At 43.0% G+C, this 112,680-nt stretch carries 106 protein-coding genes, 2 tRNA genes, 1 other RNA gene and 3 pseudogenes; 49 read left to right on the top strand and 63 right to left on the bottom strand.

Features of this window, described 5'->3' with window-relative positions; all coding sequences use genetic code 11:
* Window positions 1–12 precede the first annotated feature (12 nt).
* The 4 genes from D464_RS0108535 to D464_RS0108550 form a co-directional block, all read right to left on the bottom strand.
* Window positions 13–444 (bottom strand): plasmid mobilization protein, encoded by a 432-nt coding sequence (locus D464_RS0108535; RefSeq protein WP_004384745.1) that lies wholly within the window; start codon window positions 442–444, stop codon window positions 13–15.
* A gap of 351 nt (window positions 445–795) precedes the next feature.
* Window positions 796–1,257 carry a DUF3408 domain-containing protein gene (locus D464_RS0108540; RefSeq protein WP_018911034.1) on the bottom strand — a complete coding sequence of 154 codons (462 nt, stop codon included), beginning with the start codon at window positions 1,255–1,257 and terminating at the stop codon, window positions 796–798.
* 4 nt (window positions 1,258–1,261) lie between these two features.
* A complete protein-coding gene (locus D464_RS0108545; protein ID WP_018911035.1) occupies window positions 1,262–2,230 on the bottom strand; it encodes a toprim domain-containing protein in 969 nt (322 codons plus the stop codon).
* A gap of 181 nt (window positions 2,231–2,411) precedes the next feature.
* Complete coding sequence (locus D464_RS0108550) at window positions 2,412–3,848, bottom strand: virulence-associated E family protein (protein ID WP_024985788.1); 1,437 nt, start codon at window positions 3,846–3,848, stop codon at window positions 2,412–2,414.
* A 326-nt stretch (window positions 3,849–4,174) separates the two neighbouring features.
* On the opposite strand from D464_RS0108550, the gene D464_RS13660 reads away from it, so the two are divergent.
* Genes D464_RS13660 through D464_RS0108560 form a run of 3 tightly spaced genes read left to right on the top strand, consistent with a single transcriptional unit; the run spans window position 4,175 to window position 4,918 of the window.
* On the top strand, window positions 4,175–4,321 hold the full coding sequence (locus tag D464_RS13660; RefSeq protein WP_154649594.1) for a hypothetical protein: 147 nt from the start codon (window positions 4,175–4,177) through the stop codon (window positions 4,319–4,321).
* Window positions 4,322–4,325: 4 nt separating this feature from the next.
* Window positions 4,326–4,616 (top strand): helix-turn-helix domain-containing protein, encoded by a 291-nt coding sequence (locus tag D464_RS0108555; protein WP_006949211.1) that lies wholly within the window; start codon window positions 4,326–4,328, stop codon window positions 4,614–4,616.
* The gene (locus D464_RS0108560; protein ID WP_018911037.1) at window positions 4,613–4,918 is read left to right on the top strand and encodes a helix-turn-helix domain-containing protein; all 306 of its coding nucleotides are present in this window, start codon (window positions 4,613–4,615) and stop codon (window positions 4,916–4,918) included. The genes D464_RS0108555 and D464_RS0108560 overlap by 4 nt, the downstream gene beginning before the upstream one ends.
* A gap of 104 nt (window positions 4,919–5,022) precedes the next feature.
* Here the strand turns inward: D464_RS0108560 and D464_RS0108565 are convergent, their stop codons facing one another.
* Window positions 5,023–5,928 carry a helix-turn-helix domain-containing protein gene (locus tag D464_RS0108565; protein WP_018911038.1) on the bottom strand — a complete coding sequence of 302 codons (906 nt, stop codon included), beginning with the start codon at window positions 5,926–5,928 and terminating at the stop codon, window positions 5,023–5,025.
* A gap of 119 nt (window positions 5,929–6,047) precedes the next feature.
* On the opposite strand from D464_RS0108565, the gene D464_RS0108570 reads away from it, so the two are divergent.
* From D464_RS0108570 to D464_RS0108580, 3 genes are read left to right on the top strand one after another with little or no spacing between them, the layout of a single operon-like run.
* Window positions 6,048–6,500 (top strand): cupin domain-containing protein, encoded by a 453-nt coding sequence (locus D464_RS0108570; RefSeq protein WP_018911039.1) that lies wholly within the window; start codon window positions 6,048–6,050, stop codon window positions 6,498–6,500.
* Between the two features lie 12 nt (window positions 6,501–6,512).
* The gene (locus D464_RS0108575; RefSeq protein ID WP_018911040.1) at window positions 6,513–7,277 is read left to right on the top strand and encodes an MBL fold metallo-hydrolase; all 765 of its coding nucleotides are present in this window, start codon (window positions 6,513–6,515) and stop codon (window positions 7,275–7,277) included.
* A gap of 17 nt (window positions 7,278–7,294) precedes the next feature.
* Window positions 7,295–8,197 carry a radical SAM mobile pair protein B gene (locus tag D464_RS0108580; RefSeq protein WP_018911041.1) on the top strand — a complete coding sequence of 301 codons (903 nt, stop codon included), beginning with the start codon at window positions 7,295–7,297 and terminating at the stop codon, window positions 8,195–8,197.
* A gap of 219 nt (window positions 8,198–8,416) precedes the next feature.
* Here the strand turns inward: D464_RS0108580 and D464_RS0108585 are convergent, their stop codons facing one another.
* The 3 genes from D464_RS0108585 to D464_RS0108595 are packed head-to-tail and all read right to left on the bottom strand — an operon-like array spanning window position 8,417 to window position 11,304.
* Window positions 8,417–8,821, bottom strand: a complete 405-nt coding sequence (locus D464_RS0108585) for a hypothetical protein (RefSeq protein ID WP_018911042.1) — start codon at window positions 8,819–8,821, stop codon at window positions 8,417–8,419.
* Window positions 8,818–10,062 (bottom strand): site-specific integrase, encoded by a 1,245-nt coding sequence (locus D464_RS0108590; protein ID WP_018911043.1) that lies wholly within the window; start codon window positions 10,060–10,062, stop codon window positions 8,818–8,820. Before D464_RS0108590 ends, D464_RS0108585 begins: the two co-directional genes overlap by 4 nt.
* Window positions 10,063–10,074: 12 nt before the next feature.
* Complete coding sequence (locus D464_RS0108595) at window positions 10,075–11,304, bottom strand: site-specific integrase (protein ID WP_018911044.1); 1,230 nt, start codon at window positions 11,302–11,304, stop codon at window positions 10,075–10,077.
* Window positions 11,305–11,890: 586 nt separating this feature from the next.
* Here D464_RS0108595 and D464_RS0108600 point away from each other — a divergent pair.
* The 5 genes from D464_RS0108600 (at window position 11,891) to D464_RS0108620 (ending at window position 15,084) form a co-directional block, all read left to right on the top strand.
* Window positions 11,891–13,138, top strand: coding sequence for a sigma-54 interaction domain-containing protein (locus tag D464_RS0108600; RefSeq protein ID WP_018911045.1), 1,248 nt, complete (start codon window positions 11,891–11,893; stop codon window positions 13,136–13,138).
* 55 nt (window positions 13,139–13,193) lie between these two features.
* Complete coding sequence (gene lptE, locus D464_RS0108605) at window positions 13,194–13,703, top strand: LPS assembly lipoprotein LptE (RefSeq protein ID WP_051076966.1); 510 nt, start codon at window positions 13,194–13,196, stop codon at window positions 13,701–13,703.
* Between the two features lie 50 nt (window positions 13,704–13,753).
* The gene (locus D464_RS0108610) at window positions 13,754–14,527 is read left to right on the top strand and encodes a hypothetical protein (protein ID WP_018911047.1); all 774 of its coding nucleotides are present in this window, start codon (window positions 13,754–13,756) and stop codon (window positions 14,525–14,527) included.
* A gap of 9 nt (window positions 14,528–14,536) precedes the next feature.
* Window positions 14,537–14,920 (top strand): preprotein translocase subunit SecG, encoded by a 384-nt coding sequence (secG, locus tag D464_RS0108615; RefSeq protein WP_018911048.1) that lies wholly within the window; start codon window positions 14,537–14,539, stop codon window positions 14,918–14,920.
* A gap of 88 nt (window positions 14,921–15,008) precedes the next feature.
* Window positions 15,009–15,084, top strand: a tRNA-His gene (locus D464_RS0108620).
* A 249-nt stretch (window positions 15,085–15,333) separates the two neighbouring features.
* Here D464_RS0108620 and D464_RS0108625 read toward each other — a convergent pair.
* The 4 genes from D464_RS0108625 to D464_RS0108645 all read right to left on the bottom strand — a co-directional run bounded on the left by D464_RS0108625 (window position 15,334) and on the right by D464_RS0108645 (window position 22,669).
* Window positions 15,334–16,884, bottom strand: a complete 1,551-nt coding sequence (locus D464_RS0108625; protein WP_024985789.1) for a RagB/SusD family nutrient uptake outer membrane protein — start codon at window positions 16,882–16,884, stop codon at window positions 15,334–15,336.
* 12 nt (window positions 16,885–16,896) lie between these two features.
* On the bottom strand, window positions 16,897–19,971 hold the full coding sequence (locus D464_RS0108630) for a SusC/RagA family TonB-linked outer membrane protein (RefSeq protein ID WP_026284671.1): 3,075 nt from the start codon (window positions 19,969–19,971) through the stop codon (window positions 16,897–16,899).
* A 607-nt stretch (window positions 19,972–20,578) separates the two neighbouring features.
* Complete coding sequence (glmM, locus tag D464_RS0108640; protein WP_018911051.1) at window positions 20,579–21,970, bottom strand: phosphoglucosamine mutase; 1,392 nt, start codon at window positions 21,968–21,970, stop codon at window positions 20,579–20,581.
* Between the two features lie 60 nt (window positions 21,971–22,030).
* Window positions 22,031–22,669, bottom strand: coding sequence for a DUF4827 domain-containing protein (locus D464_RS0108645; RefSeq protein WP_018911052.1), 639 nt, complete (start codon window positions 22,667–22,669; stop codon window positions 22,031–22,033).
* Window positions 22,670–22,976: 307 nt separating this feature from the next.
* On the opposite strand from D464_RS0108645, the gene D464_RS0108650 reads away from it, so the two are divergent.
* A complete protein-coding gene (locus tag D464_RS0108650) occupies window positions 22,977–23,651 on the top strand; it encodes an MgtC/SapB family protein (protein ID WP_018911053.1) in 675 nt (224 codons plus the stop codon).
* Between the two features lie 220 nt (window positions 23,652–23,871).
* Here D464_RS0108650 and D464_RS0108655 read toward each other — a convergent pair whose 3' ends face one another.
* Complete coding sequence (locus D464_RS0108655; protein ID WP_018911054.1) at window positions 23,872–24,402, bottom strand: GNAT family N-acetyltransferase; 531 nt, start codon at window positions 24,400–24,402, stop codon at window positions 23,872–23,874.
* A gap of 129 nt (window positions 24,403–24,531) precedes the next feature.
* On the opposite strand from D464_RS0108655, the gene D464_RS0108660 reads away from it, so the two are divergent.
* The 4 genes from D464_RS0108660 (at window position 24,532) to D464_RS0108675 (ending at window position 30,840) form a co-directional block, all read left to right on the top strand.
* Complete coding sequence (locus D464_RS0108660) at window positions 24,532–26,037, top strand: glutamine synthetase family protein (RefSeq protein ID WP_018911055.1); 1,506 nt, start codon at window positions 24,532–24,534, stop codon at window positions 26,035–26,037.
* A gap of 377 nt (window positions 26,038–26,414) precedes the next feature.
* Window positions 26,415–27,140 (top strand): nitroreductase family protein, encoded by a 726-nt coding sequence (locus D464_RS0108665; RefSeq protein ID WP_018911056.1) that lies wholly within the window; start codon window positions 26,415–26,417, stop codon window positions 27,138–27,140.
* Window positions 27,141–27,245: 105 nt separating this feature from the next.
* A complete protein-coding gene (locus D464_RS0108670) occupies window positions 27,246–28,505 on the top strand; it encodes a nucleotide sugar dehydrogenase (protein ID WP_018911057.1) in 1,260 nt (419 codons plus the stop codon).
* 652 nt (window positions 28,506–29,157) lie between these two features.
* Window positions 29,158–30,840 carry a phosphoethanolamine transferase gene (locus D464_RS0108675; RefSeq protein ID WP_051076969.1) on the top strand — a complete coding sequence of 561 codons (1,683 nt, stop codon included), beginning with the start codon at window positions 29,158–29,160 and terminating at the stop codon, window positions 30,838–30,840.
* Between the two features lie 408 nt (window positions 30,841–31,248).
* Here D464_RS0108675 and D464_RS0108680 read toward each other — a convergent pair whose 3' ends face one another.
* From D464_RS0108680 to D464_RS0108720, 8 genes are all read right to left on the bottom strand, one after another.
* Window positions 31,249–31,608: a DUF2023 family protein gene (locus D464_RS0108680; protein ID WP_009434826.1), complete on the bottom strand. Its 360-nt coding sequence runs from the start codon at window positions 31,606–31,608 to the stop codon at window positions 31,249–31,251.
* A gap of 46 nt (window positions 31,609–31,654) precedes the next feature.
* The gene (gene fldA, locus D464_RS0108685) at window positions 31,655–32,143 is read right to left on the bottom strand and encodes a flavodoxin FldA (RefSeq protein WP_009434925.1); all 489 of its coding nucleotides are present in this window, start codon (window positions 32,141–32,143) and stop codon (window positions 31,655–31,657) included.
* A gap of 131 nt (window positions 32,144–32,274) precedes the next feature.
* On the bottom strand, window positions 32,275–34,362 hold the full coding sequence (locus D464_RS0108690; RefSeq protein ID WP_018911059.1) for a S8 family serine peptidase: 2,088 nt from the start codon (window positions 34,360–34,362) through the stop codon (window positions 32,275–32,277).
* A 118-nt stretch (window positions 34,363–34,480) separates the two neighbouring features.
* Window positions 34,481–35,566: an ABC transporter permease gene (locus D464_RS0108695; protein ID WP_018911060.1), complete on the bottom strand. Its 1,086-nt coding sequence runs from the start codon at window positions 35,564–35,566 to the stop codon at window positions 34,481–34,483.
* Window positions 35,567–35,573: 7 nt separating this feature from the next.
* Window positions 35,574–36,632 (bottom strand): ABC transporter permease, encoded by a 1,059-nt coding sequence (locus D464_RS0108700; RefSeq protein ID WP_018911061.1) that lies wholly within the window; start codon window positions 36,630–36,632, stop codon window positions 35,574–35,576.
* A gap of 201 nt (window positions 36,633–36,833) precedes the next feature.
* Window positions 36,834–38,309: an ATP-binding cassette domain-containing protein gene (locus D464_RS0108710; protein ID WP_026284672.1), complete on the bottom strand. Its 1,476-nt coding sequence runs from the start codon at window positions 38,307–38,309 to the stop codon at window positions 36,834–36,836.
* 8 nt (window positions 38,310–38,317) lie between these two features.
* A complete protein-coding gene (locus tag D464_RS0108715) occupies window positions 38,318–39,334 on the bottom strand; it encodes an HlyD family secretion protein (RefSeq protein ID WP_024985791.1) in 1,017 nt (338 codons plus the stop codon).
* Between the two features lie 13 nt (window positions 39,335–39,347).
* Entirely contained in the window at window positions 39,348–40,619 is a 1,272-nt protein-coding gene (locus D464_RS0108720; protein WP_018911064.1) for a TolC family protein, read from the bottom strand.
* A gap of 187 nt (window positions 40,620–40,806) precedes the next feature.
* On the opposite strand from D464_RS0108720, the gene D464_RS0108725 reads away from it, so the two are divergent.
* On the top strand, window positions 40,807–41,670 hold the full coding sequence (locus tag D464_RS0108725) for a helix-turn-helix domain-containing protein (RefSeq protein ID WP_018911065.1): 864 nt from the start codon (window positions 40,807–40,809) through the stop codon (window positions 41,668–41,670).
* A gap of 117 nt (window positions 41,671–41,787) precedes the next feature.
* Here the strand turns inward: D464_RS0108725 and D464_RS0108730 are convergent, their stop codons facing one another.
* Complete coding sequence (locus tag D464_RS0108730; protein ID WP_009434823.1) at window positions 41,788–42,156, bottom strand: hypothetical protein; 369 nt, start codon at window positions 42,154–42,156, stop codon at window positions 41,788–41,790.
* A gap of 336 nt (window positions 42,157–42,492) precedes the next feature.
* On the opposite strand from D464_RS0108730, the gene D464_RS0108735 reads away from it, so the two are divergent.
* Together D464_RS0108735 and aroC are read left to right on the top strand one after the other, a co-directional pair.
* Window positions 42,493–43,089: an FKBP-type peptidyl-prolyl cis-trans isomerase gene (locus D464_RS0108735; protein ID WP_018911066.1), complete on the top strand. Its 597-nt coding sequence runs from the start codon at window positions 42,493–42,495 to the stop codon at window positions 43,087–43,089.
* A gap of 2 nt (window positions 43,090–43,091) precedes the next feature.
* Window positions 43,092–44,180: a chorismate synthase gene (gene aroC, locus D464_RS0108740; protein WP_018911067.1), complete on the top strand. Its 1,089-nt coding sequence runs from the start codon at window positions 43,092–43,094 to the stop codon at window positions 44,178–44,180.
* Window positions 44,181–44,495: 315 nt separating this feature from the next.
* On the opposite strand, the gene D464_RS0108750 is transcribed toward aroC, so the two are convergent.
* From D464_RS0108750 to holA, 5 genes are all read right to left on the bottom strand, one after another.
* Window positions 44,496–45,047, bottom strand: coding sequence for an isochorismatase family protein (locus tag D464_RS0108750; protein ID WP_018911068.1), 552 nt, complete (start codon window positions 45,045–45,047; stop codon window positions 44,496–44,498).
* Window positions 45,048–45,083: 36 nt separating this feature from the next.
* Window positions 45,084–45,992, bottom strand: a complete 909-nt coding sequence (locus tag D464_RS0108755) for a dihydroorotate dehydrogenase (protein ID WP_004382547.1) — start codon at window positions 45,990–45,992, stop codon at window positions 45,084–45,086.
* A 117-nt stretch (window positions 45,993–46,109) separates the two neighbouring features.
* Complete coding sequence (locus tag D464_RS0108760) at window positions 46,110–46,880, bottom strand: dihydroorotate dehydrogenase electron transfer subunit (RefSeq protein ID WP_018911069.1); 771 nt, start codon at window positions 46,878–46,880, stop codon at window positions 46,110–46,112.
* 863 nt (window positions 46,881–47,743) lie between these two features.
* Complete coding sequence (locus tag D464_RS0108765; RefSeq protein WP_018911070.1) at window positions 47,744–48,214, bottom strand: helix-turn-helix domain-containing protein; 471 nt, start codon at window positions 48,212–48,214, stop codon at window positions 47,744–47,746.
* Window positions 48,215–49,034: 820 nt separating this feature from the next.
* Window positions 49,035–50,060, bottom strand: coding sequence for a DNA polymerase III subunit delta (holA, locus tag D464_RS0108770; RefSeq protein WP_018911071.1), 1,026 nt, complete (start codon window positions 50,058–50,060; stop codon window positions 49,035–49,037).
* Window positions 50,061–50,262: 202 nt separating this feature from the next.
* On the opposite strand from holA, the gene D464_RS0108775 reads away from it, so the two are divergent.
* The 3 genes from D464_RS0108775 (at window position 50,263) to D464_RS0108785 (ending at window position 52,625) form a co-directional block, all read left to right on the top strand.
* On the top strand, window positions 50,263–50,712 hold the full coding sequence (locus D464_RS0108775) for a type I restriction enzyme HsdR N-terminal domain-containing protein (protein WP_018911072.1): 450 nt from the start codon (window positions 50,263–50,265) through the stop codon (window positions 50,710–50,712).
* 200 nt (window positions 50,713–50,912) lie between these two features.
* Window positions 50,913–51,779 carry a DnaJ domain-containing protein gene (locus tag D464_RS0108780; RefSeq protein WP_018911073.1) on the top strand — a complete coding sequence of 289 codons (867 nt, stop codon included), beginning with the start codon at window positions 50,913–50,915 and terminating at the stop codon, window positions 51,777–51,779.
* Between the two features lie 99 nt (window positions 51,780–51,878).
* Window positions 51,879–52,625 carry a peptidylprolyl isomerase gene (locus D464_RS0108785; RefSeq protein ID WP_018911074.1) on the top strand — a complete coding sequence of 249 codons (747 nt, stop codon included), beginning with the start codon at window positions 51,879–51,881 and terminating at the stop codon, window positions 52,623–52,625.
* Window positions 52,626–52,737: 112 nt separating this feature from the next.
* Here D464_RS0108785 and D464_RS0108790 read toward each other — a convergent pair whose 3' ends face one another.
* The 6 genes from D464_RS0108790 to D464_RS0108810 form a co-directional block, all read right to left on the bottom strand.
* Window positions 52,738–53,079, bottom strand: coding sequence for a TM2 domain-containing protein (locus D464_RS0108790; RefSeq protein WP_018911075.1), 342 nt, complete (start codon window positions 53,077–53,079; stop codon window positions 52,738–52,740).
* A 68-nt stretch (window positions 53,080–53,147) separates the two neighbouring features.
* A complete protein-coding gene (locus D464_RS13265) occupies window positions 53,148–53,414 on the bottom strand; it encodes a DUF2752 domain-containing protein (RefSeq protein ID WP_238309079.1) in 267 nt (88 codons plus the stop codon).
* A 117-nt stretch (window positions 53,415–53,531) separates the two neighbouring features.
* Window positions 53,532–53,804, bottom strand: a complete 273-nt coding sequence (locus D464_RS0108795) for a CD225/dispanin family protein (protein ID WP_024985793.1) — start codon at window positions 53,802–53,804, stop codon at window positions 53,532–53,534.
* A 296-nt stretch (window positions 53,805–54,100) separates the two neighbouring features.
* Complete coding sequence (locus D464_RS0108800; RefSeq protein WP_004382537.1) at window positions 54,101–54,925, bottom strand: zinc ribbon domain-containing protein; 825 nt, start codon at window positions 54,923–54,925, stop codon at window positions 54,101–54,103.
* Window positions 54,926–55,012: 87 nt separating this feature from the next.
* The gene (locus tag D464_RS0108805) at window positions 55,013–55,828 is read right to left on the bottom strand and encodes a Nif3-like dinuclear metal center hexameric protein (protein WP_018911077.1); all 816 of its coding nucleotides are present in this window, start codon (window positions 55,826–55,828) and stop codon (window positions 55,013–55,015) included.
* A gap of 126 nt (window positions 55,829–55,954) precedes the next feature.
* Window positions 55,955–56,848, bottom strand: a complete 894-nt coding sequence (locus D464_RS0108810; RefSeq protein ID WP_018911078.1) for a Cbp1 family collagen-binding glycoprotein adhesin — start codon at window positions 56,846–56,848, stop codon at window positions 55,955–55,957.
* Between the two features lie 967 nt (window positions 56,849–57,815).
* Here D464_RS0108810 and D464_RS0108830 point away from each other — a divergent pair.
* The 3 genes from D464_RS0108830 (at window position 57,816) to D464_RS0108840 (ending at window position 60,147) form a co-directional block, all read left to right on the top strand.
* Complete coding sequence (locus tag D464_RS0108830; RefSeq protein WP_018911080.1) at window positions 57,816–58,889, top strand: agmatine deiminase family protein; 1,074 nt, start codon at window positions 57,816–57,818, stop codon at window positions 58,887–58,889.
* 123 nt (window positions 58,890–59,012) lie between these two features.
* A complete protein-coding gene (locus D464_RS0108835) occupies window positions 59,013–59,897 on the top strand; it encodes a carbon-nitrogen hydrolase (protein WP_018911081.1) in 885 nt (294 codons plus the stop codon).
* Window positions 59,898–60,073: 176 nt separating this feature from the next.
* A tRNA-Arg gene (locus tag D464_RS0108840) sits at window positions 60,074–60,147 on the top strand.
* Between the two features lie 264 nt (window positions 60,148–60,411).
* On the opposite strand, the gene D464_RS0108845 is transcribed toward D464_RS0108840, so the two are convergent.
* The 8 genes from D464_RS0108845 to D464_RS0108880 form a co-directional block, all read right to left on the bottom strand.
* Window positions 60,412–61,374, bottom strand: coding sequence for an NADH-quinone oxidoreductase subunit J (locus tag D464_RS0108845; protein ID WP_018911082.1), 963 nt, complete (start codon window positions 61,372–61,374; stop codon window positions 60,412–60,414).
* 296 nt (window positions 61,375–61,670) lie between these two features.
* Window positions 61,671–62,411 (bottom strand): polyprenol monophosphomannose synthase, encoded by a 741-nt coding sequence (locus tag D464_RS0108850; RefSeq protein WP_004382530.1) that lies wholly within the window; start codon window positions 62,409–62,411, stop codon window positions 61,671–61,673.
* Between the two features lie 76 nt (window positions 62,412–62,487).
* Window positions 62,488–63,315 (bottom strand): lysophospholipid acyltransferase family protein, encoded by an 828-nt coding sequence (locus D464_RS0108855; RefSeq protein WP_018911083.1) that lies wholly within the window; start codon window positions 63,313–63,315, stop codon window positions 62,488–62,490.
* Between the two features lie 43 nt (window positions 63,316–63,358).
* Entirely contained in the window at window positions 63,359–64,528 is a 1,170-nt protein-coding gene (locus D464_RS0108860; protein WP_018911084.1) for a metallophosphoesterase, read from the bottom strand.
* 137 nt (window positions 64,529–64,665) lie between these two features.
* Entirely contained in the window at window positions 64,666–66,015 is a 1,350-nt protein-coding gene (locus D464_RS0108865; RefSeq protein WP_018911085.1) for a dihydroorotase, read from the bottom strand.
* Window positions 66,016–66,209: 194 nt separating this feature from the next.
* Window positions 66,210–67,064, bottom strand: coding sequence for a DUF4369 domain-containing protein (locus D464_RS0108870; protein ID WP_018911086.1), 855 nt, complete (start codon window positions 67,062–67,064; stop codon window positions 66,210–66,212).
* A gap of 102 nt (window positions 67,065–67,166) precedes the next feature.
* Window positions 67,167–67,601, bottom strand: coding sequence for a hypothetical protein (locus D464_RS0108875; protein WP_018911087.1), 435 nt, complete (start codon window positions 67,599–67,601; stop codon window positions 67,167–67,169).
* Window positions 67,585–67,926 (bottom strand): FtsB family cell division protein, encoded by a 342-nt coding sequence (locus tag D464_RS0108880; protein WP_004382523.1) that lies wholly within the window; start codon window positions 67,924–67,926, stop codon window positions 67,585–67,587. Before D464_RS0108880 ends, D464_RS0108875 begins: the two co-directional genes overlap by 17 nt.
* A 156-nt stretch (window positions 67,927–68,082) precedes the next feature.
* Between D464_RS0108880 and D464_RS0108885 the strand changes: the two genes are divergently transcribed.
* From D464_RS0108885 to mfd, 8 genes and pseudogenes are all read left to right on the top strand, one after another.
* Window positions 68,083–69,897: a DNA polymerase III subunit gamma/tau gene (locus tag D464_RS0108885; protein WP_018911088.1), complete on the top strand. Its 1,815-nt coding sequence runs from the start codon at window positions 68,083–68,085 to the stop codon at window positions 69,895–69,897.
* Window positions 69,898–70,210: 313 nt separating this feature from the next.
* Window positions 70,211–73,054 carry a putative LPS assembly protein LptD gene (locus tag D464_RS0108890; protein WP_018911089.1) on the top strand — a complete coding sequence of 948 codons (2,844 nt, stop codon included), beginning with the start codon at window positions 70,211–70,213 and terminating at the stop codon, window positions 73,052–73,054.
* Between the two features lie 73 nt (window positions 73,055–73,127).
* A pseudogene (locus tag D464_RS0108895) lies at window positions 73,128–73,484 on the top strand (PLP-dependent transferase); the annotation flags it as partial.
* Between the two features lie 467 nt (window positions 73,485–73,951).
* Entirely contained in the window at window positions 73,952–75,124 is a 1,173-nt protein-coding gene (locus D464_RS0108905; protein WP_018911091.1) for a dicarboxylate/amino acid:cation symporter, read from the top strand.
* An 86-nt stretch (window positions 75,125–75,210) separates the two neighbouring features.
* Window positions 75,211–76,434, top strand: coding sequence for a peptidase T (pepT, locus tag D464_RS0108910; protein WP_018911092.1), 1,224 nt, complete (start codon window positions 75,211–75,213; stop codon window positions 76,432–76,434).
* A gap of 166 nt (window positions 76,435–76,600) precedes the next feature.
* Entirely contained in the window at window positions 76,601–76,981 is a 381-nt protein-coding gene (locus tag D464_RS0108915) for an endonuclease domain-containing protein (RefSeq protein ID WP_018911093.1), read from the top strand.
* 313 nt (window positions 76,982–77,294) lie between these two features.
* Complete coding sequence (locus D464_RS0108920; protein WP_018911094.1) at window positions 77,295–79,565, top strand: cation:proton antiporter; 2,271 nt, start codon at window positions 77,295–77,297, stop codon at window positions 79,563–79,565.
* 512 nt (window positions 79,566–80,077) lie between these two features.
* Window positions 80,078–83,641, top strand: a complete 3,564-nt coding sequence (gene mfd, locus D464_RS0108930) for a transcription-repair coupling factor (protein ID WP_018911095.1) — start codon at window positions 80,078–80,080, stop codon at window positions 83,639–83,641.
* 2 nt (window positions 83,642–83,643) lie between these two features.
* Here the strand turns inward: mfd and D464_RS0108935 are convergent, their stop codons facing one another.
* Complete coding sequence (locus D464_RS0108935; protein WP_018911096.1) at window positions 83,644–84,975, bottom strand: DUF6624 domain-containing protein; 1,332 nt, start codon at window positions 84,973–84,975, stop codon at window positions 83,644–83,646.
* 131 nt (window positions 84,976–85,106) lie between these two features.
* On the opposite strand from D464_RS0108935, the gene D464_RS0108940 reads away from it, so the two are divergent.
* From D464_RS0108940 to D464_RS0109000, 13 genes are all read left to right on the top strand, one after another.
* The gene (locus D464_RS0108940) at window positions 85,107–85,424 is read left to right on the top strand and encodes a nucleotidyltransferase domain-containing protein (protein WP_018911097.1); all 318 of its coding nucleotides are present in this window, start codon (window positions 85,107–85,109) and stop codon (window positions 85,422–85,424) included.
* Window positions 85,418–85,693 (top strand): HEPN domain-containing protein, encoded by a 276-nt coding sequence (locus tag D464_RS12610; protein WP_018911098.1) that lies wholly within the window; start codon window positions 85,418–85,420, stop codon window positions 85,691–85,693. Before D464_RS0108940 ends, D464_RS12610 begins: the two co-directional genes overlap by 7 nt.
* A gap of 156 nt (window positions 85,694–85,849) precedes the next feature.
* Window positions 85,850–87,211, top strand: coding sequence for a dipeptidase (locus D464_RS0108950; RefSeq protein WP_018911099.1), 1,362 nt, complete (start codon window positions 85,850–85,852; stop codon window positions 87,209–87,211).
* Window positions 87,212–87,385: 174 nt separating this feature from the next.
* Window positions 87,386–87,786, top strand: a transfer-messenger RNA (tmRNA) gene (gene ssrA, locus D464_RS13270).
* Window positions 87,787–88,129: 343 nt separating this feature from the next.
* Window positions 88,130–89,416, top strand: coding sequence for a site-specific integrase (locus D464_RS0108960; protein WP_018911100.1), 1,287 nt, complete (start codon window positions 88,130–88,132; stop codon window positions 89,414–89,416).
* Between the two features lie 5 nt (window positions 89,417–89,421).
* Entirely contained in the window at window positions 89,422–89,889 is a 468-nt protein-coding gene (locus tag D464_RS0108965; protein ID WP_018911101.1) for a DUF1896 domain-containing protein, read from the top strand.
* 139 nt (window positions 89,890–90,028) lie between these two features.
* Window positions 90,029–90,448 carry a hypothetical protein gene (locus D464_RS0108970; RefSeq protein WP_234819827.1) on the top strand — a complete coding sequence of 140 codons (420 nt, stop codon included), beginning with the start codon at window positions 90,029–90,031 and terminating at the stop codon, window positions 90,446–90,448.
* Between the two features lie 360 nt (window positions 90,449–90,808).
* Complete coding sequence (locus D464_RS0108975) at window positions 90,809–91,240, top strand: hypothetical protein (protein WP_018911104.1); 432 nt, start codon at window positions 90,809–90,811, stop codon at window positions 91,238–91,240.
* A 6-nt stretch (window positions 91,241–91,246) separates the two neighbouring features.
* Window positions 91,247–91,663 carry a PcfK-like family protein gene (locus D464_RS0108980; RefSeq protein ID WP_018911105.1) on the top strand — a complete coding sequence of 139 codons (417 nt, stop codon included), beginning with the start codon at window positions 91,247–91,249 and terminating at the stop codon, window positions 91,661–91,663.
* Between the two features lie 12 nt (window positions 91,664–91,675).
* The gene (locus D464_RS0108985; RefSeq protein WP_018911106.1) at window positions 91,676–92,206 is read left to right on the top strand and encodes an antirestriction protein ArdA; all 531 of its coding nucleotides are present in this window, start codon (window positions 91,676–91,678) and stop codon (window positions 92,204–92,206) included.
* Between the two features lie 44 nt (window positions 92,207–92,250).
* Window positions 92,251–93,522, top strand: a complete 1,272-nt coding sequence (locus tag D464_RS0108990; RefSeq protein WP_018911107.1) for a PcfJ domain-containing protein — start codon at window positions 92,251–92,253, stop codon at window positions 93,520–93,522.
* Between the two features lie 23 nt (window positions 93,523–93,545).
* A complete protein-coding gene (locus tag D464_RS0108995) occupies window positions 93,546–93,800 on the top strand; it encodes a hypothetical protein (protein ID WP_018911108.1) in 255 nt (84 codons plus the stop codon).
* Window positions 93,801–93,804: 4 nt separating this feature from the next.
* Window positions 93,805–94,023: a hypothetical protein gene (locus D464_RS0109000; RefSeq protein WP_018911109.1), complete on the top strand. Its 219-nt coding sequence runs from the start codon at window positions 93,805–93,807 to the stop codon at window positions 94,021–94,023.
* Window positions 94,024–94,223: 200 nt separating this feature from the next.
* Here the strand turns inward: D464_RS0109000 and D464_RS0109005 are convergent, their stop codons facing one another.
* From D464_RS0109005 to D464_RS14095, 3 genes are read right to left on the bottom strand one after another with little or no spacing between them, the layout of a single operon-like run.
* Window positions 94,224–95,078 carry a class I SAM-dependent methyltransferase gene (locus D464_RS0109005; RefSeq protein WP_018911110.1) on the bottom strand — a complete coding sequence of 285 codons (855 nt, stop codon included), beginning with the start codon at window positions 95,076–95,078 and terminating at the stop codon, window positions 94,224–94,226.
* A 29-nt stretch (window positions 95,079–95,107) separates the two neighbouring features.
* Window positions 95,108–95,605, bottom strand: coding sequence for a DUF6261 family protein (locus D464_RS14090; protein ID WP_279625392.1), 498 nt, complete (start codon window positions 95,603–95,605; stop codon window positions 95,108–95,110).
* On the bottom strand, window positions 95,599–96,096 hold the full coding sequence (locus tag D464_RS14095; protein ID WP_051076968.1) for a DUF6261 family protein: 498 nt from the start codon (window positions 96,094–96,096) through the stop codon (window positions 95,599–95,601). The genes D464_RS14090 and D464_RS14095 overlap by 7 nt, the downstream gene beginning before the upstream one ends.
* Window positions 96,097–96,501: 405 nt before the next feature.
* Here D464_RS14095 and D464_RS0109015 point away from each other — a divergent pair, with 405 nt between their 5' ends.
* Window positions 96,502–97,311, top strand: a complete 810-nt coding sequence (locus D464_RS0109015; protein WP_004352979.1) for a class I SAM-dependent methyltransferase — start codon at window positions 96,502–96,504, stop codon at window positions 97,309–97,311.
* A 235-nt stretch (window positions 97,312–97,546) separates the two neighbouring features.
* On the opposite strand, the gene D464_RS0109020 is transcribed toward D464_RS0109015, so the two are convergent.
* The 3 genes and pseudogenes from D464_RS0109020 to D464_RS0109025 form a co-directional block, all read right to left on the bottom strand.
* Window positions 97,547–98,653 (bottom strand): PIN domain-containing protein, encoded by a 1,107-nt coding sequence (locus D464_RS0109020; RefSeq protein WP_018911112.1) that lies wholly within the window; start codon window positions 98,651–98,653, stop codon window positions 97,547–97,549.
* A 115-nt stretch (window positions 98,654–98,768) separates the two neighbouring features.
* A pseudogene (locus D464_RS13945) lies at window positions 98,769–99,126 on the bottom strand (glycoside hydrolase family protein).
* Window positions 99,127–99,328: 202 nt separating this feature from the next.
* Window positions 99,329–99,529: a hypothetical protein gene (locus tag D464_RS0109025; protein WP_018911113.1), complete on the bottom strand. Its 201-nt coding sequence runs from the start codon at window positions 99,527–99,529 to the stop codon at window positions 99,329–99,331.
* A gap of 735 nt (window positions 99,530–100,264) precedes the next feature.
* Here D464_RS0109025 and D464_RS0109030 point away from each other — a divergent pair.
* Together D464_RS0109030 and D464_RS13745 are read left to right on the top strand one after the other, a co-directional pair.
* Window positions 100,265–100,966 carry a class I SAM-dependent methyltransferase gene (locus D464_RS0109030; protein ID WP_018911115.1) on the top strand — a complete coding sequence of 234 codons (702 nt, stop codon included), beginning with the start codon at window positions 100,265–100,267 and terminating at the stop codon, window positions 100,964–100,966.
* 4 nt (window positions 100,967–100,970) lie between these two features.
* Window positions 100,971–101,114, top strand: a complete 144-nt coding sequence (locus D464_RS13745) for a hypothetical protein (RefSeq protein ID WP_004374631.1) — start codon at window positions 100,971–100,973, stop codon at window positions 101,112–101,114.
* A gap of 117 nt (window positions 101,115–101,231) precedes the next feature.
* On the opposite strand, the gene D464_RS0109040 is transcribed toward D464_RS13745, so the two are convergent.
* From D464_RS0109040 to D464_RS0109105, 15 genes and pseudogenes are all read right to left on the bottom strand, one after another.
* Entirely contained in the window at window positions 101,232–101,738 is a 507-nt protein-coding gene (locus tag D464_RS0109040) for a glycoside hydrolase family protein (protein ID WP_018911116.1), read from the bottom strand.
* Between the two features lie 11 nt (window positions 101,739–101,749).
* Window positions 101,750–102,208 (bottom strand): DUF3872 domain-containing protein, encoded by a 459-nt coding sequence (locus D464_RS0109045; protein ID WP_018911117.1) that lies wholly within the window; start codon window positions 102,206–102,208, stop codon window positions 101,750–101,752.
* Window positions 102,209–102,220: 12 nt separating this feature from the next.
* Window positions 102,221–102,811, bottom strand: a complete 591-nt coding sequence (locus D464_RS0109050) for a conjugal transfer protein TraO (RefSeq protein WP_018911118.1) — start codon at window positions 102,809–102,811, stop codon at window positions 102,221–102,223.
* Entirely contained in the window at window positions 102,805–103,755 is a 951-nt protein-coding gene (gene traN / locus D464_RS0109055; protein ID WP_024985798.1) for a conjugative transposon protein TraN, read from the bottom strand. Before traN ends, D464_RS0109050 begins: the two co-directional genes overlap by 7 nt.
* A 47-nt stretch (window positions 103,756–103,802) precedes the next feature.
* Window positions 103,803–105,074: a conjugative transposon protein TraM gene (gene traM, locus D464_RS0109060; protein ID WP_018911120.1), complete on the bottom strand. Its 1,272-nt coding sequence runs from the start codon at window positions 105,072–105,074 to the stop codon at window positions 103,803–103,805.
* A complete protein-coding gene (locus D464_RS12620) occupies window positions 105,067–105,369 on the bottom strand; it encodes a hypothetical protein (RefSeq protein WP_025068482.1) in 303 nt (100 codons plus the stop codon). Before D464_RS12620 ends, traM begins: the two co-directional genes overlap by 8 nt.
* Window positions 105,370–105,373: 4 nt before the next feature.
* Window positions 105,374–105,997, bottom strand: a complete 624-nt coding sequence (gene traK / locus D464_RS0109065) for a conjugative transposon protein TraK (RefSeq protein WP_018911122.1) — start codon at window positions 105,995–105,997, stop codon at window positions 105,374–105,376.
* A gap of 51 nt (window positions 105,998–106,048) precedes the next feature.
* The gene (gene traJ, locus D464_RS0109070) at window positions 106,049–107,086 is read right to left on the bottom strand and encodes a conjugative transposon protein TraJ (RefSeq protein WP_018911123.1); all 1,038 of its coding nucleotides are present in this window, start codon (window positions 107,084–107,086) and stop codon (window positions 106,049–106,051) included.
* Between the two features lie 40 nt (window positions 107,087–107,126).
* On the bottom strand, window positions 107,127–107,756 hold the full coding sequence (locus D464_RS0109075; RefSeq protein WP_024985983.1) for a DUF4141 domain-containing protein: 630 nt from the start codon (window positions 107,754–107,756) through the stop codon (window positions 107,127–107,129).
* A gap of 27 nt (window positions 107,757–107,783) precedes the next feature.
* On the bottom strand, window positions 107,784–110,297 hold the full coding sequence (locus D464_RS0109080) for a TraG family conjugative transposon ATPase (protein WP_018911125.1): 2,514 nt from the start codon (window positions 110,295–110,297) through the stop codon (window positions 107,784–107,786).
* A complete protein-coding gene (locus tag D464_RS0109085; RefSeq protein ID WP_018911126.1) occupies window positions 110,294–110,629 on the bottom strand; it encodes a DUF4133 domain-containing protein in 336 nt (111 codons plus the stop codon). Before D464_RS0109085 ends, D464_RS0109080 begins: the two co-directional genes overlap by 4 nt.
* Window positions 110,630–110,633: 4 nt before the next feature.
* Window positions 110,634–110,936 (bottom strand): DUF4134 domain-containing protein, encoded by a 303-nt coding sequence (locus tag D464_RS0109090; RefSeq protein ID WP_004378854.1) that lies wholly within the window; start codon window positions 110,934–110,936, stop codon window positions 110,634–110,636.
* Between the two features lie 157 nt (window positions 110,937–111,093).
* On the bottom strand, window positions 111,094–111,870 hold the full coding sequence (locus D464_RS0109095) for a hypothetical protein (RefSeq protein ID WP_021584798.1): 777 nt from the start codon (window positions 111,868–111,870) through the stop codon (window positions 111,094–111,096).
* A complete protein-coding gene (locus D464_RS0109100) occupies window positions 111,867–112,385 on the bottom strand; it encodes a DUF3408 domain-containing protein (protein ID WP_018911128.1) in 519 nt (172 codons plus the stop codon). Before D464_RS0109100 ends, D464_RS0109095 begins: the two co-directional genes overlap by 4 nt.
* A pseudogene (locus D464_RS0109105) lies at window positions 112,372–112,680 on the bottom strand (ParA family protein); the annotation flags it as partial. The gene D464_RS0109100 and the pseudogene D464_RS0109105, both read right to left, overlap by 14 nt.

The raw sequence follows: 112,680 nt of genomic DNA on the forward strand, positions 1-112,680 counted from the left end.
TGCGCTATCGCCTTACATTTTCCTATCATCTCTTGACATATTTAAGACCTTATATATTTCGTCGTCCACACGAAAATGCGGGTCGTAAAATCGCTTAAATGCTTCTTTGGCACATAGCGAAAGGTTCTGTGTGATATGTACCCATCTCTCATCCTTGACTTTAATAAGGTTGGAAATCTGCCCATAGAACCTGCCCGTATGCTGGAGAATGGCAATGGCTTCTCTCTCATTGTCCGTCATCTTAGGAATGGCAACCACTTCTCCATTAAGGAGTATTTCACGGCAGTAGTCTGAGAACTTCCGTCTTGTGCTTTCCGCCTTTGACTTGATGCGCTGCTTTTCCTCTAAGGTGCATCTTACCTTGATGAACTCCGTCTTGTTCATCCTCGCTTCTTCTTTACCTCGTTGCTGCCATTTGGCAGTTCTGCTATCATATCTGTTCATATAAAAGTCCTCTTTTCTTTGTTTTCAATCTTGCTTAATTTCCGAACGCTGACCGATGAGAACGGAGTGATTACGGTCTAATCTCCCCGACAGTCTGACAAGGGGAGCAAGCGCAGTTTGTAGGTACAAACTGACGTCTTGCAATGTCAGCTAACGAAACGTTTACGCATAAAGCGTTTTGTCGTCCAAAAATGAATGCTATGCATTCAGAAGATTAACTGTGTTCGTGGCATTCCCACCGTTCAATGTGTTCAGTAAAAATCTATTGTTGGTACTACCCTAAAACGGTTGAGGATTTTGAGTGAAAGGGACATCCTTTTACTCGATAGTCCTTGACCGTTTTTCTGTTGTTTACAGCTTCCTCCATTTTTCTATATCCTCACCGTATTCCTCCAAATGGATACGCACAAGGTTTTCGATGAAGCTCGAGACATTGGCTCCTTTATCTCCCAATCTACGGACAATGAAGTCCGCACGTTCCTGTGTTTCCCTGCTCAGATAGACCGCCTTTCTCTCACTTAGCTTTGTTGGAACAAGGAACGCCTGCCTGTATGCGTCAAGTGTCTCTTTTCTCATCTTGGCACTGATGCGTCGTTGAATAGTTGCATGCTCTGTATGCAGTACAGGCTCGGATGGCGTGGCATGCTCTATGGCATGTCCTGTTTCTTGTTGTTTTTGCTCTTGAATATTGTTCATTCCCTTTGCCCGAAATTCAGCTACGGTTTGTTCACTTGAACTTTCAGCTTGGTTCATACTGAAAGATTTCCTGATGGTATTTTCCATTTCCTCTTTGCTGACTGTTTTCTTATCCATACCTCTATCTTATTTTAAGTTTGACTTGTTTTATCTTGTTGCTTGTATTGGGAGTTTTTTCCAACTTTTTCTGTGGCTCACGAACACGGCTGACGTGATATTCGTTAAGGTCTTTGAAGTCTCTATAATATACGGTCATATCTTCTACCTTAAAACCTGCGTTTACAAATTCCTGCACAGCTTTTCGCCCTGCATCGTCATTATCAAGAAAAGCACGAACAGAGGTTATATTTCTTTTATTCAGGTAGTGAATACTTCTTACAACATTACTCACGGAATTCATCACAAGGCATTGGTTGGTTACTTCCCCTTTCATTGAAAGAAAAGAGAGAAAGTCCATAAATCCCTCGAACAAACAGACAGGTTGTGCCTTGTCCTCAAATATAGGGGTGATGTCTTTAGGAGCAATCGTTCCCTTGAAAGTCTTATCATCACGAAGCTCATAGCCATCCGAAGAATTGGCAAAGCCGATAGCTTCATATCTTCTTCCCCTTATCTCGTAACTGATACATTTAAGAAAGGGTGTTGCCTTTTCCAAATCAATGCAGCGTTCCTTTTTGAGGTACTCCTGCAAATGCGGCGGCAAGGTGTCTGATAGGTATATCAGTCTCCTTGTTCCGCTTGCCGTTACATGCTCTCTTTGATTTGAACTGATGGGTGTTTCTCTCTTTGGAGAATTGAAGCTGTACGCTGTATGCTCTAAAGCGTTCTGTCCCAAACGGCAGATGGCTTCCGAGAGCGTGCAGCCTTCCAAACGCATACAAAGGTCGATGATGCTTCCGCCTCTGCTTTCGGCATAGTCTATCCAAAGGTTCTTTTCCCTGTCCACCTTGAAACTCGGATGCACTTCTTCCCTCAATGGTGAGCGATACACAGCATAGGTCGGTGTTTTGCGGGCAGGCTTGATACCTTTCCTTTCGAGATATTCCACGATGGAATATCGCTTGATAGCTGATAAATCTTCTTCTTTCATTGTTTTGATAATTTAATGGGTTGAATGATAATTATTTATGCTTGTCTGTTTTATGGTTTTACCGTTTCCAAAGTTTTTCCCCTCCAAACTTTTTCATCTTTCTTCTTACTACATACTATTCTGTGATAAGTGATTGATAATCAGTAATGCTGGGTAGTATAGAACGATACTACACATTCTACTACATTTGGCTACTACAAGTTTGAAGGAGCGGGCATGGCAAGATTTTCCTAATCTTGTAGACATATATGGGGCTACCACCGTTTCTTCGTTTGCTCACCTTTATGTATCCTGCTTTCTTCAAGGCTTCGCCCATACGCTTGGCAACAAGTGGTTGGTGAGTATAAATACCCAAATAGGTGAGTATCTCCGTAGTAGTCATTAACGAATAGTTTTCATCCTCCGTTGGCTTTTCAAAGCAACGCAGCAAAAGTTCCATCTCAGCGGTTTGTACCTGAAAGTCCTCACTCTCTCTGTATAGTTCGGCAATCTCTTCATCATCAAACCAATAGCGGAAACCTGACTTTAATAGGGTTTTGGCTTCAGCATAGACATTGTCCATTGAAATACGCTTGGCTTTCTCTATGTCTATGGATAGAGCTTCAAAGGGCAGAAACCTTCTGCTGCCTGTCGGGTCGGTAAGAAAATCGTTGCCGTTCACCGATGCCACAAAGCTTGCCAAGTGGGGATGCTCCTCTACATACTTATCATACGGCATACGGTACTTGACCATCGGACAGGTGATAAGGTTCTTCAGTTCGTTCTCGTCCCACTTATTGAGGGCTTTGAGCTGGTCATCTATGTTTACGATAAGGTTCTGACCGATATAGGTAAGTGTGTCCTTTTCCTGCGGATATATTTTTCCTGTGTAACTGTAACCGTGCAGTGCTGGGGGACAGAGCAAATCGAGAAACGTTGTCTTGAACTTACCCTGCTCACCTGTCAGTACAAGGCAGGTATGGTTACGACACTCACGGTCGTCCATCGCATTGGCGACGACCGCCACAAGCCATTTGGTAAGATACGGCAACCATTTGTTAGAATTACGGACAACCACGCAGCTTGCCAAATTGGGAATCGCTTTCGGTGAAAAAGAAGACACATTACTATCCCTGCAACCGGCATCATCACAGCTACTGCTATCGCCTATATCTATCAATGGCAACCCTTTTAAATACTCCTGCACAGGATTGATGCGCGGAGAAAAACTGCTCTCGAAGATAGAGTAGAGATTATCGGAAGAAGTTACGATGCCTTCATCGCAATCAAGTTCCCTGCGGAGCGTATTGATTTCATAACGACCGACTTTTGTAAATATGCCGCTGTTCCTACTTCGGTATTCGGTTCTACCCAATACTGTATTGTATCTAAACTCGTAGTGTGTGGAGAGGTAGTTTTCTATCTCTGCATTCTTGGAGGAACTACCCCTGCGATGAGGATTTCTCCTGCTGCCTATATTGCCTGCATCTGCGTTCTTTTTCATTATTCCCTTGAATTGGTTTCCAAGAGTGAAGTTAGGGTGAGAATGCGTAACTCCCAAGCATTCAGAACCTTCTTGCATAATGTTGCGCTCGTCCGCTGCAAAATTCTTAGGAGAACAGGCTGTCAAGAAGGGTATTTATAGCCTCATTAAGCAAAAAATGGATGACAGGAAAGATAGGTTAGCAGAAATACGGATGTCGTTGTTTGCTCTCAGATGCACTCTTTTGCTTTGATTGTCTTATTAGCCTTATTTGTATAGTGGCAAAAGTATCAATCTGTCTCTTTTGTCCTTGTCATAGTGCCACAAGCTGCCACTTGAATGAAAAGTGATGGAATAAGAAATGCCCGATATTAATTTTGCATAAGACAAGCTGCGCTCGGCAAAGGATAAGTGAACTTTCCTCTGCACTCGCTTGGATTGTCTTTGCAATAAAAGAAAAAAGACGGGGCAGGAAAACGCAAATGCGAACCGATGAAACGGATTGCTCTTTTCCTGATAGTTCCCGATACTTCCCTGCTGTTCCCCACGGCTTTGAGAGGTGTACGCACGCCATTATCTTTGCCGATGAAAACTGGAAAGATTTGAAACAACAAACAATAACAATATAAAATTATGAACTATTACATCATTACAGAAACCAATTGGACAAAGCTTCGAGATGAAATCTTGAGCCTTGCCGAGAGTTGCCACAAGGCATTCGGAGAGAAAAGCAAGCATACGGACTGGCTGCACAACGGCGATGTGTGCCGGCTGCTGAACATCAGCAAGCGCACCTTGCAGCATTATCGTGATACGGGTGTGCTGCCGTTTACGCAAATCGGGCACAAGTGCTATTACAAGCGTGAAGATGTGGAAACATTGCTTCTTACGAAATCGAACAAACCTAAAAACAGACAGATATGATGGAAACAGCAAGAGACTTGAACATGGAGTCGGACGAGATGCAGTTGGTCGTCTCAGCGTTGAGAGGTGTAGGTAAACGAATAGTAGAAGTGGCGGATACACACAAGCCACTCTTTGCAGGCGAACTTTTCCTAACGGGCAAGGAAGTGTGCGAGCGACTGTATATCAGTCCCCGTACCTTGCAGGACTACCGAGACAGGAAGATTATTCCCTACACGCAGTTTGCAGGAAAGATACTCTACAAGGCTTCGGACTTGGAGAAGATGCTGGAGGAGAATTATCAGGGTAGTCAGACAGGATAAAGGCAATAAGCGTATATTGGTGAATGGATAACGGCACTTGAGCAGAGATATATCTGTTTCAAGTGCCGTTCGTTTATTGGTAAGTTCTTCGTTTAATCATTTTTCTATTCTGCGGTAAACTTTTGTCCTTTATATTCTTCTTTAAACTCCGTAACGGTCTGTCCTGTTTGTTTTTTGAAGAAACGCATTAAATGTCCCGGCTCCGAGAAATTGAATTTGTATGCCAATTCACTGGTAGTTTTGTCAGTGAATAGTATTTCATTCTTGATTTCTGTAAGCAGACGTTGTTTCAGCAGATGTACGGCCGTTTGCCCATATTGTGCCTGTACAGAAGCATTCAATGTGATGCGGCTGATGTTCAGCATGGCTGCATAGTCGGCCACTTGCTGGTATTGGCGAATATGCTTCTCTAAGAGTTGTTTGAACTCAAAGGCATGGTGGTTCTTGGGGGCATCAAAAGGCAGATGGTATTGAGCAGAATACCTACGATTAAGGGTCATGAGCAGATAATGAAGCAAGGATACGATGATGTGATAGCTGTCGGCAAGAGGATGGTTGAGTTCTTCTTTTATCCGCACAAGCAAACGCTCGTATTCTTGTTGTTCCATAGCTGTAGCCGACAGATAGGGTGGGAAATCTGTTTGGTAGCAATAAAGCAAACGATAAGTAAAGAAAGGATCGGCAAGATAGGTTGAAAGAAAATCATCACGGAAAATAAGGAAACGATAATCCGTTTGGCTTTCATCAATGTGCCACTCCTGATGGATGTGCGGCGAAAGTATCAGCACCGTATTGTCTTTCAACGCGATATGTTGAAAGCCATAACGTAGCCACCCGGATGCTTTCCTGAAGAAAAACAACTCGAAGAAGTTGGTTTTGAAAGACGGATACTCCATCAATACGCCCCGCAAACGCTCGTGCGTATCGGTATTGATGTTGAAGTCTACACCACATTCCGTTTTGCAGAAAGGAACTTGTGTAAGTTCTTGGGGCTGATTCTCTAATTTCATGCAACAAATGTACGAATAATTAACGGCTTATCAAAATGGTAGAGCATATATTATTAATGGTAGAATGTGTCTTTGTTTTATGCACTACCTTTGCACTCGTAATCAAAACAAATAGCATTATGAAAGAAATTAAAAATGTAGAAAAAGGTGAGAACTTCACCACGGTGAACGTAGGTAAGTTGAATGAAATTAAGGAATATGAGTTGGCTATGGGCAATTTCTCTATCCCAGGAAAGATGTTTGCTGGACATGCACTACAAGCAACAGGCGCAGAATTGTCTTTCCAAAGTCTTGCAGCTGGGCAGGATTATGGCACACGCCATACCCATAAAACCCATGAAGAGCTTTATTTCATTCTTAAAGGTGACGGAATTTTCGATGTAGACGGCAAACGATTTCCTGTTTCAGAAGGAAGCATCGTGAGAATTGCGCCCAATGGCAAACGTGCTTTCAAGAACACAGGCAGCAGCGAAATGCTCGTGCTTTGCGTACAATATAAGGCAAATTCGTTCTCTGATGATGATGAACCTCTGAAGGATGGTATTATGCTGGAAGCCAATGTTAAACTTTAATTTTAATAAACAATGAATATCCAACAAGTAAGAAACGCAACGATAATCGTTGAATATGGGGGAAAGAAAATTCTAATCGACCCCATGTTGGGAAAGAAAGGTTGCATGCCTCCTTTCCCCTTTAGTAGAAATCAACACCTGCGCAACCCACTTCATGAACTACCTTTTCCTGTAGAAGAGATGCTAAAAGGTGTAGATGCGGTGTTGCTTACCCATTTGCACGATGACCATATCGATGAGGCGGCTTATGAAATTATACCTAAAGATATGCGATTTTTTGTGCAAGACGAAAACGATCGGCAGGTGGTAATGTCGCATGGATTTAATCGTGTGGAAGTTGTCGGTGACAATACAAGGATTGGGGAAGTGAGCATACAAAAGGCCGAAAGCCAGCATGGTAATTTCATCATGAAGTATCCTGCTGGACATACAGCGGGTTATGTATTCACTCATCCACAAGAAAAGACGCTCTATCACGCCGGAGATACTATCTGGTATGCTGGTGTGAAGCGTAATTTGAAGCGTTTTCGCCCCGAGGTTATCACCCTTAATGCAGGTGGCAATGGCTTTCGCTTGGGTGGACGCGTTATTATGAACGATGAAGATGTGGTAAAAGTTGCTGCAGCTGCACCTGATGCAAAGTTATTTGTGACGCATCTTGAAGGCGTGAACCATAATAGCGTGACGCGTGAAATGGTGAGAAAGCGTGCGGAAGTGGCAGGAATTTTAGACCGCGTCTTTATTCCTGAAGACGGTGAAACGGTAGAGGATTTATAAAGAATAAAGGAAGATATATGGCAAAAACACTCATTGGAACGAAAGAGGTGCGTGGCATCATGACCAAGTCCAACCTCCCTGTTGGTGGCTATTCGGTGAATCCATACGTGGGGTGCACCCATGCTTGCAAGTATTGTTACGCCTCATTCATGAAGCGCTTCACAGGACATAAAGAAGAATGGGGCGCTTTCTTAGACGTGAAGCATTGGCCTGCAATCAAGAATCCGAAGAAATATGCCGGACAACGCGTGGTTATTGGATCAGTGACCGATGGGTATAATCCCGAAGAAGCAACGTTCCGCAGGACACGTAAACTGCTTGAAGAGCTCAAAGACAGCGATGCAGAAATACTCATTTGTACAAAGAGCGACCTCGTGTTGCGCGACCTTGACCTGCTCCGGCAAATGAAGAAAGTCACCGTATCGTGGTCAGTCAACACGCTTGATGAGACATTTCGTGCCGACATGGACAAGGCTGTGAGCATAGAGCGGCGCATCGCAGCCATGCGAAAGGTCTACGAGGCGGGCATCCGAACCATTTGTTTTGTGTCGCCCATCTTCCCTGGCATCACCAATTTCAAAGCTATTTTTCATGAAGTGAAAGATATTTGCGACCTCTTTTGGCTTGAGAACCTCAATCTGCGGGGTGGTTTTAAGGCCAACATTATGGGTTATATCAAATCATACTATCCCCATTTGTTCCCACTTTATGAAGAAATCTATTTGCATAAAGACCGAACATATTGGAAGCAATTGGAGCAAGAGGCTGCGAAAATGGCGCAGGAGGCTCAATGTAAGTATGTGGATAATGAATTGCCTTACGAACGAAGTCCCAAAGGACATCCCTCGATAGTGAATTATCTTTATCACGAAGAAATCAGAGGGTCAGGAAATACGGGTAAAAGGAATGTTATGCAATAAAACAGATGCGTATCTCTACTGTTGATAGACTACTTGGAGAATAACTACTTATAAGGCTTTCGGTATACTTGAAGGCCTCAAAAACATAGTTGTGTGTAGTTAGACGGTAGTAATAACCATTCCTACTTTCTGACTACAATACCAACCCTTTCTCTTTCACTGTATTATCCCTTCTTGTAGTAATGTAGTAGGATAATATCGGTGAAAGAGAAAAGTATATCAATTGATACTGTCACTGCAGTGTAGGTATATCTGCTCCACTACAGGTAAAGGGCGTTGTAGCTCTCGACAGAGGTGTTTTCTGAACAAATGGGCTTCCATGCTGTCCAATTGATAAGACAAAGCGATGATGATAGTAAGCGGATAAAGCAAGGCATAACCTCGCAGCCGTCCGTTCACGTAGACTTCCTGCTCCCCTGTATCCCTTTCGTCGGGTTGCAGGGGAGAGACTTTTAGTAGAAGTTGCAGACGATAATTGAGCTTCCTCCATGTTACACTAAAGAAATCCACCAGTTCACTCTCTGTCATTGCTATTTCGCCTTTGCCTTTGCGAGTGATTTGCATATTATCGCCCCACTCGAAATAGCTTCGCTCTCTTTTTGTTTGATGGTGATTGACATTCATACGGTTTCCTCCTTCGTTTCTTTTGTCTGATGTTTCCTTATCAACCTGTCCATGTCCTCCGAAATCTTATTGTCCGTCACCTGTGCGTAGATTTGAGTACTGGATATAGAGGCGTGCCCCATCATCTTGGCAATGCTTTCGATAGGTATCCCTGCACTTAAACTCATCGTGCCGAACGTGTGCCTTGCCATGTGGTAGGATAACCGCTCTCTGATACCGCAAGCCTTGCCCACAATGCTTAGCTTTGCACTCATTACGCTACGGCTGCAATTAGTTCGGAAGATAAAGCTGTTGTCTTTGTCTTTCACCGTCTGCATTTCTTTCATGCTGGGTTGCTCTTCCTTACATTGATTGATGATGACCTCAGCTATCGGGTGCAGGGGCACAATAAACTCCACCTTTGTCTTCTGCCTTTCTTTTCGGATATATTTCTGTCCGTCGGCTGCCGTTTGAATGTGTCCAAATTGCAAATGTTCCATATCAGCAATAGCCAAGCCCGTAAAGCATGAGAAGATAAACATCCGTCTTGCTTGTTCTGCTTCCTTATCAATTACTCTCAATGCCATGAGTTTGGCAACATCGCTCTTTTGCAGAAAGCGTATCTTCTGTTCCGCTTTCTCATACTTGGCTTTCTCAAAAGGATTACAGCGAATGAGCCTTTGACTGACCACACGATACATCAGCCTACTCAACCAGCAAAGGTAACGATTCATGGTAGCTGTTGCCAAACCTCGCTTTTTCAGATAGAAACGGTATTCTTCAAACAAGTCTTCCGTTATAGTGGCTATGACTATATCCGTCATTCCCTTATCCTTTACAAACTCCGTAAGTAACTTATCTGAATAAAGAAGATTCTGATAGGTTCCCTCAGCTTTTGATTTGCCCACGCACTCTTTAACGGATTGCAGTTCGGCTTTACTAATGGCAAGAAGCGTTGTCGGCATGGTGGCTATTCCCTGCAAACGGTTTTTAAGCAGTTCCACACTTACCACCCCGTCATTTATCAGAATATCCTGATAGGTCTTCTCTACAAGTTCTCTGAACTCGCCGATTCTTTGATTAGTCTTCTTATCGGTTGTCAGTCCTTTCCTGCTGTTCCACTCGGAGGATTTGCATTCCTCGCCTGTGGTAATGGCGGTGCTCTTTCCGTCTATGGTGATACGGCAGAGAATGGCGGTCTTGCCGTCTGCCTTTATTTTCTGTCTGTTGATGTAAAACAATATCTTGAATGTACTTCTCATAAAAAATCTTGGTTAAATGGTTAAACGTAAATCTTCTGTGAAAGAAAGGAAACGGTTAAACTCCTCAAAGAGTTTCTGTGGTGTTACCTTTGCATAACGTTCGGTCATACTTACGTTCGTATGTCCAAGCATCTTGCTGACTGTTTCAATAGGAACGCCCTGCTCCAATGTGATAAGCGTGGCAAAGGTGTGCCTTGCAGTATGCGATGTAAATGGAAAAGAAATACCTGCCCGTAATCGCAAGGCTTTGAGACAGGACTGATAAGTGGGATATTTGATGAAAGGCAGCAGTGTTTCCCTTTCATCGCTGTGCATTTTCTCAATTAACCGAACAGTTTCCGGCAACAACTTGATACGGCAAAGTACACCTGTCTTCTGTCGGTTGAACTTTAACCAAAGGCTACCCTTATCATCACGGACAAGATGCTTCTTGCTTAACTCCATCAAATCACAATAGGCTGCACCGGTATAACAGGCGAAGAGAAATACATCACGAGCTGTTTCCATTTCCTCTTCCAATTCATCAAAGCGGAGTGCTTTGAGTTTATCCAATGCCTCTTTGTCAAGAGCTTTGGGTGTTTTCTTGTCTCCGCGTTCTATATGAGCCTTATCAAACAGAAGCGTATCAGTCAACCCCTCGCGATAAGCCAGCCTGCAGACGGTCTTCAAATCTGCCGCAACTCTGAAAAATGTGCTTTGCTGATGACCAAGCTCACCGAGACAGAACGCCTGCAACTCATAGATAAAGTTTTCTGTCAACTGCGAGAATGCTAAATCCGAAACATGGTATTTCTTCTGAATGAACTCTTGCAACCGTTTCCGAGTGGAATGATAGGCAGACACAGACTCTTCCTTGATGTCTATACCGATATGGCTTTCTTTCTCCTTGATGAGCATATCCAGCCTCTCGATAAGCATACATCTTGCCTGTACGCTGCCTTGAAACCGTTCTTTCACATTAGTTGCATCAAATGGCTGTCCTTTGGCAATCAAAGACTGATAGGCAGATTGAATGGAAAGCAACAAATTCTCCAATCTCCCATTAATCTCCACCGCCTCACGGCTCTTGCCGTCCATCCTGCTCTCACGTGAATTCCACAAGTCGGGGTTGCAGGAAAGTTTACAACTGAACTGCGCAATACTCCTTCCAAGTGTTATCCGCCCCATAATCGGGGCTTTACCTGATTTGCCTATACCGCTCTTTTTAAGGTAGAGCAACACCTTCATTTTCTCTGTTTTCATACGCTTTAATATTTGTGGGCAAAATTACCCGAATTAAAGCGTTCCTCACTTATGCAGAAAACTGCCGACCGAAGCAACAGCCACACGAACGATAATAATTCAGTTACCTATTTCTTCTCCATCGTTACCAACATCAAAACAAGGTAACACTCTGGTAACTGAACTTCTGCCTAAATCTGCATGTTTCTGCCCTTTACAAATAGAGCAGTATTATGCCAATTCGTGTATTTCCTCCTCATTATCAGTTAGTTTACATCAATTTCGATATTTCTTCTTTTTCATTGATTAGTTACGTGTATGTACAATCAATTATACAGGTGTGTATAACTAATTATACAAACGTGTATAACCAATTATACAGACGTGTATAATCAATTATACAAACGTGTATAATTCATTATACAAACTTGTATAAGACAGTACTCTAACTTAGAATGCCGTAGTAATGCAACTATCTATTGGGCGTTCATCCTTATATAGAGTGCCTCATACAAGTTAGTAAAGCCTAAAAGCCAACTGAAAGGAGTTGTTAAAGTCTGCCAATATTGCAGCTTATTCAAATTAAATAGGTAATTTTGTCAGTCGAATGAATACAAGAGAATTACAACAAACCAAGCAGAGATATAACATCGTAGGTAACAGCGATGGACTGAATCACGCCTTAGACGTAGCACTTCAAGTTGCGCCTACGGATTTGTCTGTATTAATTATCGGTGAGAGTGGTGTCGGTAAGGAGATTATCCCACGCGTAATCCACGATAACTCACCACGTAGAAGGGAGAAATACTTCGCAATTAACTGTGGTTCTATCCCTGAAGGAACTATCGATAGCGAGCTCTTTGGTCACGAGAAAGGCTCTTTTACAGGTGCTATCGGTGAGAGCGAGGGATATTTCGGTATAGCTAATAAGGGTACGATCTTCCTCGATGAGGTGGGCGAATTGCCTATCGCAACACAAGCACGACTGTTGCGTGTGCTGGAGACGGGAGAATATATACGTGTGGGGGGACAGGAGATTCGTAAGACAGACGTGCGCATTGTTGCCGCAACGAATGTCAACATGCGTAAGGCTATCAGCGAAGGTAAGTTCAGAGAGGACTTGTTTTACCGCTTAAATACGATTCCTATTCAGATGCCACCACTTAGGGAACGTGGGGAAGATATTATCTTGCTCTTCCGTCTGTTCGCTATGCAAATGGCGGAGAAGTATCGTATTCCGAAGATTACTCTAACCGAGGAAGCACGCCAAATAATGCTGCAATATAAGTGGCCGGGCAATGTTCGACAGTTGAAGAACATTACGGAACAGATGTCTGTGCTGAGTGAGAAGCGGGAGATTGATGCAGAGACCTTGCTCCACTTCATACCCCGCGATCAGGATAGTACGCAGTTGGCAACTATTCCAAACGGCAACGGCTCGCCGAGTTATGAGAGCGAACGAGAGATATTGTATAAGATTCTATACGAGCTAAGGGGTAATGTGAGTGACTTGCGTCGTGACCTTAACAATGTACGGAAGCAGTTAGAAGAGAGTAGGCAACTCAATGGTGCAAGTGGGTTCCAACCTGCACCAACGACAACCTCTAACCTACCATCAGCTCCTAACAAACAAACGATTAGTACTCCAATAGAGCAAGTAGAGGATGCGGTAGCAGAGGAAATATCAGAGCCAGAGACGCTCAATCTTAACGATATCGGAAAGCAATTAGTGGAGAAAGCATTAGAGCGCAATCATGGGAACAGGAAGAAGGCTGCGCAAGAGCTCGGTATCAGTGACCGCACACTCTATCGCCGTATTAAGCAGTATGGATTGGAGAAGGATTCTATAGAATAAGGACTTCACAGAGCGATTCTAACATAAGATGAATAATAGAAAGAGATTTAAGTCAATGCGCTTAGGCAAGTGGGGGCTCGCAATTACTTGTGTGCTTCTGTTGGCAGCATGCAGTGTTTCCTATAAGTTTAATGGTGCAAGTATCAATTATGATAAGGTGCATACGATTCAGATTGTGGACTTCCCTATCAGATCTGCTTACGTATGGGGACCTATGGGACCAATGTTCAACAATCAACTGAAGGACGTCTTTGCTAACCATACACGTTTGCAACAAGTAAAGCGGAATGGTGACTTAAAGATCGAAGGTGAGATAACGCAGTACCAACAACGCAATAAGAGTGTGTCTAGCGAGGGTTACTCGGCTCAGACGGAACTTTCGATAACGGTGAATGTGCGCTTTACGAATAATACAAACCATAAGGAAGATTTCGAACGCCAGTTTACTGCTACGTCTAGTTACTCTACTACGCAAAGTCTAAACTCCGTACAAGAGAAGTTGGTTACGGATATGATAAAGGATTTAACTGACCAGATCTTCAACGCTACAGTTGCTAACTGGTAATCCGAAAGAACGCTATTCACTAATAATCATCGTCTATCACACATCAACCAATGGATATTGCCAACCTCATTAAACATCCGGAGAAACTGAACAAGGAGACCTTATACAGTCTTAGGAGTCTGCTTGCGCTATATCCTTACTATCAGCCAGCACGCATCCTTCTGTTGCAGAATCTCTTCTTAATGCACGACCCTACGTTTGATGATGAATTGCGCCGGGCAGCTGTCTATATCTCTGATTGCCGCATACTCTTTAACCTTGTTGAGGGTATTCACTATCAACTGGCAACGCAAGAGAAGCAGGCAGAAACTAATCAGAAAACTATTACAGACGACAAGCAACCTACACAACAAGCAGAAGAAGATCGTACTCGCTCACTCATTGACTCCTTCCTTGATCAAATTCCAGAAGATAATGGCGAAGAGGCAACAACACCTCATAGGAAACCGACACCCGCTGATGCTACCGTTGATTACGTAGCTTACCTACTTGAAAGCGAGAGCGAGCAGAAGCAAGATACTACTCCACAGCTGAAAGGGCAAGAACTAATTGATGATTTCATTAATAACGAGGGTGGTAAAATTACCCTACAAGAGGAAACAGAATACGAACCCGAGGATAAGGATGATGATGAAGCAGCTGAAACAGAGGATACTGGTTACTTCACCGAAACCTTAGCTCGCATTTATATCAAACAGGGTCGATATTCCAAAGCACTGGAAATTATTAAGCGATTAAATTTGGTATATCCGAAAAAAAATCGTTACTTTGCAGACCAAATACGTTTCTTAGAGAAATTGATAATAAATAACAATAATAAATAAGACAAGAAAATGTACACGTTATTCGTAATCCTTATTGTGATTGCTGCCCTCTTGATGATAGGAGTTGTCTTGATTCAAGAGTCAAAGGGAGGTGGTCTATCGTCTAACTTCTCTTCATCTAATGCCATCATGGGAGTTCGTAAGACTACTGACTTCATAGAGAAAGCTACATGGGGTTTGGCAATTGCAATGGTTGTTATCAGTATTGCAAGCGCATATGTTGCTCCAACAGCAAACACAGATGAGAGTGTTATAGAGAAAGCTGCAACGGGCAATAACGCAACAAATCCTAACAACTTACCTAACTTTGGTGCAAGTCAGCAGAAGCAAGCAGCCCCAGCACAAGGTGGGCAGGGCAACGCTCCACAGGCTCCAGCTACTCCTGCTAAATAAGGAATAATATTAAAAAAGTACGGGGAATATTTGGTTAGTTCAAATAAAAGCCGTACTTTTGCACACGCTAAAAAGAAATAGCCAACACGGTGGATGTAGTTCAGTTGGTTAGAGCGTCAGATTGTGGTTCTGAATGTCGTGGGTTCGAGTCCCACCCTCCACCCTTAAGAGCGGAAGACTTATTTAGAAGTCTCCCGCTCTTTGTTTTGTTTGCTTACTATAGTTATCTTTACAAAACATGATACATGCGAGTTAGAACGCTGACATATATGTATTAGGATCATTAAAACATAGGTATCAGAACGCTGATACGTATGTTCAAATTAGGACATCACTAAGAGTAATAATGAAAGAAAGCCGTGTTACGAATCATTACTCGTAGCACGGCTTTCTCTATGAGGTGTCAGAAGGGTTTAATCCCAGTTAGGATTCTGCTTTAGAACACCCTTTGATAAATCGACTTCTGTCAATGGGATAGCCCACAGATAATCGCGATTAGGATTGAACTTACGCTGTTCTACAAGGAACTTCGTGCCGTCAGGACGCATACCATAAACGGGTTTCTTCACGTCAGCCTCCGTCGTCTTATAGCTACGTGTATCGAACAAGTGAATGCCTTCAAACGCAAACTCGAGGCGACGCTCAAGCCTAATTGCCGCACGCATCTCATCCTTGGTCATACCAGAAGCTAATACTGGGAGATTCACACTAGGGCGTTGACGAATCGCATTCACAGCAGCATAGACTTGATTGTCAGGTGAAGCAAGTTGTTCGTTACGTGCCTCTGCATAAGTGAGGAGTACCTCTGCATAGCGAATATAAATGAAGTTTGTCCAGTCGTAATTATTGATACCATCGTTCTCTGGATTCATATATTTACGCATGCAATAGCCCGTGCGAGTGTGGTTGCCATCACCAATACTGTTCGTCGTGTACTCATGTCCTGCAATCATCGAACCATTCCATAGGATAGAGGCTGCTAAGCGGGGATCTCTGTGCTCGAACGGATGATTAGGGTCATAGAGTGGTGAATCTTGAATAGACTTACCATCAGTGCAAGGGTAGGCATCCACTAAGTCTTGCGTTGGCGACAAGGCTTCCCAACCACCCATTACAATAGGTGCAAAGAATAGTCCTATCATGCTTCCCTCGCTGGAGTTCTTAGGATTCGACAGGTATTCTCGGTCGAAGATAATCTCGTTACAGCCTTCTGCAACAGGTTGGAAGAGGTTGGCATAATCGCTATAAAGCCCATACTTACCCATGTCCATCACCTTCTTAGCAGCTTGTTCTGCCACGTCATACTTGTGCGCATAGAGCGCCAAGCGGGCTTTGAGCGCATAGCAAGCCCCCGCACTAGGTTTTCCATGGTCGTAACTCTGACGAATGTCAGGCAATGCAAGGGCTGCCTTATCAAGCAAACTAACAATGTAATTATAGGTAGCTTCCTCTGAAGCGCGCTCTGGCATTGGTTCTCTCAATGCCAGTGGACGATCGAGAATAGGCACACCTCCCATGAACTTCATTAATGTTGAATAGAAAAAGGCTTCTAGGAACTGCACTTCCCCTGTAAGTCTTGCCTTGTCAGCATCAGACATGGGCACCTTATCTATATGCTGATAGAACACCAGACAACGGCGTATCCCTCCATAAGCGGCATCCCAAACCTGTTGAAAGTGTGGATTCGATGATACTGCTGTACCCGCTGACAGCGAGCCTTGCTCTGCCCCCACGTGTACAGGCACAGCGTTATCTGTATAACAATCAGTCATAATAGTGTGGTTCTCGGGGGCAACCAGATAAAGATTAATACCCGTCACGAACTTCTCAGCCTCTGCTGGAGTCTTCCAGAAAGAGACATCCGAATATTTGTCTTTAGGGTCACGCTGCAAGAAACTATCATTACAAGAAGTAAAGAAAGACAGCGCAAACAGACAAGCAGCGATACTATATTTTGTTCTCATGATTGTAATCTTTTAGAATGTTATGTTTAGACCTATAGTATAATTACGAGTCAATGGATAGTAGTTACCACTTACTAGTTCTGGGTCAACACTATCGAAGCTAGAGATGGTAAAGAGGTTATCAATGCTACCATAAATACGCATCCTACTAACGCCATACTTGCTCATTAGCTTTGCAGGAAGCGTATATCCAAGCTGGATATTACGCATCTTCAAGTAAGAAGCATCCTGTACCCAGAAGCTCGAAATGAGCCTATTTTTCTTATCCGTCATCGACAGTCTTGGCATCGAAGCATTAGGGTTATCCTCCGTCCAACTATCTAGGTACTTGCTTGTCACCTTACCGCCATTATAGAAGGCATAGCGTATCTCGGGCACTGGTAAGCCTTTCACGTCGGCCGCACCTTGTAATACTGCACTCAAATCAAAGCCCTTATACTGCAAGTTGATATTAATGCCATAGTTGATCTTAGGGAAGTATGAGCCCAGAATCTTACGGTCGTTACTGTCCACCTTATCGTCATTATTGAGATTACGATACTTCAAATCGCCTGGAACTGGATCGCCCATTGACTGCTTGACATGGTCGTTTATCTCCTGTTGAGAACGGAAGATTCCATCACACACATAGCCATAATAAGCCCAAAGAGGGTCGCCTACCGACTGCCCGGGGACATCACCCCCACTGAGGTCGACTATCTTATTATGCACATAACTGAAGTTTCCTGTTATAGAATAGACGAAGTCGCCGATATGATTATTGTAACTCGTTTGAAGTTCGAAACCTGTATTACGCACCTTACCAGCATTCTGCATAGGAGGATCAACACCCAAGATACCAGGAACAGGGAGCTGCAAAAGGATATCGCGAGTATCCTTACGGAACACATCCAACGTGAAGTTCAGCTTGTTACTAAAGAGAGTAGCGTCAATACCGAAGTTCCACTGCGCTGTCTTCTCCCATGTGATATTAGGGTTTGCCATACGTGATGAGATGGAGATACCCGACTGTAACTGGTCGTTGTAACTATAATCGTAACCGTAACTGTAAGTGTTCTGGTAAGGATAATAGTTGACAGAACCATCAGAATTAACGGTCTCTTGATTGCCAAGCAATCCCCATGAGAGGCGCAACTTCAGGTTGTTAAGCCATGAGCGAGTAGACTGCATGAAGGCTTCTTCAGACACTCTCCAACCTAAAGAGAACGAAGGGAATGCACCGAAACGCTTATTCTTTGGAAAGCGTGAAGTACCATCATAACGCAAATTAGCCTCAAAGAGATACTTATCAGCATATACATAATTAATACGCCCAAAGGCTGAACGCAGTGCATACTCAACCTCATTGCCATCCGTACTCTGCCCTTTTACTTCACCAGCACTCAACTGATCGAGTGAATTAGGTAAGTTCTTTCGCATTGCATAGAGGTAACGTGTTTGCTGATAAATTTGAGATAAGCCCAGTAAACCACTAATGCTGTGCTTCCCGAAAGTCTTGTTATAATCGAGATAAGCCTGTAGGTTCGTCTCAAAATACTTGATGTCGTACTCTGAGATATAGCTTTGTGTGGTCTTCACCAACGATTCTCCACCCGCATTAATACCATAGAATGGCATGGACATACTATGTACAGGATTGTCAGAAAGGCTGAATGAAGAAGCAGCAATACCACGGAATTTCAAGCCATCTACGATGTCCACCGTCAATCCAAGATTACCTTGAACACTCGTCACAACGTCTGTGCTCGTTCCACCCATTCGAGCGGAAGCAACCGAGTTATGCTCATTCTTAAAGAGAGGATAGTGCCCATTCGCATATTGGATGGCTGTTGTAGGTGCCTCTCTAAAGGCATAATGCATCAAGTTGCTCACCCCTTCGGCAGGAGAGGTTTGCTTACTACGATAGAGCGAGAGATTCGTTGACAGCTTCACGCGCTTATTTATTTGTGCATCAAGGTTGGTTAAGATATTAAACTTCTTGTAGTTTGTGTTATAAATCAAGCCGTTCTTATCGTAATAGTTCATCGCTAAAGAGTAGACAACACGCTCTCCTCCACCCTTTATTCCTACGTGATGGTTATGGAAGAAGCCCTTTTCACTTAGCAAAGCACCCAACCAGTCAGAGTTAGGATAGCGGTCGGGATCGCTACCATCTTTGAACTTCTGTAGGTCTGCCTCACTGTAAGGTGCAGCTTGCCCATCGTTCTTGTAGGCAAGATTCATCAGTTTCGCATAGTCATAAGAACCAACATACTTAGGCATACGAGTGGCTTGTTGCCAACCAACATAGCCATCATAAGTGACGGTTGTACGCCCCTTCTGTCCATGTTTCGTTGTAATGAGAACAACACCATTAGCAGCTCGAACGCCATAGATGGCAGAGGCTGCAGCATCCTTCAATACCGATATATTCTCTATATCGTTAGGGTTTACAGCACTCAAACTGGACTCTACTCCGTCGACTATCACCATCGCACTGGAGTTGCCCATGGTGCCTAATCCACGCACACGGAGGATTCCTTGATCGGCACCCGGCATACTGGAGTTCTGAATAATAGTAACACCTGGCATGAGACCTGTCAACATGTTCGACACGTCACTACCTGTGCGATTCACCAACTTATCGGCTGATACAGTAGCAATAGAGCCCGTCAAGTTCACCTTCTTTTGGGTTCCATAGCCAACAACCACAACATCGTCCAACACCTTATGGTCTGTTTCTAAGGTGATGGAATAATCTGTTTTGCCAGCTCTCACTACGAAGGTCTTGGACTGGAAACCCACACAACTCACAACTAACTCGGTTCCGTCCGTCGCATCCATCGTAAACTTACCATCCACATCGGTGACAGCTCCACTGCGTTCGCCCTTCTTCACGATGTAAGCTCCTATAATGGCTTCACCGTTATTGTCCGTCACCATACCATGAATTACATTGCTCTTCTGCTGCACAACCATGACAGCATTATCCGCCGGAGACGCTAAACCAACCATTGGGAGCATGCAACACGATGTAGCAAATAGGCTCGCCATGAATAGTCTCTCGCCCCTCCTTGCAGACTTGAGGTCATTCTTTGTTTTTCTCATAAGATCATATTGTTAGATTAGTATATAGCTTCTATGATTTAGGCATGTACTGGTATCACGCGTCAAATATAGACAATAAATCTGTACCAAGCAACTAATTAGAAGATTTTCTCATATATTTTTTATGCAGCGAGGCTCTCTATAAGAATATACATAAACAATACATCTATAGGAGACAATCGTAATTAGTAGGGACAGACGCCCTCGTCTGTCCGCCCGCTTACCCCTGATTAGTTAATAATGAATATTCTATTTAGCGGACAGACGAGGGCGTCTGTCCCTACTTGTGGTACTCGCTCCAATTAAAGGAGTATAGCGGATGAAAATAAGGAAAATATCTCCTTGTTATAAGGAAAGCCTCTCCTCGCTATAAGGAAAGGCTTTCTTCACCATGAAGAAACGCCTTCTTCCAATCAAAGGAACGCCCTCCTCACTAACTCCCGTTAGACACTCCCCTCCTTTAGAGGGGTCGGGGAAGGCTTTAGGGGAGGTTGAGAGGGGTTATAACATTCGGAGAAAAGGCGAGAATGAGATGCTTTACAAAAGAAAAAGGATGCCTTAGAACAGTTCTAAAGCATCCTCTCTCTTATATAATATAAGGTGAAGACTACTGCATGTCATAAACTACTTGCATGAGCTTCTTACCTAATGCATCGGCAGCCTCTATCGTGTTAGCCTCGCTGTAGACACGAATAATAGGTTCAGTGTTTGACTTGCGGAGATGAACCCATGCGTCTGGGAAGTCGAGCTTCACGCCATCAATGTCCGTAACATGTACGTCTTTCTCTTGACCATACAACTCCTTTACACGAACAAGGATTGCATCTACATCGGTCTCTGGCGTGAGATCGATACGATTCTTTGCTATGAAATACGCTGGGAAAGTCTTGCGTAACTCGCTTGCCTTCATTCCCTTTTGTGCCAATGAGCTAAGGAATAAAGCTATACCAACGAGTGCATCACGTCCATAATGGCTCTCTGGGTAAATGACGCCACCATTACCTTCACCACCGATAACGGCTCCCACTTCCTTCATCTTTGTGGTTACGTTAACCTCACCGACTGCTGATGCATAATACTTGCAGCCATGCTTCTCGGTTACATCACGTAGGGCACGCGTTGAAGAGAGGTTGCTAACGGTACTACCCTTCACATGGTCGAGGATAAAGTCAGCCACTGTGACGAGCGTGTACTCCTCTCCATACATCTTACCATCCTCTTGGATGAATGCTAAACGATCCACATCAGGGTCAACAACGATACCGAGATCATAGCTACCTTTGGCTACTTCGTCCATAATACCCGTTAGATTCTTCTCAATAGGCTCTGGGTTATGAGCGAAGTCACCTGTTGGTTCACCATTAAGGAACTTATATTCAACGCCAAGACGGTCTAGCAACTTAGGGAGGATGACGCCACCAACAGAATTGATAGAGTCTACAACCACACGGAACTTACGCTTCTTGACTGCCTCAAGGTCGAGCAATTCAAGCTTCATAACCGCATCTATGTGACGTTCATCAAATGAGTTATCATCCGTGTAACTCCCTACTCCATCTACATCAGCATATTCGAAGTCTTCACGTGCAGCTATATCAAGTACCTCTGCACCATCAGCAGCAGTCAAGAACTCCCCTTCCTCGTTAAGAAGTTTCAGTGCATTCCAGTGACGAGGGTTGTGAGAAGCAGTGATAATAATACCGCCATCAGCACCACTCATACGCACGGCAAGCTCTGTGGTAGGCGTTGTAGCAAGCCCAATGTTGATTACATCTGCCCCAATACCCATCAACGTGCCACATACAACATTCTTAACCATAGGTCCAGAGATACGTGCATCACGCCCAACAACAATCTTTAGCTTCTTTCCTGGGTGCTTACGAGCGATGAAAGTAGCGTAAGCTGATGTGAACTTAACAATATCCAGCGGGTTTAAAGTATCCCCCGCACGACCTCCGATAGTACCACGGATGCCGGAAATAGATTTAATAAGAGTCATGCTTAAATATCTTTTTGAGTGCGCTTGAGCGTTCTCTATTATATGTCAAAGTGTTAGCCGTTAGAGACCACGCTGATAGGTTATATCATAAAAACATGGATAAACATTGCGAGACGCTGATATCTGCCCTTGTTGTGATGGGACGATTAGCCTCACATGTGCCAGTGTTGAGGTAGCAGAAGTGATACGTCCTATCTTTATATAAGGTAATGGTACGAGCCAACCAGAAGGCACTGATGCTGTCTTATAAATATTATACATCACACTAGAAGATGGATCGAACGAAGCCGTATAAGTGCCACTTGTGTTTGTCACCGACATCTTATCGACCCAACGTCCATAGTAGAGAATATTATTCGTAAGCTGTAAGGTGTCACGAAGAACATTGTCTTCACGGAAGCGACAAAGCACTGTTGCGGTCTCACCTTGCTTAATAGGACTACCTGTTCCCTTGTCTACTATCTGCATATAAACGCCCGTATTCTTAAAGAGGACATACTGGTTTTTGGTAGTATTTGTCGTAAAATTCTGCTTCTCAAACGCATCTTCTGTGATGACATTAATGCCATGCTTGATGATATACTTACTAATTGCTTTCTTCTCTCTATCGAGCTGGTCTGCATAAGTCTCACCCTTACTACATGAATCAAAAGCGAGTATTACAGCCAACATGGCTATGAGAAATGATATCTTCTTCATTCGTTTTCGTTCGTTTCTATCGTTTAATTATATCTTGCAAAGGTAAGAAAAGTATTTTAGAAAGGACTTATTCAATATTAGAAAATATATTAAATCAACCTTGCCAGCCTGCTATCATCGTTATCATAAGTTGGTTATCCGCTCTTATCAAGCCTCTATTAAGAGTAAGGCTTATATGAGTTTCGTTTCATAGAACAGGGTTCTACGAACTACCTATAAGTGATTTTTAGCAGAGAAAGATGTATGTTACATTATTATTTTCGTATATTTGCAGTGAAGACCTATACATATATAAAGCATACACATCATGGATATAACAACATCTGAATTCATATTACGGCTGTTCATAGCAGCTATGTTGGGGGGAGCAATCGGTCTTGAACGTGAATATCGTGCTAAAGAAGCAGGCTTTCGAACGCATTTCTTGGTGGCGTTGGGCAGTGGTTTGTTTATGATTCTATCTCAGTTCGGCTTCAATGATGCGTTAAGTCTACACGAACACATATCCCTTGACCCCAGTCGTATCGCTTCGCAAGTGGTAACAGGCATTGGTTTTATTGGTGCCGGAACGATTATCTTTCAGAAACATGTGGTGCGTGGACTCACCACAGCGGCTGGTTTATGGGTGACATCTGCCATCGGTATGACAGCAGGAGCAGGTATGTACGTACTCTCCATCGCAACAACTATACTTGTTATCTTATGTTTGGAAGCTCTTTACTTCATCCTGCAACGCTTCGGAACACGCAATATTAACGTTACATTCAGCACTCCTAAAGAGCAAAATATTCAGCTTGTCCTACAGCAATTACGTGAGAAAGAGGTGATAATAGACTCCTATGAGATGAATCGTAAGGACACATCATCAGGCTATTATTACGTTGTAACAATGGAAATGAAGCTTAAAAGGAACCACTATCAAAGTCATTTACTCAACTTCATGGCGGAGTTTAAAGATGTAACGGTGGAGAGTATGGAATAGAGAAGAAGCCTCCCCCCCGCCCCCTCTCCGAATAGAGAGGGGAGTGAATAGCCTCATTTCCAATAGAACAAACAACCCGTTTACTGGTTTACTCGTTTACTTGTCAACCTGCCAAACAACTCGTCTACTTGTTTACTCGTAAACTTGTCAACTTGAAACCACCATCTCCAGAATCTGTACAAGAGGCTTGTAATACCATTACAAAGCACTTGGAGAAGTATTACAAAGCACTTGTAATCTTCTGGAATGCCATTCGGCTGTCCCCACTTTGTAAGTAAATGACACCACAATAAGCAAAGCCTAGACGAGACAAAGCCTTTTGCATGGGGCGATTATCAGCATGAGTATCTATGCGAAGAGCATGAGCTACGGAAGAACAATAGGCGATGATGTCCGCCATAATACCATGAACTCCATCCATAGAAGCCACTCGATGAATAACATAATACGGACTATCATCCAACCAATGACCACCTTCTATATAAGAATAGGTGGGCTCTGGTCCCGGCAAGAAAGCAAAAGTTGCAATGGGATTATCATTCTCACAAAGCAAGAAAGAGCCGTTTCTCTGTATATCCTGCTCTATTGTCTGTTGCGCAGGATAGCCCTTTCTCCACTGATTAAGATTACCAGCTGCTATCATCTTCTCCCTTCCCTGCCGCAGAAAATCCATAATAATTGGTAAGTCATCCATACTTGCTTTGCGAATAGTTCGCCTATCAGAATAGTGCTCAGAATCTATTTTCTGCATACGATTATATCACTTTTATAAAACGTTAATACAAAGATATGAAGAAAACATCAAAGATAATTGCGAATGAGAAAATTAATATGTATTTTTGCTCCCAGAATCGAATACTAACTTTAACAAGCATAGACAATGGAGAATAACCTTACTTTGCGCTCAGCTAATAGGCTGGAGGCGCACCTTAAAAAGAATGCACACGAGTTTACAAAAGATGACATCAAGCAGGTTGTAAGTGACTTGAACATCAGAATGATAAACTTTATGTATCCCGCTGGTGATGGTCGATTGAAGACCTTAAACTTTATGCTTCACTCACCAGAGTACTTGGAGACAATCCTAACCAGTGGTGAACGTGTGGACGGATCGTCACTTTTCAGCTTTATAGCTGCGGCTAGTAGTGACCTTTATGTTATGCCTCGTTTCTCAACGGCATTCATTGATCCGTTCTCAGAAATACCTACTCTTTGTATGCTCTGCTCATTCTTTGATCGTGATGGAAACCCTCTCGCATCATCACCCGAGCACACTCTTTGCAAGGCAATGGCTGCCTTTAAGAAGGTTACAGGCATGGAGTTCCATGCAATGGGAGAGTTGGAATACTATGTTATCCGCGATGATGAAGGTGTTTTCCCGGCTGATGATCAGCATGGATATCACGAGAGTTCACCTTTTGCAAAGGGTAATGACTTCCGCATGCGTGCTATGCAGTTGATTGCAGAATGTGGTGGAAAGATCAAATACGGGCACTCTGAAGTGGGCAACTTCGTTGAGAATGGACGCTGTTATGAGCAGAACGAAATAGAGTTCTTGCCTGTTCCTGCCAATGAATGTGCCGAACAGTTGCTCATTGCTAAGTGGATTATTCGTAGTCTTGGATATGAAGAAGGACTCGATGTGACCTTTGCTCCGAAGATAACAGTGGGTAAGGCGGGTTCAGGAATGCACATCCACATGCGCATAATGAAGGATGGAAAGAACATGATGTTAGACAATGGTAAGTTGTCATTGGACGCTCGCAAGGCTATTGCTGGTATGATGGATCTGGCAGAGAGTATCACTGCCTTCGGCAATAAAAACCCAACATCTTACTTCCGCCTCGTGCCACATCAGGAGGCTCCAACGAATGTTTGCTGGGGTATGAGCAATCGTTCTGTACTGGTTCGTGTGCCTTTAGGCTGGACTTCAGGTGAGGATATGTGCCATAAAGCCAATGAGATTGAGCCACTCACACAGCGTGATTACTCTGGTAAACAAACTGTTGAGATGCGTTCACCAGACGCTTCTGCTGACATCTATCAGCTTTTGGCTGGTCTTTGTGTTGCTTGTCGTCATGGTTTCGAGATGGCTAATGCAGAAGAAGAAGCCGAAAGAACCTTCGCAGATGGTGATATTCACGATCCAAAGAATGCCGAGCGTTATGCCACCTTAGCGCAATTACCTGATAGTTGTGCGGCGTCAGCTGATTGCTTAGAGCGTCAACGTAAGGTTTATGAAGAGCATGATGTATTCTCTTCTGCTATGATTGATGGTATCATCAAACAACTTCGTTCCTTCAACGATCGCACTTTGCGTCAGGATATTGAAGGTAAAGAAATGATGATGGAAAAGCTTGTTCGTCAGTACTTCCACTGCGGATAATATCCATAAATAGGTCTTTCCCTATAGAACGAGTCCCAGATAACAAATGAGTTACCTGGGATTCTCTTTTATTCTAAACTCCTTTATCCTCTCTTGACACATAGACATAAGATTGCAATACATACTTTGTAGTACCTTCATTAAATACGACTTGGCATTCTACAGGAATATAAGAAAAGTACTCTTCACATTTAGAATATACTCATTCCTTATGTAGACAACGCCAAACAGTAGGGACAGACGCCCTCGTCTGTCCACTAAATAGAATATTCCTTATTAACTAATCAGGGGTAAATGGGCGGACAGACGAGGGCGTCTGTCCCTACTGTTTGGCACATACTTTGCTTTTCTATATGCAAATCAAAGTTTAAAAGATAATGAGTTTACTGGACATTTTGAATCACAGAAGGGCTGTTAGACATTATGATGCTGATAAGCCAATTGATAAAGAAGTAGTAAGAAATTGTATAGAACAGGCAACCTTAGCTCCAACAAGTTCTAACATGCAACTTTGGGAGGCTTATCATGTCACGGATAAGAATGTTTTGAAGGAGTTATCCCATGCTTGTTTGGATCAGTTATCAGCACGTTCAGTACAACAGATGGTTGTGTTTGTCACTCGCCAAGACCAATATAAACAACATGCGCAAGCAGCACTTGCATTTGAAAGAAACAATATCAAGAGTTATAGTCCCACCGAGAAACAAGAGAATCGCATAAAGAAACAGGAGATGTATTACACTAAATTAATACCTTTTCTTTACTCTCGTTGCTTCGGATTGTGGGGACTTGTCCGTAAGACATTGGCTCAATGTGTTGGATTATTCCGCCCTATGATGCGACAAGTAAGCGAAGGTGACCTGCGTGTCAGCGTACATAAGAGTTGCGCATTAGCCGCTCAGACATTTATGTTGGCTATGAGTGAGGCTGGCTATGACACCTGTCCTCTTGAAGGGTTCGATAGTCTTTTGGTAAAGAAAGCATTAAATCTTCCTTACAACGCAGAGGTTAGTATGGTCATTACCTGTGGTATCCGTGCAACTGATGGCGTATGGGGTGCCCGTTATCGTCGTCCTTTCAAAGAAACATATCACCACGTTTAAGGGTTCATTCGATACATGTCTATAACGGAAGAATAAGTTTTTATCATCTTCTTTTATGCTTTCCAGAGAAAAGAAGTATCTTTGCAAATAATCTGAACAATAGACATGGATAAGGATATAAAAGACTTAAAGATTGCTGTTGCTGGGACTGGTTATGTCGGTCTCAGCATTGCTACGTTATTGAGCCAGCACCATCAAGTAACGGCTGTTGACGTAATAAAGGAGAAAGTTGAGCTGATTAACAATCGTCGTTCACCGATTCAAGATGATTATATTGAGCAGTATTTGGCTGAAAAGGAACTGAATCTTACAGCTACGATGGATGCAGAGACAGCTTATAAAGATGCCGACTTTGTAGTCATCGCCACACCAACAAACTATGATCCTGTCAAGAATTACTTTGATACACGTCATGTGGAAGAAGTCATCGAAGTGGTGAAGAAGGTAAATCCTAATGCCATCATGGTGATTAAGTCTACCATTCCTGTGGGCTACACAGAGAACATTCGAACTAAATATAACTGCGAGAATATTCTCTTTGCACCAGAGTTTCTGCGTGAAAGTAAGGCTTTGTATGATAATCTTTATCCTAGTCGTATCATCGTTGGACGCCCAGAAGGTAACGAGCGACTCGATCGCGCCGCTCATCTTTTTGCCCAATTATTACAAGAAGGAGCTATCGAAGAGAATATCCCTACCCTCTTCATGGGACTTACCGAGGCCGAAGCTGTAAAGCTATTCGCCAATACCTACCTTGCATTACGTGTAAGTTATTTCAACGAGTTGGACACTTATGCAGAAGTGAAAGGACTCAACACATCAAACATTATCCAAGGAGTTTGCCTCGATCCACGTATCGGCTCTTTCTATAACAATCCATCATTTGGATATGGCGGATATTGTTTACCAAAGGATACGAAGCAGTTGCTTGCTAATTACGCAGATGTTCCCGAGAATCTTATCCAGGCAATCGTAGAAAGCAATCGCACACGTAAGGACTTTATTGCCGACCAAGTATTACACACAGCTGGTTACTATGATTATTACGATCGAGGCGATTATAACCCCGATGAAGAGAAGGAATGTATCATCGGAGTATACCGCCTAACGATGAAGTCGAATAGTGATAACTTCCGCCAAAGTTCAATCCAAGGAGTCATGAAACGCATTAAAGCAAAGGGAGCACAGGTCATTATCTATGAGCCAACACTCGAAGATGGTGCCACTTTCTTTGGTAGTTTGGTAGTCAATAATCTTAATGATTTCAAGCAACGTTGCCATGCAATCATTGCGAACCGATATGACAAATGCTTGGATGACGTGAAAGAAAAAGTCTATACAAGAGATATCTTCAGACGGGATTAATACTCCTTTCTCCCCCGAAATAGCAAGCACCAAGTGAGTAATCATTTGGTGTTTTTTCATTTTTGCTGTCACTTCTATCACACACAATGGCCTAATACCATTCTAACAATCAATGACTTAAACACAAATGTTAATATGACAGCAACACAAACAAAAACTAAATCTGACGTTTCTAAGTATTGAAAGTATCAAAAGCAAATATCGCTTCCAGAAAAAGGTACTATCGTTTCAATGAAAAAGTACTATCGTTTTTAAAAAAAGATACTATCACTTCAATATAAACGAAATTACCTAAAGTTTTTATAGAAATAAAGTCTTTTATAATAAAATTTACCTATCTTTGCAAACAGACTTTCAGTATATCTGTGCGCAGGTGTACGTTATAACGAGTCTAACACTTTAAAAAGAGAGTTTGATATTATCCTTCGTCCGAAATGTGGAAGTTTCAACTACCAAGGATAATGGCAATACGCTCACGCTTAGATTATTGTTCCCTTACACCAAGGGTATAATATATCTTAATGCAGTTGGATATTGTTTGTTATTCGGTGAAAAGCAATCCAAAACTTCGTGTAGAATAACATTCAATAGTTCCCCACTCTTTTTATATAAACCTATACGAATGATCTTAGAAACTGATAAAAAATTAATTATGACAAGACAAACTCCTAAATGCTCCTGTAAACAACAAAGAAAGTTATTGTCTTTATTCCTCCACCAGTTTGAGGGAAGAGTTTTTATCTACCTCCTCCTAATTAATCTTATTTCAAACTGCACCTACGCCTATACTTATCATCCTCTCTTCGCCATCTTATTAATGGTGTGCTTGTCAAGTACGATAGCCTTATTAGAAAATATAATATTTAATTGTCTCAACAAAAATAGAATCTTGGGGAGATTGTTTTTGATTGTTACTGTATTATGTTACACTCTACTTATTCTCACAGACTATTTCTGTATTTTTAATTTCCAAACAACTTTCAACCAAGATAAGCTGGATATTTTAAGAGAAACAACTCCAAAAGAAACAAAAGAATTTCTTCAAACATACTTAACGTTCGGAATAGTATCTGTAGGGATTATCTGTATTCTCTTAATGCATGGAATATTATTTTTCTTATCTAACATCATAGCAAACAAGAAATGGACACACAATATCTTCGCGATCACATCAGCTATAGGGTTTATAACTTGGGGATTCATGGTTTTCAGCTATATCAAATTTCATAATGGATTTACTATACCACAATACACATCAATCACTCGTATTGCATATTCTTATCAGGTATCAAAGCAACGACTAAATGATATAAAACACCTTTACACCATATGTGATAAAATTCCTGTCTCACAAGATTTTACTGATAAACCAAACGTGGTAGTTCTTATTGGAGAATCTGCTTCTATATATCATTCAGGAATATTTGGTTACAAATATAATACTACTCCAAACCTAAAACGAATGGAAGCTGAAGGTAATTTAATTCCTTTTGATAATGCTGTTTCCGTAGATGATCACACTCATGGTGCTATGGAATCCGTCTTTTCCTTAGACTCTTTACATATAGGATTCAATAGCACACCATTATTTCCTGCCGTATATAAAAATGGGACATACACGACTCATTGTTATGATAATCAATACTTCGTTGGTGGAATAAACTTCTTATCAGATCCCATTCTATCTAAATTAATGTTTACAACTCGTAATCGTAAAGGTTATTTATATGATGAAGAACTTATTCGTTCCATAAAAGTATCAAGGGAACCTTCTTTATATATTATTCATCTAATGGGACAACATTATACTTATACACAACGTTATCCCCCAAAGTGGAATAAATTCCAAGCAAAAGAATACAATAAAGATCGTTGGAATGAAAGACAAAGAACATTAATCGCCCAATATGACAATGCCACATTATACAATGACTTCGTTATTACATCATTAATTAACAAGTTTAAGGATACTAACAGCATTCTCATTTATTTCTCAGACCATGGAGAAGAAGTATTTGAACTTCGAGACTACAATGGACATGGGAATGCTGCACTTTCGCCAAACTTAAAATATCAGATTAGAGTTCCATTGATGATATGGATGTCTAACTCCTATAAGAGAAAACATAAAGATATTTACAATAAAGCAGTGGCAAACAAACACACACCTATTATAACAGATGATGTTGCTCATACAATTCTTAGTATTGGAGGAATGCAAACTGCATGGTATAAACCGCAAAGAGATTTTCTTAATACAAAGTATAACAAGAGAAGGCATAGAATTGTATTAAATACGATTGACTACGATTCTTATAAGCCTACAAAAGATTAACTATAATGGATACTTCCTTTTGAGAAATATCTAAAGACAATATAACATTATAGAAATCACTTGTAAAACGTATAGGATGGACGATACATACAACTACTATGAAGTGTTCTGCGTATGAACAGGCTCTCTTAATGATAAAGCATATAGTCATATAAATGAGTATGATAATACTCATAATTATTTAAGAAAGAGGTTTATTAGATATTAATAGATCGAAAAGAATAGGACGACAACATAACTATTTCTAAAAGATAATAGCACCAAATGAGCAATCATTCAGTGTTATTATTTTATAGAGGAAAGCCTTAAATACTAAAAGGGCTTATCTCACGACAAGCCCATTTATAATACAAAAACATTATGAAATAATTTATTTCGCGAACAAGATTATCACTTAATAATTATGGCTTATGTCGCACATTTGCAAGTGCGACACTTGCGCTCGCAGTACCGCTCGCACTGCACACGTATGTCATAACCCAACATTGCACCGAGAATAAAGTCTTCTTCGGGTGATAGTTGGTTAAGGGGTTTCGTTACCATTAACCGAATGGCATCAAGGCATTCCTTGCGTCCGAAGAACAGATTCATGCGATCTTTGCCAACTGGTTGAATGATATAAGGGATATTCTGATGCTCAAGTCGGAGTGTTGCGAATGCCTCATACTTTTTGTTACAAGTATAGAGAACCATCTGTCGAACCCCTTTCTGATACTCATAGATGTGATTCATCAAGACCTTCATATCGGCTGTCATCATATCCGTCATCATAGTTATCCCTTCTATATAATGTAAGATAAATCTTCTTGCTAGATTACAATGCTGGCTTGATAGCTTCTAACCATGCATCGATACGACCTTCTGTTTGGTCATCCTCGTTAACATCGTCCAATGCAAGACCAACAAACTTACCATCAACAACAGCCTCGCTATCATCGAATGTATAACCATCTGTTGATACACCTGGGAGGATGTTAGCACCTTGTGCAGCGTCATAAATCTCCTTCATACCACCGCAGAAAGTATCAGAATAGCTTTCAGCATCACCACAGCCAAAGATTGCTACAGTCTTACCAGATAGGTCGGCTTCTTTCAAAACATTGATACCATCATACCAATCGTCCTGTAATTCACCTGCACCCCATGTTGAAGTACCAAGGATAAGATTATCATTTTCTGCTACAACATCAGCATTAAAGTCTGATACGTTAATAGCTTCAACACCTAACTTCTCAGCGATTGTGTTTGCAATAGCTTCACATGTACCGGTTGATGAACCGTAAACAACAATTGTCTTCTTCATATTTCTTTTATTGATTTAATTTCTTGTTTGTTTATTATTTACGATTGCAAAGATACGATGAAAAACTATTATCTGCAATACCTAAAAGTAATGGTTTATGCAAAATACCTACTTTTAGGGAGCTGTAAGTTTCACTTTACGAACTTTCTGCCATTCTTTATGTATATACCTTTGGGTAGATTCTCTATCGAAGTACCAACACATCGTCCATCTAAAAGGTATATATGGTCATCTGGCACTACCTTTTCTATCTTCGTAATACCTAATGCTTGTTTGCGCAAAACCTCCTTCAAGCCCTTAGTTACATCTATCTGACCATATCCATAGAGGTTATTAGGATAAGAAAGTGACGTATCATGATGCGTACAAGTCTGCTTGAAGATGTCTAGACAATCCTCTGGTGTCAACTTTGGATTAGCCTCTAACCATAATGCGATAGCACCTGTAACAACTGGAGCAGACATTGATGTACCCGCATTCGCATTCCATGCATACGTGCGACCATTATACTCAAAGTGGCGGACATCACTCTTAATATCATTCTTAGCAGAGCCATCCTCCCTCGTTGGAGTACTAATATAGAATGAGCTATAAGCAGAAATTATATTCTGTCCAGGTGCCATAACATCTGGTTTCACTCGACCATCAAAGGTTGGTCCAACGGCTGAAAAAGGTGCACGAGCACCATGTTCACCATTATTATAAACCTTCTTCTCACCCAAATAGTTTATAAAACTTGTGCAATAGCCTGTCGCTCCAACAGATATGACACATGATGCACTTGACGGCGAAAAGATACTATGTGTAAATTCACCAGCATTGAGACTTGGAGCCAAAGAATTGGTTTGCAGGTCACCAGACATACGATAGAGTTCGATGTCAGCATCCCTCCCTACTAATTGCAAGGATACACTCGTACTCTGTCCTAAAGCGGTAGACTTAATGAGAAAGTCATAGGCTGTCTTTGTGTGGTTATAACTATTTGGATAGGCAAGAACCTTCCACAAATACTTCTTTCCATCAATAACAACAGAGTCCGTAAACAATGAATCGCGAGCAGCACACACCTTTGTTGTAGGAATATCAAATACTTTCGGACCATTTGCCACATTATATATAGTAGTACGGAAGACAAATGGCTTTACCGATGTACATGTAACAGAAGCCGTATTCGGTTCGCCAATAAGAAAGGTTCCTGCCTTCTCCTGCCCAGCTGGCTTATGTATATAAGAACGCTTTGCACCGTTATTTCCTGCTGAAGATACAATGATATGCCCAGGTCCTGTCAGTGACGAGAGTAATTCATAATATAATTGATCATAACCATGAATATCCTGCGTGCTTCCTTCACTGAAGTTTATTACACATGGCTTATGATGTTGGTCGGCATAATCGAAGATGTATTTAAAACCCAAAGCATCGGTTGCATAGGTGAATTTATAATAGTCTTTTGGATCTATATACTTAACATTATCACCAGCAGCATTATCCACTAAGACCAAATCGGCATCATAAGCAATACCGCGATAAGGCGATACCACACCATTACCCTCTGCCCCACTTCCTGCAGCTATACCTGCTGTATGCGTTCCATGCGTCTCTGTCAAGCCATCAACGGGATGCCCAACTTGCAATAAAGCCTGCTCTCCCACATAGTCACGACCTACATAAAGTCCTGTGCCGACACTATCCTTTGACAACTGATCCCACATTGCCTTAATGCGATATCTACTCATATCTGCAGAATAGAAAGTAGGATGTGTCAGATCGAAACCAATATCTTGTACACCCACAACAACGCCTTTCCCCGTATAAGCCTGTGAGAAATCAACTCCTTGTTGAGCAGGCAGAGCATTAATCACTACCGCTGTTGTATCTATTTGAACACTACACCGTTTGCCCGATTCTATCTTAGTTACCTGCTTACAAAGCGACAGTTCGCCTAGTTTATCAAGTGGAATAGCAGCTATACTAATGTCCCCGACACGTGCTAACTCACGACATCCATATCTATGCAAGACCTTCTCCGCATCTCCATTGATACACACAAATGCTGTCAATATACGCTGATCACCAACAGAACGAGTGAGTCGTCTTGTTGTCAATTCATCCACCATTGCTTCCCGCACAAAGGGCGACATCTTATCAAAAGAGGGTCTCTGTGCTTCGAGTTTGCACACTGATAACAAAAAGATGAGGGATAAAAGAATCCTATACATTTATTTCTTATTTACGGGTTAATCTATTCGTGGCAATAATATCATCACCATCTTCTTTATTCATGATTATTCACCTTGCAAAGGAACAAAAAATAAATGAGATAAACAAAGGGTTTGTCTAATGATTCTTCTTATAGCTTTGTACAGCCCAACAACCCATGACAAGACCGATGCCAAGGAGTGCGAGGATCTGATGTAAGATACTCTTTAAGTTTCCACCACGAATGAATACAGTGCGCATCGCATCTATGAAGTAGCTTACTGGGTTGACGTATGTAGTGAGGTAAGCTGCAACTGGCATTGAACGAGTAGGAGTAAAGAGCCCAGAGAGCAAGAGGAGTATCACAACAAAGAACCACATGACAAGTATGGCTTGCTGCATTGTGTCCGAGTAGTTGGATATTATCAAGCCAAAGGACGAGAAGAAGAGGGCTAACAACATCGCTAAGAGATAGATAAGGGCCACATTACCCACAGGAGTAATGTCGTATAAAGCCCATGACAACAGTAGACAAACAGTGATAACGAAGAAGGCTATCAGCCAATAGGGGATTAACTTTGCAAGTATAAACGTCCATTTATTTACTGGTGTCACATTGATCTGTTCAATTGTACCAGACTCCTTCTCACCGACAATATTCAGTGTTGGCAGAAAGCCTGTCATCATCATCATTATTATCGCAAATAGTGCGGGAATCATATAACGCTTATAGCTCAGCTGTCTATTGAAGAGATAGAACGTAGAAACGCTCGTTTGCAACGCCTGTAAAGTAGGGACAGCATTGGCCGTCACCATCTGTGAGAGGTAAACAGACCCTATCGACCCCTTCGTTCCATTAACGGCATTAGCGGCTATGAGCACTTGCGGCTTGTTGCCCAAGGTCAGGTCATGACTATAATGTTGGGGTATCACCACAACGATGTCAGCCTCAGAATGTTCAATGTCATTGAGGGCTGCGGTATAGGAAGGCTGTTGTCCGTGAAAAGAGAAGTAGTTATTGGCTGCAATCTCATGTACCAACTGTTGTGAAAGAGTAGACCTATCATTGTCTACTACATCCACAACAACATTCTTCACCTCCATATTCATGACCCAAGGCATGATACACATAATCATGACGGGGAACATAACAATGAGGCGGGGAAGGAACGGGTTGCGTCGAATCTGTGTGAACTCCTTTCGTAGAAGATATTTCAGTGTCATAATGAAATTACTCTAATCGTTTGTTAAACATGGCGAGTGATAGTCCGAGCAGGCCGATGAGCATACAAATTAAGACTATCATCTCGTGCATCACTTGTCTTACTCCCACCCCCATAATCATTAGTTTGCGCATAGCACTGGTATAATAACGTGTCGGAATGATAGTCGAAACGTATTGTAACACCTTTGGCATCGACTCAATAGGGAAGATCATACCAGAAAGCATCACGATAGGCATGAGCAGTACCATTGCTGATAACAACAAAGCAACTAACTGTGTCTTGGCAATGTTAGAGACGAGTAAGCCTAATGAGAGGGCCAAGAGAATATAGATAGTAGAGATAACGAATATCCAGAACACCGACCCCTGTACGGGAACACCGAGTAAGCTGTTTGCCATAAGTAGGATGACAATCAGGATGATGAAGGCAAGCACCAAGTAAGGAATGACCTTTGCGATGATGATAAGTATTGGTCGAACGGGCGATACCAGCAGCACCTCCATTGTTCCCCTCTCTTTTTCACGAACAATAGAGATAGAAGTCATCATGGCACACACCAACATCAATAGTGTTCCCATGATAGCAGGAACGAAGTTGTAAGCCGACTTCATTTGCGGGTTATACAGTAGTTTTGTGTTTACTAAGCCATTATTTGGATTCGTAATAATGGCATTGGCGTATTGAGTCCATTGTTGCGCCATATTCGGGTCGGCACCATCAACAATAAATTGTAGGCCTGAATGTCCGCTGGCATAGTCCTCTCCAAAGACGATAGCCAAGTCGGCCTTTTGGTCTCGGATAGCTTGTTCAGCCTCTGTAGGGGTAGCAACAACCTGCGTTATTGTGAAATACTCTGATGCTGATAAGCGGTCGACAGCCTGTTGAGTAACGTAATCAGTGTTACTCATCACAATCACGGTCCGCACATTCCGCACGTCATTCGTAACGGCATAACCAAAGAGAAGCATCATGATGATAGGCATTCCAAAGAGAATCAGCATTGTTCGTTTGTCTCGAACAATGTGTTTAGCTTCCTTGATGATGAATGATATAAATTGTTTCATTGCTTGTTGGTGTCTGTTTTTTGCATGTTGTCATGCTTTTCTAAGCGATTTCTTCAAAAGCTCCTAAGCTTTCTAAAAATAGTTCGCGAACTCTTTTCAGACTGTTCGCGAACTCTTTCAAAATTGTTCGCGAACTCTTTTCAGATTGTTCGCGAACTCTTTCAAAATTGTTCGCGAACATTCTGTAACGTCTTATGTGATTTAGTCCGAACTCCTCTTCGCCTGTCGAGCTAAGTAAGTAAAGACCTGGTCAATATCGGCTTTATTGAACTTCTGTTTCAGTTCCGTGGGTGTTCCGAGGGCTTTAATCTTCCCATCAACCATGATGGAGATACGGTCGCAATATTCAGCCTCGTCCATATAGTGAGTCGTAACAAAGACGGTTATACCTCTTTGAGCAGCATCATAGATTAATTCCCAGAACTGTCTACGAGTGGCTGGGTCAACTCCTCCAGTCGGTTCGTCAAGGAAGACGATACCAGGAGAGTGGAAGATACTTACCGAGAAGGCCAACTTCTGTTTCCAACCTAACGGCAGACTGGACACTAAGGTGTCACGATGTTCCGAGAAGTTCAGGCGTTGGAGAAGAACGTCGGTCTTGTGTTTAATCTCTTCATCGTTCATTCCGTAGATACCCGCAAACAGACGGATATTCTCTGCCACAGTAAGGTCTTCATAGAGAGAGAACTTCTGACTCATGTAGCCAATGTGCTTCTTTATTTGCTCATAGTCTGTTCGGATGTCGTATCCCACAACCCTTCCCGTCCCACTTGTGGGCTGGTTGAGTCCTGTGAGCATGTGCATAGCTGTTGTTTTACCTGCTCCGTTGGCTCCAAGGAAACCGAAGATCTCACCCTTTCTCACCGTGAAGGAGATGTCGTCAACAGCATGGAAAGTGCCGAAAGCCTTTACCAGATGTTCCACTTCAATAACGTTTTCTATAGTACTTCCCACCTTGTTTTTATCATGCTTATCAGCATGTTCAAGGTTTGGAGGACTAAATGTGTCGCTAAATTCATGGAGTATCTTCTCTGGCGAACCAATACCTCTTATCTTGCCTTCCGATAGGAAAGCCACCCGTTCACAGCGTCTCACCTCATCAAGATAAGGTGTGGAGGCAACGATGGTTATCTCTCGCTCTTTTAGTAGGGAGAGTATGTCCCATAACTCCTTACGGCTAACAGGGTCGACACCTGTTGTCGGCTCGTCCAAGAAGAGGACACTCGGCTTATGAACAAGAGCACAGCAGAGAGCTAACTTCTGCTTCATACCACCCGATAGTGCCCCAGCCTTGCGATCTTTGAAGGGCTCTATCTGCGAATAGATAGCCTTGATAGCATCGTAGTTTTCCTCAACTGTGGTACCAAAGAGCGTCGCAAAGAAGTGGAGGTTCTCCTCTACTGTTAAGTCTTGATAGAGTGAGAACTTCCCAGGCATGTATCCAACCCGCTTTCTTATCTCCTTCATTTGCTGTATGACATCGTACCCCTCAACCCTTACGGAGCCTTCGTTAGGAAGGAGCAAAGAACAGAGAATGCGATAGAGTGACGTCTTACCCGCACCATCTGGACCTATAACACCGAAGAGCTCACCTTTCCTTACAGAAAAACTGACGTCTTGTAATGCTTGTACTTTGCCGTATCGCTTAGATACTTGGTTTACTTCTATTGCGTTCATCAGCATTGTTAAAACTTCACTTCACCATACATACCTATCTTCACATAGCCATCGTTCGTGAATTGTATCTTAATGGCATACACCAAGTCGGCCCTTTCGTCGTCCGTAACAATGGTCTTTGGTGTAAACTCTGAACGGCTTGATATCCAGGTGACCACCCCATTATAGGTTTTCTTCTGACCTTTCCCATAATCGGCCATAACCTTTACCTTCTGTCCTATCTTCACACGTTTCAATTGCTCGGAGGTAACGTATGCACGGAGAAACATCCTCTTGGTGTCGGCAATCTTGAAGAGTGGCTTACCAACAGGGACATACTCTCCAGCCTCAACATACTTCTCCAAGACCGTTCCTGTAATCGGACTTCGCACGAAGGTATGGGATATTTGGTCGTCGAGTTGGGCTTGTTGTGTACGTACTCCAGCCTGTTGAGCATTGATTCCAGCCTGTTGTGCGTCTATACCCTCCATCTGTGCCGTAATCCCTTTGTTCTGTTCGGCCAAAGAAGTGTTCTGACTGCTTATCTGTTCTTCTGTGGCTGCAAGTTGTTTCAGCAATACCTGTATCTGATAGTCTATGTCATCAACTTGCTTCCGAGCGACGGCTCCGTCTTGCAAAAGCTCTGCAAAGCGTTGACGCTCCCATTGCTGGTTTGCAATCTGCTGTCGGATGGCTGCTACCTGCTTCTTCAAATCGAGTTGTTTGCTGCTCGTTGCCTGCTGATTAGCAGCCAACTGGCGTTTGTTAGCGGCTAATTGTCCGTGTGTGGCAGCGAGCTGTTCGTTGCTACTCGTCAGTTGTTCACGTTTCAAAGTGAGCTGTCGAGCATCAATCTGACCCACTGTCAAACCTCCATTCAACACCTCTCCTTCACTCACATTGAAGTTCTCAAGCTGTCCTGTCGACTCTGCCGACACTGTTACCTCAGTAGCCTCAAATGTCCCCGTAGCGTCATAGTCTTTCTTGTCTTTCGCACATGATGCCATCATCAGAGCACCGAGGCTTATTAAAAGAAGCTTTTTCATATCTTTAGTTGTTTTATTCGTTGTTGGTGAACTTTAGGTTATACATCTCTTTGAGCATATCAATCTCGTGTATAGCTTGCTGTGACTTGGCTGCGTTCTCATTGTTTATCTCTCTAAGCAAACTATTTACATCAATAATACCATGAGCCAGTTTTGACTCAGCAGCCTTACGAATATGGGTGCGCAAGTCGATGATTTCGTCATCATTTTGTATCATTTTGCGGTACCTATTGATATTCTCTTTCTGTTGTATCTCGTCTATACTGTTGTTAAACAAGAATACTTCTCGTGCATTCTCTATTTGTTCTCGTTGTAGTCTGAGCCTTGCTTTATCATTCTTATGAGTATAGAGTGCACCGATGTTCCACGATAGTTTTACGCCCACTAAGCCGTTCAGACTCCATTTATGTTGCATCATATCCTCAAACATATTGAGTCCTGGATAACCATAAAAGCCTTGTGCAAAAAGCCCTAAGTGTGGCTTTAATCGTGCATCCAAGGCTTTCTCCTGGGCTTCAGAAAGGTGTAATTGATTGTCAAAGAGCCTCATCTCTGGTCGGCTATTCGTTGATACAGTAGCGTCAAGGGCTTGGGGTTTCTGCAGGTGGTTGACTTCAATACCACAGAAGACGCTTAATATCCTACTTAACATCTCTTTCTGTGCTTTCAGACTCTCGTTAGCTTGTTCTGCGCTAAGCCGTTCGGCCCGCACATTCTCATAATCGCTTGTTGCTGCCGTACCTCCTTTCACCATGGCGGAGAGTTTCTGCTCGCTTGATTGTAGCAGTGTTTTGATGTCGTCATTGAGCTTGATTTGTTCGTCAAGAAGCAAGAGTGAGAAGTATAACTCATTGACCCTTCTTCGCACCTGGTACAGGTTTACCTCGTTCTCTGCCTCCTGCACCTTTCCTTCCTGGCTGGCTATCTTACGCTGACCACTGATAGCACCACCGTCATAAATAGGTTGCTGTACATCAATAGATAGCTTATATTGGTCTTTCCTAAGACCTTTCATCTTCAGTCCTACCTGCTGGAACATACTTTGCAGATGGTCAGGCCATGCAGCAACAGCACTCTGATAAGTAGCTTGGGCAGCTGCTGTCACCTGTGGCAACCACCCTTTCTGAATGTTCTTAACCGTTAAGTCGGTTGTCTTTGCTATCAAGTCATAACGCTTGATAATGGGATAGTGCTTCTCTGCAGCACGTTGACACTCGTCTAATGTCTGTGCTTGTGCAACTGATGCCGAAGCTAATAATGCAAGAATTAATATTTTCTTCTTCATATCTTATTCTATCGTTTCATAACCAATTAACATCTATGATGCTGACAAAGATAGTCTATTTGATGGAGTGGTTGGTTATTAAATACACAGAAAAGATGGTCATATTGTACGATTTCTGGGCTTTCCTGCCTTTCATTCAGAGGATTAATACTAATTTTGTAATCGAATCATACAATAAGAACATATTATGGGAGAAGTCAAGACCATCAACCCTTTTTCGATGGATAATATCGATATTAACGAATTGTCAGAACAGATGGAACGAATCATGATGACGGATGATGTCGTGGTAGTTCTCAATGGGCACTTGCAGCACACACGTTTTCTTGAGGAAGGAAAGATCTATCAGATTATCGAACCTCGCCTCGTTCTTGCAATGCAGGGACAGGCTGATATTTGCATTAACTTGCAGGACTATCACCTTGAAAAAGGTTCTTTAATGCTGCTCCCCTCTGATACAATCATTGAACCTAAAGCTGTCTCAGATGATGCACGAGTAGTTGCTATTGTCTTCCGAGAGGGGATTAACTTTACTGATGAGGCTGTCCTCAATGCTTCACCAGCAGAGTGTGACCGCCTTTTACGTATGATTTATCTTACATGGGACATCCTTCAACTTAAACCTTATCGGCGAAAGACAGTTCAAAACCTACTCCAATCGATTGTTTCAGACGTACAATACATTAAGGAAATAGCCGAGGAAAGTGAGAAGCACGACCAAAGTACTCGTACACAAGACGTCTTTATGCAATTCAAACGATTGGTACACAAACATTGTACGAGCGAACGCTCTATTCCGTTCTATGCGTCACAATTACATGTGACACCACATTATCTCTCGGCAATCATTAAGAAAGCTAGTGGGCAGAGTGTCATGTATTGGATTAATCGGGCTACTATCCAAGAGGCGAAACTACTATTGAAAACAAACAATGCGATGGGATATGAGATTGCTGATCAGTTGCATTTCCCTAGTGCATCAGCCTTCTCTAAATTCTTTAAGAGGGAAACAGGAATGACACCGAAGGCTTACCAAGAGGATATGAAGTGATTTCCTTTATCACTATCTGACGTATATAATAAAAAAGGCTATGAATCAGAAGCCTGATTCGTAGCCTTTAATATATCTTGTATGAATCTCTCCTATAGGAAGAGGAAAGAGGATCGTTTACTTGTTAAGACCGCGGTTGTTCAATGTAACATTGAGGAGCTTTACATACTCGCGATACTGACTATTGTTCAAAACATAGTGCATATAAGAAAGATCCTTCTTGATGGCAGCATTTACTTTAGCCTCACGCTCAGAGCTATCAGATACAGCTGCATTCATCATCTCTGCTGAGAAAGTGCGGTTAATATCCTCTACTACATCTACCTGATCCTGGTTTAGATTAAGAGCACGGCTCAATGCATATGTGCTGAGATTGAACTTGTATGCGTTGGTTGTTGCTGTGTTGTTATCATTCTCACCTGCTGCAAAAGCCATTGTCATACTCATTACTGCTACTACTGTCAATACAATCTTCTTCATATTCATTTTCCTTTCTTTAGTCAAAGGCGTCATTTACGATGCCTCTTGTTATCTTTAAATTTGTAGTTTTATCTTGTTTACGATTGCAAAGTTAGTAGGTTTTTGGCATATACAATGATTGTTCAACACATTTTCGCGGTTTTCTCTTATATTTTTGACACATATCAAGGGGTTTGATATATATCAGTAACAATATCATGCTTTCGACTATCTTTTCCGTTACAAACCATATTCTGAAAGACTGCAAATCGAAAAATCAGTAACTAAGAAAGTGCTATCTCGTTTAAAATACCTATCTTTGCATACCCTTTACAACATATTATATATAAAGAAAAAACGATAATGAAGGAAAATACACATCGATTCATCGCGATCAAGTATGAGTTAAATAGCGTAGAGAATGGAGCTGAACACTTCATTGAAAAGACTGAGGAACAAAAGCCAATGCAGTTCTATACGGGTTATGACATGGCTTTGCCAGCTTTTGAAGAGGAGATAGTTAAGCACGAAACAGGTGCTAACTTTGAGTTCTCACTTACTAAGGAGCAGGCTTACGGGGAGCATGATGCAAACAGCGTGTTGGCTCTTGACAAGGAAACTTTCAGTGTGAATGGTGAGTTCGACGCAAAGAATATCTATAAGGATGCGATTGTTCCATTGCAAAACGAGCAGGGGCAACGCTTCTTGGGTAAGGTGCTTGAGGTATCAGATGATAAGGTTACGATTGATTTAAACCATCCGCTCGCTGGCAAGGATTTGAGGTTTCGCGGACAGGTTATCGAAAATCGCGAGGCAAGCGAGGCTGAAGTTAAGGACTTCCTCGACCGCATGAACCAGCATCATTGTGGATGTGGTGGTGGCTGCGAAGGCAACTGTAGCGATGGAGACAGCTGTAGTTGTGGTGGCGAATGTGGTGATGGCTGCAACTGTGGCAACTGATTATGAACACGTTTGGTAAGCTCTTTACACTAACAACCTTCGGCGAGAGTCATGGTGTAGCTGTCGGTGGCGTGGTGGATGGAATGCCACCTGGTATTCCTATCGACATCGACTTCATCCAGCACGAACTAGCTCGAAGAAGACCAGGACAAAGTAGGATTACGACTGACAGGAAGGAACTTGATCAAGTGGAACTACTGAGTGGTGTATTCGAAGGAAGGTCTACAGGCACCCCTATTGGCTTCATCGTAAGGAATAGGAATCAGCAGTCAAAAGACTACGATAGCATCGCCAATCTCTTTAGACCATCTCATGCCGATTACACCTATTATAATAAGTATGGCATTCGAGACTATCGAGGAGGAGGTCGCGCATCGGCTCGCATCACTCTTTCACGTGTCGTTGCTGGTGCGTTGGCAAAGTTAGTTCTAAAGCAGAAGGGTATTAGTATAACGGCTTACACTAGTCAGGTGGGCAATATAACGCTTGACAAAGACTATCAAAAATATGATTTCTCGCTCATTGAAAGCAACCCCGTGCGCTGTCCAGAACCAAAGAAAGCGAAGGAGATGGAGGCACTCATTGCTGAAATGAAGCGTGAAGGAGACACGATCGGAGGCGTAATTACTTGTGTTATTAAGGGGTGCCCTGTCGGATTGGGAGAGCCTGAATTCGATAAGCTACACGCCCAACTGGGAGCTGCAATACTTAGTATCAATGCAGCGAAAGGATTCGAGTATGGAGAGGGCTTTGCGAGTGCCTCTTATCGAGGTAGCCAACAGAACGATGTATTCATCCCCTCTTCTGACAAGCAAAAAACGCATGGTATCAAAGCAAAAACGAATCATAGCGGAGGTATACAAGGTGGTATAAGCAATGGAGAAGATATCTATTTCCGTGTTGCATTCAAGCCTGTTGCCACTTTATTGATGGAACAAGAAACGGTCAATAAAGAGGGAGAAGCAACGAAGATAGACGTCCATGGGCGTCATGATCCATGTGTTCTGCCACGTGCCGTACCTATTGTTGAAGCTATGGCAGCCATGACAATACTCGATGCCCTGCTTGTTGACAACGCCAAACGAATATAACCTACACACGTCGTGGACGTAAGAATACGAAAAAGAGAATGCTGTAACCATTCTTATTGATGGTTGGCATCCTCTTCTTTTATGCTCTTTTCAAGGCGAGCAAACGCTCCCCTATCCTACTCCTATTCGTCCTTATACCAAGAGAAGAGACTTTGTTGAAAGGAAAAATAGACTATTTTTTATTCGCTTATAAACTATTATGTGGAAACTTTTAGATTATTTTCTCAATCAGAACCATGTCTTTTCAAACTTACATGAGCTTCTTCTCCAGCATAGACAACGCCCTCTTGATTGATTAGCTACCAAGCCCTTTTACTATTCCAAGGTCTTCACAAACTCGCTCAAGGCTTTTCCACCATCTAAAGATGGAGCAAACTCACTCAAAACGTGTAGTTGCCTCTCTCCTATCATCGCCTTTAAATCCTTACAAGTATTCAATACGCAGACATCACCAGCTAATCCGCAGACATCAATCTGATCGATGTGATGATCAACAAGGAGCTCTAAAAGATGTCTTGCCGACCTTTTATTCTGCAGAATGGAATATTCCTCTCGATTAATAGTATCGCCTTTATAAAGCATTTGAAAACCATCAATAGTCTCATTAAGAGCTACCAACAACGATTGCCATAAGGCTGCCCCAGCTGAATGTTGGACGCAATGACGAGGCCATTGACCGCCTTCTGGCACAAAAGAACTATGGTGATAAGGGTGCCAATCGGAGGTTACAACTTTCACAGAATAGTCCTCCCCATGCGCACGAACATACTCTGCCAGTGCATCCATAGCCTCTGCTGCGCTTGGTACAGGCAATGTCCCGGTGATGAAATCGACCTGCGGATCGACTATCAAAAGCATTTTCTTCATAATATCATTTTATATTTAATTATTGTATTCAGCTTTTTATTCAATACAGTTGATTATCTCCGTGACCGACTTACAACCGTGTTTATCCAACCAATCGTTTATGCCATTACGCACCTTGAGGGTCACTTGTGGATCAATAAAGTTGGCTGTTCCGATTTGAATAGCAGTCGCCCCAGCCATGAGAAACTCAATAGCATCTTCTGCAGTTGATATACCACCTAGACCGATAACAGGTATCTTTACCGCCTTTGCCACATCATTAACCATGCGCACAGCAACGGGTTTTATGGCTGGACCACTTAGTCCACCAGTACGGATACTCAGCTTAGAACAACGGCGTTCAATGTCTATTGCCATTCCCATAAGGGTGTTAATCAACGATACGGAATCGGCTCCTTCATCCTCACAAGCACGTGCGATACTGGCTATATCGGTCACATTAGGTGACAACTTCACGATCATTGTCTTGTGATAATGCTGTCGGACGGCTTTCACAACAGTGGCTGCACCAGAGCAAGAAACGCCGAATGCCATGCCACCTTCCCTCACATTGGGACAGGAAATATTGACTTCTATTGCAGGAATAGCGTCTAATTCATCCAGTCTGGCAGCTGTCTCAGCATACGATTCAGGCGAGTTTCCACTCACATTAACAATCATATTCGTGTCAATATCCCGTATCTGTGGATAGATATGATCGATGAAGTAGTCCACTCCTTTATTCTGTAGACCAACGCAATTAAGCATTCCTTGATGTGTTTCAACCATGCGCGGATAGTCATTCCCCTCGCGTGGTTTGAGCGTAGTACCCTTTACGATAATCCCTCCAAGCTCTTCCAATGGGACGAAATCAGCAAACTCAAGACCATAGCCAAATGTTCCGCTGGCGGTCATTACAGGGTTCTTTAGATGTAAGTTACCTATATTTACATTTAAATCTGCCATAGATTCATCATTTAATTTTACATATTTAGCTTATTCCTCATAGATAACCACACCTTCTACTAGGCTTATTCTCATTCTTAGACTTATAAGTTTTCAGGTGTTGTTATCACTATTTTCTCACCACATCAACTTCTGCGTATCAAAGACGGGACCATCCTTACATACGCAGAGATTGCCCTCAATGGTCTTCTCAACGCAACACAAACAGGCTCCGACACCGCATGCCATCATATTCTCCAATGATGCTTCACATGGAATAGAAGCCTTATGAGCATAACGGGCAACAGCCATCATCATGGGTTTAGGTCCACAAGTTGAGATGCGATCGAAGTGTTCTTTGGACAGAACGGAGTGATTCGTAACAAATCCCTTCTCACCTGCTGAACCATCTTCTGTGGTAATGCAGACCTCACCATAGGCTTTAAAGAGTTCTAACTCGGCAAGGTCAGAGGCAGAACGAGCACCCAACAAAAAGACTGGGGTAGCTCTCGCATCCTTTATGGTCTTACCAAAATAAAGCAAAGGAGCCACGCCGACACCTCCACCAACAAGCAAGATGCGTTCGTCAGGACGATTAGGAGGAGTAAAGGAATTACCTAATGGGAGTACACAATTAAGCTTATCGCCCACATGCAGACGCCCAAGTGCGCGCGTACCATCGCCTATGGTGGCAACTAACAACCATAGTTCATTGCGGTCACGATCGAGGAAATTGATAGAAATAGGACGGCGAAGAAAGGTAGAAGGGGAGCCGTCCACTCTCACTTCTACAAACTGACCAGGAAGCATCTCGGGTAGTGGCTTGTCATCAGTGAGTCGAATGAGAACATTCTTATCATTGATCTGCTCCACTGAAGAGACCTTCAAGTCAAGGACATACTTCTTCATCTTTTTATGCTTTGAATGTATTTAGCAAAGATAATGCAAACGAGCACAAAGGAATGCTCGCATTCGCTTTGTCGAGTGCAGCTTAGCTTATGCAAAGGTACACAAATTATCTATTGAAATGATAGATACATAAGAAATATAAGCTAAAAAACAAATAATTGGACAAAACGAAACAAATGGTAGCTATAATCAAGGCATACTCCACCATCCCACTTAGACCTTATTAATAAATAAAGAAGCACTTAAAAGCAAATATGCGAATGGTAAACACCAGTAGCGCGAACGGCGGACACCAATAGTATTCAGTATCTATTGGAATAGAAAAAAGAAGAGGAAACGAGGAAATAAAGAACTACTAAATAAAGAGGTAAATTAAATTTGCTGTCATTACTATCACTTACTTTCAACGCATAACATACTGATAAACACGTCATTGTACCAAATGTTAAAACTGACAGCAACTTAAAATAAAACTAAAACAGGGTTTTTGTGAGATAATAATAGGCTGAAGAAACCTTGCATCCACATGTAATAAGGTGACGTGTCTAACAATAAATTCGCTCAAAGTTCAATATTAGTTCGAGTACTCCAAGCCGTCTGCTTAATGCAATGGATTTAGAGTTCTATAATATGGCAACTGTCTTTTCAAGTATAAAGGTTACATAACAACAAACAAAAAGACATCTTTTGAAACAATAAGAATAGGCTTTATGCAACAAAAGAATTATCTCTATAAATAAATAAGGACAACAAGGTAAAGATGTGAAATCAGCTTTCAGGATTTACAAAAGCTGATTACATCTTTCAAAGTGATTATGTAGAAATATTATACGGAAAGGTGAGTTGTGACCTTACTCATCAACTCACTTTTTCGGAACAAAGCTCTCCCACGTCTGGTCATCGAAGAAGATTCGGATCTCAGTGATACGCCGCTGTGGTTTGTCAACATATTTTATCTCTGTTCTTGTAGGCGTTTTTAGTGTATCATTAACATGCTGTGAGGAACCTTGCCCATAACCCTGCTCGGATGGGGCAGGGGCTGAAGAGAAATCAAGATGACCTTCAGAAGTGGTAGTACCAGCCACTCCGTTCGTACTACCATCAGCCCCTGACTCTGTAACCTGATCCTTGAACATTGGTCCTTGACCATACATTAACCAATCAAGATTAATCTTTGTAAACTTACTACGAATAGCCTCAACCGTGTTAAGAGTAGGTTTCGTCCTTCCGGTGAAGATACTACTAAGTGATGCAGACGATATTCCTATGAAATCTGAAAAGGTCTGTTGAGTCATGTGCTGACTCTCCATGAGTTGTCTAATTCTATCTTTCATAACCAAACAAAAGGCTTTTTTAGGCTCTAAAGCCACACTTCCTTTGATTTTACAAAGGTAAACAATTAATTTTAAATACCAAAACGTGCCAGCTAATAATACATCTTTGTATATCCAGCTTTTGATATTTACATTTTAATATTACAAACTTCCAAATGTGTGCAAAACCTATTTACATATACAAATAGAAACTATATTATCTATAGCAGATATAACCATTTCTTTGTTTGAAACGACCAATTAACTGGTTATTAAAGGCTTATTGGAGAATTTAGAAGGCTAAATAATGCATTTATGCAGCAATGCAAGGATAAAAGACAGCTAATAGCACTGATAAAAGATAATAATTATATGTATTACACTGGTGTACAAATAGTTATATAGCACATATATAACGCGTATATCTATTCATTGTGATTTTGAAAACTAAATATTTATGTTTTGTTATTTACATTTACATATCATTGTGCGGTTTTTATCTCTTTTATCTATATACAAATATGTAAATCAAAATATAAACAATATGTATTATTAAACGCATTGATTTACATTTTTAATCCAAAACAAATGTGAATTATAAATCCTCCTTTTGTATTTTCGCTTAATTTTAGCGTAATTGGAGTATTCATAAACAAGGTATAAGACAAACGAAAATACGCCAGAAATAAAGAGAGTAAATAACGTTAAGTACCCTATTAATCAGGGAGTAACACAAAAAAAGTACCCTTTTTAGGGTACTCATTCTAGCTCAAAATAGAGGGATTGGGGCACGAAAAAGGGAATTTTTGAAGCTCAATATCATCAAAAATCCCCTCCTTTTTTAATGTAAAATGAAGAAAATTAGCTCTTTCATCAGTTCTCCTGCACCTGTATTAGGATTATCCAAGCCTTTACTCTTACCATCTACTTCCCGGATCTTGGAAATAATCTCCATCGTTTTACGTGCTGAATAGTTCCTCAAACCAGTAATAAAGTCCTTCGAACCCCATGCAGATTTCAAATCTAAAGCCCTAGCTATGTCTTGTTCGGAACTCTTATTTGGAGTATAATGTACGATCATTAAGTTTTGAAAGAACGAAAAGAGTAAAGGGAGAAAAGAGTAAAGAGAACCTGCTTTAGGATTATTGTTAAAATATTTGATTATCTGATTTGCCTTAAAAACATCCTTAGATACGATGGCATTCCTTAGTTCGAAAGCATTGAAGTCCTTACTAACTCCAACCTCCTTCTCCACTACCTCTGGTGTAATACGTCGATCGTCTTCAGGAAGGTAGATAAGTATCTTATCAAGTTCCGATACTATACGACTCAAGTCAGCACCAATATAGTCGGCTATCATCTGGCATGATTTAGGATCGATTGAAATTTTCTTTGGCTTTAAATAATTCTGGATGAAATCTGGTAATTGGTAATCGCGCAACTTCTTACTCTCGAATACTACGCCCACAGATTGAGCCAACCCGAGGACTTTCTTGCGTGCATCTATTTTCCCATTCTTATGACACCAAACAAGAATAGTCGATTTTACGGGATTTTTAAGATACTTTTCTAATGCTTCTAAAGAGCGGATATTCTGTGCTTCTTTCACTATAATCACCTGATACTCGGCCATCATTGGATAGCGTCTAGCCATATCAGCGACTTGTACAGCAGTTACATCTGAACCAAAACAAATGGTTTGATTAAAATCACACTCTTCTGATGAAAGAACGTGCGAAGCGATATAGTCGGATATAGAATCTATGTAATAAGACTCGTCCCCCATCAACAGATAGAAGGGAGCAAAGTTCCTATTCTTCAGATCCTGCATGATAGTCTGAAATGTTACTCCTTGCTTTGCTGGCATTTACTTTTTTATTAACTTTGCATTAAGAATAGATTGTTACCATGTCTGAAGTTACCTATTTCTGTAGGGATTAAGAATTAACTCCACCATTATCATGGTTCAATCATTTCATGCAAAGTTAATAGAAAAGAGATAGAAAACAAAATTTTCATTTGACTTTCACCCCACCCTTACACCTTATTATATATAGGCTCTATCAAACATGGTACAATTGAATCTTCCTCCTTATCAAATTAGAGTGAAAGAGACAGGCGGTCGGAAGCAGATTTTCGACATTCTCCGTAGGAAATACGTAGCACTCACACCAGAAGAATGGGTGCGCCAGCATTTCATACACTACTTGATCGAACATAAGAATTACCCAGCATCACTACTTGCAAATGAGGTTTCTTTGCAGATTGGAGAGAAAAGGATGAGGGCTGATAGTGTGTTGTATGATAACCAACTACACCCTCGCATAATCATAGAATACAAAGCACCTAACATCACACTGACGCAGAAAGTGTTTGACCAGATCACAGTCTATAACCTCCTACTCCATGTTGATTACCTCATTGTATCGAATGGTATGACTACATACATCTGTAAGATGGATTACGAGAAGCAGACATATAAGTTCTTAGAAACTATTCCTAATTACGAAAATATTTAACATATATAACTCTCGAAAGTATCTTTTATCACGCAAAATACTTTACATTGCTCCATACCTATTCCATGATATACACCATAATTAACACTAAACACAAGCGCAAAAGACGAGCTTTGCCAAACTTGGCATCATCTTTGTGAATCAATATACCATATAAAGAACAATACAAATAAGAACAGGAAACATCAAAACAGAGCAATATGGGAAATATGAAATGGTTTGGTAGCTGGATTGGCGGAACCTTAGGAACAATGTTGGGAAGTGGCATTCTTGGAACATTAGCGGGCTTTTGTCTTGGTAGCATCATTGATGAAGTGATGGACTCAAGGGCTGATTCCAATAATTATAACGCTAATAATCAGGATCATTACTCGCAGGGGAATGGTTATCAACAATATCAGTATGGATGGCAGAACGGTACCCCTAATGCACAAACCTATGAGGAACAGCGCAATTCTTTCCTATTTTCTATGCTTGTATTATCATCTTATATCATCAAAGCTGATGGCAAAATAATGCATTCAGAGATGGAGTTTGTGCGTCAGTTCCTACGTCAGAACTTCGGAGAGCAAGCAGTAAATCAAGGACAAGAAATACTCCTAAAGCTCTTTGAAGTACAAAAGCAACAAGGGGAACAGGAGTTCCGAAAGACCATCCATCAAAGTTGTACAGAGATAAAACACTATATGGACGTTAGTCAACGACTACAATTACTCAATTACCTTGTTATCATTGCGAAAGTAGATGGATATGTAAGTCCAGAAGAGATAAAGGCTTTAAAGGAGGTTGCACGCCACTTAGGACTAACCGCAAAAGACATTGACTCAATGCTTAACATGGAGAGTGGTGCAAGAGCAGATAGTAATATAGAAGACGCTTACAAGGTATTGGGTATATCCCCTACTGCCACTGATGACGAAGTAAAAGCAGCCTACCGCAAGATGGCTTTAAAGCATCATCCAGATCGAGTTGCAACCCTTGGAGAGGATATCCGTAAAGCAGCAGAGAAGAAATTCCAAGACATTAACGATGCTAAAGAGCGTATCTTTAAAGCCAGAGGATTATAAACATCTCTTTCTGACTTAGTTGGTTCTTGTAGAAAAGATTATCATCAAACACTCATATAGCCTCGATTTATCAATCATAAACAATACCTTAAAAAGCTTATGGCAACAAAACTTAAAATAAAAACGAGCGAAGGCGACATCGTTATTCGCCTTTATGATGAGACTCCAAAACATCGTGATAACTTCTTGAAATTAGCTAAGGAGGGCTACTACAATGGTACTCTTTTCCATCGTGTTATCAAAGACTTCATGATACAAGGTGGTGACCCAGACAGCAAGAATACGCCAAAAGGAAAGGTGTTAGGCACTGGTGGACCAGATTATACCATCCCTGCAGAGTTTGTCTACCCACAACTCTTCCACAAGCGTGGGGCTTTAAGTGCTGCTCGCACGGGTGATGAAGTAAATCCTGAGCGTGCCAGTAGTGGTAGCCAGTTCTATATTGTATGGGGTAAGACCTATAAGCCAGCAGAACTAAAGCAGATGGAACGACAGATGGAAATGCAGCAAGAGCAAGATATCTTCAATCAGTCAACAAAAGAACACCACGAGGAAATCATGAATCTAAGACGCAATCGTGATCGTGCAGGTTTACGGACTTTACAAGACAAGTTAATCGAGGAGACCAAAACAAGATGCAAACAGCAAGGTAAACCGACCTTCACACCAGAGCAAACTGAAGCCTATACCACAATAGGTGGTACTCCTTTCCTTGACAACCAATACACTGTCTTTGGTGAAGTTGAGGAAGGACTAGACATCGTAGAACGTATCCAGAACTGTGCTACTGACCGTAATGATCAACCAATAAAAGACGTAAAAATTGAGGCAGTAGACGTCTTATAAAAAGGTATAAACACAAGACCCTTATCTATTTGATGTTCATAAACCACGTAGATAAGGGCTTCCTCTTATAATAACCACCGAGAACGTGTAACAATGTTACACTATATCGTAATTAACGAAGGTGTGTCAAAAGCAATTCTAAGTTCTTTTGTCTTGTTGCATCCATTATTAAGAAGATGTCAACAAGTGCCCAAATGTAACATCCACCACCTGTCAATAGCTTGCCAACTCCTAGTCCTATATCACCAATATAGAATCTATCAACACCTAATGCACCAACAAGTATCGACAAGATAATAGATATTGTCGGATCTTTCATGCTATTTATGAGAACGAGGACGTCAGATTCATTCATATCAGAATCAAGCAATTTCTCACGAACACTATGTAAACTTTCAGATGGAATCTTCGATCCCATCATCATCAATAGCTGATTCACTTTCTCTTGTTCCATTATCTTTATCTTTAAAGTTAAATATTCCATTCATACTTCTGTATCCAATAACAGCAACAGAAGAAATATCAAATATGCAAGATATTCCTCACCACAAGCCAAACAAAGAATAGAACGACATACAATAAGATAAGTCTTCTATCCTCTATTACACTCGCCAATTTTCGTTTAAAATTACCCGCAGGAAGTAATGCCCGAACCCCAAATAAGGACAAATAAGGGGCTCCGAATAACAAGAAGTAATTGTAATGGATTGCTTCTAGAACCTTTCCTTGCAATAAAGCGTGCAATGCCCGTTGTAATCCACAACCAGGACATTGCAATCCTGTTACCACCTTAAATGGACATTTCGGAGCCCAGAAAGAGGTAACAGGATTGTATAAATAATATATTACTAATAAGGCTATTCCTAAAAGAAGAGCCCCTATAACTTTCTTCTTAGACCTCAATTTTTAGTGTGATAATGTGCTTAAATACCCCAGACCACCAAAGAAAGCAAGGTAAATGATCTGGAATACTAAGCCAGCAACTATACCGATAATACTCCACTTCTTAGCATCTGCAGAAGCAGCCTCTGCCGCATCGTATTGCTTCATCGAGTAGTAATCGTTCACCTTTATTGAACGGATGATTGCATAAATGCCAAGTGGCAAACAACAGCAAAGAGTAGAGAAAATTGCTAAAGGCAAATAATTGTTTGGTTTTGGACGGTTTAATTCTTCCATAATAGTACATTTTAAGCCAGTCTCCCATGGCTGAATTAGCTTATAAGTTTTACTTTTCACACAGTACTCAAGTTGGGGAGAACCTAAAAGGCAACTCTCATTCCATGTGCTACTTAACGTTCAATTAAATTGACTTAAGTCTATGGCAAAGATATAAAAATAACGTTAAAGTAACAAATAAATTGATAGAAAGTATTTGAATCAACCAAAAATTCCCTCACCTAACACGTACTTGTGCATAGATGAGGGATATTCTTTTACTACTCCTTCTGTAAGAAGTCAAATCCAAGCAAGGCTTACTCGCCCTCTTCCTCCTTCTTCTTACGAGTTGTTCTACGCTTCTTTGGCTTCTCTTCAACAGGCTTTTCTACCTTCACACCTGCCAACTCTGGATCAATAAGAATTCGACCGCAATACTCGCAGACAATTATCTTCTTATGCATCTTTACATCTAACTGACGCTGTGGTGGAATCTTATTAAAGCAACCGCCACAAGCATCACGTTGTACGTAAACAATGCCCAATCCATTGCGAGCTCCGCGACGGATACGCTTGAAACTACGCAACAAACCCGGTTCTATTCGCGTCTCTAACTCTGCAGCTTTCTCTTTCAACAAGCCTTCCTCTTCGCGCGTCTCCTGCATAATCTCATCCAGTTCACTACGCTTCTCTTCGAGTGCATGCTGTCGATCCTCCAATAGCAAACGGGTTTCCTCAAGGTCTCTTTGCTTCTCTTCAACCTTATATTGAGCTTCTTTTATCTTCTTATTACAAAGCTCAATCTCTAGTGTTTGGAACTCAATCTCCTTTGTCAACGTGTCATACTCACGGTTGTTAGCGACAGTATCCAATTGCTTGTTGTAACGTTCCAAACTTGCTTGAGCCTCAACAATATCGCCTTTCTTCTGAGTGATAGCACTCTGGAAGTCCTTAATATCCAGCTCTATCTTCTCAATACGAGTACGCAAACCTTCCAAACCATCCTCCAAGTCACGAACTTCTAGTGGTAACTCTCCACGCAAAGCACGCTTCTCGTCGATAGCAGAAAGGGTTGTCTGTAACTGGAAAAGATTCTTTAGCTTCTCCTCTACTGGTAACTCTTTTGGATCTTTCTTTGCCATAGTTCTTATCTTAATTATAATTCAATACTATTCATCAATATCTGTTCTTACGATTTACCAACCCTATGGTAGAATCATCCCAACCTATTAGAAATAGATAATAGGATTCGTATTTATCTCTGAAATACAGCACTTAACACCTGGGCAATCACGTTCTATCACGTCACGTAATACCTCCGTTGTATATTGCTCACTCTGATAATGACCAATAACACATAACAGTATCTCTTGCTCGTGACCGAAGAACTCATGGTAACCCATCTCACCCGTCACGAAAGCATCAGCACCTGCAGCGATTGCATCAGGCAACAGGAACGAGCCAGAACCACCACAAACAGCAACGCTGCGAATCTCTCTGCGAAGCAATTCATTTGCTTGAACGCACTCTACATCAAACTTCTTTTTCAGTAAGATAACCAAATCGTCTGCTGCTAAGGACTCATCAAACTCGCCAATAACACCATCACCTCCCGTCACCATATCGCCCGTTTGTGGACTAACAACATGTTTACTCTGACCGAAGAAACGTGCATTCTTTAATCCAAGTTTCTCTGCTATCTTGAAGTTAACGCCATTCTCTGCCGAATCAAGATTAGTGTGCATAGCCACAATAACGATGTCATTCTTAATAGCCTTTATCACTGTGCGTTGCACATAATCGGTATCTGATACTTGAGAGAGCTTACGGAAGATGAGAGGATGATGTGCAACTATCATGTTACAACCGTGTTGTATGGCTTCATCCACCACTTTCTCTGTCACATCAAGACACAACAAAGCCCCTGATACTTCCGCCTCCGTCAATCCAACTTGCAGACCAGCATTATCATAACTCGCCTGCAAGGGCAAAGGCGCGAACCGTTCAAGGGCATCAATAACTTCCTTTATTTTCACGCTACGCATAAGTTTTAGACTGCAAAGGTAACAATTTTATTCCACATTCGCAACTCTTACCTTTCGTTATTTTAGACCTTTACACGAGTGGCGCTCCTTATCCTTCAGTCATCCGCCAAACAATCTCCTGGGATCTTACTCCTGTATGATCAAGTAACGAGATACATTCCAGAACTTATCCGCATTAGTAATGGTAAGCGTTGTTGTACCGTCTTCATTCGTTGTCAATCTATAACTTGACTCTGGATTTGGAGACAATATCTTAGGAGATGTCGACTTAATCGTCAATGTTGTTAACTCGTTCCGATTACCCTTGACGAAATTCTCTTCTGTGATATTATTGTTATTTATCTTTTTAGAGAAAAGCGTCGTCTTCAATAATCCCTTATCCTTCAGTGTCTGCTTATCAGCTATGATATAAAAAACTTCTTTCGGTTGTTCCTCATGCTTCACCGCCTTTACTCTCGGCTTATTGTCCTCTGCTACAGACATATCAAACTTGTAGCGCAAAGCATCAACACTGTTAGATTGATTCAGGACGATATACTTCAACTGATCGACACTGACGTCCTTTCTATTGGCAACAGCCTCTAATTCAGCCATACGAGCACCCTTTTCCTTCAACTGAGAAGCGAGGAACTCTATCATTTTATAGAGCTTTTCTATAGTGCCACTCTTATCTGATGAGACTTCAGTCTGCTTATTCTTTTCACTCAACAACTTATCTATTTGCTTCTGTTTCTCTGCCAACAACGTACCGAGACCCTTAATCTGCTGGATGATTTTAGACTTCTTATTCGCATGTTCAGTGGTCTTACATAGCATTGCCTCTTGCGATGAGATAAGATCCAAATTATCCGATATTTCGTCTATCGAAGCCGTCAGTTGACTAATAGCCTCGTTCTCTCTTGACGGGGGAGTGACATTGATTGCCTCTCGTTTCGGTGCTGGACGCTTCACATCCTCACATGAAGTACATGCGACGAGACCAACAAAAACAATCAGAGAAGTTATTTTAATTCGTTTCATCTATGCAAATAAATATCGCTGCAAAGATACTTTTTTTATATCAACAAACCATCAGTAATATATTAAAAATCCTAATAAAAAGGAAAACAGATGATATCATCTTGCCGTCTTAACACGCTTTCCTATTATCTTTCCGATATGCTTCTATTATAGAGCTAACCCTTATCTATAATACTCCAAATGCTTTTTTACACCGAAAAATAGATTATTTTTACATTGGCTTTAAGCTGTTCACCTCTTATTTTTAGTTTATTTTCTTAGTTAGGCAAGTCTCTTTTCAGGTATTACTAACAATACTCTATTATTCAAATGGACATGTTTTGCAACAAAGGAAAGTAGGTCTACAATAGGTAAAAGATAACTTTAAGACAACAAAAAAAACCGAACCGAGATCCTTAACAGACCTCAGTTCGACTCTTCTATAATTCTCTCTCAAACTTTCTTTATTCTTTTGTAGCTACAAAACTCTTATTAATTAGAGCTGGCATTATGCCAGACAAGTAGCGCGTCCCTCGTTATACTCACTGATAACATTAATCATGTAATGGAGGAACTTGCGCGCCATGGATGATTTCTTAATACTCTTTTTCATAACGTGTTTCCTTTCTTTTTACCTGTTAAACAATCTTTTACCTTGTGTTTACCTACTGAGATTGAAGCCTTCTTAATGGTAATCTTATTACCTTGAAGAGACATCTCTTATGTCTTGTTCGTGGTTGCAAAGTTAGTGCAGTTTAGCTCTACACACAAAGAATAGGCTCATTTAACCGCAAAAAACAGGTTTTAATTGACGCCTATCAAACCTCTTGATACATATCAAACGCTATGATTGACTTACATCAAGCCTCTCTATTGATATAAATCAAGCATATTCTACACCGCACCTAACCCATGGTGTGCGTCATAGACAAGTAAAAAATACACCTGCAAGAACGCCTATCACGTTTTCTTTTCTTACCTTTGCAACATGAACACAAACAAACTCCACGGTTTCAGATTGCCTGCGGAATGGGAGCCACAAAGGGCTATCATGCTGATATGGCCACACGAGGACACCGATTGGCGACCTTATTTAAAGGAGATAACAGAGGTTTATCTCCAAATGGCTGATGCGATCACTCGACACGAAGAATTGCTTATCACTGCAAGAGACACGGATTTAGTGCGCCGTTTACTGGCTGAACATCTCACAAAAGAGCAGATGAATCAAGTAACTCTCTTCGCTTGTGACAACAATGACACATGGGCTCGTGATGTCGCTCCTATCACACTTGTTCCTAACAAGGAATCGAATGGAAAGGGGCAAACCAACGCCCTACTCGACTTCTGTTTCAATGGTTGGGGGGAGAAGTTTGCCGCTGATAAGGATAATAGAATCAACCAGCAAGTTTATGAAGCAGGGCTTTTCGAAGGTACACTTGAACCTCACAAGGACTTCGTTATAGAGGGAGGTTCGATTGAAAGTGACGGTAAGCACACCCTCTTCACAACGACTGGTTGTCTCATGGCTCCCCATCGCAACGAGCCATTAAGTAAGGAGGATATAGACGAGAAGTTGCGTTCGTTCTTCCCTAACATTGAACATGTAGTATGGTTGGATCATGGTAAATTAGCAGGAGATGATACTGATGGACACATTGATACTATCGTTCGTATTGCGCCAAATGACACCTTATTATATATAAGGTGTGACGACCCACAAGACGAGCACTATGCTGACTTCTATCATTTGGAGGAGCAGTTACAGGGCTTAAGGACTTCAGAGGGGAAGCCTTATCACCTACTCCCTCTGCCCATGCCCAATGCTATCTATGATGATGGCGAGCGACTTCCTGCCACTCATGCGAACTTCCTTATCATCAACGGGGCTGTACTCGTGCCCACATATAACCAACCACAGAAGGACAGGGAGGCTATAGAGCAGATACAAAGGGCGTTCCCAGATAGGGAGATAATAGGTATTGACAGCAGAACTATCATCCGACAGCATGGTTCAATACACTGTTTAACTATGCAACTACCGCTTTCCCCTGCTCTTTAACAGAAGAGAAAAGACATTGAGAAAGTATTTATCCCACTGCATAATATTAACTTTTAAAACAACTCCAACCGCTCCGAAGCAAGCTATTTCACGCTTCGGACAAGTTGGAAAACATATTAATAGATGAGAGAACTAAAGATTGGTATCGTGCAACAACATAATGTTGCGGATATGAAAAACAACATAGAGCGACTGGCAGAACGTATCACTGACCTCGCACAAAGGGGTGCCGAACTGGTTGTACTACAAGAGTTACACAACTCACTGTACTTCTGTCAGACGGAAGACGTAAACAACTTCGACCTTGCCGAGACCATTCCCGGTCCTTCAACGGGCTTCTATGGTGAGTTGGCACGCGATTTAGGCATTGTAATCGTTACTTCCCTCTTTGAGAAACGGGCTGCCGGACTATATCACAACACGGCTGTCGTCATTGAGAAAGACGGAACGATAGCTGGTAAATACCGTAAGATGCACATTCCGGACGACCCTGCTTACTACGAAAAGTTCTATTTCACACCTGGAGATCTCGGCTTCCACCCTATTGACACGAGCGTGGGACGCTTGGGAGTATTGGTATGCTGGGATCAATGGTACCCCGAGGCTGCCCGCTTAATGGCGTTACAAGGAGCAGAACTCCTCATCTATCCTACGGCGATCGGATATGAAAGTAGTGATACAGAAGAGGAACAACAGCGACAGCGCGAGGCGTGGACAACGGTAATGCGAGGGCATGCTGTAGCCAATGGACTACCTGTCGTTGCCGTCAACCGAGTAGGACATGAGGCAGATCCAAGCCAGCAGACGGGTGGTATTCAGTTCTGGGGTAGTAGCTTCGTGGCTGGTTCACAGGGCGAACTACTCTATCGTGCGAGCGATAACAAAGAGGAGAGTGCCATCCTTAACATCGACTTAGACCATAGTGAACAGGTGCGTCGTTGGTGGCCATTCTTGCGCGATCGCAGGATAGACGAATACAAAGATCTTACGAAGCGATTTATTGATTAATATGATTAGTAGCTGCTAAAGGATGAGAAGAAAGCTCATTTAGGGATAGTTTTGTGATAAAGCTTTTACATGACGAAAGCCCATTCATAAACCTATAAAAAATCTAAATCCATCTATGTAGGTTCCAGCTTCATTTGGAATTATCTAAACTTTACTGTACCTTTGCAGCACTATTAGGCTCCGTAGCTTAGCTGAATAGAGCGTCAGATTCCGGTTCTGAAGGTCTTGGGTTTGAATCCCAACGGAGTCACAACACATAAAGCGGAAGTTCCATTATCTATCGGAACTTCCGCTTTATGTTATTTAAACGGCAATTATCAGGCACGAAAAGTAGCACATAGGATTGATAGAAATGACACATACGTATCATTTCAAGCATCTTAGTAGTATAATGGACAATTATCAAAGGATATGTGTTTTATTATAGTTAACATTCCCTCTTAAAAGCCTGCATTAGGTCATTTATATTACAATTAAAGCTCATCTCCCAAAGACAAGCAACCGAACATGATTATTATTTAGCCTTTTCCTGTTTGCTTCTCTGTGTCAGATAGGCTTCTTTCCCAGGGAAGTGAGGGGTATCGAGAGAGTTTTCCATACAGTAAAATACCACTCGACGGTTGAAGACAACGAAGCCAGGTAGATTATTAAGTTCGCTGATTAACGAGTCAGTGAGGGGTTTGTCATACAATTGATAATAAAAGACAGCTTCCCCTTTGCGCCCATATTCTATCTCTGTGCAGTCCCCATACCCATCATTATTACCAATGTTTAAACCTCGATAATCCATCTCCCGCAGTGCAAAACGGATGGAATCCAGCCGCTCAACACTAAGTCCTATCTTCTTTAACTCCCTATTCTTTACGTTATCAGTGACCCAGTTGTCTGGCTCAAAGTTCACATCTACCTTCGAGTTAACACCCCAGTCCGTAATTTCTCCATTCTTCGAATACTCCACGGAGAGCCCTGTACTATCTGGCAACCAACTTTTTGTAACTGCTATCAAATGTTTTATCCCTGTTTGATGAGCCTTATAATCAGTCTCCATAGCCTCGGGTGTACAACTTTTCTGTGGCAGAATAGCCAAAATCAACACACATATTACTTGCAAGAGATTGATGATGTGCAATCCAAGAAACACCTTATTTATATATAACTCACGATGAACAATAACCTGAACAACGGATATGACATAAATAACAAGCACAGGGATTGATACAAACCATGCAACGACAATAAACCAACCAATCCAACTCAAATTATCCTCAGGGTCGTCTTCACCAACAAAGCACAGCATGACGAAGAACAGAAACAACGTAACAACTGCTAATGACATCATGCGTAGAGATGACCAGAAGAAGCCTTTCCAATCCCGCTTATAGGCATCTTCCGGATTAGTAACCTCCTTATGATAACTTAGTAGAAAGCCTATGCTAAGGAGAAGAAAAGCAAGCAAAAAGATTATAACTGCTATCATACGCTGATTAATTAAGTGGTAAAACGCTTGATACGAATAGTTGGTCAAGAATAAGTAGATGCCCCTTTCGAATCGAAGAGAGCCTCTCCTTGCATTAAGGAGAGGCTCTTCTCATATCAAGGAAACGCCCTCTTCCCATGCAAGAGAGCGTCTCTTTGTGTGCAGTATCTTGTTCGTTGCTAACGAAGCAGTACTTCGTTACACATCAACCTGTCCCCTCCTATCCTGCAAACATGTGTTCTGCGAGGTGTTTCTTCCCCTTTTGGGGAGATTGCGTGGGGCTTATCTTATCACGATTAAGCCTTTGGGTACTTCTTAAACCATCCATCGAGACGGAGGCGCATAACGCCGAAGAAGGCTTCAGAGAATATACCACCACTCATCTTACTAACGCCTTCACGACGATTAACAAAGATGACTGGAACCTCCTTAATCTTAAATCCTATCTTGTAAGAGGTGTACTTCATCTCTATTTGGAAAGCATATCCTTTAAACCTAATATCATCTAATGGGATTGTTTCCAATACCTTTCTACGATAGCAAACAAAGCCCGCAGTGGTGTCATGAACATGGAATCCCGTCACAATCTGTACGTATTTACTAGCGAAATAGCTCATCAACACGCGTCCAATAGGCCAATTAACAACATTCACCCCACTAACATAACGTGAGCCAACTGCGACATCATAGCCTTCATCATGCGTCGCTGCATAAAGACGAGGGAGGTCGTTTGGATCGTGACTAAAGTCGGCGTCCATCTCAAAGATATAGTCATAACCATGCTCCAAAGCCCACTTAAAGCCTGTAATATACGCCGTTCCAAGCCCCAGTTTACCAGTTCGTTCGATGATAAATAATCGATCAGAACATTCGCTGTTCATCAATCGATGAACTATTTGAGCAGTGCCATCAGGACTTCCATCATCAATCACTAGGATATGAAAGAACTTCTCCAACTTGAAGACGGCACGTATGATCTTCTCTATATTCTCCTTTTCGTTATAGGTCGGTATGATTACTATACTATCGCTTGTCATAGGTTTTGTTTTTGTGCAAAAGTAGTATATTTATCTGAATGAAGCAAATAATCGAATAAAAACCAGTAGTCAGTTACTACTGATCTGGGTTATCTATAAACCCTTGATACTTCTCTTCTAGTCCAGACATGACTGCTTTATACGCCTCAACCATGGTTTGCTTCTCAAACTCTACACCTTTCCCTTTGGGTTGAATAGGCTCGTGAATGGTCAGACGAAGCCTGTTCCATACTGGGAAGTTCCAGTCTTTTGTTCGTGGCATAACGTCGAATGAACCATTAATAGTAATTGGGCAGACTGGTAATTGCAGCTCATCAGCAAGCATAAAAGCTCCTCGTCGGAAGTGAGCCATGTGACCGGTAAAGCTGCGCGCACCCTCTGGGAACACCACTACTGACATCCCCTCGCGGAGTGTCTCACGTGCTTCATCGTATGTCTTCTTTATCTTGCTCGCCCCACTCTTATCCACAAAGATGTGGTGAGCCTGCTCACATGCAAGTCCAATGAGCGGTATCTTGCGAATAGCTTTCTTCATCATCCACTTGAAGTTACGCCCAAGAAAGCCATAGATAAGGAAGATGTCGAATGCTCCTTGATGGTTACTAACAAAGACATAACTCTGTTTGGAGTCTAAGTGTTCACGCCCTTCTACCTTTACAGGGAGGAACAGTAAGCGGATAGTAAACCATGACCACCACTTCCCGGGATAGTATCCCCAGAAATGCCCATTGCCTAATCGACAGCCAATCGTCGTTATTAAGGCTGTGAGAATAGAGGCAAGAATGAAAAGAGGAAGTACTATGCACAATGTATAGAGATCGTACAGGAGTGTTCCCATCAACGCCAAGAAGGAGGGGTGATGGATAGTGTGTTTTGGGTGTCGTTGTGCTGTCGTATTGCTCATAAGATAATTCTTTTTGCTTTCTTTTATTGTTTGTTACTCGTTATTACTTCGTATGTAACGTTATTACCGTTACTTCGTTTGGCATATTGAGACGGAAAGGAACGAGTCCGCCAAGCCCCGCTGTCACATAGAGATAACGCCCGTCTTGCTCGTAGAGTCCATGGTCTTCATGCTGTCGGAGGCTTGTCGGTCGCCATCCAAAGAGCTGCATTTGTCCGCCATGAGTGTGCCCAGAGAGCGTTAATTGGGCTGTTGTTTGAGGCAAGATAGAACGCTTCCAAGCAGAAGGGTCATGTTGCAACATGATGACAAATGCTCCTTTAGGAATCCCTGCGGTCGCCTTCTGATAATCAGAATAGTTGGGGAACGGTGGTTTCCCATCGTTCTCTGTACCGCATATATATATCTGCTCTCCCTTAGGTGACCTTGTTATCGTGTGTTGATTACGCAAGAGCGTCCAGCCCAAGCCCTTCTCTTCATCCTTGACAAGCCTCATCTCTTGTGCAATCTTCTCTTTCTTATTCCCTACGATATACTCTGTATAGTCATGATTACCCAACACTGAGAGGGTATGCGACATCGGTTTACGAATAACCGATTGCATTGCCTCCACCTCTTGTGGGCGCATATTCTGTATGTCACCAGTAAAACAAATAAGGTTAGCATGCTGTTTTTCTATACTATCCATCTCTGCTTTCAATATCTTCTCACGCCATCCTTCAAAGGTTCCGAGGTGCAAATCAGATACATGTACAATGCGATAGCCATTGAAAGAAGTGGGTAGATTCTTAAAAGATAGGTCGATGTGGTTCACTTTTATTGCTGATACGCCAGCTGTAAGCCCATAGACATAAACACCAAAAGCACCTACGCCCAATAGAACTCCTATGTAATGTCCCCAGTTGCGATGCGTATGTGTGATATACTTACGCATTATCCAACCGAAGAACGAGGCAATTGCAAAAACAGTCTTGGGCACTACGAACATTCCAAGGAGGAAGAGATAAGTGTTCAACCAAGTGAGGTCTGCAGGTGCAAAGTTGCGTATGGAAGCCAATAAACAGGTGTAGACAACCATACCAATGCAGGGGATCCACCATAGAAGACGCTGCCACCAGGTTATATGATAACGCTTTCGGAAATAGTGCATATCGATGTACAGATCCGAAAGAACTATCATTAAGATAAGGTATATAACAATTCTTGCTATCATGTCTTTAATAGATTGGCACTTAAAAAGATTCTTACTCTATCTATGGGAAGCCCTCGCCAGTGCACATAGTCACGTTGTTGCTCCTCATCAATCTTACCTAAACAAAGTAACGAGCTTGCTTTCACTCATATTCTCTACTATCTTGCAGTACGGAAAGTGAGCCTCTCCCCTCTCGTTGTTGTGTTTAATTTGCCATTATCCAATAGGTGATGTCCATTGCAGAAAGTGTGTATTACCTTCCATTGAAACGTGTGCCCCATCATCGGGCTCCACTTACATTTACTCTGTATGCACGCTTCGTCTACTGTCCATGATTGATGTGGTTGAACGATCGTAACATCTGCCTTGTAGCCTTCTCGTAGGTAACCTCGCTTGTCAATATCGAACAGTTGCGCTGGAGCATGTGCCATTAACTCAACCAGTCGTTCGATGGTTAGAACGCCATTATCCACCAGTTCCAACATAGAAACGAGTGAGAACTGAATCATGGGCATACCCGAAGCAGCCTTGGCACAGCCTCCTTGCTTTTGAGAAAGGAGGTGGGGAGCATGGTCTGTACCGATCGTTGTAATACGGCCAGACATGAGTGCTTGTTGAATAGCAGCACGATCAGCTGGTGTCTTAACGGATGGATTGCATTTGATTAGTGCGCCTTTCGTAAGATAATCCTCGTTGGAAAAGATGATGTGGGCAATCACTGCCTCAAGAGTTATGCGCCCCTCATCTTCTGGATGACCTGCAAATGAAAGCTCTTTAGCCGTAGAGACGTGTGCAATATGAAGCTGTGTCTTGTATTTCCTGGCAAGTTCAACAGCTAAGGAAGACGACTGCCAGCAAGCCTCCTCACTGCGGATTTCCCAATGATGGGTAATGTCTGGGTCTTCTCCAAAGCGTTCTTTAGCCGCCTTCATATTCTGGTTTATGATACCAGAGTCCTCACAATGTGTCATAACAGGAAGCTCCAAAGAGGCTGCAACACGGAAGGTTGCCTCTAAGGAATCACGTTGGTCTACCAGCATATTCCCCGTTGAAGCTCCCATGAAGAGCTTTATTCCAGGAATAGAGTGGACATCTAATTGCTCAAATAACTTACTATTCGTATTCGTGGCACCAAAGAAGAAACTATAGTTAACGTGACTTGACTTCGCAGCACGTGCCCACTTATCTTCCAATGCCACTATAGTTGTGGTCTGGGGATTGGTATTCGGCATATCAAAATAGGATGTCACACCACCGAAAGCAGCTGCCCTACTCTCGCTCTCAAGGTCTGCCTTCTCTGTAAGCCCTGGTTCACGGAAGTGGACATGACTGTCAATAACACCTGGCAAGACGAAACATCCCGTGGCATCGACTACCTCGTCAAATGTGCCACGGGCTGTTAGATTACCCTTAATAATATCTTTGATACAATCATCCTCTATGATTATTGAGCCGAGAAAACTTCGACCTTCGTTGACGATAGTACCGCCTTGAATAAGTCTCCGCATATAATTATAAATGTTTTAGGGGTTTCGTTGAGAATAAAGTAAGCCTTATTGAGTCTTCCGAACCATCTATCTCTAATACTCAAAGCACTCTCCACAACTGTAATCATTTGTTATCATCCTTGTGACAATCCGTTATCACCATTGTGATACTCGATTATCACTATTGTGATACGCCGTTATAACTATTGTGATAATTACTTTGGAATAGAGTCACCTGCCATCTCTGCTGGTGTAGGAGGAGCCATTGAAGCATTTGGCGTAGTACCTGGTGCATCGTTCATCGGTGCATTTGCGGGTTCAGCCATACCATTCATTTCCTTTTGAGCCTGCAAGAATTCAGCATAAAAAGACTTTATCTCGGGGTTGTTTTTAAAGTTATCTGTGGCCTTAGCCATGATGAACTCGACCCAAGAAGGCAGTTGATTAACAGCATTAGCATACATATAATCATTCATCCAAACAGGGTAGGCATCAGGCGTAGTATCGTATGATATGCGTGTCATAAAGCACCACGGACCTAACACGTTATCAAAGTTTTCAGTGACAAACTTAGTGAATAGCTTGTCACTCTTCGCATAGACGCCCAGTGCTTTCTTAATAAGTTGAGCGTTGATAGCCGCTTCGTCATGTCCATTCAGTATCGCCGCACTCTCCTCATGATCAATCTCTCCGTATTGATTTCGTAGTTGAGTAAACTTCGTCCAGAAGTCATTTAACCTATCATTCAATGGTGTTCCACTAACGCGCTGTTGGGTGTTGTCCAACTTAACTACTATATCTCCACCTTCAATAACAATGGGGAATTGGAGGTTAATATCATCCATAAACACCTGCGCAACCCTAACTGAATCAATCGTACCATGGAATGAGAACTGTCCATGAACGACGTCACATGAATCCAAGTTAACCAACGAGTCTGCCTTATCCACCTTGAGATAGAGCTTCCGACCATCTAAACTTGAGACGTTAGAAGTGCCTTGTATATTGAAAGAACTTCCACAAGAAGTGCAAGTGATAAGCGTTAAAAGTGCGTAAAGAACTTTATTCATAGGTCATTAAATGGTTCCGTTTTGACAAAAGTACAATGTATAATTGATGCCAAGAAACATTTTTATTCAAATTAAAACTATCTATTCCTCTTTTAGACTTTTTTAGTTACTTGCCTCGTTAAGTTCCTTTTTTAGCTCATAACTAATACGATGTGACGTGTACATCTCTAGGATTGCTGAGATTAAAAGGAGTATCACCCAGTTGTGATGAAAGATGTTTACGTAAGTAGTGTAACCCTCTGCTGTATTAGAGAATACTGGTCGAAGGAACATATAAGAGTCCTCCACCATAAAGAATCCGGCAATGATAAAGCCCAAGCCAGCAATAGTCATTATCTTACGCAAGCGACGAATAGCCTGTGAAGTGCCCTCATATCGTTGGCGAGACTGCATTAGGACGAAAGAGAGCGCACCGACAAGCATTACCCAACATACAATGCTTTGGGCAATAAAGAAAGCATACAGCCCAGCACCTGCAACCATTGTTATTCCACCAAGAAGATATATTATTGATTCAAGTTTACTCAGTTGTCTCATACTTTTGGGTATTATCAGGCTGTTCATCATCGCTTAGAACGAAGATATCTTCATCATCCGCCTTCATGAAATAACGCTCCCTTGCGATGCGAGCAATCGCTTTCGGGTCACGCTTTAAGTCCTTTAGTTGTTGGGTATCATGCTGGTATTGCCTATCATACTTTTGGATTTCTGCTTTCAAATCATCAATTTGGTAGGCATATTCTATGCGCTTCATAAAGCTATTTTCATCCAAGACTCCTACAATGAGAACGCCCAAGAGGATAACAATATGAAACTTGAACCGACTTAGAAAGCCAAGTATATGTCCAGTAATCTTGCTCACTTATAATTCAATTTTGTGCAAAAGTAAGGAAAAGATTGCACATGTTGGCATGTAGCAAACAGATTTTTAGCAAATTAACAATTTAATAACTCGGGTCTAACATAGTCTTTTCTCAACTTTTATTACCTTTGCATTACGAATTAGAAAATATGACTTATGGATGAATATATCGTCTCGGCGCGTAAGTATCGGCCGATGTCCTTCGATTCTGTCGTTGGTCAACAGGCATTGACAACAACGCTGAAGAATGCTGTAAAAAGTGGTAAATTGGCTCATGCCTATCTCTTTTGTGGACCGCGAGGAGTGGGTAAGACGACCTGTGCACGTATCTTTGCAAAGGCAATCAACTGCGAGCATCCCACCAAAGAAGGCGAAGCCTGCAACGAATGTGAGAGCTGTAAAGCATTCACCGAAGGGCGTAGTTACAACATATTTGAGCTTGATGCAGCAAGTAACAACTCGGTTGAGAACATCAAAACACTTATGGAGCAGACCCGTATTCCACCACAGGTTGGACGCTACAAAGTGTTTATCATCGATGAAGTTCACATGTTATCAACAGCTGCCTTTAACGCGTTTCTCAAGACCTTGGAGGAACCTCCTGCACACGTAATCTTCATCCTTGCGACCACTGAAAAGCATAAGATCTTACCAACCATATTGTCTCGTTGCCAGATCTATGACTTCGAACGCATGACAGTTCCTAATATCATCAACCACTTAAAGGCTGTTGCTGAGAAAGAGAACATACAATATGAGGAGCAAGCTCTCAACATCATCGCAGAGAAAGCAGATGGTGGTATGCGTGATGCACTCTCTATCTTTGATCAAGCTGCAAGTTTCTCGCAAGGCAATATCACCTACCAAAAAGTGATAGAAGACCTCAATGTGCTTGATGAAGACAATTATTTCAACATCATCAATCTTGCTCTTGAGAATAAGGTAAGCGACATTATGGTTCTTCTGAACAATGTTATCAACAAAGGATTTGATGGCGGTCACCTCATCAATGGACTTGCTTCGCACGTTCGCAACGTATTGATGGCAAAGGATGCACAAACTCTTCCATTGTTAGAGGTTAGCGAACAACAACGCAAACGATACCAAGAGCAGGCGCAGAAGAGCCCTACTCTCTTCCTATATAATGCTTTGAAGATTATGAACCGATGTGATGTTGAATATCGACAAAGCTCTAATAAGCGTTTACTCGTTGAACTCACGCTCATCCAAGTAGCGCAGATAACACAGAAGGACGATGATGTCCCAGCCTCGGGGCGTAGCCCTAAACGATTAAAATCCCTGTTCAAGAATCTTATTGTAAAGGCTCAACAGAAACCAACTCAGCAGGTGGTTGGGAGCCTTAAACATCATCATGAGGCGTCTCACAAGTCAACTGACAAAGAGGCATCTGTAGCCATTGCACCCTCTTCCAACAGCTCTTCTAAAGAGTCAACAGCCAATCAGAGCGGCGCAGCTGTCGTCGCCCATGGTTTACCCACATCAATTAACTTAGGCGGAATGGGGCTTTCGGTCAGCAACTTACTCAAAGGAGAAGAACGAAAGAAAGCTAACACCAACGAACCAGAAGTAACCAACAAAGAGGAGAAAGAGGAGTTTTCTCAACAAGAACTCATTGTACAATGGCGTGCAATGTGCAAACGTATGCCTAACGGGATGCAAGCTCTTGCACAGCGCATGGGCAATATCACCCCTACAATAACAGCCTTCCCGAATATTCAGATACTTGCTGAAAACAACATCCAACTCAATGAGTTGCTGCCTATCAAGGCTCGAATCCGAGCGACATTGGCTAAGTATTTGCACAATGGACAGCTTGAAGTGGACATCAGACTTGCCAAGCAGGAGGAGATCAAACCAATGCTTACACCTCATCAAGAGCTTGAGAAACTCAAAAAAGAGAATCGCCCTGTATCGAAACTCATTGAGGCTTTAGGCTTAGATCTGGCTTAGAATTGTCTTACTGATACTCCGTTCTATCAAAGGAAAATCCTATTAGGGTAAAAGATAATAAAAGACTGAAAAGAAAGAGAGCCTTTCTTGCCATTGAAGAGAGGCTTTCTTCAATGTGAAGGAACGCCCTTCTCTGATAAAGGAAAGCACCTCTTCAATTCTGACTAACAATCAACAGGCTAAGAGAAAGGCTAAAGCAACATAATTAACTAGTATGAACAGCGTCTTAAAAGACCGAACGACAGAAACGTTAAAATAGCGTAATGATATTTGAATTCACCATTATTTCAGTACTTTTGCACGGTATTAGGCAATGAGAAATAAGAGCATTATACTCCTACTATCGTTCGTCATCGTATGTGCGATGGCAAGTGTTCGCATGCCAGTTCCACAACCGAAGAAGGCTAAGAAGGTTAAGGGTAACGTTATCGCAGTGGACAGCTTGCTTAAAGGCAACGTGGGTAACGATCGCAAGGAGATTAAAGAAGACACGCAGGATACCACGAAGATGGACTCTCTTCAGCTGGCTATCTACCATCATAATAAGGTCATTGACGACTCTATCAAGGCTGATAGTATGATGAGACTACGCTCGAATGGAATCAACTCTCCAGTTACTTATTCAGCACAGGACTCTTTGGTCTATGATGCCAGTACGGGAACTGCTTACTTATACGGCGGTTCTAAGGTCGATTATGAGAATATGAAGCTGGCGAGCGATAAGGTGTTTATGAACCTCGACAGCAGTTTGGTGCGTGCAACGGGTACTCCCGACTCAACAGAAGAGGGTGGAATCAAGGGGAAGCCACTCTTTACTATGGGCAAAGATGAGTACAAGAGTGACACAATGGCATTCAACTTCAAATCGAAGAAAGGCTTAATTAAAGGTGTATATACCGCACAACAGGATGGTTTCCTTAGTGGTGAGGTGGGCAAAAGAGACTCTTCTGGGGTGATATACTTACAACATGGACGCTATACAACGTGTGACGACCCTCATCCCGACTTCTATATTGCACTCTCAAGAGCCAAGGTTCGACCAGGAAAAGACGTTGTCTTTGGTCCTGCCTATCTTGTGGTAGCTGACATTCCATTGCCTTTAGCCATCCCTTATGGCTTCTTCCCCTTCTCAAAGAAATACTCCAGTGGCTTCATTATGCCGAGCTATGGTGATGAAATGGATCGTGGTTTCTATCTCCGCGATGGTGGTTATTACTTCGCAATAAGCGATAAGTGGGACTTAAAACTATTGGGGGAAATTTACACCAAAGGCTCTTGGGGACTATCAGCAGCCAGCAACTACCGCAAACGTTATCGTTATTCGGGTTCGTTCTTGTTTAGTTATCAAGACTCAAAGACGGGTGATAAGGGCTTACCAGACTACTCCGAACAGGAGAGCTTTAAGATTCAATGGAACCATAGACAGGATCCGAAAGCGAATCCATACAGCTCTCTTGCTGCCAGCGTGAACTTTGCTACGTCAAGTTATGAGCGTAACAACCTCAATAGCTTATACAACCCACAGACCTTAACACAGTCTACTCGTACTTCTTCTGTTAGCTGGAGTACAACTTTCTCAAGCATAGGTTTGTCACTAAGTGCTACCACAAACCTATCGCAGAACATGCGTGATAACACCATACAAATGACCCTCCCCGACTTGAATATCAGCCTAAGTCGCTTCTATCCATTCAAGCGGAAGCATGCTGTGGGTAAGGAGCGTTGGTATGAGAAAGTATCTATGAGTTATACTGGACAGTTATCTAACTCGATCACAACTAACGAGGATAAACTACTGCACTCGAACCTCTTTAAGGACTGGCGGAACGGCTTCCAACACACGATTCCAGTACAGGCTAACTTCACCTTATTTAATTATATCAACGTTACACCATCATTCAATTTCGTTGACCGAATGTATTCAAAGAAGGTGAATCGCTCGTGGGATGCAATCCATCAGACGGAGGTGAAGGATACAACATACGGTTTCCACAATATTTATAATTGGAGTATGAGCGTTGGAGCAAGTACGAAGTTATATGGTTTCTGGAAGCCTAGTCGTAAGCTGTTTGGCGATAAGATCCAAGCGATCCGACACGTCATCACCCCTCAAATCTCATTCTCTTATTCCCCTAACTTCGGCTCTCGTCATTATGGTTACTACGATAGTTACCAGTACACGGATGCGAGCGGTAACGTGAAACTCGTTGAGTATTCTCCCTACCAAGAGGAGCTTTATAGCGTACCAGGAAAGACCAAAACGGAGATGATTTCATGGGATGTTAGCAACAATCTGGAGATGAAGATCAAGAGTGACAAGGACTCTACAGGATTCAAGAAGATTAGTCTCATTGATGAGTTGGGAGCGACGATGTCTTACAATGCAGCAACCAATTTCCATCGTTGGAGTGACCTAAGTGTACGACTCCGATTGAAGTGGTGGAAGAATTATACATTCTCTATGAATGCCCAATTCGCTACTTATGCATACGAGTTAGACGCTAGTGGCAAACCATACGTTGGTAACCACACAGAATGGGGATATGGTCGCTTGCCTCGATTCCTGGGTATGTCGCAGAACTTCTCATTCACTCTTAACCCAGAGAAGTTGCGTAAGTGGTTCGGACATAAGGATGATAAGGACGACAACAAGGTTTCAGAAGGAAGCGATGGACCAGATACCAACATCGAATCGAACATGGATGACGACCTCGAAAAAGGTAAATATGCAGCCAAGAAGAAGCGTGGTAACATCGCAGAAACAGATGAGAACGGTTACATGAGATTTAATATGCCATGGTCATTAACCATCGGTTATGGTATCACAATGCGTGAGAATACAGGTGGAAAGTTCAATACGAAGACCATGCGTTACCCTTATAAGTTCACACAGACATTGAATGTCTCAGGGAATATTCGTATCAGTGACGGATGGAACATCAACTTCTCTAGTGGCTATGATTTCGAGAACCACGCCATGAGTATGACGACAGCTAGTCTGTCTCGCGACCTTCACTGCTTCAATATGAGTGCGTCAGTTGTATTGGCACCTTACACCTCTTACAACTTTACTTTCCGTTGTAATGCATCAACACTAACGGATGCCTTGAAGTATGATAAGCGTAGTGGAATCAACAGAGCCATACAATGGTATTAATTTCTATTCGATCGGGAACGAAAGAGAGAACGCTTCCATCTTATCCTAACAAACAACTCAAGCAACGAGGTACATGAGAAGACTGATACAAGCAATTCATATATCATACAAGAGTCGGGATGCTTATGCCGCATTAAGTATGCCAGTATATAATGCGGTTGCCTATGAGTTCGACAATACCCAAGTAATGGTCGATGCTTTCTGTGGACGTATTGATGCCCCAGACTACTCTCGTGTTGAGAACCCAACAGTAACAAATCTGGAGTTGAGAATCAAAGCTTTGACAGGTGCAGAGCGTGTAACGGCTCTTAACTCGGGTATGGCTGACATCAGTAATACAATGTTTGCCATCGTTGAACAAGGTAAAAATGTAATGACATCACGCCATCTCTTTGGTAAATCCTACTCTCTTTTGACACCAACTCTCAAGTGACTATGAGTAGGGACAAGGCTCATCTGGCATTGAATGGCGGTGATATGTTCGATTTTGGAGGTAAAGGTTTCATGCGTTTAAACATCTCCCCTCCTCTTGTTCTATACTGTGTCAAGTATTGAACCAGTTGGCAAATACAATGAGAAATCTATCATATATAAGGAGAAACTGACAAATAGACAAGCGGGATTGTAGCATCATCAAGACTATAGTCCCGCTACTATTAAAAGACACACCACACTTAGAACCACGAGAAAGGATAGAGTTGTTAGTGTGAAGAAAAAACATATAAGTTTATTCCAAATCATTGTATATTACAATAGAAAAGTCTATCTTTGCAATTGACTTACCATACTTGATAAGTAGGAAGACTATACTACCAACCCAATTATCCATCATTTAAAATAAACGCATTGGGTTGTTAAATCCTTAATTATAAACTATAACGGACATACAAGTACGATATGGAGAAGAAAAGAAGAATCGGACTCTTGCCAAGAGTGATTATCGCAATCCTATTAGGTATTGCTTTGGGCTATTTCCTCCCAGCCCCCGCAGTAAGAGTATTCCTCACGTTTAACGGCATTTTTAGCCAATTCCTTGGCTTCATGATTCCATTGATCATTATCGGGCTCGTGACTCCTGCGATTGCAGGAATTGGTAAGGGAGCAGGTAAAATGCTATTAGCAACAGTTGTGATAGCATACGTTGATACTATCGTTGCTGGTAGTTTATCATACGGGACGGGCTCATGGTTATTCCCATCAATGATTGCCTCAACAGGAGGAAGTATGCCCCATATAGACAAGGCGACAGAGTTAGCCCCTTACTTTACTATCAGCATACCAGCAATGGTTGATGTAATGAGTGGGTTGGTATTCTCTTTCATTGTAGGTTTAGGTATTGCTTATGGCGGACTTCGCACGTTGGAGAATGTCTTTAATGAGTTTAAACACATTATAGAAAAGGTGATTGAAAAGGCTATCATCCCTCTCCTACCTTATTATATATTCGGTGTTTTCCTCAATATGACCCATAACGGACAAGCAAGACAGGTGTTATTAGTGTTTTCACAGATTATCATTGTCATCCTTGTTCTGCATGTTCTTATCCTCATTTATGAGTTCTGTATTGCTGGAACCCTTACTAAGCAGAATCCGTTCCGGTTACTATGGAACATGTTACCAGCTTACCTCACAGCATTGGGAACAAGCTCTTCTGCAGCAACGATACCCGTCACGCTGGCACAGACAGAGAAAGCCGGCGTAAGGAAAGAGGTGGCAGGCTTCGTCATTCCCCTTTGTGCTACAATCCACCTCAGTGGCAGTGCGATGAAGATTACCGCATGTGCGCTCACCATCTGTTTATTGACAGGTTTGCCACATGGTATGGGCTTATTCATTTACTTCATACTCATGTTATCCATTATCATGGTGGCTGCACCGGGCGTACCAGGCGGTGCAATCATGGCAGCATTAGCCCCATTAGCTAGCATCTTAGGCTTTAATGACGAGGCACAAGCATTGATGATTGCCCTTTACATTGCGATGGATAGTTTCGGTACTGCCTGCAACGTAACAGGTGATGGAGCAATTGCCATTGCTATTAATAAGCTCTTTAAAAAGAATAAACTATAAAAATATATAGCAAAGATTACCACATTAGACTATCTTAAAAAGATGTTGTACCTTTGCAAGAAAGACAATTAAATATCTGTAAGAACATGGAAATAGTAGAACGATTTATCAACTACACGAAGTTTGACACACAATCGGCAGAAGACTCCGAGACCGTGCCGAGTACTCCCAAACAACTGATTTTTGCGAACTACCTCAAGGATGAGCTTGAGCGTGAAGGACTAAAGGATGTTGAAATAGATGATATGGGGTATATCTATGCAACGCTCCCTTCCAACACGAAGAAGAAAGTTCCAACAATTGGATTCATTTCTCATTACGATACAGCACTCGATGCCAGCGGTGCAAACATCAAGGCTCGTGTCATCAAGAACTACGATGGTGGCGATATACAACTTAACCCAAACATGGTTAGTTCGCCACGTCAATTCCCAGAGCTATTGGAACATAAGGGCGAAGATCTTATAGTTACTGATGGTACAACGCTGTTAGGTGCAGACGACAAGGCTGGTATCGCTGAGATCGTACAGGCTATGTGTTTCTTGCGAGATCACAACGAGATTGAACATGGTGACATCCGCATAGGCTTCAATCCAGATGAAGAAATTGGCAAGGGTGCTCATCACTTTGATGTAGAGAAGTTCGGTTGTGAATGGGGATACACTATTGATGGTGGTGACCTCGGCGAACTCGAATATGAGAACTTCAATGCTGCTGGCGTGAAGATATTGATTCATGGCGTTAGTGTTCACACTGGTTATGCTAAGGGAAGGATGGTCAATGCGAGTCGCTTAGCATGTGAGTTTAATGCGATGATCCCATCAGATGAAATCCCAGAGACTACTGAAGGTTATCAAGGCTTCTATCACCTTATTGGCATAGAGAGCCGTTGTGAAGAGGCAAAGCTAAGCTATATCATTCGTGACCATGACCGAGAGCACTTCGAAGACCGCAAGCGTTTCATTGAGAACTGCGTTAAGAAGATGAATGAGAAGTATGGTGCTGGTACTGTCGAACTAAAGATGAACGACCAATACTACAACATGAAGGAGAAGATTGACCCTAATATGCACGTCATAGAGCTAGTCCTTCGTGCCATGCAACAGGCTAACATTGCTCCAAAGGTACAACCTATTCGTGGCGGTACGGATGGTGCACAGCTTTCTTTCAAAGGATTGCCTTGCCCTAACATCTTCGCGGGTGGCGTTAACTTCCATGGTCCTTACGAGTTTGTATCGGTACAGGTTATGGAGAAAGCCATGCAGGTTATCATTAATATCTGTAGGTTGACTGCGGAGTTTAATGATTGAGATACCCACCCCCTTCCCCTCCCCAAGGGAGGGGGGATTGAGATGTTCTAAGGGACATGAGTAAGATGTCAACTAGAATAAGAGCGTATTTTTACAATAAATAAAACAACCTATCATTCCTTTATCTATGGCGATAAGCAGGAATGAAATCCTTTTTCTAAATTCTATGAATCGCTACGAAACAACAGATGCGTCGACTTACTATCTTTTACTTGAGCATGCGAGGAGGATGAGGAACAACCCCACTGAAGCAGAGAAGATTCTTTGGAAGTATCTTGCAAGTAATAGGATGGGAGTTCACTTCCGACAACAACATCCAATATATGGCTACATTCCCGACTTTGTATGCCTCAAGCAGAAACTCATTATAGAGTTAGATGGAGGATACCACTTGGTTGGAGAGCAACCACAAATGGATAAGGAACGCACTGAATGGCTAAGTAAAGAAGGTTATCGGGTTATCCGCTTCACTAATAAAGATGTATTCAATCGACTGGATGAGGTGCTGGATAAAATTGCAGAAGAGCTAGAAAATGCTAGCAAATGAGTTTAAAGAAGATCGTAAATAAGCTTAAAGAAGAGAACAAATAAGTGTAAAGGAACTCTGCAAATATACTCTATGATGTGAGCAAATATGCTCAATAAAGAAAGCAAATATGCTCAACGTTAAAAGCAAATATACTCAATAACGAGAGCAAATACACTCCCGTTTCTCACATTGTCTCCCACTGATAGGAGATTGAAGGATAGCCACAGATAAGCAACCGCCTATACCATCTTAATATACATATAAACAACAACCAACACCACATATCAAGCCCTCCTCCCTTAGGGAGGAGCTGGGGGTGGGTAAAACATATATGGCAGAACTACCATCACTCGTCAAAGACCTTGCACTGATACTTGTTGTAGCAGGGTTTGTAACACTATTATTCAAGAAACTAAAGCAACCCTTAGTACTGGGATACATTGTTGCTGGATTCTTGGTATCGCCTCACATGCCTTATCTGATGAGCGTTGTCGATAAGGCCAACATACACACATGGGCAGATATAGGTGTTATTTTCCTATTATTTGCATTGGGTTTAGACTTCTCCATAAAGAAGATACTCAAGATGGGAGCATCCCCCATCATCGCAGCCAGTACCATTATCCTCTGTATGATAACCTTAGGTATCGTCGTGGGATATAGTTTTGGATGGAAAGAGATGGACTGCATCTTCCTTGGCGGAATGCTTGCTATCAGCTCCACCACCATTATCTATAAGGCACTCAACGATATGGGACTCACACAGCAAGGTTTCGTTCCCACGGTGATGAGTGTTCTCATCCTTGAAGACATCCTTGCCATTGTGATGATGGTAATGCTTAGTACGATAGCCAGTGGCACCAACCTTAATGGTGTGCAACTCTTCGGTAGCATAGCCAAGATAGGTTTCTTCCTTGTATTATGGTTTGTTATCGGACTCTTCGCAATACCTCTTTTTCTTCGTTCCACACGCAAACTCCTTAATAGCGAGACCCTCCTTGTTGTGTCATTGGGCTTATGTTGCCTCATGGCAGTTATATCCACACAGGTTGGATTCAGTGCCGCTTTTGGTGCATTTGTTATGGGAAGTATCTTGGCAGAGACTATCGAAGCAGATAAAATCATTCGACTCGTCGACCCTGTCAAGAACCTCTTTGGTGCTATCTTCTTCGTATCGGTTGGAATGTTGGTCGACCCACATATCCTCATCAGCTATGCCGTCCCCATCCTCTTACTCGTTCTGACCATCCTCTTGGGGCAAGCCATCTTCGGCACAATAGGCTTCCTGCTCGGCGGTCAATCGCTGAAAAATGCAATGCGTTGTGGTTTCTCCATGGCACAAATTGGCGAGTTCGCCTTTATCATTGCCTCCTTTGGACTTTCCCTGCATGTTATCAGTGACCACCTCTATCCAGTAGTTGTTGCCGTATCGGTTATTACCACCTTCCTCACGCCTTATATGATACGTGCAGCCGAGCCAAGCTACAACTTCATCATAGAACACTTGCCGAAGAAGTGGGTGCGTCGTATCAATCACATCCAAACGGAAACTCCTGATGAGAATACAACTGGGCATAATCAATGGCATGAACTCATCAAGAAGATGCTGACGAACACGGTTATCTATGGTATTCTCTCGGCTGCCGTTATAGCAATCATGTTCTCCCTCACGCTTCCAATCTGTAGGAAGTTCTCTGTTGAATGGACAGGCACGCATTGGGCTGGTAATGCTGTTTGCGGACTATTAACCATTGCTCTCATCTCTCCTTTCTTGCGTTCCATAGTGATGAAGCAGAACCATTCTGAAGCCTTCAAAGCACTATGGATGGATAGGCGGATCAACCGATTGCCACTCATAGCAACCATTCTTGCACGTGTCGTCATTGCTATCAGTTTCATCTTCTACGTCTGCAACTATCTCACACGATTCCAGCATGCGTTCATTATTGCCATCGCTATCGGTGCGCTCATTCTCATGTTGCTATCAAGGCGACTGAAGGAAAGGAGTATCAAATTAGAACGTCTCTTCATACAGAACCTACGAAGTAGGGACATCGAAGCACAGGTGAAGGGTAAGAAGAAGCCGCTCTTTGCCGACCATCTCATTGACCGTGATATTCATATCAGTAACTTCAACCTACCAGAAGACTCGCTATGGGCTGGTAAGACATTACGAAGTCTGCGCCTCCGCAATCGCTTTGGCGTGCATATCAGTAGTATTCTTCGTGGCTCGCTACGCCTCAACATCCCTAATGGCGAAACGATCCTCTTCCCTGGTGACACGCTTCAAGCCATTGGAAACGATGAACAGTTAACGGCACTATCAAGAGCCATCAAGTCTGAACAGCAGCCCGAAGACACCGAGATAGAGAAGCGAGAAATGAAGCTCCGCCGCGTCACCTTATCAGAATCTAGCCCTTTCATTGGCAAAACCCTCAAAGAGAGTGGCATCCGAGATAAGTATAACTGCATGGTAGTTGGTGTCGATGAAGGGCAAGATAACCTAACCCTCATCACTCCTTCCCGCTGTTTACAGGCTGGAGATGTACTGTGGATAGTTGGCGAAGAAAGCAATTTGGCGAAGATACTAACGCTGAATTGAATACCTCAACAAGCCCCCTCCGAAGTAGGGGATGTGCCAGGAAGGCTTATTTATATGTGTAAGGGAGGACAAACGAGGATATCTATTCACCCTTACGTACCAGTCTTTTGACGCACTACTAATACTTTGAAACCAGTTCTAACTTAGTATTCAACTGTATTCCTATAAACTCTATCGTGTTCTACAAGTTTGTATAACGAATTATACAGACGTGTATAGTAGATTATACAAACGTGTATAATTGATTATACAGGCGTGTATAATTGATTATACAAACTTGTAGAACACGGTCAATAAAGGCTACATACGAGTCTTATATAAGTAGAACTACCATTCAAGTGTAAGCATCCTTTCATTGAAGAGAGGCTTCCTTTGCATTGAAGAGAGGCTTTCTTCGACCAGAGAAGAGGCTTTCCTTGATAGCAAGAGAGCCTCTTCTTGTTGAATCCATACGCATTTCAAGCCTTACTGTCTGTACTTTTTTGTAACTTTGCAGGCACAACGCACAAGCGATGAAGATACAAGACATACAAAAACTATATGCTACCTTGCCACAGGTGGGGGCGATAACAAAGATACAAGAAGACCAACAAGTGAGGAGCATCTTCCTGCAAGGATTAGTGGCATCAGCCGCTCCTATGTTCTTTGCAGCTATAGCCGAACGATGGAAGAAGACGATTGTCTTCGTACTTAATGATAATGAGGAAGCAGGCTATTTCTATAATGACTTAAAGACAATTACTATGCCCGAAGACGGTACGAGCGACACGGCTGAGGTGCTCTTCTTCCCCTCGTCCTATCGTCGTGCAGTCAAGTATGGGCAGAGGGATGCGGGGAATGAAATCCTGCGAACAGAGGTGCTCACACGCTTATCGGCATTGGCTACGGAGAAAGGGACGGCTAACAGGCTCCCACTCTATATTGTCACCGACCCCTCGGCACTATCCGAGCAGGTTGTATCGAAGCGGCAGTTGGATGAACGACACCTCTCGCTCTCTGTCAATCAGCACATTGATATCGTTGAGGTAGAGAAGACCTTGCGCTCATTCGGCTTCACGGAAACCGATTATGTGTATGAGCCCGGACAATTCGCTGTGCGTGGTAGTATCATTGATGTTTATTCCTACTCTGGTGAACTGCCCTATCGTATCGACTTCTTTGGCGATGACATAGAAACGATTCGCACTTTTGAAGTAGAGAGCCAGTTATCAAGTAAGAAGTTAGAACACATAGAGGTTGTACCCGAACTGGCTACTCTGTTAGAAGAGAAAGTGCCGTTCCTTCACTTCTTGCCATCCGATAGTTTCCTTGCGTTCAAAGACTTCCTTTATGTGCGTGATGCTATCGAAAACATTTATAAAGAGGGCTTCACTGCACAAGCGTTAACAGCACAAAGGGAGGGAAAGACTGAGGTGGAACAGCACGAACTGGAGCAGGCGTTCCGTAAAGAAGGGCAACTCATCACAGCATCGCACTTTATGAATGAGGCTCTAAACTATCGTCGCATAGAGTTCGGTGTGACCCATTCTATCAGTGAGACTGCCAAGAAAGAAGATGGTCAGCACGTAACGATTCAATTCAATACAACCGCTCAACCGCTATTTCATAAGAACTTCGATTTGCTGTCGGAGACGCTCCGTGACTATCTTCTGCAGGGTTACAAACTATACATCTTTGCGGATAGTGAGAAGCAAACAATACGCCTGAAAGATATATTCGAATCGTTATCTAACTCGGATATGGCACACGATTCGGAGAATCTGTCAGTCGTTGAAGCTACTACCAATAGCCAAGGTGAAACCAAAGTTAGGGCTTTGCCATTCACTCCTGTTAACCGAACAATACACGAGGGATTCGTTGATAATACCTTAAAAGTATGTTTCTTCACAGATCATCAGATATTCGATAGATTCCATAAGTACAACCTCAAGTCTGATAAAGCACGTCAGGGCAAGATGGCACTGACGATGAAAGAACTGCAAGAGATGGAGCCTGGCGACTTTCTTGTGCATGTTGACTTTGGTATCGGTAAGTTTGCTGGACTCGTCCGAGTGCCTACAGGCGATTCATATCAGGAAGTGATCCGCCTCGTTTATCAGCATAATGACATCGTGGATGTGTCTATTCACTCCCTTTATAAGATTAGTAAGTATCGCAGAGGCAATTCTGGTGAACCTCCATTGCTATCTGTCTTGGGCTCTGGAGCATGGGATAGACTGAAGGAGAGAGCGAAGAAACGAATCAAAGATCTTGCCCGTGACCTTATCAAACTATATGCAAAACGCCGCAGAGAAAAGGGCTTTGCTTTCTCGCCCGACTCGTTTATGCAACATGAATTGGAGGCTTCGTTCTTATATGAAGATACGCCCGACCAGCTAAAGGCAACGCAGGAACTGAAGCAGGATATGGAGAGTGCGCGCCCTATGGATCGACTGGTTTGTGGCGATGTGGGCTTTGGTAAGACCGAAGTCGCTATACGTGCTGCCTTCAAAGCTGCTGTAGATAACAAGCAAGTGGCGGTCTTAGTACCTACCACAGTATTGGCATTTCAGCATTATCAAACATTCAAGAAGCGATTGAAGGATATGCCTGTTCGGGTGGATTACCTATCCCGTGCCCGTAGTGCAAAGCAAACGAAGCAGGTGATAGAAGACCTTGCCGAAGGGAAAATAAACATCCTTGTGGGTACGCATAAACTGATTGGTAAGACCGTAAAGTGGCATGACTTAGGACTGCTTATCATTGATGAGGAACAGAAGTTCGGAGTGACTACAAAGGAGAAGTTACGCCAGTTGAAGACGAATGTAGATACGCTCACGATGTCGGCAACACCTATCCCACGAACGTTGCAGTTCTCTTTGATGGGCGCACGTGACATGAGTATCATGCGCACACCACCGCCCAATAGATATCCAATTCAGACCGAGATCGCCTCGTTCTCACATGAGGTAATAGCCGATGCGATTAACTTCGAGATGAGTCGCAATGGTCAGGTGTATTTCGTGAATGACCGCGTTGGTAATCTTCCAGAGATAGCTAATCTTATTAAGAAGTATGTCCCAGACTGCCGCGTGGCAATAGGACATGGGCAGATGAAGCCTGAGGAACTAGAAAAAATTATCATGGGATTCATGAATTATGACTATGATGTGTTGCTATCAACCACTATCGTGGAGAATGGAATTGATATTTCTAACGCAAATACCATAATCATTAATGAGGCTCATCGGTTCGGATTGTCTGACTTGCATCAGATGCGTGGTCGTGTGGGACGCTCTAATAAGAAGGCATTCTGCTATCTTCTTGCTCCACCATTGGCTGCGCTTAACTCTGAGGCACGCCGTAGATTGCTGGCTTTGGAGACTTTCTCCGACTTAGGGAGCGGTTTTAATCTTGCGATGCAGGACCTTGATATTCGTGGTGCGGGTAATCTGCTGGGCTCGGAACAGAGTGGCTTTATGGAGGATCTGGGCTATGAAACCTATCAAAAGATACTTAGTCAGGCAGTCACCGAACTGAAGAATGATGAGTTTCAAGACCTTTATGCGGAGGAAATGAACGAAGGAAAGCAAATAACGGGAGATGACTTTATAGATGATTGCGCCGTTGAGAGCGACTTAGAGATGTACTTCCCAGACAACTATGTGCCCGGTAGTTCGGAGCGAATGTTGCTTTATCGCGAATTAGATAACATTGAGAAAGATGAGGACTTAGAGGCTTATCGCCAACGTCTGATAGACCGCTTCGGTCCTGTTCCACGTCAAGGTGAGGAGTTAATGCAGGTTGTTGCGCTACGACGCATAGGCAAGCGATTGGGTTGCGAGAAGATTATTCTCAAGCAAGAACGTATGCAGATGCAGTTTGTCTCTAATCCCAACAGCATGTACTATCAAAGTGCTACCTTCGGTAAGGTACTTAATTACATCGGTTATCATCCCCGCCAGTGTAACTTGAAAGAGAAGAATGGCAAGCGATCTATGGTAGTTAGCGATGTGAAGAGTGTTGAGCAGGCAGTGAAAGTATTGAGAGAGATCGACAAAGAGAATAATGACTTCTCTACCAAACAGAAACGCTAAGTTCACTTCGCAGATTCATCCAATGGCGGAAGTCCGACCTCTTTCCGCCATTGGTTGACCATCTTCTCATTAAGTAAAGGACATAGTCCATTGCTATTTCTCTGTGTTCCGTATTTCTGAGGATGCCCTTCTCTTACATCAATCCTATCATGTAGAGCAGCAACTAAAGCAGCTTGAATGTTCCCTTCTGTCGCAGCTCTCTCCAACATAGGTAGATATTCTTTCTGTACATCCAAGGGCGCATGCTGAATGATTATCCATGCCGCCTCACAAGCAGAAGTGCCTACTTCTGTCTTTTTAGGGAAGCCGTGTTCTTTCAATATTTGCCTTATCTCGACTTGGTTGATAGAGTCAATACTATCAGCACGAAGCCTTAACGCTATATCACGTTGTGTCTCCCCATGGTGCAACTGTCGGCTCAATATCCATTGTGTCCTATAAGCTTGGTCACGTTCAAGCATCTCTTCTAAATGGTTCTTCAGTGATAAATCATAGTTATAGATATCTGCTCGCTTATCAAACTCATCTTCATAAGAAGGCACAGTGGCAGAGTCTGGCATCTGATAGTAATCCTTTTCCATTCTTATACGGTGCTTATCAAACTTATAAGCAGCCTCATCTTTATCAACCATACGTAATTTATAAGCAACACTTGATAACTTGGAAGGAAAGATGTAACGATCATCTGCGAATGCTTCAGTATATACACGGATGGCATCATCATAACGTCCTTGCTCATAAAGAGAGTCGGCATGGAAGATAAGACGCCAATAATCATCCTGTGAGGAAGGCTTCTTGATATCTGAAGATACCAACTTAGGAGCGTTGCAAGAAAGGTTGAATCGTTTTAGAGTTAAGTCTTTCATACCCTCTAAAATAGAGCCAACTAACTCTAAATGTTCCAATCGGGTGACATCCCAATTATAATGTCCACAAGAGGCATAGGACTTATTCCTACTCTGAAGAACATAAATTATACCTTTCGTTTTATCATCTTTCAACACCCTATCTACACATATTATCCGATGTTTCCTCTTTTTTACGAAGAGGTTACGCCATACTATATTGGACTGCTGCGCCTGCTTCGGTTCATCAAAGAATGTATGATAAACCCATAAACTGCCCTCATCCCTTATTTCATAATCAGGCTCAACTGTGATGATACCATTGCTGGCAAAACTCCAACAATCATTATTGATGGACTTAAGAGAATCTAATTGAAAGGGGACATCTCTCCTTATTTCATTCTGCATACGTTGCTCTTCTGTAAGTTTAGCAGAGCCACATGCAAATAGTAAAGATGACAGGGCGATTGTTAGGATAACTTTGTTCATAAAAGAGTGTATTAGTCTTTGCAAATATATCAATTAATTCTATCTCATGCAAGTAAGCTAGTATAAAACCAAAAGAAAAACTTGCAAAAGTCATAAATCATGCTTAAATTTGCGAACAAATGACTACGAGGATGAAACATACAGACGTATTTAGCTCTATTCGCAACGTTGCAATGAAGTTAAAACCAGAGAATGGAAAGATAATACTCTTCGGTTCTCAGGCACGTGGTGATGCTCATGAGGATTCCGATTGGGATATTCTTATCCTATTGGACAAGGATAAAATAGAGGTAACAGACCATGATCAATTCACTTATCCATTCTGGGAACTTGGCTGGAAAATCAATGCAATGATTCATCCTATTGTATATACTTTAAAAGAATGGAGCACTCGCTCTCACACTCCTTTCCGCGATAATGTAGAATTAGATGGGATTGCTTTATGCTAAAAAACGGTGAGAGAAGAGTACTCGTAACCTATAGAATACAGAAGGCGAAGTCGGTTCTAAAGGAAGCTTATGATAATGCCCAACTAGGACATTGGACGCTTGTTGGTAATCGTTTATATTACACGGTTTACCACATGGCACAAGCTTTATTGTTAGATAAAGGTCTATCAGCCAAAACACATGCAGGGACTATTCATATTATTGGGCAGCAGTTTGTATCAACAGGGATGATAGATAAAAAATATGGAAGGTTGTTCTCACGTTTGTAAGAACTGCGTCAATCGGGGGATTATGATGATATGTATAATGCAACAGAAGATGAAGTGAAACCTTACTTTCCATTAGTTGAATCATTCATCAACGTAATGGAGGAATTAATTACATTCAAATAAGAAGAGATATAACACCATAAAATATCAATGACTATGATTAAGAAATATGTAGAAGAGAACAAAGACAGAATGCTCGAGGAGTTGTTCAGTCTGATACGCATACCGAGCGTGAGTGCACAAACAGCTCATAAAGAAGACATGGTGCGCTGTGCAGAACGTTGGAAAGAACTTTTGTTACAAGCAGGAGTTGACAAGGCAGAGGTAATGCCATCGAAAGGCAATCCTATGGTATATGCAGAGAGAATGGTTGACCCAAAGGCTAAGACTGTATTAGTTTATGGACATTATGATGTAATGCCTGCCGAACCTTTCGAGCTTTGGAAGACGGAGCCTTTCGAGCCAGTAATCAAAGATGGACACATTTGGGCACGTGGCGCTGATGATGATAAAGGGCAATCGTTCATGCAAGCAAAGGCTTTTGAGTATCTGAACAAGCATGACTTACTGAAGCATAATATGAAGTTTATCTTCGAAGGTGAGGAGGAAATCGGCTCAGGAAGTCTTACTCCTTTCATCGAAGAACATAAGGATTTGCTGGCTTGTGACGTAATTCTTGTTTCTGATACAGGTATTATCAGCCCTGATGTACCATCTATCACAACTGGTTTGCGTGGCTTGTCCTATTGGCAGATAGAGGTTACTGGTCCTGATCACGATTTACATTCTGGCACTTTCGGAGGTGCTGTGGCTAATCCAATCAATGTATTATGTAAGTTGATAGCTGACGTTACCGGTCCTGATGGTAAGATACGTATTCCAGGCTTCTATGATGATGTTGAGGAAGCTTCGGATGAGGAGCGTAAACTCGTTGCATCCATTCCTTTCAACGAAGAAGAGTATAAGAAATCTATCGGAGTAAAGGCTCTATTCGGTGAAGAAGGATATAGTACGATTGAGCGCACAGGCTATCGTCCATCGTTCGATGTATGTGGAATCTGGGGTGGATATACTGGCGATGGTGCCAAGACGGTTATTCCTTCAAAGGCATACGCAAAGATTTCTTCACGTTTAGTACCTCATCAAGATCATAATAAGATTAGCCAATTAGTGGTAGACTACTTCAATCGCGTCGCTCCTGATGCCGTTACGGTGAAGGTTGAGAAGCATCATGGTGGCTATGGGTACGTTTGTCCTATCGATTTCCCAGCTTATAAGGCAGCAGAACGTGGCTTTGAAGCTGTATTCAGAAAGCGTCCATTGCCGGTTCGTATTGGTGGTTCTATTCCTATTATCTCAACATTCGAGAAGTTACTCGGGGCTAAGAGCGTCCTTATGGGCTTTGGTTTGGAGTCAAATGCCATCCACTCTCCAAACGAGAATATGCCTGTCGACCTCTGGTTGAAGGGTATTGAGACCATTATCAACTTCCATATTGAGTACGATAAGGAGGCATAAGCAAGCAACATAAAGAATACATCCAAAGAAGGGATATATGGTTCGTACCATTAATGCGACAGCTATTGTCGACTAACGAATCATATATCCCTACTTGTTAAGCAGTAATGATAAAAGAAGAACAAAAGTTTGGTACTATCATAAACTATCATTACCTTTGCACGACTATCACATGGGCTTGTTTGGATTTGACGGCAAGACGGAATGGTACGTAAGCACGCGGAGCGTCGTTAGTTTGCTCCTTAATATCAGCTATCAAACAATTAATTGGCGAAAACAATTACGCTCTCGCTGCCTAACCGAAGTACAGTAGGTTACTGGCTTTATCCGACTATTAGATAGTTGGACGAGACATCGCTCCGAGGATGTTGTTCCGAATCCAGAGATCAAGCGATGCAGGTTCAATCGGAAATAGTCAGTGTATGCCTCGATGCACTGATGAAGATTTAGAGGATAAGATGTCGGTTGGTGGTCCAGGTCTTGCCAACATACGAAAATCGAAGGCTGGAATAAACGTGTAGAAAGCGTATGGTTTCCTTGTGCGGACGTGGGTTCGACTCCCACCAGCTCCACTTTACGTACTCTGAACAAGAGAAAAACAAAAAATGATTAAATCAGATAATCGCCGTAACTTCAACGAGTTACGGCGATTATTCGTTTATATACTTCCCTGCTTGGGAGTACATACAGATACCGCCGAAACGCTCAAAATACTCCCAACTGGCTACAATATGGCTACAGAAAAAATCGACTTTGTAAAATTGTAGCCACTGATACCGTACAGAGTACACACAGATACCGCATACTTCATTGTTATTCAAAGAATTATGTCGAACTTTGCAGCTGTAAAAATAACGCGTAACTCACCCTTAAACGGGTCGAAAGCACGATTTACTTCTGCACTAAAAACTTGTAAGTATGAAGAGTATTTTCAGAACAAGCTTCTATCTGCGAAGCAATTATTTGAACAAAGAAGGAAAAGCATCGGTTATGATGCGTATCCATCTTAATGGAGAAAGAATGGCACTCGGCACAACAGGCGTTAGTGTTGATCCCGAAATGTGGGATAGCACACTGGGTAAAGTACGGGGACGAACCAAGGAGGCTTTGGCTACCAACGCACAACTGACGAGCATCAGCACAGACCTTCAGATGATATTCCAACGATTGGAGTTCTCAGAAGAACTCAGCCTTGAACGCATCAAATCGGAATATCTTGGTAAACGTGAGGATATGGAGACCGTTCTTTCATTGTTTACCAAATATAATAATGATATGTATGCACAGATTGGCTGTGGAGTTACCAAAGCCAATTATCGCAAGTTTGACATCTGCAAGCGTCACTTCGCCAAGTTCATTCAAGAAAAGTATGCACGCACAGACCTCAATATTATTGAACTAACCCCGATTGTCATTCACGATTTCGATGTCTATCTCAAGACGGTGGTTGGACAGAGCTTTAACACGGCCATCAAGACCTTAAAGACTTTCAAGACGGTTATCATATTTGGTCGAAAGGCTGGAGTGTTTAATCACGACCCATTCCTCAATATCCACTTCAAGACCAAAAGAGTTGATCGTGGCTTTTTGACAGACGAAGAAGTGGATACCATCATGCACAAGGAATTTGCAACGCAGCGATTGGTAAATGTTCGCGACATCTTCTTGTTCTCTTGCTTTACAGGACTTGCTTACGTTGATGTAGCCAACCTTACTCCTGACAATATCATAACGATGGACGGCAAGCAGTGGATCGTAACGGCACGTCAGAAAACTGATACGTTAAGCCATATCCTTCTTCTCGATATTCCTAAGATGATTATCAAGAAGTATGAGGGCAAAGCAAAGAATGGTAGATTGATACCCATTCTCAGCAACCAGCGTATGAACTCTTATTTGAAAGAGATAGCCGATGTTTGCGGTATCAACAAGAACCTGACCTTTCACATGGCCCGGCACACCTTTGCCACGATGATGCTCACCAAGGGTGTTCCAGTAGAATCAGTGTCCAAGATGTTAGGACACACAAGCATAACTACAACTCAGCTTTATGCCCGCATAACGAACAAGAAGATTGAGAATGATATGCTTGCCGTATCCAAGAAATTGGATAAGTTCGACTTCGCAAGTGCTCCGCCTGCAAAGGCGACCAAGCGACGTTATACCAAAAAGAGTGATACACCTATTATAATAACAAATCATTAAGACTTATGGCAACAACAAAGAAAGAGCTTTCTTACTTCCGTCTGAAGCTGGAGGCGTATCTCGGAGAGCATTTTCCAGAGAGAGTGAATGACAATGCGTTTGTAACTGCTCGCGCAGACGAGGCATTGACGGCTTACTGCGATGCCGTGGCGCAAGGTTTCTCCTACCCCGAAGCAGAGGTGATGGCAAGCGAAGTGCTGTACCACGACTTGCACTTCTCAAAGTATGACACCCTTGTCTCCGTGCTGGAGCAGGAGTATGAAAAGGAGCTGCCAAGCCCGCTTCCCGAAAGGTTAGCACTAATTTTGCTGAACAACAAGGCTATTCAAGCGGTATTTACCAAGTACGAACTCACGGACGACTTTGCGGCAGGTACAGAATACGACAAACTGTACACCGAACTGACCGGTACCATCGTGCTGCTCATCGAGGTCAATGGTCTGCCAACGATAGGCGGTGAGAACATGACTTGACACATCACCATCGGGGACTTTTGTAGTGTCAAGAGCCAAGATAAACGCTCCACTCCACACGTCAAGAGTTTTGCAAACACTTGTCTTTGGGTCGTTAGAGCATCTTGTTATCGCTCTTGAACTATTAAAAGCCCCGATTATGAATACAATCATCATGAATCAAGACGTTCTTAAAAGCTCGATTTCTCGCCGAGACAAAAGAAGCGAGCTTCCTTTGTCCTCACGGCTTGACGAAATCGTTCACACACCTGCCTTCATCAAGGCAGACGCATCGAACAAAACCGATAAGAACAGGCAGCTGCCGACTTCTCCCAAGCAAGTCCGCCGCTTCGGTTGGACACGCTTCATCGAACTCGTCGTTCTGCTTTCCATCGTTATCGGTGCAGTTTACCTCATCTCGAAGATAGTTACGCCGCAAGTCGTAACCGCCGTTTCGGTTATTCTCGGTTTCCTGATACTACGCTTCATTGTCAGAGTGATACTGCAAGTAACCTTTACAATCCTGCGTTGGCTGTTCTGGCTTGCCGTCATCGTGGCAATCCTGCTCTGTGTGCTCTGAGCGCACAAGGAAAGATATTCTTCGATTCATTCTTCTTTATGGGTGGTTATCTCGATTTGAGGTAGCCACCATTTTTCGTTTTCCATACAAGGCGTTGCACTTTCGCTTCTCACGTCCATCTATTCCACTTTGATGTGCCATAAGTCGGTGCTGATTTCTTCTTATTCGCAAAGGTAGTAAGGGGCTACGGCTTGCACAAGGTCAGTGCCTTTGGTTTGCACGGAAAATCTCCACACCTACATTTCATTTCGGGTAGTATTTTCCTGCAAAACCTTGTGCCGGCTGCGCCCCCTACCTTCTTATTGCTACAAAAAGGAATCAGCATACTCCGATCTTTGGACGCATAAAAAAAATGTCATTATGGAACAGCAGAAAGTAAATATCACATCTTCGATGAAGAAAAAAGGATATAGCTCCTCCTCTCATTACCGCATAAGTTCGGTGGTTGATGAAAGTGAGCGTTTGGTGGCGACTAAGTTTGTGCAGTGGGACGTTGAGACATTGGACAAATTGAGTGGCAGTAAGGTGTATCTTCTCCGTTTGAAACTCAATCGTGGGGAGCGAATGAGCCGTGAAGAAAAGAATTGGCTTGCCGAAGCGGTGAACACCAACACCCACTTCCGTACAGCCGTTCCCCTAATGGGTTATCGGTTTGACTTTATGGACGTATTGAAGAAGTATTTGGTCAATCAATACGGACATTGGTCAGAGTATTATGCACCCGACCGCACCAGCCTAAAAAGTTTCCTTTGCGGACAGATAAACCAAATAGTAGAAATTCCCAAACATTAAACGACTATGAAAGGAACAGAACATTTTACGAGAGCAATAGCCGAGTATCTCAATCAGCGTGCAGCGACAGACCCTTTGTTTGCTCCCAACTTGATGAAGCCTAACAAGAGCATCGAGGAGTGTGTAACTTACATCTTGAACCAAGTACAGGCGAGTGGGTGCAATGGCTTTGAGGACGATGAAATCTATTCAATGGCAGTCCACTACTATGACGAGGACGAAATCGAAGTGGGGAAAGCAACCACGTGCAGAGTGGCAGTAAATCATCTTGTAGAACTCACAGAGGAGGAGAAAGCCGAAGCAAGGCAAGAAGCCATCAAGCAGTACCAACGTGAGGAACTCGCCAAGATACAGAGCCGTAACGCAAGACCACAAAAGAAAGAAACGGCAGAGGTTGCACAACCTTCATTGTTTGACTTCTAAAAAACAAAGACTATGGAACGATACGATTTAAGCGAAGCACGCATCTATGTAGGCACATATGCCAAGTATAACGAAGGCTCACTAAGAGGTAAGTGGATAGACCTTTCTGATTGTTACGACCAAGACGAGTTTATGGAAGTATGCCACGAACTCCACCAAGACGAGGAAGAACCCGAATTGATGTTCCAAGATTGGGAGAACATTCCCGAAGCATTTATTGACGAGGGGCATTTGGATAGCAACTTCTTTGAACTGAGGGACGAGTTGGAGAATTTGGACGGTATGAATGTGAGTGCCTTTTGGATATGGGTAGAGAATACCGGCAAGGATTTAACCGAATCCCTCTATTACCTAATGAGGCAATTCAATTCCGCTTTTGTAGGCAGATATGTGAGCAAAGAGGAGTTTGCAAGAGAAATGGTAAGTATGGAGCACGAACTATCCGAATTTGCAGAGCGATACTTTGATTATGACAAGTATGCGGACGAACTCTTTGACGAGGGGTATTGGTTTGAGAGTGGATATGTATTCCGTGACGAGTAAAGGGTAAGCCAAATGTACTCACACTAACGATAGGAGAAAAAAAGATGAAACCAAGAAATAAATTTCAGAAGCAAGTGGCGGAGTTGGCAACCCAACTCCCCACCATTACCGATAAGCAAGAGCAATGGGCATACACGCATCTTTTTGAGCATATTGCCAAGCGCAACACGAAAGGCGAACACACTTGTTTGGAGTGTGGACACCAATGGACGGACACACGGCATAAAGGCAAGACCACCATTTGCCCCCATTGCGGAACGAAACTCACCATACATACAGAACGGCAGAGGGTATTTAAGGATATTGCATACTATTGCGTACTCACCACCTTCAAAGGCTACCAAGTGATACGTTACTTCTATATGGAGGTGTACCGCAAGCAAGGACAACCGATAAGACGATTTTGTTCGGAGGTGGTTGAGCGTTGGATTGCTCCCGACGGCAAAAGCGCAGTGTTGGCACGACTTCGCCCGATGAGTTGTTGGTATGATACGTGGCAGTTTGGCAGTGATTTGGAAATCCGCCCCGACAAGCCTTTGTACGACATACTTCCACACGGCATTTACCCACGTTATGGAGTGATGAAGGACATCAAGCGCAACGGATTTAAGGGAGCGTTCCACGACCTTACCCCCTTTGAGTTGTTCCATTCCATTCTTACGGATAACAAGGCGGAAACCTTATTGAAGTCTGGACAATTCTCCCTACTTCGCCACTTTATTAGGGACAGATATGCCAAGATTGACAAGTATTGGGCATCTATCCGCATTTGTTTGCGCAACGGCTACCAAGTAGAGGACGGCAATTTGTGGTGTGATATGATTGATACACTTGCGACACTCGACAAGGACACACGTAGTCCAAAGTATGTTTGCCCCAACGACCTAAGAGCAGCGCACGACCATTACCAAGCCAAGCGCAGAGCAATGAAAGAACGTGAGAATATTATCAAGAAGCGCAAGGAAGCGATGGAAGCCGAACAAGCATACAAGCAACTCAAAGCAAAATTCTTTGGCATAGAGTTTACTGACGGCATTATCCGCATCCACGTTTTGGAGAGTGTGCAGGAGCATTTAGAGGAAGGCACGGCAATGCACCATTGCGTATATGACGCACACTATTACAGCAAACCGCAGTCGCTTATCTTCTCTGCCACAAAGGACGGAGAGCGCATCGAGACCATCGAGGTATCATTGGAAACGATGAAAGTGGTGCAAAGTCGTGGCGTGTGCAACAAGAACACCGAGTACCACGAGCAGATACTCGCCTTGATGCAGAAGAATATGAGAATGATAGCGCAGAGAGCAACCGCATAACACAATCCATAAAACAAAGCAATATGAAAGTACAGATAGAAGGCATTATTCGCAGTTGGGCAGACGAAATTCCCAACATCATCGTGAGAGTTATCAATGGCATAAGCATAGCCGAGAACAAGGAGGAGTTGCAGACCGCACTCCTCCAAATCTCCCAAGAAACGGAACTTGACAAGTTTTTTGTCTATGGTTACGGAGCGCACCATTTTGGGCTCACTCACCGCAGGTTATCGAATGGCGAGCCGATGGAACACAGATTACTCATTGCTGAATTTTGAAGATATGGAAAGGAAAGTTTACAGAGTACGCACCCAATACGTTTTTGAAGGAGTGTTTGAGGTTGCAGCCACAGACCGAGAGGAAGCCGAGCGCAAAATCCTTGAAGATTGTGGAATGGTGATGGGCAGAGGAGTACACAGCACCCTGCCCGATGAACAAATCAATTGGGCTTTTGATACCCACCCCGAAGAACGGATAATTGAAACAACCGAAAAGCCCTAACACAATGAGCCACGCAACCTCAAAATTGCGTGGCTTCTTTTCTTTTTCTTTGAACGAGCAGGCGACCAAAGAAAAGAAGCAAAAGAAAGTCGCGATGCATAATACTCTCTGCAACTCAACTCTTGCTTGAAATTCAATTGGTCAGGACTCAATGGCTTGCCTTAACCATTATGAAAAATCTTTTTCATAATACTTCAAAATCACCGCTCTGCAACGACTGAAAAAAGTATAGGTATCATTCCTTTTCTGTCTTTCAGATAATACATCCCCCTATCTTCCTCCATATTTCCAAACAAGTTAAAGGGCGAGTAATCGTACTCTTGAAAATCAACTATTCGCAGATTAGCATGCAATAATCCTTGAAGTACCTTAGACAACCCATGATTCCAAGTTACCTCCACATATTCCTTACCAGCCTCTGAAGCGTTTGTATATGTTTGCGACGTACTTATATAAGGCTCTTCCCTTGAATAAGCAGATTCTACTCTCTCAAACTTTGTATCAAACATCCACAAGACAGGATGAAATTCCACCATTACAAATTTCCCGTCAGGCTTGAGATAACGACTTACGATTCTTCCCCATTCATCAAGATTGGGAAACCAATTGATAACGCCATAACTTGTGAAAACAATATCAAAAGTTTCGTCTAAATAGTCCGGTAAATCAAAGATATTGCAACAGACAAACCTTGTGTCTGTCCCGGAGTCTTTGGCAAGTTGGCGTGCCTTTCTTATCGCTTCATCAGATAAATCAATACCCGTCACTTCACCACCCATGCGCGACAGAGAAATCGAATTCAATCCGAAGTGGCATTGCAAGTGCAAAATCTTCTTCCCCCTGATATTACCAAGCAGCCCCAACTCGATAGGATTTAGTGACGACTTTCCCTCCACAAAGCCCTTGACATCATAAAAATCGGAATCATAGTGTTCTTGGGTCCTTTGATTCCAACTACTTTTATTGCTTTCTATGAAATTATAGTCCGCTTTCATTATGTTTTCTTTTTCTAATGGAGCAACCGCACGCCCTGCGATTGCTCCGCTTTGTCTCAATTTGCTTACACCTAACTTCCTGTACTCAATTACTTCAGCTTCTCGATAGGCAGCCCACCCGGCTCTCCGGGCTGAATCTTAAACTCCACGTCCACGAGTTTGCCGTCCACGATGCACACCCAGAAGGGATTGTCCACGTCGTCGGTCACCATCTTATAGGCGCGTTCCGAGCCGGTGCCCGCAGCAAGGCCTGTGAACTTCATCACGCCCGGCGTGAAGTGGGCATCCTGCTCATAGGCGGCGATAAGCGACTCCACGCGCTTCACCTCCTCGGGCTTCTTTCCGCCCGATGCCGTACCCTTAGAGGTCTGCATCTGCGCACGGCTCTGATTGTAGGCGGTGTTGGTGTCGTCGATGAGCTTGTTGAGCTTCGTGATAAACGTGGCGAGTTCGGCTGCCGGTGCGGCGATGCTGAAAGCAAAGGCCACGGTGGTCATCTCGTCGTACTCGGCGTTCATTTTTTCACGTACAGGCTTGGCGGCACCAAGGTTGGCAGCAAGCTGCGATACGGCGCGGCTTTCTAGCAGCGAGGCGTAGCGGTGATGGTGGCGGAGAGCTGGTCAACTGCGGGCTGGAGGGCAAGCGTCTGAACGTGCGCCTTGAGGTCGGGCTTGGCAAGGTCGGTGAGCAGACCGCGTGCCTGTTGCACCTCCTGCCGCTGCGCCATTCGCTGGATGCCGGCGTATGTCTTAGTGGCATTATAGAGCGTGGTGGCAGCAGCCTTCTGCGCGGCAACGGGGCTCTGCCTCGCGCTGCGGATGGCCGAGAAGATGTAGGTTATCAGGTCGTCGGTCTGCTTGTCTATCACCGCAATCTCGGCTGTCTCGTCCGAAATGCGGCTCTGCGCCACGATGTCGGTCAGCAATTTCAGATCGGCATCGAAAGCAGTAAGTGTGGCGGCACCCACGTGCAGTTTCTCGACAGTGCCCTCGTGAATGAGGTTACTCACTTGCTGAGCGAAATAGGCATATTCAGCGTTATTCAACTTCTGTAGATTGATAATGCGAACCTTCTCCATCTTGATCTTGGTTTAGGGGTTGATAAAAATTGTTGCTCAAATTTTAGTAAAAGATTGCAAGAATCCAAGCGTTTTCGCTTCATTTTTACTCGCAAAATGGATTTTTGAGGTCGAAATCCCATTCCGCACCACCTGCAAAATGGAATAATGAGGTCGAAATCCCATTCCGCACTACTTGCGAAATACAATATTGAGGTCGAAATCCCACTCCGCACCACCTGCTAAATGCAATATTGAGGTCAAAATCCCACTCCGCACCACTTGCTAAATGGAATTCAGGGAGGCAAAGTCCCACTCCGCAAAAACAATAGAATACCTATAAATAAGTATTGTATTGGCTTTATGATCTTTATATCTTTGTAGCATAATTGGACGAATAAATTGTCATTTGAAAATAAAGATAAAATGGAAACAAAGCAACTTACAAGTATTCCCGAAACGATGCTGATACCTTTATGGGCTAAAGCAACGGAGTATAACCATCCGAGACCAATCCTATCCGACCCCTTTGCTGCCGAGATGATAGGGCAAGTGGACTATGATTTTACCAAATTTAAGGGTGCAAAGATGTCTCAGGTGGGCGTGTGTGTACGTGCGAAGCTGATAGATGACGAGACAAAAGAATTCTTGGCCCAGCACCCGGATGCCGTAGTGATACAGTTGGGGGCTGGTATTGATGCCCGTTATCAGCGCTTAGGCAAGCCGAATGTCGGTCATTGGTACGATCTTGACCTGCCCGAAGTCATTGCCATCCGCCGTCAACTCCTGCCCGAAACCGAAAAGAACACCTACCTGTCCCTATCGCTTTTTGATGAAGAATGGATTAAAACGGTAAAGAAGCACAATGCTCCTGTGCTCATCATACTTGAAGGTGTGCTGATGTATTTCGATGAAGAGCAGGTAAAAACTTTCTTTAATATGGTGTGTTCTCAACTCAATAACACTACCATCCTTTTGGAAATTCTGGCGTATATGCTCGTAAAACACGCGAAACAACACGATGCCGTAAGTAAGACCGAGCATAAAGCAGAGTTCAGATGGTCGATATTGAATACTGCGGATATGGAACAATGGCACCCGCATTTGCATCTATTAAAGGAGTATTATATGAGCGATTATGATCAAGGACGTTACCCCTTCCTCTTCCGGATGCTCTATAAGGTACCTTCCTTTTACCGTCGCGGTAACCAGCGTGTAGCAAAGTTCTGTATTTAGACAGGAGCAGAGGTCATTTCTCATCTAATAAGTTGGTAGGGAATAAGAAAACTATCGTTTCTTTATATTGAGCACAGGAAAAATCTAAGGCTATACTTGGAATAACTGAAAAGTCATAACACAAAGAGCCACGCAACCTCAAAAATTGCGTGGCTTCTTTTCTTTTTCTTTGAACAAGCAGGCGACCAAAGAAAAGAAGCAAAAGAAAGTCGCAGGAAATATCTTTTAAAGTCCTTTAATTTTGATAGTCGGCATTATCTATTATTTCAATATCATCTGACAACACTTTTGTAAATGAATTATCTACAATTAAGAAAATTTTCAGATTTATTGTAGCTGTGTCAGATGCCGCCATATAATGCTTATTCCAATCATTGTCCCAAACCTGAGGTAATTCTTCTTCATCCATGCACATTGCATCTGCCTTAAATAAAAAGACATCAAAAGTACATTCTACATTGACAGTATACTCAATTACAACTTCATTTTCTGATATTTGTCGTACTTCATCTAATTTAATTTCAGGCTTTCCTATTTCTACCACAGAGGGATTTTCAAATTCCTGCCTAAACGGACTATTCTCGTAATCAAATTGTCGATATAATAAAAATTTATCTAAACGCTGTTCAGTTTCATGAATAATATTAATATCTGCATAGCTACCATGGGATTGAAAAGCATCTTTGATTTTTTGAAGGATTTTTTGTTTGGGCTTAGCAAACTTCTTAATGAACACATCAATATCCTCTACAACTTCAACATGATCTTCATTTATATTTAATTTAGACAAATCTTCTCGCAAATCAGGATGTAGATCACCTTCTAAGCAAAAGTCCTTATGATTCTTGTTTATAAACACCACTTGTGGCATATCGAACAGATCATTAGGTTTAGTGCATATTGTAAGGAGACTCTCCCATATAAGAGCATCTCGATACCCTTTCCCACTTTCTTGAAAAGGCCTTTTACGAGCAAGGTCGCGACTTACTAAATCTTTGTGAGAAGTAGAAGGATATGGTATAATATTTATATTTAGACGCCTAATTTGAGCATTAAAAAAAATGGCATATTCTTCTTTTTCTTTTGTGATAACATCAATTGATTTTTGAGACAAATTCACTTTTTTGTCAGTCAATCTTTCAAAGTCGGAAAAAACTTTATCTATTTTCGTTTTACAATCTTGTATTTTTTCGCAATATTTATTTATAGACTCATCTATAACTACTGCAGGAATGTAAATTGTAGCCCCTATAGATTTTGCTGATTCGCATAAATCTTTAATTTTAGCTCCATTTAAATGAAAATCGCTAAAAATAATATTTGTATCTAATACTACTTTCATAAACTATATTTTCTACAAAGTTACTACTTTTAGGGGAACTAATAGCATTTTATGTTTAATTCCTAATTATCTAATATACAAAAGATGAAGTTCAACATATCGTCGCCCTTACCAATTATCGTAACACCTTGCCTTTATATTGACAGAAAAAGATAAATTCACGGTAGAAACTTCTGTTGCCCGAGTCTATTTTCCGTAGCAATCTACTCTTAGGATGTTTGCTATATTCCAGCATCCTGCCCGCTCCAACGTTGTAGGATAAGGCGGCAAGTAATAGGGTATCTTTGTCATATTTTTGAAATACTCAAAGTATTTCAAAAGGTCAGCACGAAGCAGTGAGTCTGCTTGCCGTTCCGACATATTAGGAGAGAAGCATTCACCAGACAAAAGCTGATGACCATACCCGACGTAAGGGTGATCCTTCTTGCCGTGCTTCCCTCAAAATATTTGATGCAGACCACCGCCCGTTCAATTACAAACCGGTGCCCGTGCCGTGCGCGGTTTGTCGGACGTGGACATCGAGTGGGAAGAATGGAAAGGCAAGCTCGATGCAGAAGATTCTGGTACTTCTGGAGGCGGAACTAACCCCAATCCATAACCGAAAGAATTTTATAACTCTCTAATTTTTTAGGAGCCGGTCGCAGTGATGCGGTCGGCTCCCTTAATTGTTTCGGCTCAAAGGAACAAGTGCAGAACGAACAAGCCTCTCAACACATACTTGATAACGGAAAAGATAAATTTATACCATTTCAGTTTCATACACGTCTGCTGGTAGACTGACATTTTCTTACCCGGCTTCGAGCCCTTTTCTTCTTTATCTTTATCATAGCAGATAAATATACCCTGCCACGAAATTGACAAACGTAATTTATACATAAGCATAAATTTTTGCTTGTATCTTCATGGCTCAGAGGCTCTCGAAAAACACAAAAGTTAATATTAGAAAAACATCTTAGTACTGGCTCAAAGTGGCTCGACCTAAAATTCGATGCAAAGATACAACATTTTAGAGAGAAGGCAAAATATCTATCGTTTATTTTACTACTTGAAAGCACATTTTTACAAACACCTATCAGAATACCATTTAACCCAAATCGGTCATTAGAAAATTTGAAGTCGTGGTCGTGTTTGTAAATCATTGAAAACAAATTGTTTATGCAATGTGTTTTCTAATGGCAGTCATTAGAAAACGACGAAATGACGTGGAAAAATAGCCTAATGACCGATTGGGGGCTAATCAAAGCAAGGTAAACTCCACTTGCCTTTGCTTTACCAATCTTCGCATTATTTTACCCCTTGTATTTGAAAAGATGCTGCAAGATTCTTGTAAAGAATTTGTTACTTTGCTTCTATCTTGTATAGTAGCAGATTTTTAGGATTCTTTCCATTATTCAATATACACACCATGCCTGACTTTATATGACAGCAAAGCATCTTTCTCATTTTTCTTGAAAACAAAAATCACTATTTTTGGCGATTGCAGGGACAAAGCGAATGTCATACTTTTGCAAAAGTAGTGCCAGTGAGCGCAAAGAAAGCTCGCTTTCAATTTGCCGAGCGCAGCCTATCTTTTGCAAAATAAGAAGATAACATCTATTAAAAAGAAAAACAATGGGACACAAGCAGAGCAATTCCTACAAGAGAATGATGGAGCATTACGACGACGTGCTGACCGGACGAAAGTGGTGGTCGAGGATGTATATGCGACTGGTATGGAAAGAAGATGGTAATCTCTTGGCTCGGAAGGTGCTTGATTTCATACCGGACGATTTCCACGGACGACTGCTTGACGTACCCGTCGGTACTGCCATTTTCACCGCCGGAAAGTATCGCCGAATGAAGGCAGCCGAGATAGTAGGCTTGGACTATTCTGAGGAAATGATAGCCATTGCGACTCTGCGGAAGGAGACTGAGGATATAGACAACCTGTCTTTGGTACAAGGCGATGTCGGAGAGCTGCCTTATACAGACGAGAGCTTCGATTATGTGCTGTCCATGAACGGTTTTCAGGCTTTCCCTGACAAAGACAAAGCCTTTGCCGAAATCTTCCGCGTGTTGAAACCCGGAGGTTGTTTTTGTGGCTGCTTTTATGTCAGGGACGAACGCCGATTAGGAGACTTCCTTGTTAAGAAAGTCTTGGAAAGAAAGGGATTCTTCCATCCTCCATACGACACTTTTGCTGAAGCTGATAGCCGGCTTAGGAGTATGTATGGCGATGACGTACAGACAGAGAAAATGGAATCCGTCTGCTTGTTTCGCTGCGTGAAGCCGCAAAAAGCATCATCGAAAAAGAACAATAACCCCAAAACATAAGATTATGAGCGTAACTACTATCATCGACGAAGAAAACATCACCCTTGTACAAGGTGTTAATGGGATTCTATTGCATAAGGAAGGGTGGATGAAAGAGAAAAAGGAAAGGAAAGAAAAGACTAAACAATCATTGTTCCATTGGTGTTAGTTGTTTCATCCCTCCACCTATTACAGTCGTTTCAATCTTCATTGTGAAGAAGGAAGAAAAACAACAAGAAAACGCCCCTTGCGAGCATTAAAATGTCGCAAGAGGTGTATTTGATAATCAGGGTATATAAAACAGTGCAAACTCCACTTTACGCCGTTTGACAAGTCCACGCAGGACTTTGCCTTTGTGTCGGCAGAAAGAGACAAATTCACGGTAGAAATTCCTGTCGCCCGACTCTATCTTTCGTATTAGCCGGCTTTTGGGATGGTTGCCGTAACCGAGCAAACGACCTACGCCCACATTGTAGGCAAGCAAGGTAAGCAGTAGTGCATCCTTACCATAGCCCTTGAAATGTTCAAAGCATTTCCAAAGGTCAGCACGCAGGAGAGAGTCCGCCTGCCATTCCGTCATTGCTGCCGTGAAGTGCTCACCCGGCAATAGCTGATGACCATACCCGACATAAGGATAATCCTTCCTGCCGTGCAGACCCTCAAAATACTTGATACAGACCACTGCACGCTCAAAAGGTGGCAAGTCGGCCAGCCGCACCCTGCGCTGGGCAAGGGTCGGCTGACAGAACAGGCAGAATACACAAAGTAAAATGAAAGAATTTATCGTTCGCATCAATTATGTCCTTAGTGGCGAGAAGATGTGGGCTTTTCCTTGCTCTCTTCCCGCTCATTGTTGAAACTAAAGGTCAGCTGCTGAACCCTGCCGAAACTATCCTCCACGTATACATCAATTGTCTGGCGGTCAGATGACAGAGAAGTGTAATATAAGCGAAACACATCCTTGGTCAGTGGATAGCGGTCGTTAGGCTTGAAGACAGTACCATTGTCATTTCTTAGCAAGCCCTTGCCATCAGACTGGAAATAACGTATCGTATAGCGAGTGTCAGCAAACTCACCGCCTCGTTTGAGCGTGCAGCGTATCTCAGCCGTCTGTCCCCTTATGATGTCCTTCTGAACCGGCATTGTCTCCACTGTAAACGGATAAGACTGCTGAACATCCAAATCCCTATCACAAGCAGATAGGCAAAACACGGCAAGGGTCAGCACACCCATTACCCAAATCGTATTCAATATCTTCTTCATCTTTTCTTCTACTTAAAAGTTAAACCTTAGTCCTGCTGAAACAGCCGGACGAAAACGATGCACATCCGTTCCAAAGAGGAAACATCCCTGCGCCTTTACAAGAAAGAGAACCCTGTCCGTTAGGAACACTTCCACCGAGCCATGCACGGCACCACCATAGACAAAGCGGGAGCGGTCGAGCAGCGTCGCCCCATCGGGCAGCAACTTCTTATCCCTATTTAGTTCTTCATAACCACACAGGGCAGAAACACCCACGTAAACCAACACATTCTTTCCCCTATCTGCAAGGACGGGCTGCATATAGCCCAAGTGCAGCAATATGTCTTTCATCGGGATATTGTAACTGCGATAAGACATATTCTGTTGTTCATATTCCAAAGACGCAAAGGTGTAGTTCTCCCTTTTGAGATAACGGGTAAGCGATATGCCTACACCGAAATTATCACCTGCAAAGAGTTTCTCTCCCTTGATAAGGGGAACACTGCCCAGGACTTCAATCCCACGTTGTTTTGGAATAAGCCGCTGTGCATGCGATGGCAAGCTAAAGAGCATTGCCACCGCCACACAAACTATCACTGTAATATGATGTTTCATCTTTACCATTTGAGTTTAAGGTTATCAATCTTCTTTGCCAACTGCAGGTCTTCTGCCGTTACATAAAAGGTCAGCGTACGACCGCCATTTCTCTCATAGAGCGTCACTTCAAGCTGCTTGTCTTCTGCAAGAGAAAACTGCTCGAGTGCAAACACAGTGTGTTCACTACCCATGCCACGCACCTGCATCACCTGATGATAGGCGCGAAGCGGCTGCAACACCTGCTCTTGTATGGCAGTGCGCTTTGCCATCTTCTTATCAACCACCTTGAATGTGATAAAATCCACCGAGTACGGCATGTTTGTGTCGTTTTCCATACAAGTGTGGAAATACAGCAAGCCGTTATGGGCATACAAGCCACGAAGCAGAAACTTCATGCCAAACTGCTGTGCACCGATGTGCTTAATGCAGCGTCTGTCATTCTGATAGATAGTTTGCATCATCAGTTTTACTAATACAGGTGACTCGTTACCGAGTTCCTTAAAGTAAATGTCAGAGCGATTGCTTGGCAATCGTCCGTCTGTTGGTGACAGAAAGTCCTTCATCTCTATGCTGAGCTTCTCCGGCTCATCGGCATATTTTACGTTAAAGGCGTAAAAAGAGCCGTCCTCACAGATGACACTCATATTGGTTTCCGTCTCAAAGTCCTTCACTGAAGCCTTTACACGCAGTACGTTCTCTGCATCCTCCGCTTTTCCTGCGATGATATTCTGTGAACCTAAGTCTACATAGCGAATGGCAGAAGGAAAGATAAGATGCACGGTCTTGTCAAAGGTAACGTCCAGACCATACGGCAGTACGACACGCCCCGTTGGTATGGCACGGCTCATACCTTGAAAGAGCTCTCCCGAAGTAAGCGGACGGCTTGATACCAGACCATCATTGTTTTCCTGTGCTGTGGCTGTTGCTCCCATCATGGCAAGCATAGCCATTGATAAAATAATTTTCTTCATTGTTCCTTTTGATTTGATGTTATTTTTACTTATCATTTTCGATTGTTTTATTTGGACTGAACCAAGAAAAGACGATAACCACCCCTGAGCGTTACCTTGATGGTGCGCAGCTTCTTCTGAAGCAGCTGACTTGCACCCTGCATCACCCCACGGGCAGCCTCGGAGATAATCTGGTCCTTGGCAGAAGAAGCGAAGGTAAAGGATGTTCCCATTGAACCACCGATGTTCGCCCCGACTTCCTTAAGCGCATTGACGTCCTCCGAACCTGGTATATACACGCCCTCTTGTCCGTCTGTATCGTATGCCGAGAGCTTGACAGCTATGATATGGCCGTCCACCTCTATACTTTTGATAAGCAGGTGCATACGGTTGCCCTCAATCTTAGCGACGGCTATCAGTCGGCTTTGTCGTGGAATGTGCAGTCCCTGTACCTTGGCACTTTCAAGCAGACGGAGCACGACATTATCGCCCTCTTTGAGCGTCGTTGTCCTGTCCACCACCACTTTGAGTGTGTTGCGCATCGTGGGTGCAGCCGCACTTGCGAGCGAATGGAAGCCCAAGTTGCGTGCTTTCGTGCCATACTCCTTGATGAAGTCAGCGTCGCTCATCGGCTGCCCCAGTGAGGACACTACCTGTTTGCGTTCCGCCAAGATTTCCATTGCAGGCAAGTCGGCCGAACCTCCGCTTATATTACTGCCCATACTCTGACCTTTGTTCGTTGACGTTTGCCCTTTACCCTCGGTAAAGTCATTACCCAAAGATGGTGGAACGGCAGAAGCCTTGGGAAGATACCTCGCTGCCATCTGATAGCTCTTTTCCATCAAGGCAAGCTGCCGTTTTTCTTCATTGTCCTCCTTGCTGTCTTTGGCAGAGAGTCCCTTTCTAAGGTTATCTATCTCCGAACGCAGGGCTTCACGCTCCTGCTCGTGCGGGTCGGGAGCGTAAAAGGAGTTCAAGAGGCGATTGTTCTCCTCATAGCGATGCATGGAGCTTTCTATCTTTGCCGTAGAAGCAGCTGTCTCTGCACGCTGCGCTTCTGATGGAGCAGTGTTCTGGGTGAAATAGTCCGATAGTCTGCCCATCTCCTCACGGGTCTGTTCCTCCTCGTGTGCCTTGTCGCCTAATTCGTAGGCTTTGAGCTTGTTTTCGGTGAGCTTTTCCGTCGTTGCCTGCGGGATGCTGTCATTGAGTCCCTGCTCCGCTGCAGTCTTATCCTTGCCCGAAGGCGCGAAGATAAACCACATCGAGAGGGCAAACAGCAGTCCCAGACCTCCGAAGACCAAGCCTTTCTTCATTTGTTCTTTCTGTTTATTATCCATTTTCTTTGATTGTTTGATGATGTTGTAGGTAAAAATTGCCGTGTAACTCATGTAAAGTACTGTCCGTCCGTATCGGACTGTCCGTCAGCTTTCCTGTGGGGATGGGTAGTTTCTCCTTCTTTGGAGGAAGGAAGAACTGCGCTATCATCCAAAGCGAGCAAAGCAGATAGATGAAACTCAGCCCATAGACGATTTCCTTTCTCTGCCTTATCGTGAGCCTTTCACACCGATGGCGGAGCCATAGGTGAAAGCGCAGATAGTGACGTGAGAGTAAAAAGTTTCTTTTTCTTGCCATAACCTTATCGTTTATAAGTCTGTATGTCCCTGTTCTCCTTCACAAGGAAGTTCTCCATCAGGAAGCCCTGCGGATTGTTGTCCGAGCGGACGGAGTTCTGCAGCGTGCAGGTCGTAACAAGACTGCGCTCTGTAACATTACTCTGACGGACGATAAACTCCCTTGCATAGGTCGTTACCGCATAAGGGTAAGTATTAAAGTTGCAGTGGATAGAGTCCACCTCTATGCGCTGATTGACATTACCCGATATGGCACGGTTATAATAGCCCTTCTCTGCCAAGTCTTTGTAATAGTTGAAAGCCGACTTGTCACACAGCACGAAAGCACGTTCCATATTCTTCTCGATGGCATCCTTGTCAGGCGCAATGGTAAAGAACAGCTCATGGAAGCGACGTACATGTTCCCTTGCCTCTACGGGACGGTTACGACTTGCATCCTGACTGAGAGCCAGCATGAGCGACTTTCCCTGGTCAAGCACATAGATTTTCTCCCGCTGCTCCTTGGCGAAGCTGTACGAGGCATAGAGGGCATAACCACTTACTGCCACGCAGACGATGGCAAAGACAATGGCGTAGAGCCTTATCTGTTTGAATGAGGTCTCGATATTTCTGAGTGATTTGAATTCCATTTCTTTATCATTTAAGTTATTGTTCTATCTCTAAATTCTCACGTCTAATCTCTATTTTCCTTTGAGCAATGCACCCTTGATACGTCCGATGGCATTGCCCGCAACGGCACCTGCTCCGCCTGCCAAATATTTACCGCCCGTGTATGCACCCTGTGCGCCACGTTGTGCGGTCTGATTGACATTCCGCCCGTAAGAGCCGATACCGCCTCCGGCTTCGATAATCCAGCCTGCCACGGTAGGTACACAGAAGTAGCCTACAATACCGATAAGGAAGAAGACGATGTAGTACCACGTCCCCGAATCAGGCAGGTAGTTAGGGTCGCTGAGCGCTTCTATATCCTTCTGTACCATCAGCACCTGTATTTTTGTAAGCAGTGCCGTAAGAATAGAGCTGACAGGCAGCCACAGGTATACAGAGATATAGCGTGAGAACCATGCTGTGAGCGAACCCGACAACCCGTCCCATACGGCAATGCCGAAGACTATCGGACCGAGAATGGCAAGAACGATGAGTATGAAGGTGCGCAGTGTGTCGATGATAAGCCCTGCAGCATGGAATAGGAGTTCTAAAAGGTCGTGTACCATCTTCATAATCCATTGCTTGGTCTGATAGGCAGCACGCTCGGCATACATACCCGCTATCGTCACGGCATCTTCAGGTCCGATGATGCCCATCTCCTCTATCTTTTGGTCGAACTTCTCGTTGGATACCAAGTAGGCTGTTTCGGGATTGCGCAGGTAGGCTTCCTCCTGCAGACGGTTACGTTTGGCGGTAAGCTCCGCCAAGTTGGTCTCCTGTTGGTGCACCATGCTTTCCGTTCCCTGCACTACGGGCGAGAGAACGGCATTCATCGTACCCAGTACGACTGTCGGGAAGAACATGATGCAGAAACCCAAGACAAAGGGACGGAGAAGGGGAAAGACGTCTATCGCCTCGGCACGGGCTATGGAAGCCCATACCCGAAGGGCTATATAAAAGAGTGCACCCAAGCCTGCAATACCCTTGGCAATGCCTGTCATCTGGGCGCAGAGCGGCATCATCTCTTCATAGGTTGAGTGGAGCAGCTCGTGTAAACTGGCAAAATCCATAAGCAAGTGTGTTTAGATGTATGAATAACCAATAACTTAATTACCAATACCTGCTTGCCGTATTGCCGTAGAGCGCCTTGACAGAGGCAAGGTTGTTCTTTTCCCTTGCACGCACATAGCTCACGGAGATGTTTTTCCTTGTGTAGTACGACACAAGTGAGCGGTTTTCCCTCAGCGTGGTATAAATACGATCGATTGCCTGCATACGCTCGTGGTCGTTCATCGAGAGAACACCCGACTTGACGATGGACTTGAGTTCCTTGAGACTCTCACCGCTCTGCTCCAGAAGCTTGGCATAGCCCGAAGCCATTGCAGCAAGTTCTGAAGGGCGGAAGTTCTTGTCCGAGAGCATTTTCTTATACGAGGTGACGTAAATCTCCGAGATGTCGCCCACCATCAGGATGCACTCCTTGACCTTGTAGGCATCTCCTATAAGGTTATTCACCTTCTTCAGGGCATCATAATACTTCTTGGTGTCGTTGTAGAGTTTCTCCACCTCCTTGAATCCGTCAAGGGTGTTCTTCACCGTCTTGGAGGCGGTGGCAATCTCCTTGACCGAATTGACGATGTTGCCGGCAAAATTGCCAGGGTCGGTTACTACCCACTGTGCGTGGGCTTTGGGAACAGAAAGGCTCAATCCTAAGAGAGCCATGAAAATGTACTTTTTCATTGTTACTATAGTTTTGATGGTTTGTACTTATTTCTTTTTATTGTTTCTTTTCTCTATGGCAAGCTGACGAATAGCCGTTTCGATATCACCACCGAGCTGTGCCGCCCTGTTCATCACCTCCACCTTCTCGGTTTCCTCCGTGGTGTAGGTCAGATATTCCTCCATGCTCACTTCCGTAGCATAGACAGCACTCTGCATACCGCCCAGACCTATCCACACCTCCTTGTAGAGTCGGTTCGGATCATTGTTCTGGTTGATGGAGAGAATCTGGCTCTTTTCCTTTTCCGAAAGACCGAGCATCGCCTGTATGCCGTCGAACTTGGTCATGTACTTGCGCTGGTCGAGCAGTATCTTGCAGTCGGAGTTGTTGATGATGCTCTCCTTGACAATAGGCGACTGGATGATATCGTCCACCTCCTGCGTTACGACAATGGCTTCTCCGAAATACTTTCTCACCGTCTTATACAAATACTTGATGTAATCTGCCATGTTTGCCGAAGCAATGGCCTTCCACGCTTCCTCAATAAGTATCATCTTGCGGATACCCTTTAATCGGCGCATCTTGTTGATAAAAGCCTCCATAATGATAATCGTTACCACAGGAAAGAGATCCTTGTTATCCTTCACTTGGTCAATCTCAAAGACGATGAAGCGTTTAGAGAGCAGGTCGATATTCTTGTCCGAGTTCAGCAGGAAATCATATCGACCGCCTTTATAGTATTGCTTCAATGTCGTAAAAAGATTATTGATATTGAAGTCCGAAAGCGTTACCTTGATATCACGCTTTTCCATATCCTTGCGGTACACGTCCCGCAGATACTCATAGAAAGTATTAAAACAGGGCGTAACGCTATGGTCAGCACATATCAGCTCGATATAGGAGTTTACGGCTGAACCAAGTTCGCCAGCTTCGGTCTTAGTAATATGCTCATCAGCACTCTTCCAAAGCGTAAGCAATAACGTACAGATACTCTCCCTTTTCTCTACATCAAAGAAGTAATCATCCGTATAGAAAGGGTTGAAAGATATCGGACTTTCATTGGTATAGGTGAAATACACACCATCCTCGCCCTTAGTCTTGCGGTGGATAAGTTCACACAAGCCTTGATATGAGTTACCCGTATCGACCAAGAGGACGTGCGCCCCCTGCTCGTAATACTGACGTACCATGTGATTGGTGAAAAAACACTTACCACTGCCCGAAGGACCCAAGATAAACTTGTTACGGTTGGTGATGACTCCCTTTTTCATCGGCAAATCAGATATATCCAAGTGGACAGGCTTCCCCGAAAGGCGGTCTGCCATCTTGATGCCAAAGGGAGAGAGCGAGTCCTTATAGTTCGTCTCTGCCGTAAAGAAGCAGAGGGCAGGCTCAATGAAAGTATAGAATGACTCTTCTGCTGGAAAGTCTGCCGCATTGCCGGGAATACCCGCCCAGTAGAGCGTTGCCGCATCAATGGTATTGTGACGAGGGTGGCATTCCATAAGAGCAAGTGCAGAGCCTACGTCATTCTTGATTTGGCGAAGTTCTTCCTTATCGCTGCTCCATGCCAGCACGTTAAAATGGGCACGGATAGAGGTCAGTCCCTGCGAATGAGCAATATTGAGATACTCCTGTATCCATTCCTCGTTGATTTGGTTGCTACGGCTGTAGCGTGCCAGCGAGTGCATATTCCTTGCCTGCTTCTCGAAGCGTTCAAGATTGGCGTCGCTGTCTTCGATGAAGAGATACTGGTTATAGATATGATTGCAGGGCAACATCAGCCCCACGGGAGAGGCAAAGGAAAGACGGCAGTCACTTCGGTCGGTCGACAATCGCTCATATCGGCTGTCCGTGCTGACCGTTGTAGGCAGGTCGTCCGTATCGGAAAGCGTATGCAGACAAAGCATATTGTCGCCCACACGCACAAGGTCAACACCCAAGCGAATATCCTCCAACGAGGCGTGTCCTTCTTCCGAGAGGGAGAAATAACGGTCCAAGAGACCGCCTTTTTCCTTTGTACCAATCAATTCATCTTCAGTCATACGAACAATCCTTATCTGCTCGGTATCGTTGATGATGCGTTCAAACTGGTCTACAGCTTCCATGAACTTCATCACTTCGTCCTTGTTGGTGATTTCCTTGGGAATGAGGTGTCCACGGCAGAGCGAGGAAAAATTGCTCTGTTGTGCCATACGCTGCTTGTTGGTCTTGGTCAGGAATAAGTAAACGCTGTGGTGCAGGTACGGACGTTCGTTGAAATGCCGTTCAGAGGAACGGGCAAGGAAGCTCAGTCCGCCATCGGAGAGCTTTTCTTGATAGTCCTCCCTGATGAACCAGTCCTGCTTATGTACGATGCTGTAATTGGGTAGCACCTTGATTGCCTTATGCCAGGCTGAGTGCATTGCTTCGTATTCTGTAGAAGTGACGGTGAAGAGTTCGGGCAGCTCCACACGGAAAGCCACCGTGATGTCAGCATCTTTGCTCACCATGCAACCCTGCTCTATGGAGAGCAGTGGAAACTTAGACTCCAAGGTGGTTATCTTGCTTTTATTTCTCATTGCTTCGCTTTCTTTGATTGAAGGTTACAGATAAGGTGGCAGACCGTACGGCGGTTTACAAGGTAGCGTGGGTGCATACGTATTGCTCCTTTTTTCATCAGCCCATATTGCCCATACTTTCTATTCATGGTGAACGTTTGCCATACCACAAGGCTGGCACCCACTACACCTATGACAAGACAGGTAATTTGGCTGACTCCACAGAGATAGAGCACGACAACGAGAATGAAGACAGCCAGCAAGCCTCCTGCAAAGAGGAAGAGGTACTGCGCCTTCAAGCCCTTGAACTCTACCGTCCGGCCTACACCCTTGTTGATTTCAAATGCTGCCATCGCCTTACAGGAAGAAACTTCTCAAGATTGTAGCAGCCACAATGAGGAAGATACACGCACCGAACCAAGAAGCTGCGGTCTTGCTCGTGTCGGGGTCACCACTTGAGAACTTGTTATAGACTTTTATTCCTCCAATCAGACCTACTACGGCTCCGATAGCATAGATAAGCTTTGTACCTGGATCGAAGTAGGAGGTTACCATCTTTGTGGCTTCATTGATACCCGCCATGCCGTTGCCCTGTGCGTATGCTCCTGTGGCAGTGGCGGCTATCAGGAGCAGCATTGTGATTTTCTTTTTGTTGTTCATTGTTCTTTTTATTTTAAGTTGTTAAATGAATTGTTTTCTTTTGGATAGAGGTGGTAAGGGGCGGCTCGGTTTTATTGTATGACTGATATTGGTTGATTGTTTTACTTTTGAGCCACCCCCTGCATTCCTCCGAAATATGAAAATCAAGAAACCATTTTTACAGATAATAGGACAGCGGTCTGTCGTCAGCATCGCCCACTGCTGTGTCAGATATGCCAGAAACAGGAGGTGTTGAGTTTTGTGATGATGGCATTGCTGGTTGAGCATTCTGTTCTTCCTTTTCTTCCGCCTTACGGATTTTCTCCAATAGCGAGGCTTGTTCACCCAGCATCTTGGCGATGTTTTCTTTGTACTTATCCAACAGGTCTGAGTCTTGAAGCTGCAGAACGGTCTCTTTGACTTCTCCCTCATCAGCCTCCTCACTGTTCTTTGCCCACTTTTGCAGGCGGACTAAGTCACGTGCGAGGACGGACTGCTCCGAAATTTCGGCTTCGCCCGATGTGGACTCGATGGGCAGGCTTAATTCCTCACGGGCGACCTCATTCTCGTCCACTCTCTCCATCTCGAAATCAACGTCCATTTCGTTGTCCTCTTTCATTTCTTCCTCCTTTTCGGAGTTCTGCGGTGCAAAATTATTATTATTCTGCTCCGAATTTTCAGATGATGAAACAGAGGGAATTTGTGGGATAATCGGGGAAGTGGAACGGCTTTTTCCAATCAGTACAAACTCGGCTTGCTCTATTGTTCCTTTTCCTTTCTGTCCGTCTTTTTTCTTCGTTGCTTCTTTCTTCTTGATATCTTCATCGCTCTTTCCGTTTTTCTTGATAATGAAGTCATACGGAGATACATACCGCATATAGAAATACAGGATACCAAGCATCATCCAAATGATGATGAGTACCAGTATAAAACTGAAAAGTATTGTTTCCATCATAGTGTTATTGTTGTTTTACGTCTTTGCTTTGCTGCTGCATTATTGAGAAGTTCCTGATGTTCCCGCAGATGCTCCCGGAGGATATTATCAATATAGGAAGCAATAGATCCCCTTTCTCCTAAGTCTTGTAGCACATTGCGCAGGTTCTGTAATGTCTCCAAATTGATGGAGAAAGCCGTCCGCATTTGCGAACGTACGGGATGAAAGTATAGGGAACGGTATTCCTCTATGGAAAGGGACGACCTGCCAGACTTTTCTATTCTCGGTTTTCTTTCTCTTTTCGGTTCCGTGTTCCCGATTTCCTCTCCTCCAGTTTCGTCTGTTCGTTCTTCTTTTGCCGTCTTCATTTCTTCCGAACTTTTGTCTTCCTCTCGTGATGTTGCGAGGGAAGGCTCGGTGTCCTCGGATGGATCGAAGGGGTTGGGAACCGTGACAGGTTTCACCACGACATTGTCCTCTGCCATTTTCTTCAGCTTCTTTTCCAGTTGCTGTTTTCTTTCCTCAATCGTTGCCATTTTCTGTTTTCGTTTTTAGTTTGAGACGTTGAATTATCTCGGAGACGAGTTCATCCAGCCCCGTACCCGTTCGCAGTCCCTTTGCAGGAGGCTGATAGGTGGAACGGAACACACCACGCAGCCCGTATGTGGAGAGTTCGTGGGAGAAGCGGTGCGTGGCATATACATAGCCGGGCAGGAGCGTGAGCTCATGTCCTTGGATGAGCTTCGTGTATTCGTCAATGATGACGTTCCTCACCCTTCTGTCCACCTTGTTCCAGAACAGGATAATGTCCTTTATCCGTGAGTCGGACAT

It is taken from the genome of Prevotella veroralis DSM 19559 = JCM 6290 (genome assembly GCF_000377625.1).
GTDB lineage: Bacteria > Bacteroidota > Bacteroidia > Bacteroidales > Bacteroidaceae > Prevotella > Prevotella veroralis.

What these genes read in the sequence shown, in the direction of transcription:
- D464_RS0108535 (WP_004384745.1), bottom strand. Translation starts at nt 444, where the DNA reads ATGAACAGATATGATAGCAGAACTGCCAAATGGCAGCAACGAGGTAAA.
- D464_RS0108540 (WP_018911034.1), bottom strand. Translation starts at nt 1,257, where the DNA reads ATGGATAAGAAAACAGTCAGCAAAGAGGAAATGGAAAATACCATCAGG.
- D464_RS0108545 (WP_018911035.1), bottom strand. Translation starts at nt 2,230, where the DNA reads ATGAAAGAAGAAGATTTATCAGCTATCAAGCGATATTCCATCGTGGAA.
- D464_RS13660 (WP_154649594.1), top strand. Translation starts at nt 4,175, where the DNA reads ATGCGAACCGATGAAACGGATTGCTCTTTTCCTGATAGTTCCCGATAC.
- D464_RS0108555 (WP_006949211.1), top strand. Translation starts at nt 4,326, where the DNA reads ATGAACTATTACATCATTACAGAAACCAATTGGACAAAGCTTCGAGAT.
- D464_RS0108560 (WP_018911037.1), top strand. Translation starts at nt 4,613, where the DNA reads ATGATGGAAACAGCAAGAGACTTGAACATGGAGTCGGACGAGATGCAG.
- D464_RS0108565 (WP_018911038.1), bottom strand. Translation starts at nt 5,928, where the DNA reads ATGAAATTAGAGAATCAGCCCCAAGAACTTACACAAGTTCCTTTCTGC.
- D464_RS0108570 (WP_018911039.1), top strand. Translation starts at nt 6,048, where the DNA reads ATGAAAGAAATTAAAAATGTAGAAAAAGGTGAGAACTTCACCACGGTG.
- D464_RS0108575 (WP_018911040.1), top strand. Translation starts at nt 6,513, where the DNA reads ATGAATATCCAACAAGTAAGAAACGCAACGATAATCGTTGAATATGGG.
- D464_RS0108580 (WP_018911041.1), top strand. Translation starts at nt 7,295, where the DNA reads ATGGCAAAAACACTCATTGGAACGAAAGAGGTGCGTGGCATCATGACC.
- D464_RS0108585 (WP_018911042.1), bottom strand. Translation starts at nt 8,821, where the DNA reads ATGAATGTCAATCACCATCAAACAAAAAGAGAGCGAAGCTATTTCGAG.
- D464_RS0108590 (WP_018911043.1), bottom strand. Translation starts at nt 10,062, where the DNA reads ATGAGAAGTACATTCAAGATATTGTTTTACATCAACAGACAGAAAATA.
- D464_RS0108595 (WP_018911044.1), bottom strand. Translation starts at nt 11,304, where the DNA reads ATGAAAACAGAGAAAATGAAGGTGTTGCTCTACCTTAAAAAGAGCGGT.
- D464_RS0108600 (WP_018911045.1), top strand. Translation starts at nt 11,891, where the DNA reads ATGAATACAAGAGAATTACAACAAACCAAGCAGAGATATAACATCGTA.
- lptE (WP_051076966.1), top strand. Translation starts at nt 13,194, where the DNA reads ATGCGCTTAGGCAAGTGGGGGCTCGCAATTACTTGTGTGCTTCTGTTG.
- D464_RS0108610 (WP_018911047.1), top strand. Translation starts at nt 13,754, where the DNA reads ATGGATATTGCCAACCTCATTAAACATCCGGAGAAACTGAACAAGGAG.
- secG (WP_018911048.1), top strand. Translation starts at nt 14,537, where the DNA reads ATGTACACGTTATTCGTAATCCTTATTGTGATTGCTGCCCTCTTGATG.
- D464_RS0108625 (WP_024985789.1), bottom strand. Translation starts at nt 16,884, where the DNA reads ATGAGAACAAAATATAGTATCGCTGCTTGTCTGTTTGCGCTGTCTTTC.
- D464_RS0108630 (WP_026284671.1), bottom strand. Translation starts at nt 19,971, where the DNA reads ATGAGAAAAACAAAGAATGACCTCAAGTCTGCAAGGAGGGGCGAGAGA.
- glmM (WP_018911051.1), bottom strand. Translation starts at nt 21,970, where the DNA reads ATGACTCTTATTAAATCTATTTCCGGCATCCGTGGTACTATCGGAGGT.
- D464_RS0108645 (WP_018911052.1), bottom strand. Translation starts at nt 22,669, where the DNA reads ATGAAGAAGATATCATTTCTCATAGCCATGTTGGCTGTAATACTCGCT.
- D464_RS0108650 (WP_018911053.1), top strand. Translation starts at nt 22,977, where the DNA reads ATGGATATAACAACATCTGAATTCATATTACGGCTGTTCATAGCAGCT.
- D464_RS0108655 (WP_018911054.1), bottom strand. Translation starts at nt 24,402, where the DNA reads ATGCAGAAAATAGATTCTGAGCACTATTCTGATAGGCGAACTATTCGC.
- D464_RS0108660 (WP_018911055.1), top strand. Translation starts at nt 24,532, where the DNA reads ATGGAGAATAACCTTACTTTGCGCTCAGCTAATAGGCTGGAGGCGCAC.
- D464_RS0108665 (WP_018911056.1), top strand. Translation starts at nt 26,415, where the DNA reads ATGAGTTTACTGGACATTTTGAATCACAGAAGGGCTGTTAGACATTAT.
- D464_RS0108670 (WP_018911057.1), top strand. Translation starts at nt 27,246, where the DNA reads ATGGATAAGGATATAAAAGACTTAAAGATTGCTGTTGCTGGGACTGGT.
- D464_RS0108675 (WP_051076969.1), top strand. Translation starts at nt 29,158, where the DNA reads ATGACAAGACAAACTCCTAAATGCTCCTGTAAACAACAAAGAAAGTTA.
- D464_RS0108680 (WP_009434826.1), bottom strand. Translation starts at nt 31,608, where the DNA reads ATGACGGATATGATGACAGCCGATATGAAGGTCTTGATGAATCACATC.
- fldA (WP_009434925.1), bottom strand. Translation starts at nt 32,143, where the DNA reads ATGAAGAAGACAATTGTTGTTTACGGTTCATCAACCGGTACATGTGAA.
- D464_RS0108690 (WP_018911059.1), bottom strand. Translation starts at nt 34,362, where the DNA reads ATGTATAGGATTCTTTTATCCCTCATCTTTTTGTTATCAGTGTGCAAA.
- D464_RS0108695 (WP_018911060.1), bottom strand. Translation starts at nt 35,566, where the DNA reads ATGACACTGAAATATCTTCTACGAAAGGAGTTCACACAGATTCGACGC.
- D464_RS0108700 (WP_018911061.1), bottom strand. Translation starts at nt 36,632, where the DNA reads ATGAAACAATTTATATCATTCATCATCAAGGAAGCTAAACACATTGTT.
- D464_RS0108710 (WP_026284672.1), bottom strand. Translation starts at nt 38,309, where the DNA reads ATGAACGCAATAGAAGTAAACCAAGTATCTAAGCGATACGGCAAAGTA.
- D464_RS0108715 (WP_024985791.1), bottom strand. Translation starts at nt 39,334, where the DNA reads ATGAAAAAGCTTCTTTTAATAAGCCTCGGTGCTCTGATGATGGCATCA.
- D464_RS0108720 (WP_018911064.1), bottom strand. Translation starts at nt 40,619, where the DNA reads ATGAAGAAGAAAATATTAATTCTTGCATTATTAGCTTCGGCATCAGTT.
- D464_RS0108725 (WP_018911065.1), top strand. Translation starts at nt 40,807, where the DNA reads ATGGGAGAAGTCAAGACCATCAACCCTTTTTCGATGGATAATATCGAT.
- D464_RS0108730 (WP_009434823.1), bottom strand. Translation starts at nt 42,156, where the DNA reads ATGAATATGAAGAAGATTGTATTGACAGTAGTAGCAGTAATGAGTATG.
- D464_RS0108735 (WP_018911066.1), top strand. Translation starts at nt 42,493, where the DNA reads ATGAAGGAAAATACACATCGATTCATCGCGATCAAGTATGAGTTAAAT.
- aroC (WP_018911067.1), top strand. Translation starts at nt 43,092, where the DNA reads ATGAACACGTTTGGTAAGCTCTTTACACTAACAACCTTCGGCGAGAGT.
- D464_RS0108750 (WP_018911068.1), bottom strand. Translation starts at nt 45,047, where the DNA reads ATGAAGAAAATGCTTTTGATAGTCGATCCGCAGGTCGATTTCATCACC.
- D464_RS0108755 (WP_004382547.1), bottom strand. Translation starts at nt 45,992, where the DNA reads ATGGCAGATTTAAATGTAAATATAGGTAACTTACATCTAAAGAACCCT.
- D464_RS0108760 (WP_018911069.1), bottom strand. Translation starts at nt 46,880, where the DNA reads ATGAAGAAGTATGTCCTTGACTTGAAGGTCTCTTCAGTGGAGCAGATC.
- D464_RS0108765 (WP_018911070.1), bottom strand. Translation starts at nt 48,214, where the DNA reads ATGAAAGATAGAATTAGACAACTCATGGAGAGTCAGCACATGACTCAA.
- holA (WP_018911071.1), bottom strand. Translation starts at nt 50,060, where the DNA reads ATGCCAGCAAAGCAAGGAGTAACATTTCAGACTATCATGCAGGATCTG.
- D464_RS0108775 (WP_018911072.1), top strand. Translation starts at nt 50,263, where the DNA reads ATGGTACAATTGAATCTTCCTCCTTATCAAATTAGAGTGAAAGAGACA.
- D464_RS0108780 (WP_018911073.1), top strand. Translation starts at nt 50,913, where the DNA reads ATGGGAAATATGAAATGGTTTGGTAGCTGGATTGGCGGAACCTTAGGA.
- D464_RS0108785 (WP_018911074.1), top strand. Translation starts at nt 51,879, where the DNA reads ATGGCAACAAAACTTAAAATAAAAACGAGCGAAGGCGACATCGTTATT.
- D464_RS0108790 (WP_018911075.1), bottom strand. Translation starts at nt 53,079, where the DNA reads ATGGAACAAGAGAAAGTGAATCAGCTATTGATGATGATGGGATCGAAG.
- D464_RS0108795 (WP_024985793.1), bottom strand. Translation starts at nt 53,804, where the DNA reads ATGGAAGAATTAAACCGTCCAAAACCAAACAATTATTTGCCTTTAGCA.
- D464_RS0108800 (WP_004382537.1), bottom strand. Translation starts at nt 54,925, where the DNA reads ATGGCAAAGAAAGATCCAAAAGAGTTACCAGTAGAGGAGAAGCTAAAG.
- D464_RS0108805 (WP_018911077.1), bottom strand. Translation starts at nt 55,828, where the DNA reads ATGCGTAGCGTGAAAATAAAGGAAGTTATTGATGCCCTTGAACGGTTC.
- D464_RS0108810 (WP_018911078.1), bottom strand. Translation starts at nt 56,848, where the DNA reads ATGAAACGAATTAAAATAACTTCTCTGATTGTTTTTGTTGGTCTCGTC.
- D464_RS0108830 (WP_018911080.1), top strand. Translation starts at nt 57,816, where the DNA reads ATGAACACAAACAAACTCCACGGTTTCAGATTGCCTGCGGAATGGGAG.
- D464_RS0108835 (WP_018911081.1), top strand. Translation starts at nt 59,013, where the DNA reads ATGAGAGAACTAAAGATTGGTATCGTGCAACAACATAATGTTGCGGAT.
- D464_RS0108845 (WP_018911082.1), bottom strand. Translation starts at nt 61,374, where the DNA reads ATGATAGCAGTTATAATCTTTTTGCTTGCTTTTCTTCTCCTTAGCATA.
- D464_RS0108850 (WP_004382530.1), bottom strand. Translation starts at nt 62,411, where the DNA reads ATGACAAGCGATAGTATAGTAATCATACCGACCTATAACGAAAAGGAG.
- D464_RS0108855 (WP_018911083.1), bottom strand. Translation starts at nt 63,315, where the DNA reads ATGAGCAATACGACAGCACAACGACACCCAAAACACACTATCCATCAC.
- D464_RS0108860 (WP_018911084.1), bottom strand. Translation starts at nt 64,528, where the DNA reads ATGATAGCAAGAATTGTTATATACCTTATCTTAATGATAGTTCTTTCG.
- D464_RS0108865 (WP_018911085.1), bottom strand. Translation starts at nt 66,015, where the DNA reads ATGCGGAGACTTATTCAAGGCGGTACTATCGTCAACGAAGGTCGAAGT.
- D464_RS0108870 (WP_018911086.1), bottom strand. Translation starts at nt 67,064, where the DNA reads ATGAATAAAGTTCTTTACGCACTTTTAACGCTTATCACTTGCACTTCT.
- D464_RS0108875 (WP_018911087.1), bottom strand. Translation starts at nt 67,601, where the DNA reads ATGAGACAACTGAGTAAACTTGAATCAATAATATATCTTCTTGGTGGA.
- D464_RS0108885 (WP_018911088.1), top strand. Translation starts at nt 68,083, where the DNA reads ATGGATGAATATATCGTCTCGGCGCGTAAGTATCGGCCGATGTCCTTC.
- D464_RS0108890 (WP_018911089.1), top strand. Translation starts at nt 70,211, where the DNA reads ATGAGAAATAAGAGCATTATACTCCTACTATCGTTCGTCATCGTATGT.
- D464_RS0108905 (WP_018911091.1), top strand. Translation starts at nt 73,952, where the DNA reads ATGGAGAAGAAAAGAAGAATCGGACTCTTGCCAAGAGTGATTATCGCA.
- pepT (WP_018911092.1), top strand. Translation starts at nt 75,211, where the DNA reads ATGGAAATAGTAGAACGATTTATCAACTACACGAAGTTTGACACACAA.
- D464_RS0108915 (WP_018911093.1), top strand. Translation starts at nt 76,601, where the DNA reads ATGAATCGCTACGAAACAACAGATGCGTCGACTTACTATCTTTTACTT.
- D464_RS0108920 (WP_018911094.1), top strand. Translation starts at nt 77,295, where the DNA reads ATGGCAGAACTACCATCACTCGTCAAAGACCTTGCACTGATACTTGTT.
- mfd (WP_018911095.1), top strand. Translation starts at nt 80,078, where the DNA reads ATGAAGATACAAGACATACAAAAACTATATGCTACCTTGCCACAGGTG.
- D464_RS0108935 (WP_018911096.1), bottom strand. Translation starts at nt 84,975, where the DNA reads ATGAACAAAGTTATCCTAACAATCGCCCTGTCATCTTTACTATTTGCA.
- D464_RS0108940 (WP_018911097.1), top strand. Translation starts at nt 85,107, where the DNA reads ATGAAACATACAGACGTATTTAGCTCTATTCGCAACGTTGCAATGAAG.
- D464_RS12610 (WP_018911098.1), top strand. Translation starts at nt 85,418, where the DNA reads ATGCTAAAAAACGGTGAGAGAAGAGTACTCGTAACCTATAGAATACAG.
- D464_RS0108950 (WP_018911099.1), top strand. Translation starts at nt 85,850, where the DNA reads ATGATTAAGAAATATGTAGAAGAGAACAAAGACAGAATGCTCGAGGAG.
- D464_RS0108960 (WP_018911100.1), top strand. Translation starts at nt 88,130, where the DNA reads ATGAAGAGTATTTTCAGAACAAGCTTCTATCTGCGAAGCAATTATTTG.
- D464_RS0108965 (WP_018911101.1), top strand. Translation starts at nt 89,422, where the DNA reads ATGGCAACAACAAAGAAAGAGCTTTCTTACTTCCGTCTGAAGCTGGAG.
- D464_RS0108970 (WP_234819827.1), top strand. Translation starts at nt 90,029, where the DNA reads ATGAATACAATCATCATGAATCAAGACGTTCTTAAAAGCTCGATTTCT.
- D464_RS0108975 (WP_018911104.1), top strand. Translation starts at nt 90,809, where the DNA reads ATGGAACAGCAGAAAGTAAATATCACATCTTCGATGAAGAAAAAAGGA.
- D464_RS0108980 (WP_018911105.1), top strand. Translation starts at nt 91,247, where the DNA reads ATGAAAGGAACAGAACATTTTACGAGAGCAATAGCCGAGTATCTCAAT.
- D464_RS0108985 (WP_018911106.1), top strand. Translation starts at nt 91,676, where the DNA reads ATGGAACGATACGATTTAAGCGAAGCACGCATCTATGTAGGCACATAT.
- D464_RS0108990 (WP_018911107.1), top strand. Translation starts at nt 92,251, where the DNA reads ATGAAACCAAGAAATAAATTTCAGAAGCAAGTGGCGGAGTTGGCAACC.
- D464_RS0108995 (WP_018911108.1), top strand. Translation starts at nt 93,546, where the DNA reads ATGAAAGTACAGATAGAAGGCATTATTCGCAGTTGGGCAGACGAAATT.
- D464_RS0109000 (WP_018911109.1), top strand. Translation starts at nt 93,805, where the DNA reads ATGGAAAGGAAAGTTTACAGAGTACGCACCCAATACGTTTTTGAAGGA.
- D464_RS14095 (WP_051076968.1), bottom strand. Translation starts at nt 96,096, where the DNA reads ATGGAGAAGGTTCGCATTATCAATCTACAGAAGTTGAATAACGCTGAA.
- D464_RS0109015 (WP_004352979.1), top strand. Translation starts at nt 96,502, where the DNA reads ATGGAAACAAAGCAACTTACAAGTATTCCCGAAACGATGCTGATACCT.
- D464_RS0109020 (WP_018911112.1), bottom strand. Translation starts at nt 98,653, where the DNA reads ATGAAAGTAGTATTAGATACAAATATTATTTTTAGCGATTTTCATTTA.
- D464_RS0109025 (WP_018911113.1), bottom strand. Translation starts at nt 99,529, where the DNA reads ATGTATAAATTACGTTTGTCAATTTCGTGGCAGGGTATATTTATCTGC.
- D464_RS0109030 (WP_018911115.1), top strand. Translation starts at nt 100,265, where the DNA reads ATGGGACACAAGCAGAGCAATTCCTACAAGAGAATGATGGAGCATTAC.
- D464_RS13745 (WP_004374631.1), top strand. Translation starts at nt 100,971, where the DNA reads ATGAGCGTAACTACTATCATCGACGAAGAAAACATCACCCTTGTACAA.
- D464_RS0109040 (WP_018911116.1), bottom strand. Translation starts at nt 101,738, where the DNA reads ATGCGAACGATAAATTCTTTCATTTTACTTTGTGTATTCTGCCTGTTC.
- D464_RS0109045 (WP_018911117.1), bottom strand. Translation starts at nt 102,208, where the DNA reads ATGAAGAAGATATTGAATACGATTTGGGTAATGGGTGTGCTGACCCTT.
- D464_RS0109050 (WP_018911118.1), bottom strand. Translation starts at nt 102,811, where the DNA reads ATGGTAAAGATGAAACATCATATTACAGTGATAGTTTGTGTGGCGGTG.
- traN (WP_024985798.1), bottom strand. Translation starts at nt 103,755, where the DNA reads ATGAAGAAAATTATTTTATCAATGGCTATGCTTGCCATGATGGGAGCA.
- traM (WP_018911120.1), bottom strand. Translation starts at nt 105,074, where the DNA reads ATGGATAATAAACAGAAAGAACAAATGAAGAAAGGCTTGGTCTTCGGA.
- D464_RS12620 (WP_025068482.1), bottom strand. Translation starts at nt 105,369, where the DNA reads ATGGCAAGAAAAAGAAACTTTTTACTCTCACGTCACTATCTGCGCTTT.
- traK (WP_018911122.1), bottom strand. Translation starts at nt 105,997, where the DNA reads ATGGAATTCAAATCACTCAGAAATATCGAGACCTCATTCAAACAGATA.
- traJ (WP_018911123.1), bottom strand. Translation starts at nt 107,086, where the DNA reads ATGGATTTTGCCAGTTTACACGAGCTGCTCCACTCAACCTATGAAGAG.
- D464_RS0109075 (WP_024985983.1), bottom strand. Translation starts at nt 107,756, where the DNA reads ATGAAAAAGTACATTTTCATGGCTCTCTTAGGATTGAGCCTTTCTGTT.
- D464_RS0109080 (WP_018911125.1), bottom strand. Translation starts at nt 110,297, where the DNA reads ATGAGAAATAAAAGCAAGATAACCACCTTGGAGTCTAAGTTTCCACTG.
- D464_RS0109085 (WP_018911126.1), bottom strand. Translation starts at nt 110,629, where the DNA reads ATGGCAGCATTTGAAATCAACAAGGGTGTAGGCCGGACGGTAGAGTTC.
- D464_RS0109090 (WP_004378854.1), bottom strand. Translation starts at nt 110,936, where the DNA reads ATGAACAACAAAAAGAAAATCACAATGCTGCTCCTGATAGCCGCCACT.
- D464_RS0109095 (WP_021584798.1), bottom strand. Translation starts at nt 111,870, where the DNA reads ATGATGGAAACAATACTTTTCAGTTTTATACTGGTACTCATCATCATT.
- D464_RS0109100 (WP_018911128.1), bottom strand. Translation starts at nt 112,385, where the DNA reads ATGGCAACGATTGAGGAAAGAAAACAGCAACTGGAAAAGAAGCTGAAG.